This window comes from Streptococcus viridans (assembly GCF_900636365.1).
Classification (GTDB): domain Bacteria; phylum Bacillota; class Bacilli; order Lactobacillales; family Streptococcaceae; genus Streptococcus; species Streptococcus viridans_A.
The window spans coordinates 1,634,559-1,749,901 of record NZ_LR134266.1 but is presented as its reverse complement, the minus strand read 5'-3'; the positions used below and the strand labels follow the sequence as shown (position 1 = coordinate 1,749,901).

Below are 115,343 nucleotides of genomic sequence, written 5' to 3'. Positions count from 1 at the left end.
CCGACTGCTATTAAGAGGTTGAAAGTTGCGAAAGTTGAAGCCAATCAGGCAGAAAAAGAAGAGCTGAAGGGACGAGAAGCGACTCTCTTTGATATCGAAGGAGTCGATGCAAGTGGTCAGGATGTCGATACCCAGCATCCATCACTTGTAAAAATCCCTGTGGATAAAGATAAAGAAGTGGAGCAAGTCCTCTTCTTCCCAGAAGGTCAAGCTCCTCAATCACTTGCCTTTGAGCGAGAAGGAGATACCGTTATCTTTATAGCTCCTCACTTTACCCACTATGCGATTGTCTATAAGACACCAAGTCCAGTGGTACCGGATCAACCGATCCAACCAGAGGAACCGGCTAAACCAGATCTGCCTGTTCAACCAAATCAACCAGTCCAACCAGAGGAGCCTGCGACACCAGATCAACCAGCTCAGCCGGAGAATCCAACAAAACCAGAACAACCGGATGGCAATCAACCGTCACCAGAACTATTGAATCCGACGAAACCAACTGATCCATTGAATCAAAAGGAAAACGGACCAGATCTTCTGGATCAAGGAGTTCAACAAGTTTTGAGTCGCTATATAACACCATCTAAAGAAGGAACTTCTCAACAAGAGCAAGCTAGCAAAGATACTGACAAGGAATTGCCAACAACGGCAAGTTTAGAGGCTACGTTTGCAGCAGAAGCTGTTTTCCTAGCAGCGCTTGGAGGTTTCCTCTTGGCCGGTAAGAAGAAAGAAGAGTAACTTTTTAAGAGTCTTTAAAAGTTAAATTCAATCGTAAACCTCCTTTGTAAAAAACAAGGGAGGTTTTATGATGCAGATTCTAATAGAGGAGCATGACTCCGGACTTGCTAATAAGAGGTAGAAATCCACTATTTTTCTACCTCTTTTACAGCTTTTGTGATATAATTATCATGTATAAAAAATAGAAGGAGTCATATCCAATGGCAAAATTGACTGTTAAAGACGTTGACTTGAAAGGGAAAAAAGTTCTCGTTCGTGTTGACTTCAACGTTCCTGTAAAAGATGGCGTGATCACAAACGACAACCGTATCACTGCTGCTCTTCCAACAATCAAGTACATCCTTGAGCAAGGTGGACGTGCAATCCTCTTCTCTCACCTTGGACGTGTAAAAGAAGAAGCAGACAAAGAAGGTAAATCACTTGCTCCTGTAGCGGCTGACTTGGCTGCTAAATTGGGTCAAGAAGTTACATTCCTTCCAGGTGTTACTCGTGGTGCTGAATTGGAAGCAGCGATTAACGCTCTTGAAGATGGACAAGTTCTCTTGGTTGAAAACACTCGTTACGAAGATGTTGACGGCAAGAAAGAATCTAAAAACGATCCTGAACTTGGTAAATACTGGGCATCACTTGGAGATGGGATCTTCGTAAACGATGCATTCGGTACAGCTCACCGTGCACACGCATCTAACGTTGGTATCTCAGCAAACGTTGAAAAAGCTGTTGCTGGATTCCTTCTTGAAAACGAAATTGCTTACATCCAAGAAGCTGTTGAAGCTCCAGAACGTCCATTCGTAGCGATCCTTGGTGGTTCAAAAGTTTCAGACAAGATCGGTGTGATCGAAAACTTGCTTGAAAAAGCTGATAAAGTTCTTATCGGTGGTGGGATGACTTACACATTCTACAAAGCGCAAGGGATCGAAATCGGTAACTCACTTGTAGAAGAAGACAAATTGGATGTCGCTAAAGCTCTTCTTGAAAAAGCAAACGGCAAATTGATCTTGCCAGTTGACTCAAAAGAAGCAAACGCATTTGCTGACTACACTGAAGTGAAAGACACTGAAGGTGAAGCAGTAGACCCAGGTTTCCTTGGTTTGGATATCGGTCCAAAATCTATCGCTAAATTTGATGAAGCATTGACTGGTGCGAAAACAGTTGTATGGAACGGACCTATGGGTGTATTTGAAAACCCTGACTTCCAAGCTGGTACAATCGGTGTGATGGATGCGATCGTGAAACAACCAGGCGTTAAATCAATCATCGGTGGTGGTGACTCAGCTGCCGCAGCGATCAACCTTGGACGTGCAGACAAGTTCTCATGGATCTCTACTGGTGGTGGAGCTTCAATGGAGCTTCTCGAAGGTAAAGTTCTTCCAGGACTTGCAGCCTTGACTGAAAAATAAGACGGTTCCTCATGAACCATAGAAGAAGCACCGAAAGGTGCTTTTTTTAGAATGTATACAAACTAATTTTTATATAAGATAAGTGATTCTGTATCGAAATAAAATGTGATCTCATTTTTGAAATTAATCAAGAAAATCCCGAAACTTTCCGCCGTGAGAAAAGTGCTTGAAACATTTGTTTCAAGGACTCGGGAGTTTTGAGAGTAAAACAGTTTGGGAAACTGTTTTAGCCTGAGCCCGAAAATTAAAGAGCGAGGGGGTTCAAAACTAATTGAACACGGGCTGCGGATTGTGTCAAAAAGATAAGTTTTCCTAGAATCTAAAGATTCTGCGTCAAACTTCCTATTTTGACTTTATCCGCAGACGCCCTTTGTATCTTTATTAGTCATGGAACTTCCTGGATTGCTGAAATCATCCACTGGATAATTTCACCTAACCTCCGTACTCACCTAAGGAAAGTTTTTAAGATGACTTTATAGATTAGAAGGAAGCTAGTCGATCTTCATTTCCCTGCTTGAACCTTTCTGGAAATATGTTAGAATAAAAGAGATAGAAAGATAGGGGACAATGGATTACTTTAAACGACATAAATTTGACCGTTCCAAATTTCGATTGGGAATGCGAACCTTCAAAACAGGGATAGCCGTTTTTCTGGTTCTATTGATTTTTGGTATCTTTGGCTGGCGAGGCTTGCAGATTGGGGCACTGACAGCTGTCTTTAGTTTGAGAGAAGATTTTGATAAGAGTGTTCACTTCGGAGCTTCGCGCGTGATGGGCAACAGCATCGGTGGTTTTTATGCTCTGCTGTTCTTTATGATTAAGATCCTCTTCCACAATGCTTTTTGGGTAACCCTGATTTTTGTGCCCATTGCGACCATGTTAACCATTATGACCAATGTCGCCATGAACAACAAAGCTGGAATCATCGGTGGAGTTTCAGCCATGTTGATCATTACTCTCTCGATTCCAACAGGAGAAACTTTCCTGTACGTTTTTGCCCGCATCTTTGAAACCTTTATCGGCGTCTTTGTTGCGATTTTAGTCAATTCAGATGTGGATCGGATTCGAGATTTTATAAAAGAAAAAAGAAAAACCATGTGAGATTATATGACATTTTAATCTTGACATCGGTTTTTTTTCGGTTATAATAGAAGGGAAAGGAGGTCGGGTATGAAAGAAAAAGAACTAAGACGAACGTTAGCGGTCTTTCCAATTGGTAGTGTTATGAAATTGACAGATTTAACAGCTCGTCAGATTCGCTACTACGAAGATCAACAACTCATTACCCCAGCTCGTACAGAGGGCAATCGTCGGATGTTTTCTCTCAACGATATGGATCGCCTGTTGGAGATTAAGGATTACTTATCTGAAGGCCTTAATATTGCAGGAATTAAAAAACGGATTGCTGAGAAAGAAGCTAAACGTCAAGCAGCTAAGATTGTCAGTGAAAAGGATGTCCGCAAGGCTCTTCACCGCGACATTCTCCAGCAAAGTCGCTTTCATACGACCTCATCGTCATATGGTCAGTTACGCTGATCATTCTTTTTGCTTATTGCTTTATTCATAAGGAGACACACATGTCAATTACTGTTGAAGATATTCGCCACGAAGTCAAAGAAAAGAATGTAACCTTTATTCGGTTGATGTTCTCAGATATCTTAGGGACCATGAAAAACGTTGAAATTCCAGCGACAGATGAACAGTTGGAAAAAGTTCTATCAAACAAGGCTATGTTTGATGGATCTTCTATTGAAGGGTTTGTTCGGATTAATGAATCTGATATGTATCTCTATCCTGACTTGGACTCTTGGACGGTTTTCCCTTGGGGAGATGAGAACGGTAGTGTTGCAGGATTGATTTGTGATGTCTATACAACAGAAGGGGAACCTTTTGCAGGAGACCCACGTGGGAACCTCAAACGTGCTCTTCGTCATATGGAAGAAGTTGGCTTCAAATCTTTCAACCTTGGACCAGAACCAGAGTTCTTCCTCTTTAAGCTCGATGAAAATGGAGACCCAACTCTTGAGGTGAATGACAAGGGTGGCTATTTTGACCTGGCTCCGACAGACCTTGCCGACAACACTCGTCGTGAGATCGTTAATGTCTTGACTCAAATGGGATTTGAAGTAGAAGCTAGTCACCACGAAGTGGCAGTGGGACAACATGAGATTGACTTTAAGTACGATGAAGTTCTTCGCGCATGTGACAAGATCCAAATCTTTAAACTCGTTGTCAAAACTATTGCTCGCAAACATGGTTTGTATGCAACCTTTATGGCTAAGCCAAAATTTGGGATCGCTGGTTCAGGGATGCACTGTAATATGTCCTTGTTTGATGCCGAAGGAAACAATGCCTTCTTTGATCCAAATGATCCAAAAGGAATGCAGTTGTCAGAAACAGCTTATCACTTCCTTGGTGGTTTGATCAAGCACGCATACAACTATACAGCCATCATGAACCCAACGGTTAACTCTTATAAACGTTTGGTGCCAGGTTTTGAAGCTCCTGTATACATCGCTTGGGCAGGACGTAACCGTTCCCCATTGGTGCGCGTGCCTGCTACTCGTGGAATGGGAACTCGTTTGGAACTACGTTCTGTTGATCCAATGGCCAATCCTTATATTGCTATGGCTGTTCTTTTGGAAGTTGGTTTGCATGGGATTGAAAACAAAATCGAAGCACCCGCTCCGATCGAAGAAAATATTTACATCATGACAGCGGAAGAGCGTAAAGAAGCTGGGATCACTGACCTTCCATCTACCCTTCACAATGCTTTGAAAGCTTTGACGGAAGATGAAGTAGTTAAGGATGCTCTTGGTGAACATATCTATACCAGCTTCTTAGAAGCCAAACGCATCGAGTGGGCAAGCTATGCAACCTTTGTTTCACAATGGGAAATTGATAACTATTTGGACTTGTATTAAGCAAATCCATACAAAAATGAGAGTGGGACAGAAATCGGTAATTCGTTAGAATTCGATTTCGTCGTCCCACCTCCGCACAGTTGAGTAGGGCTGTAAAAGCTGATGAAATCAGCGTAGTAGAGCCCACTCAACCACTGCGTCTTGCTCGACAATCCAAAGACAATTGAGAGGCTAGGACTTTTGTCCCAGCCTCATTCTTTTTATTTAATTTTCTTCATCTGGTGTCAAAATCATCGGGATAATGATGGGTTCACGTTCCGTGCTTTCGTAAAGGAAAGGACGAAGGGCGTTGACAATAGCACCATGTACGGTTTGAATGTTGGCATCCTTGTTCTTCAAGGCGATACGAATAGCATTGAAGAGGATGCGTTGGCTTTCACGGATCAAATCTCCGGATTCACGCATATAGATGAAGCCACGGCTGAGAATATCTGGTCCAGCTAAAATCATTTTTGACTTGAAGTCAACTGTTGCAACAGCAAGCACGACACCGTCTTCGGACAGGTCTCGCCGGTCACGAAGGACAGCAGCACCGATTTCCCCGATGCGGTTTCCATCGACATAGATGTCTTGAGCATTAAAGCTTCCTGCGATACGAGCAGAGTTGGCTGTAAGGGCGAGGACATCACCGTTACTCATGATGAAGATATTGTCTTTTTCTACTCCGCAATCACGAGCAAGTCCGGCGTGGATCTTCTGCATCCGGTATTCACCATGGACAGGCATGAAGTATTTTGGTTTGATCAAGCGGAGCATGAGTTTTTGTTCTTGTTGCCCCCCGTGTCCAGACGTATGGATGTTGTTGATCTTCCCATGAATGACATCGACACCCGCTTCAGAAATCGTATTGATCAATTTGTTAACGCTGGTTGTATTCCCAGGAATCGGACTAGATGAGAAGATAACGGTATCTCCCGGTTGGAGTTGCACTTGGCGGTGGGTGCCATTAGCAATCCGAGACAGGGCCGCCATGGGCTCCCCTTGGCTCCCTGTACACATAATGAGAATTTCGTTTGCCGGGTAGTCTTTGATCTCACTTGGTTCAATAATTGTTCCAGGAGGTACCTTGATATAGCCCAGCTCAATCCCGTTGACAATGGCTTTTTCCATCGAGCGTCCAAAGACAACAATCTTACGCCCGGTTTTAACAGCGGCATCTGCAGCCTGTTGGAGACGGAAGATATTGGATGCAAAGGATGCAAAGATGATGCGTCCATGAATGCCTTCAATGATCTTCATAATGGATTGGCCAACGACTTTTTCAGAGTTAGTAAAGGTTGGGACTTCCGCGTTGGTTGAGTCAGAAAGCAGACAGAGGACGCCTTCCTCTCCAAGTGCAGCCATCCGGTGAAGATCGGCCGGTTCACCAACGGGCGTGAAGTCAAATTTAAAGTCTCCCGTGCAGACGATTTTTCCTTGAGGTGTGTGGAGAACAATCCCCAAAGGTTCTGGAATGGAGTGGGTCGTACGGAAGAAGGTCGCTTTAATATGCTTAAAGGTCAACTCCGTATTTTGGTTGATTTCATAGAGTTTAGCACCGCGAAGGAGGCCATGCTCTTCCAATTTTCCACGAATAAGGGCTAGGGCCAAAGGTCCAGCATAGATGGGCACATTGGCTTGCTTCAAGAGGAAGGGAATTCCTCCAATATGGTCTTCGTGTCCGTGAGTAATCAAGACCCCTTTGACACGGTCGATATTTTCAACGATATAGGAATAGTCAGGAATAACGTAATCAATCCCTAACAAATCATCTTCAGGAAACTTGATCCCAGCATCTACAATGATGATTTCGTCTTGGTATTCAATCCCATAGGTATTTTTACCAATTTCCCCGAGACCTCCAATGGCGAAAACACCAACTTCTTCAGGTTTTAAGGTATATGCCATGGATTAGAACTCCGTAATTTCAAATGCGCCAGACTCTTTTTCATATTCTAGGTGTTGGTCTGACAAGAGGGTGATAAATTCGATGTTGTATGATGTATTTTCTTCAACGATGCGACGAGCTTCAATGCGTCCTTCCAGCTCATTCTTCGCATCAATATCGAGATAGAGGGCATGAGTCGTTTCACGACGAGGGTTGCGTTCTTTTGTTTCTTGGTAGAAAACTTTGTAAATCATTTCGTTTCGGTTCCTTTCATTTGTTCGGACTGTAGCAGAAAAGAAACAGCTAGTAGCTAGCTGAGACACCTATTCTTGCTTTCTTTTGTCCTGATTCGATATAATTATTATTCATTATACCATAAATAGGCTCTAAGGAAAAGATGCAAGCGGTTCTGAGGGCAGAAGGAAGCGCTTTTTTAGAAGGGATAGAGAGCAGCTGATTTCACAGTCTGGGGGTGCTTCCTCTACCGTTTGGCGTCTATTTGTAGTATAATATGAGACAGACAATGAGGAGAAAATATGAAAGTATTAGCATTCGACACCTCCAGTAAGGCCCTATCCGTTGCCCTTTTGGAGGAAGAAAACTTATTAGCAGAGTTGACACTGACAATCAAGAAAAACCACAGCATTACCTTGATGCCTACCATAGAATTTTTGATGGCGAGCATTGATTGGAAACCGACGGATCTGGACCGCATCGTCGTAGCAGAGGGACCAGGATCCTATACTGGCTTGCGAATTGCGGTAGCAACGGCTAAAACTCTAGCTCAAACACTAAAGATTGATTTGATAGGGGTATCTAGTTTACTAGCCTTGGTACCAGAAGAGATAGAAGGTCTGGCCATTCCAGTAATGGATGCCCGTCGCAACCATGTCTATGCGGGCTTTTACCAAGAGGATCAGCTGGTCTATCCGGAGGCTCACCTCTCTTTTGAAGCGGTATTAGAAAGAGCAAAGGGAGCTGAAAAGGTGACCTTCCTTGGGGAAGTGAAAGCCTTTGGGGAGCAGATACAAGAAGCCTTGCCACATGCTCAGATGCTAGAAACCCTACCGGATGCGGTACGGATCGGTCGACTAGGACTTACAAAAGAAGCTGTCTCCGTTCATGGTTTTGAGCCCAACTACCTCAAGCGGGTAGAAGCTGAGGAAAACTGGCTCAAGGACCATCAAGAGTCCGGTCAGTCCTACATCAAACGCCTATGATTCGAATTGAGAAGGAAGCGGGGCGATTCGATTTAGCCCCTCAGTTGGTAGAAGTCTTAGACGATGTCTATGGACAAAGCCCATGGAACTTGGAGCAAGTCCTAGCAGATCTTGGTCAACCTCAAAATTGGTATGCCTTCGCCTATAGTGGGGAAGAATTGGTTGGCTTCTTGGCCATGCAAGAAAATCTCTATGAGCTAGAGGTCGTCCAAATTGCTGTTCGAAAAGAGTGGCAAGGTCGCGGGATTGCGGGTCAGCTACTAGAAAGCCTTCCTCAGGAGAAAGAGGTCTTTTTAGAGGTGAGAGAAGGAAACACTCCAGCTCGGACTCTCTATCAGAAGCAAGGATTTAAAGAAATTGGTTGCCGGAAAGGGTATTATCATGCACCTACCGAAGACGCCATTATGATGAAAAGGGAAGCAGATGAAGGATAGATATATTTTGGCATTTGAAACATCTTGTGATGAGACCAGTGTCGCCGTCTTAAAAAACGATACAGAGCTCTTGTCCAATGTCATTGCCAGCCAGATTGAAAGCCATAAACGCTTTGGGGGAGTGGTTCCAGAAGTTGCCAGTCGGCACCATGTCGAAGTCATTACGGCCTGTATTGAGGAAGCGCTAGAAGAAGCGGGCATTACAGAAGAAGAAGTCACAGCGGTTGCGGTAACTTACGGCCCAGGTCTGGTTGGAGCTCTTTTGGTCGGCCTTGCTGCGGCCAAGGCCTTTGCCTGGGCCCATGGGATTCCTTTGATTCCTGTCAATCATATGGCTGGCCACTTGATGGCCGCTCAAAGCGTTGAGCCTTTAGAATTTCCGCTCTTGGCCTTGCTGGTTAGCGGAGGACACACCGAGTTGGTCTATGTCTCGGAGGCGGGTGATTATAAGATCGTTGGGGAAACACGTGATGATGCGGTTGGTGAGGCCTACGATAAGGTCGGTCGCGTCATGGGCTTGACCTATCCGGCTGGTCGTGAGATTGACGAGTTGGCGCATAAGGGTCAGGATATCTACGATTTCCCCCGTGCCATGATCAAGGAAGATAATTTGGAGTTCTCATTCTCAGGGCTCAAATCAGCCTTTATCAATCTCCACCACAATGCCGAGCAAAAAGGCGAGAGTCTGTCCAAGGAAGACCTATCGGCTTCCTTCCAAGCAGCGGTGATGGATATCTTGATGGCCAAGACCAAAAAAGCCCTGGAAAGATACCCGGTTAAGACCCTGGTGGTGGCGGGAGGAGTCGCGGCTAACCAAGGATTACGTGAACGCCTGGCTTCTGAGATCACAGATGTTAAGGTCATCATTCCTCCTCTGCGCCTCTGCGGTGACAATGCGGGGATGATTGCCTATGCCAGTGTCAGCGAATGGAATAGGGGAAATTTTGCTAGCTTAGATCTCAATGCTAAGCCTAGCCTTGCTTTTGATCCGATAGAAGAGAACTAGAATAGTTAAAGAACAGACATAAATGACGGGATTACGATTCCCGTCTCTTTTTTGTTATAATAGTTAGCATCATAAAATGGAAAGGAAGAAGGAGTGGAGAAGAATTTTCAACAGGGGGTCAGGGATGCCCTTCCGACAGCCTTAGGTTATATCAGTATTGGCTTGGCTTGTGGTGTGGTAGCATCGACCTATCTCTCCCCTTTAGAAATGGGATTGATGAGTCTCTTAGTTTACGCAGGGGCTTCTCAGTTTGCCATGATTTCTTTGATTGCCGTTCATTCGTCCCTCATGAATATTGCCTTAACTGTCTTTTTCATCAATTTGCGCAATATGCTCATGAGTCTGCATACCTCCCCTGATTTTAAGGAGGCTAGCCTAGTTCATAATATTGGAATTGGTAGTTTGTTGACAGATGAAAGTTATGGGGTTTATTTAAGCGAAAAATTGAAAAATGACCGGATCACTGTTCCTTGGATGCATGGCAATAACGTGGTCGGTTATCTAGCCTGGGGCTCATCAACTATTTTGGGGACAGCGTTGGGGTCCCTCTTACCCAATCCTAGTGCCTTCGGCCTAGACTTTGCACTAGTTGCCATGTTTATTGGGATTTTTGCTGGTCAGTTTCAAGGGATGCGCTTGACGGAAAAGCTAAAAACCATGCTCCTTGTTTTAGGTGCTGTGGCCTTTAGCTTTTTCCTCTTGACCTTCTTTTTGAGCCAATCCTTGGCTGTTTTAGTAGCTACTTTAACAGGTTGTTTCGTGGGGGTGATGTGTGATGCGCGTGAATAGTTGGGTTTTCTTGGTTATTTTGATGTCAGCAGTGGTCACCTGGATTCCACGTATTCTGCCCTTCGTTTTGGTCAAATACAGGGGCCTACCAGATCCAGTCCTGCGTTTTCTAAAGTACCTTCCCATTGCCATCATTTTTGCCCTGATTCTTTCCAGTCTAGTTGAGGGGAAGGTGGGCCAGCTCCCTCAGGTTCGATGGTTGGATCTGCTAGCAGCCGTCCCGACCATGCTGGTAGCCTTTCGTTACAAAAACCTAATGGGCACTGTTCTATTTGGCATTGTTTTGGTTGCTCTCTTACGATTGCTTGTCGCCTGAATCTCCTGAATTTTTAGATAGATTACTTTTTATTACGAATATTACAAAAGTATTTCAAAAACACTTGACATTGAGTAATATTGTAATATAATAGTTTTTATCAAATGAAGTGAGGGATCATGATGATGAAAAAATGGACAAGTTTAGCACTTTTAGGATTGACTTCTGCAAGCCTACTCGTAGCCTGTGGTTCAAAAAAAGAAGAGAACAAATCTTCTGCCAAAGAAGCACAAACGACGGTGAAGTCTAGTCAGAAAAAAGCAAAGGCAGCTTCTTCTGGAAAGAAAGAGACAAAAGCTACTGAAGCGAATTCGCAAGAAGGGGCACAAGCTGCTTCTAAAGATGCAGCAAACTCAGGTCAAACCGATGCAGGATCTAGTTCAGCAAGCACTAACAAGGCCATAGATTCGTCTCAAATGGTGCCAGAAGAGCTGGTAGGGACTTGGACAGGAACAACTGAAATTGCCAAAGATGTCCAAATGACCGTGGCTGCAGATGGAACGGTCACTACAACAGCGAACTTTTATCAAGCTGATTTGAATCCCGTACGTACTGCAACGACAAAAGCCAAGGCAGTTCAAGCCTCTGGTAATGTCTATTACTGGGAAACAGACGAACCTGGAGCTTTTGATGCCCTTCTTCCAGGTATTGCTGGACTTGGAGGAGCCAATATGAAGGTAAAACCCGGTTTCATTTTGGAAGAGGGCCATTATACACCGATTGTATTTGTAACAGGACTTAATGAAGACTTTGATTATAGCAAATACAATGATTTCCGTGTTTCTCTTACAAAATAAAGAAAAATCCACGAATCCCCATGGACTCGTGGATTTTGTTTTAGAGAAATTGTGTAATAAAGACAATGAGGATGACAATTGGAATCACAAAGCGAAGCAAGAAAATCCAGGTCTTGAAAAGGAAGCGTTTGGATTTTTCATCTCCCACCTTGAGTTCTTCTTGAGCTAGGACTTGATCAAAGAGATAGCCTGTAAATAGGGAGAGGCAGAGAGCTCCAAAAGGCATGAGGAGGTTGGAAACCAAAAAGTCCATGCAATCAAAGAAGGATTTTCCAAAGAGGGTCCACTTGGATAGTACTCCATAGGATAGGGTGGATGGAATCCCAAAGACAAAGGTCAGAAGACCAATGATTTGGCTCCATTTAGCCCGCTTTTTGTTGTTTTGGTTGGTGACGTTCCCGACATTAATCTCTAACATGACGACGGATGAGGTAATAGTCGCAAAGAGAAAGAGAAGCAGGAAAAGCAGGTAGAAGAGAGTTCCAAAAGGCATCTTATCAAAGACTTGTGGAAGGACTACAAAGAGGAGCCCCGGTCCACTAGTAGAAGGGATTTGAAAGGCTGACATAGCTGGGAAGATCGCCAAGCCCGCCATGATGGAAACGGCAATATTCATGAAGACGACGGAAATCCCGGATTGAACCAGGTCAGTGTCCTTGTCCAAATAGGAAGCATAGGTCAACATGGCCGTCACCCCTAGAGAGAGGGCGAAGAAAGATTGGCCCAAGGCATAGAGCAGACCTTGGCTAGTCATCTTGGAGAAGTCTGGCTTGAGGAAATAGGCGACTCCCTCCCAAGCGCCAGGTAAGGTCAAGGAACGACCAATCATGACTAAGAAGATAATGAAGAGAAGTGGCATCATGAATTTTGAGGCCTTTTCAATCCCTTGTTCCACCCCCTTAGAAACAATCAAGACATTGAGGAGGATGAAGATGGCCTGGGCCCCAAGAGCTAACCAGGGATTTGAAATAATCTCCCCAAAGAGCTGGGTGTAGTCGTTAACTGTAAGAAGTTGGAATAACTCTCCCAAGGCAACCCCTAAATAAATCAAGATCCAGCCACCGATGACACTGTAGAAGGAGAGGAGGATAAACAGGGCAAAGGCACCGATCCAACCGATCCCATCATAAAGGCGACGGCCACCGAGTTTTCCAAAGGTTTTAATGGCAGAGACACCAGCTGCACGCCCTAGAGTAAATTCAGCCAGTAAGAGGGGAAAACCGATGAGTAGAGTTGCTATCAAAAAAACGAGAAGAAAACTTCCGCCCCCGTTAGCAGCGGTCATATAGGGGAATTTCCAAACTGCTCCAAGCCCAATTGCAGAACCTGCAGAAGCTAGGATGAAGCCAATTTTGGAACCCCATTGAGATTTTTCAGACATCTTTAAAACTCCGATCTATTTTTAAATAAGAAAAGGCTACTTGAGTTATCAAATAGCCTTCTCTCAATGGCTCTTTAGGAGCCTTCTGTGTGATTGATAGACTTGATTATCCTATCATGATTTTTAAAGACTGTCAAGAAAGCGGTTTTCATGTTTTTATAGGTTTCTCAAAAAAGTTAAAAAATTTTCGCAAAAACACTTGACTCTGACCTAAGGGGAGGGGGTATACTATCATTGTAAGGAGCAAATCATGTACCAAATAAAAGAAGCTGCGCAGCTTTCAGGTGTCTCTGTCAAGACCCTGCACCACTATGACAAGATAGGACTCTTGGTCCCCTTAAAGTCGGAAAACGGCTATCGAACTTACAGTCAAGAGGATTTGGAACGCCTTCAGGTCATTCTTTACTACAAATATCTAGGGTTTTCTTTAGAGAAAATAGCAGAGCTATTAAAGGAAGAAAGAATAGATTTATTGCCCCATTTGACTAGGCAGTTGGACTATCTAACTCGAGAAAGGCAACATCTGGATACTTTGATTTCCACCTTGCAAAAAACGATTCAAGAACAAAAAGGAGAAAGAAAAATGACCATTGAGGAAAAATTCACTGGATTTAGCTATCAAGATCATCAAAAATACCAGCAAGAAGCGGTGGAGAAGTATGGCCAAGAAGTCATGGATCAAGCCCTCGAACGCCAAAAAGGTCGTGAAGATGAGTCTACGGCTGCCTTTAACCAAGTCTTTCAAACTTTAGCACAAAATCTTCAAGCTGGTTTACCTGCAACAGCAATTGAAAACCAAGAGCAAGCAGCCAAGCTCTTGCAAGCCATTCGTACTTATGGATTTGACTGCTCTATTGAAGTCTTTGGACATATCGGTAAAGGATACGTCTATAACCCTGAGTTCAAGGAAAATATTGATAAATTTGGACCTGGAACAGCCCAGTACACATCAGATGTGATTGCCCACTATGTTGAAAAACAGAGCAAATAATCGGCGGAGGACTCTCCGCCGATTATTTGCTATTTTAAATCATAAAGCCAGTCGTCACCGTCTTTATAGTAGAAGAATTCACTGAGATCATCTTACAAAAAAACACGAAGCATATCAGACATATCATTGGTTGCAAGTTTTAGATGAGATAGATTTTCAAACTCTTCCCACCAGACCTTTCCTTCGTCTGAAGACTGGAGCTCACCAGTAAAGTGTTCGGTCTTGTAAAAAAGGACGACATAACGGTAATCCTCATCATCGTACCAGTCCTTGATACCACAGAGTTGGTGTTTAGAAATGGTTAGACCCGTTTCTTCTCTCACTTCACGAATGACCGCATCGACAAAGGATTCGCCACGTTCAACATGTCCGCCAGGAAAAGTAATGCCAGGCCAGTCAGGACTAACTCGATCTTGAACCAGAACCTTGTCCCCATTTTTAATCATGCACATGTTGACAAATTCAACTGACTCTCTTCTGTTCATTTTTCACAACCTTTGATATTTAATCATAATGCAGACTTCCTGCCACCCAACCAGTGCAGAGGGCAGAAGTGATGTTAAAGCCACCTGTGTGAGCATTGATATCAAGTACTTCACCAGCAAAGTGAAGGCCAGGAACTAATTTGCTTTCCAGAGTTTTAGGATTAATTTCCTTGAGACTAACACCACCTTTAGTTACAAAAGATTTTGCTAGCGACATCTTTCCAGTCACAGGGATTTTGAGGGATTTGATAGATTGGACAAGTTGGTCAAGTTCTTTTTCTGTTAGTTGTTTGACTTTTTCTGGATATCCTTGAATAAAGAATTCTGCCAAGCGTTCAGGGAGCATGGTTTTCAAAGCATTTTTCAAGGATTTTTCACGGTTTTCTTCAAGAAATGATAGCAAATCACTTTCAGAAAGTTGTGGCAAGACATCTAGGGAGAGGATTTCACCACCCTTGACAAAGCTAGACATGCGAAGGGCGGCCGGGCCTGACAAGCCAAAGTGGGTAAAGAGAAGGTCATGGGTGATGACATGCTTGCCATAGCTTAGAGTCACATCGTCCAGTGAAATTCCCTGCAAGGCCTTATGCGGAAAATCCGTCAATAAAGGACTCTCGGCAGCTTCGAGCTCGGTAATAGTATGTTTGAAGTGACGAGCGATATCGTGGCCAAAGCCGGTAGAGCCCGTCGAAGGGTAGGACTTTCCACCGGTTGTCACAATCAAGCGGTTTGCAGTCCAGGTCTCATCTTTGGATTTGATGACAAATTGTCCGTCGATTTTCTTCACAGAGGTTACCTCTACTTGGCAGCGGACTTGACCGCCAAGCTCAGCAATCTTATCAGTCAGCGCTTGAATAATCGTCTGGGAACGATCTGAGGCTGGAAAGACACGACCATGGTCTTCGACCTTAAGTTTGACCCCGTTTTCTGTAAAAAAGCGGATGATATCATGATTGTCAAATTGAGAAAAGACACTGTAAAGGAAGCGTCCGTTGCCTGGAATGCCTGCTAGGAGATCGTCCAGGCTCCCATTGTTGGTCACATTGCACCGACCTCCGCCAGTCCCAGCTAACTTCTTTCCTAGTTTGCGGTTTTTTTCCAAGAGGAGGGTTGCTTGCCCGTAGAAGGCACTGGAGATGGTGGCCATCATGCCAGCAGGGCCTCCTCCAATGACAATGGTATCGTAGTGGTTCATAAGGTCTCCTTTTTCTCGTCTCATTTCATTTTCCAGTTCATTGTAACATAAAAAATGAACCCTGTCCCCAGGCTCCACTTTTTATGAATTAATTGTCTTCGTCCGGATTTTGACGGAGGTGGATAGAATAACGTTTAGGTGGGTAAATTCCAATTTCAGGACCCCAGCGTGGGAAGAGCTGATTAGTTTTCTTCCCAGCAGCGTACTTGGCTTCTGCCGCCATTTCCCAGAGCTCTTCGTAGAGATCTCCTAGCAAAAAGTCAAGCTCTTGATAATAGAGGTCTGGCTTTCCATAGTCATTAAGGCTTAGTTCCATCAAACCATAGACTTGTAGTTTATGGTCCATGAGTCTACGTCCGTCCACCTTGTTAGAGTGGACAATGATGCGTCCGAAGGGATCATTTCTCCGGATGCGTTCGAGCTCTTTGTAGGCGTTGATTCCAGAATTTCCTTGACAGGAGAAGAAGTAAATGTTTTTCAAGTCATAGTCAATATAGGAGATATTTCCATTATAGACCAGCTTGACTGGTAGATTACGAACCCGTTTTTTCTCTAGATAGTTGTTAATATGTTCGACCAACATCTTAGAGGGATAATTGTATTCAATGACATAGATCATAGATTCTTTCCTTTGCTATTGAGTAAATAACTGAGCTATCTTTCAGTTACGATTAGTATACAAGCTTTTGAAGTCAAATAGGGGGAAAAATCTATTTGGTTGATTTTTGAAGCTATTCGGTTCATTTTGGAGGAGCAAAGGAGAAAAAATCGCTAAAGGAATACGAAAAAAATGGGGAAGTGGGGACGAAGAAGGGCATCATTTTTTAAAAACACAAAGAAAATTTACCGAAATATTTCATTTGTGCTATAATCAAGGGGAAGTGACGTCATGGAAAGAAGGGTATCATGAGTTTAGAACAGTTAGAGCGGAAATCGCTCCAAGAAATCAATCAATCCGTCAAGGTTCCCAAGGGAACTTCTTTTTGGAAGACCTTATTATTGTTTTCAGGTCCGGGTAGCCTAGTAGCAGTGGGCTACATGGATCCCGGAAACTGGATCACCAGCGTTGTTGGAGGGGCTCACTATCGTTACTTGCTATTGTCGGTAGTTCTCTTGTCTTCCTTGATTGCCATGCAATTGCAACAGATGGCTGGGAAACTAGGGATTGTCCATCGGAAAGATTTGGCCCAGACAACAGCGACGCATTTGCCCAAGTGGCTCCGCTATATTCTCTGGTTAGTGATTGAATTAGCTTTGATGGCGACAGATTTAGCAGAAGTCATTGGTTCAGGGATTGCTCTTCATTTGCTGTTCGGATGGCCCTTGCTCTTTTCTATTTTGGTCACCATCCTGGATGTCTTCCTCCTCCTTGGACTCATGCACTTAGGTTTTCGCAAGATTGAGGCCATTGTCTCCACCTTGATTTTGACCATTTTGGGGATTTTTATCTATCTTGTGGTCCTATCAAAACCAGATATAGGTGGAATTTTTGCTGGGTTTATTCCCCAAAAGGAAATCGTAGGCATTGGTCTTCCTAAAGGATCACAAGCCTTGACGCTAGCCCTGGGGATTATTGGTGCAACCGTCATGCCTCATAATCTCTATTTACATTCTTCCATTTCACAAACACGAAAGGTCGATTATGAGGATCCTGCAGATGTTCGTCGGGCTGTGCGCTTCATGACCTGGGACTCCAATATTGAATTGACCCTGGCTTTTGTTGTCAACTCTCTCTTGTTGATTCTCGGAGCGGCCCTCTTTTTTGGCCACGCTGAAGAAATTGGAGCCTTCTCTAGTATGTATGATGCCTTGAAAAACAATGCCATTGCAGGAGCTATTGCAAGTCCTTTTCTGTCCACTCTCTTTGCCGTTGCTTTGTTAGCAAGTGGTCAAAATTCAACTATCACAGGCACTCTGACGGGACAAATTGTCATGGAAGGTTTTCTTAAATTCCGGCTTCCTCAATGGCTTGTCCGTCTCTTTACTAGGATGTTAGCCCTCACTCCTGTCCTGATAGTCGCCTTTCTCTTTGGGGATCAGGAAAGTGTTCTAGATGATTTGTTAGTCTATTCTCAAGTCTTCTTGTCGCTGGCTCTACCATTTTCAATTTTTCCCTTAGTTTACTTTACCTCCAATAAAAAAATCATGGGAGAATTTGTCAATGCAAAATGGAATACCTATTTAGCTTACGGAGTAGCAACTCTTTTGACTCTTTTAAACGTCCAACTCATTGTGACGACGCTCTTTAAATAAAAAATCAGCTTTGTCGGATGGGGAAAACATGCTATAATAGGAGAGAAGTCCCCATCTAGCTAGAAAATGGGCAGAAGTGGGCGGTAACCATTAAACAAGAGGGGCTAACCCCTTGATACGAAAGGAATCTAGAAAATCTTATGATGAATATGCAAAACATGATGAAGCAAGCACAAAAGCTTCAGAAACAAATGGAACAAAGCCAGGCAGAGTTGGCGGCTTCTCAATTTGTTGGCAAATCAGCTCAGGACTTAGTCGTCGCTACCTTGACAGGTGATAAAAAGGTGGTATCTATCGAATTTAACCCAGCAGTCGTGGACCCAGAAGATACAGAAACTCTTTCTGATATGACGGTTCAAGCCATCAATGCGGCCATCGAAGAAATTGATGAGGCAACCAAGAAAAAATTGGGAGCTTTTGCTGGTAAATTACCATTCTAAGCATACAGAGAAAGAGAGTGAGACAGAAATCGGTAATTCGTTAGAATTCGATTTCGTCGTCCCACCTCCGCACAGTTGAGTAGGGCTGTAAAAGCTGATGAAATCAGCGTAGTAGAGCTCACTCAACCACTGCGTCTTGCTCGATAATCCAAAGACAATAGAGAGGCTAGGACTTTTGTCCCAGCCTCTTTTTAGTCGTTAAAAAAATTGGAGAGGTCTAATCCACCAAAAGGAGAGGTAGAAAAGGATTCTTGTTCTGTTAAGAGTTGCCGGGCCCGGTCTGATTCGAGAAAGGCTTCATAAACAAGGGCAGTCATTCGTGCATCTTCTAGACTATCATGCGATTTTCCAGCCACACCTAAAAACTGAGCAACTGTATGGAGCTGCAAGTTTTTGATCCCATGGAGGTCAGAAGGCCGGCGTTTAGACGCTTCCTCAAAGACATCAACAGCATACTGGTCTGTGAACTCCAGCCCATTTTCTGCTAGGATAGGGAGGTCGCTCTTGATGGCATTGTATCCAATGAGGGGACTGTCTGCAACAAAGTCTTGAAACTCTTCTAGGACTTGTTCGAGTGGGGGAGCTTGGAGGATTTTATCAGATGTGATCCCGGTGAGGCCATTGATAAAACTCTTTAGTGGTTTATCCGTATAGGCATAGGAATCAAAGTGGGCAACTTCTTGGCCATCTGCAAAGCGGACGGCAGAAACTTGGATAATGTGGTACTTTCCTTCAAATTGATTAAATTCTAAATCAAAGGAGACATAGTGGCTTAATTCTTTCAAGGGAACTCCTTCATATAATGGGTGTTTTTGGATTTTCTAATTGTTGAGGGGAAGGAAAGGCATAGAAAAAACTGACCGAAGTCAGTTTTTAGCGACCAAAGACGCGTCTCCAGAAGCCTTTACTCTCTTGTTCTTGAACCTTTTCATTGGCTTGATCTAATTCTAATTTCAATGTTTCGCGGTCATTCATTGCCTGAAGGGTTAGCTGTTGTTGTTGGTCGAGCTGTTTGTCTTTTTCAGCGATCTGAACATCTTTGACACGCAACTGTTCGTCCTTTTTAGATAATTGCTCATCTTTGGATTTTAGCTGGTCGTCTTTTGCTTTTAGTTGTTCGTAGAGACGAACGATTTCAGCATTCTTCTCGTCGACTAGAATCTCCATCAGTTCCCGTTGTTTGACATCATCACTGACGGGCTCGTCTTCAAAGATCGTCTTTTTGTAGATTTCTTCTAGCTTGATCAAGCCACTACGGGTTACGACGGTAACTCCCTTATCATTTTTTTCTGTATCTTCAGGATCTAGGGCCTTGACACGGTTGTTGACCGCTTGGCGACTAACTCCTAGAATTTCAGCAATTTCGCTGACTGTTTTTTCGATAGCCATAATATCCTCTAAACTCTTTTTCTATGAAATACTCTCTTAGATATTATCATAAGTAGGCAAGGCTGTCAAATGAAGCAGGGGAAGGGACGACTGGAGAAAAGGCTGGATTCCTTACTCCATTTCAGGAAGGGTCAGGCTAGAATTGGCCAGGTCAATGGTGAGTTGGTAGTCCGTCTGGTCGCGGACGGTGATCTCGAAATCGGTTGTATAAAGGACAAGACGAAGAGTAGTCCCTTTTTCCAGCTTGTAGATGGTTGGTTGGAGTTCAAAGTCGAATTCCATCCATTCCCCTGGGGTTACAGGTTCGACTTGTAAAAGATCATGACGGTTTTGAAGGTTGAGATACCCCTTTGTAATTACTCGTTGGCCGGCTTCCTTGAAGGGCAACTCGGTCAAGTTGTCTAGCATATGGTAACGACCGTTATCAAGGGTACGGACGGATAGGACGGCTGGATAAGGCTGGAGGTACTTCTTGCTTCCTAGCTCCATCAGTTGGGCTGAGAGCAAGCCCTTGTCAGTGCTAGATTGGAGCCGTAGGTGAAGGCGAGCTTTTCCGTTGAGGTGTAGGTCTTTTTCTATCGGAAGATCGATGGTCACTTGCTGGGCCTTATCTTGGTAAAGATCGGTTAAGAAGGTTGGATAGGCCTTGCCATAGCGCTCATAGTCTTCTGTCGCATAGCGGTTTTGGATAACTTTTTCACTGTCACCAAGAGAGAAGGTCCGCTGAGCTGTTTGGTTGCCAAAATCTTCTAAGCTAGTCCAGCTTTGCTCTCCTGTATTGTCCTGCCAGATGACAGTTGGCAATTCATAGCTTGAATCGTAGCCCAGTAATTTTTTAGAAAGTAGGGCGTTCATGCTTTCACGGAAGTCAATGGACTGCCAGTTGTTGAGGTAAACATGGGCACCATTGTGGTAGAAGAGGTGTTTCCTGATGTTTGCTGGAAGAGCCTGGAACATATTATAGACATGGAGGGGTTTGACGTTCCAGTCTTGCGAACCATGGGTGAAGACGACTTCAGCCTTGACTTTGTCTGCCTGTAGGAGGTAGTTACGGTTGTGCCAGAATTGGTTGTAGTCCCCTGTTTTGCGATCCAATTGCTTCTTAACCTCTTCCAAATCAGCGACATGGGCTGCATGGTGGCGGAGATAGTCTCCAGCCCGAAGGGCGCGTGAATAGGTCAACTCAGCGAGCGAATCAAAATCCTCTCCAGGATAGCCACCAGGACTTGTGACAAGGCCATTTTCGCGGTAGTAGTTGTACCAAGAAGAGATACCGGCTTCTGCGATGATCACTTCTAGGCCATCAACCCCTGTGGTAGCCAGTCCATTGGACATGGTTCCTAGGTAGGATAAGCCCGTCGTAGCAACCTTGCCGTTGGACCAATCAGCCTTGATTTGGCGTTGGCGACTATGGTCTGTGAAGGCACGACAGCGTCCGTTGAGCCAGTCGATGACATTTTTATAGGCCTCGATTTGACGGTAATCTCCATTAGTCATCAAGCCTTGGGAGTCCTTGGTCCCTAGACCGGAGACGTAGAGATTGGCGAAGCCACGGGCGAGAAGGTAGTCATTGAGAGTATAACTGCTGTTGATATGAGTGAGGGTTTCTTCAGCCTCAGAGACCAGTTGGGCTTCTCCAACTGGGTCAACGATTTCGAGCGTGGGTTGACTGACTTGGATGCTTCTTGCTTCTTTTTTCTCCAGGTCCACATTCATATTATAGAGAGCCTTGTCACTGGCCTTGTCATTGGTTCCTTGGTGATAAGGGCTGGCAGTCATGACGGCTGGAATTTTTCCTTCATAGCGAGGGCGAATAATATTGACCTTGACCAAATCTGGAAGACCATCCTGATCGCTATCAATTCGACTTTCTACATAGACCACCTCGCGGATCACATCATGGCAGTTAAAAGTGGCTAGACTTTTTCCGTTGAAAAAGTGGTAGCGATTGTCTTCAGGGATTAAGCCATCACTGACCAACTGTTCGATGAGTAAATTCCCTTTGACTGTTCGAGTGTTGAGGAGGTGATAGAGATTCTCTACCAAGTTTCCATATTTAATCGGAAATTGGACTTCTTTTAAGAAGTTATCTGTTTCTTCAAAGTCAATAAAATAGCGGAAACCGAGCAATTGGAGGGCTACTGTGTAGAAAATATTTGGAGACCATTCGCGGTCAGATTGGAAATAACTTAGGAGATCTGTTTTAGAATCCACCACAAGGTTAGAGAGGGGATAGTCTGTGTTTTTATAAGTGAAGAACACTTTGCGAACAAAGCATTCAAACTGTTCTTTTTCTGTAAGATGAAGAGGAAGGTCAAAACCGATTTCTTTTAATTCTTTTAGAATGTCTGCTTGGTCGAGAGCCAAGTAACTATATTGATTGTATTTCATAGGATGCTCCTTTTGTCAGCTTCACTGTTTCTTTACTTCTTATATTATACTTGATAAAATAGTATTTGTCTAAAGACCTTTGATCTATGAAGGAGGGTGCCATGGTGAGAACATTATCTGTTGAAGAAGTTGCAAGAAGGCGGACCTTATTGTTTGGGCTTCTTGCTGTTATTTTTGGGATTCTCATTTTTCGAAACGGTGTTGGCTTCACCAAGTTTTCCTTGGATCTATTAGCTGTTTATTTTTTAGTCGATGGACTAGGAAGTTTTCTCCTGCGCTTGATCTTGCGTCGCAAGTCTATTTCCTATAGCCATTCCATTTGGTTTATTTTTCTTTCGGTTAGTTTGAGTTGGTTGAATCGATTGACCAATTTACCCGTTGATTTGGTGGTGATTTGTTTAGGAGCTTACCAGTTGGGAACAGCTCTGGTCTATGCCATTACATTTTGGCTTTACAAGGCCAATCGGGTAAAAGGAGGCTGGATCTATTTATGGGATGCTCTTTTGAACGGGGCGATTGGTCTAGCAAGCGTCTTGGAACCTGGTTCAGATGGGCACTTTCAATTTATCCTCTTGGGGACTTATCTGGTCTTGTTGGGGATTTCTAATATTCGAGATGGTATTTTATTTGACAAAGACCAACAAGGCCAGGAGTTGAAACGTCGCTTTCGTATTAGCCTACCTGTTATCTTTGCAGCCTTTATCCCAGCTGAGGAGTTAAAACGCTTTAACCAGTTTCTTCAAAAAGGGAGATCGACGGGTCAAGGTGGCCCATATCGGTTGGTGAAAACGGAAGAAGAGGCAAGGGAATTAGAAATTTTGGTTCATACTTCTGATAGCAACCTATTTGGAGCGATTGGGCATGTAGATATTTGTTATCAGGGGAAGGTCATTTCTTACGGAAGTTACGATCCTTTTTCAGAGCGTCTGTTTGGGACGATTGGGGATGGCGTACTTTTTAAAGTGGATAAGGAACCATACATCGAACTATGTAAAAGAGAGAGTCACAAGACTCTGTTTGGCTACAGTCTATCCCTTACGGAAGAAGAGAGTCAGGCAGTGGAGAAACGTCTAGATGAAATTGATCAATTGTTAGAACCTTGGGATCCACCTAGTAGGTTACAGGAAGACGGTCAGACGACCTATGCTTACAAATTGAAGTATGATTTAGGAGCTGAACTATATAAATTTACTTCTTCGCGTTTTAAATCTTATTTTATTCTGTCTACTAATTGTTGCCTGTTAGCAGATTCGATCGTGGGACAGGCGGGAACGGCTGTATTAGATGTGCGGGGAGTGATTGCACCAGGGACCTATCAGGATTATTTAGAGTACGAATTTGAAGCTCCAAATGGCCTGGTCCATACACGAACCGTATATTAAGAAAAGAACGATAGATTCTAAATTTTGAGAAATCTGTCTTTTTTGCACAAGATTTCTTGTAAAAAAAAAGAAAATCTTTTAAAATATAAAAGGCTTGGAGGAATTATGTGCATAAATAAAATTAGTAGTATTTCACCTGTATTAAAAACAAACAATCGAAATGTCAATCAAGAATTTTTTGAAAAGGTCTTGGGAATGAAAACCCTGTTGGAAGATGGGGCCTTATTATCCCTTGGAGACCAATCGAAGACAGACCGTCTCTATTTAGAGGAATCCCCTAGTATGAGAACACGCAAGGTAGAGGGGCCAAAACGCCTCGCCTGCTTAAAGATTCATGTGACCAATCCTCAAGAAATTGAGTGGCTTCTGGCTCGTGGTCATCAAGTTGATCGCCTCTTCAAAGGAAAAAATGGTTATGCCTTCGAGGCCCTTTCGCCAGAAGGAGATCGTATCTTACTCCATGCGGAAGAGCAAGTGGACAGTTTAGTTGAAATCGGGGAAGTTCCAGATTTTCAAGCGAATGAAGAGTTTACAACCTTGACGGAGTTTTTCGTAGAAAAGATGGTGCTTCGTGTGCCTAATGTAGAGATTTCTACAGCTTTTTATCAACAACTACCTGGCTTAGAAGATTATTTAGAGTTAGATGCATCAGATGGTCCAGACCTCACACTTTCAAATGGGCAGACTTGGGACCTTTGTCAGGTCAAGGTCATTCTAGAGCCATTTGTAGCAAGTGAAGTAGCCTCTTGCTTTGGAGATCAGGTGACTTTTGTACCAAAAAGGCAACAATTTGTCTTGGTTGAAGATCCAAGCAAGATTGAATGGTGGTTTGAAGCCTAAGCAAGTCTTTGGCTAATTGAAATGAGTGAAGAAAAATGGAAAAAATCATCCAAAAAATTCAAGAGCAAATAGGAGCAGGCATCTACCCAGGTGCCTCTTTTGCGCTTTATCAGAAGGGAAGCTGGAAGGAGTATTACTTGGGACTGGCTGATCCAGCCAAGCAAGAGCCAGTTATTGCTAGCTTGACCTATGATTTGGCCAGTGTGAGTAAGGTCGTCGGAGTTGGAACAGTTCTTGCTTTTCTGGTCCAACAAGGGCAAATTGATATCGATCGTCCCTTAGCTTCTTACTATTCGGATATGGAGCAAACAGAGGTGACCATCCGTCAGCTCTTGACCCATACTTCTGGGCTGGATCCTTTCATCCCTGGACGAGATGACTTGGATGCTAAAGGATTAAAAGAAGCCTTGCACCGTTTGAAGCTCAAGGACAATCGCCAGTTCCACTATACAGATGTCAATTTTCTTTTGTTGGGCTTTCTTCTGGAGAAGTGGTTTGGTCAGGATTTAGACCAGATTTTTCAGGAGCAAGTTTTTACACCTTGGCAAATGAAGGAGACTACTTTTGGCCCGGTTTCTCAAGCGGTGCCAACCCTTCGTGGAGTACAAGGTGGCGTCGTCCATGATCCGAAAGCGCGTGTGCTGGGGGTCCATGCCGGAAGTGCAGGTTTGTTTTCAACCATTAAAGATATGGAAATTTTCCTGGAGCATTACTTACAGGATCCTTTTGCAGAGATTTTATCGCAGAACTATGCCCTAGAAGAAGGGAAGACGCGCTCTCTGTCCTGGAACCTGGAAGGAGACTGGTTGGACCATACAGGCTATACGGGGACCTTCCTTCTCTATAATCGCAAGCTCCAATTGGCAGCTATTTTCCTATCCAATCGGACCTATGAAAAAGATGAGCGGGCCCAATGGATCCTGGATCGGAATCAACTCATGGAGCTCATCAAAAGAGAAATGGAAGGGATCAGTAAAAATCCTTCCTAAGACGGAGAAAGAAGCGTGGTTTAGCCATCGCTTTTTTTCTTTTTTTATATTAAAATGGAAGGAGAGAAGATTGTATCAAGCAATCTAGAGCATAAAAGAATGAAGATAAATGAGAGACGTATGACTAGATCGATAGGTGTCGGACAAGCACATAGCAAGATTATTTTAATAGGAGAGCATGCGGTTGTTTATGGCTATCCAGCCATTGCCTTGCCCCTCCTTCACATTCAGGTCACTTGTCAGATTGTACCTGCGGAGCGTCCGTGGGTCCTTTTTGAGAATGATAGCTTATCTATGGCCGTTTATGCTTCTTTAGAGCATTTAGGGATTGAGGAGGCGGCTATCGCTTGCCGGATTGACTCCATGATTCCGTCCCAGCGGGGGATGGGGTCCTCGGCTGCTGTCAGTATTGCGGCAATTCGAGCAGTTTTTGATTACTTCAAGCGAGATTTGAGTCAAGAAACCTTGGAAATCTTAGTTAATCGAGCAGAAATGATTGCCCATATGAATCCAAGTGGGCTGGATGCCAAGACCTGCCTCAGTGATCAGCCGATTAAGTTCATTCGAAATGTCGGCTTTAGTGAATTAGAGGTTGATTTGGGTGCCAAGCTGGTCATTGCAGATACAGGTATCCATGGCCATACCAAAGAAGCCATTCAGAAGGTCAAGGAGTTGGGAACAGCAGCCCTCGCTAGTTTCCATGAAATCGGCCTCCTCACCGAGCAGGCAGAAAAAGCTCTTGCTCAAAAAGATGCTCTCAGCTTGGGACGTATCTTGACAGACTGCCATCATCATTTGCAGGCAGTGGGAGTGAGTTGTCCAGAAGCGGATCAATTGGTGGAACTAGCCTTAGCGAGTGGAGCCTTGGGAGCCAAGATGAGCGGTGGCGGGCTCGGTGGCTGTATCATTGCCCTTGCTGCAGACCAGGAACAAGCAGAGATGATCGCAAAAGAACTAAGAAATAAAGGAGTGGAGGAGTTATGGATCGAAAGCCTGTAAGCGTGAAATCGTATGCCAATATCGCCATTATTAAGTATTGGGGCAAGGAAAACAGTGAAGCAATGGTGCCATCAACTAGTTCCATTTCCTTGACCTTGGAAAATATGTATACGGAGACTCGACTTAGTCCTTTGGGGCCTGAGGCCAAGGCCCATGCTTTCTATATTGATGGGGTCTTCCAAAATGAAGCGGAGCAGGCCAAGATAGGAGCAGTCATCGACCGCTTTAAACCAGAAGGGGAGACTGGCTTTGTGCGGGTTGATACCAGCAACAACATGCCGACAGCTGCAGGGCTTTCTTCTAGTTCCAGTGGTTTATCTGCCTTGGTAAAAGCTTGCAATCGCTATTACCAACTGGGGATGACGCAGGCAGAACAAGCTCAAGCGGCTAAGTTTGCCTCCGGTTCGTCCTCTCGTTCTTTCTTTGGCCCCTTAGCTGCTTGGGACAAGGATACTGGGGAAATCTACCAAGTGGAAACGGACCTCAAACTGGCTATGATTATGCTGGTGTTAAACGACCAACAAAAAATTCTTTCTAGTCGGGAAGGGATGAAACGGTGCACGGAAACCTCTACCAATTTCCAAGAATGGATCCGCCAGTCAGCACGGGATTACCGGGATATGCTGGGTTACCTGAAGGACAATGACTTTGAAAAAGTAGGGGAATTGACCGAACGGAATGCTCTTCTCATGCATTCTACAACCAAAACTGCAAGTCCAGCCTTCTCCTATTTGACGGATAAGAGCTATGAGGCCATGGAGTTCGTGCGTTCTCTTCGTGAAGAAGGGAAACGTTGCTACTTCACCATGGATGCAGGTCCGAATGTGAAGGTTCTCTGTCTAGAAGAGGATCTGGACCAATTGGTTCCACTTTTTGAACAAGACTACCGTATCATTGTCTCCAAGACCAAGGATTTATCCCATGAAGATTAAGAAAGAAGTTCGTGCAGGTGGGAAGCTGTATGTCGCTGGGGAATATTCTATCTTAACTCCTGGACAAACAGCCATCATTCAGTTTATCCCTATTTACATGCAGGCAGAAACCCAACCAGCATCTACTTATCGGATTCAGTCGGACATGTTTCCCTTTGCGGTTGATTTGACTCCGAATACGGACTATGCATTGATCCAAGAAACCGTGCATCTGATGAACGCCTACCTCCAGTCACAAGGAGTAGCGATTTCTCCCTTTGATTTACGTATTGGGGGGAAATTTGAGCGAGAGGGTAAGAAATTCGGAATTGGCTCTAGTGGCAGTGTGGTCTTGTTGACCCTCAAAGCCATGGCAGCTCTTTATGATTTCCCCCTGCCTGCAGACTTGCTCTTTCGTTTGGCCTGTTTGGTCTTGATTCAGCGTGGTGACAATGGGTCAATGGGAGACCTAGCTTGTATTGCCTATGAAGGCTTGGTTAGCTACCGCTCTTTTGACAGACGGGCGTTGGCTGAGCAATTACAAGATCAGGATCTGGACCAGGTCTTAGCCCTGGATTGGGGATATGAAATTGAGCCTCTTTCCCCTCAGTTGTCCTATACTTTTTTAGTGGGTTGGACCCAAGAACCTGCTATTTCAAGGGACTTGATTAACCGCGTTCGTTCGGCTATTGGCCCAGTCTTTTTAAAGGGTACTGAGCAGGCTGTACAAGACCTCTTAGTGGCTTTTCAAGAAGCAGATAGGGACTTAGCCTGGTCCTCTATCGGTCGGGCTAGTGACTTACTTCTATCTCTTAATGAGGTAATTTATACCAAAAAACTAGCCCAATTAAAGAGGGCAGAAGAGGGGTTAAAAGTCATTGCAAAATCCAGTGGCGCTGGAGGAGGAGATTGTGGAATCGCCCTCGCATTTGAGGAGGCTGCTGCCCAAGAAATCGTCAGACGCTGGCAAGAAGCAGGGATTGATTTATTATATTCAGAAAGGATGGGAGAGTATGACGACCAACCGAAAGGATGAACATATTCGCTTGGCCTTGGAACAAACTCCGGGTTACAATAGCTTTGATGAGGTTGAGTTGATTCATTCCTCTTTACCAACTATCGATTTAGATGAGGTGGACTTGACGACTCATTTTGCGGGTCGTGATTGGGACTACCCTTTTTATATCAATGCCATGACAGGTGGCAGTGCCAAGGGGGGAGAAATCAATCGGAAGTTGGCCCAGGTGGCAGAAGCCTGTGGTATTCTCTTTGTGACAGGTTCTTATAGTGCAGCTTTGAGGGATCCTCAGGATAGCTCCTATCGAGTCAAGGGCCTTCATCCGGACCTACTCTTTGCGACCAATATCGGGATTGACAAACCGCTTGAATTGGGCTTACAGACGATTGAGGAGACCCAGCCTCTTTTTCTCCAACTCCATGTCAACCTCATGCAGGAGCTTCTCATGCCCGAAGGGGAACGAAGTTTTAGAAATTGGCAAGAGCATTTAGCAGATTATGCAAAGCAACTACCAGTGCCCTTGGTGCTAAAAGAGGTCGGTTTTGGTATGGATGCCGGAACTATCCAAAGAGCCATGGAACTAGGTGTCAGGACAGTTGATATTTCTGGTAGAGGCGGGACCAGTTTTGCCTATATCGAAAACCGTCGGGGAGGCAATCGTTCCTATCTCAATGACTGGGGACAAACAACGGTTCAAGCCCTACTTGGGGCTCAACCACTGATAGATCAGGTCGAGGTTCTCGCCTCTGGTGGCGTTCGTCATCCCTTGGATATGATCAAGGCGCTTGTTTTAGGAGCCAAGGGGGTCGGTCTTTCTCGGACCATCTTAGAACTGGTAGAGACAAAGCCGATTGACGAGGTCATCGCCCAAGTCAATGATTGGAAAGAGGATTTACGCCTGATCATGTGTGCTCTTTCTTGTCAGACAATTGCCGATTTGAGAAAGGTTCCCTATATTCTTTATGGCCGTGTAAAAGAAGGATATGAACAAATCCCCTCTATCCATTATTAACTTGAAAATAAAGTAATTTTAGAAACTTTCCTTAGGTGAGTACGGACGTCAGCGAACTTCTACGAAGTTCCATGACTTAGTTTTGAGCCTAAGGTCTCAAAACTCCCGAGTGCCTGAAACACAGTTGTTTCAGGCACTTTTCTCACGGCGTAAAGTTTTTCATCTTCTTAAATGACTAAAAAATGAAAGTCATTTTTTGAAAATCATCCAGCTGTTTTGTAAAATAATAATAGTTTGTCTGCATTCAAAAATCCCTCCGTGTAAACGGAGGGATTTTTTAGTTATTTTGACGAATTTCCTCTAAAACAGCTTGGGCCTTTTCCAGGTTAAAGGGTTTGTCTTCTAGCAATGCTTGTACCAACGGAGCCACCTCTGACGGACTAGCTCCAGCAAGTAGGGCGAGTGACTTAGCCTGGAGTTTCATATGCCCATGTTGAATACCGGTGCTGACCAAGGCCTTAAGCGCTGCAAAGTTTTGAGCTAGGCCAACGGATACAATAATCCGTGCAAGAGTCTGGGCGTCGGGATTTCCAAGTAGTTCATGAGCCACTTGAACACTTGGATTGAGTCCGATGGAGCCTCCCTTGGTAGCGATAGGCATGGGAAGGGTCAGCTGACCTTCTAGGACTTGCTGTTCTGGATGATCCATCCAGTTAGATAGTCCTTGAGCTTGTCCTGTTCGACTAGCATAGGTATGGCCACCTGCTTCAATCGCCCGCCAGTCATTCCCAGTTGCTAAGACGACAGCATCGATGCCATTGAAAATTCCCTTGTTGTGAGTCGCTGCTCGATAAGGATCAACAGCCGCTAATTGACTGGCCAGAGCTATTTTCTGAGCGATTTCGGCAGCTTCCTTGGGATCACGACTGAGAAAGCGGTAGTCTATGTTACACCTTGCAGTGACGAGGGCATCTGTTGCTAGGTTGGACAAAATAGCCATTAAGCCTTGGCCCCCGGTTAAGTCTTCTAAAGGGTCGACCAGAGCTTCTAGCATAGTATTGAGCATATTGGCCCCCATGGCTTCTTTTGGATCAACGGATAGGTAGCAAATGAGAAAGTCACCTTTCACCTCTGTCCAGAGGTCTCGTGCCCCACCTCCCCGTTTAACGATGGAAGGATAGGCTTGATTGGCCAGTTGGAGCAGTTCTTCTTTAGCTTCTGTAATCGCCTGACGGGCCTTTTCTTTATTGCTGACATCATAGAGAGCCACTTGCCCAATCATTTGACGCTTGTGCACCTGGGTCTGAAACCCACCTGAACGCTTGATCAACCCTGCAGCATAAGAAGCAGCAGCAATGACAGAGGGTTCTTCCGTCACCATTGGGACCTGAACTTCCTGACCATCTATCTGGAAGCCAGGAGCTATACCAAATGGTAAGGCTAAGGTGCCGAGGACATTTTCGACCATTTCATTGGCAAGAGAAAGGGGCAATGTGTCATTGTCCCTTACTGTTTGTAGTCCTTCTTCTGAAAGGAGTCCGGCCTGAGCCAATTTTTCGATACGTTCTGCTGGACTTGCTTTTGAAAAACCAGTTAATTTAACCATGGTGTTCTACCTTTACATAGGTTCGTTGGTGTTCGTTGATTTCTGATAAGGCATAGGTTTGATTTTGGTAACCTTGGAAGGTTTGATTGCCTTCAGCATCTAATTGTGCGTCTTCGAAGAAGATTTTCTCATATTCGGCAATCGTAAGAGCTTTTCGCTGATCCAATTCTGCTAAACGGTTTGGATGGAGCATTTTCTCAAATCCTTCGACCAAGTGAGCACTAAAAATCTCCGCTACCGCACCACTTCCATATCCATAGAGGGCGATCCGGTCGCCAGCAACCAGTTGAGGTTGGTTTTCTAGGAGAGAAAGCAAACCTAGGAAGAGGGAACCCGTATAGATATTCCCAACCTTTTGGCTGTAGAGAATGGACTGTTCAAAATTGTATTGCAATTGGGCTTGTTTCTCAGGAGAAAGACTCTTATCAAGAATCTTTTTTAAGCCCTTAAGAGCAAGCTTGGGATAAGGTAGGTGGAAGCAGACCGCATCAAAATCATTCAATGTCAGACCAGTCCGTTTTTGATACTCTGTCCAAGTTGTTTTCAAGCAATCCAAGTACTGTTGAGTTGAATAGATCCCATTGACAAAGGGTGTGCTTGAGTAGTTGGGACGCCAGAAATCCATGACATCACGGGTCTGAGCTACATTATCATCGTTGAATGCTAGAATACGGGGGTTCTGCGTCACCAGCATAGCGACAGATCCAGCTCCTTGAGTCGGCTCGCCAGGGGTGTCGATCCCATATTTTGCAATATCGCTGGCAATAACTAAGACCTTGCTCTGTGGGGATTTTTCAACATGAAGTTTAGCATAGTCCAAAGCGGCCGTTGCAGCATAGCAAGCTTCCTTCATTTCAAAGCTACGGGCAAAGGGTTGGATTCCTAGAAGACCGTGAACGAAAACAGCAGCAGCCTTACTCTGGTCAATTCCTGATTCGGTTGCCAGGATGACCATATCGATTTCTTCTTTTTCTTCTTCGGTTAAAATACTATGGCTGGCACTTGCTCCAAGTGTGACGATATCCTCTGTAATAGGGGCAATACTCAGTTCTTTCAATAGGAGCCCTTTACTGAGTTTTTCTGGATCTGTATTTCGAGCAGCCGCTAGCTCACTTAAGCGCAAGACATACTGGCTGGTCGCAAATCCAATCTTATCAATACCGATTGTCATAAATAACCTCTTTTAATTTGATATCTACTAGTATATTTCGTTACTATTTTACCATATTTGAGAGCAAAACTCCCTTGAAAAAGCCAGATCCGTATGGAAATCATTCTTAGGACCGAGGTGGTCAAGGGGATTGTTTGAAAAAAAGAGGACGAAAAACAAAAAAGGCTGGGACAAAAGTCCTAGCCTCTCAATTGTCTTTGGATTGTCGAGAAAGACGCAGTGGTTGAGTGGGCTCTACTACGCTGATTTCATCAGCTTTTACAGCCCTACTCAACTGTGCGGAGGTGGGACGACGAAATCGAATTCTAACGAATGACCGATTTCTGTCCCACTCTCTTCAACTCTTATCCTTGCTTATCTTTTTTAGGATTGCTCATGATTCGTATGAAGAGTTCTTTGCATTTGTCTCTTAGAACTTTTTCGTAGAAGACGATTAAAGCGATGTACACAATCAGAAAGTTCAAGGTCAGATAGAACAAGTCGAATGAATTACGGGCATAGTAAGTCGCTGATTGATAGGAGGGGAGGGCTCCTAGAATCACCCAAGGAAGATACTTGACATACTTGTGTACCATCATGCAACACCTCGAATCCTTTAAAGAATTTGTTTTTCCACTATTATTGTACTCCTTTTAAGCGATAAAGCAAGCGATTACATAGATAAAAATTAGAAAACCAATGCTAGTTGGCATTGGTCATTTTTCTTTTTTGATGGCGTTGGTAAGAATGGTAGAGTTTCAAGACGACAGACCCGCTAGCCATCCCGATGGAGATGACCAAGGCCAGAATAACAACCAAGGTTACGCTGGTCACTGCTTGTTGATATTGGCCACTGACAAAGAAGGAAGTGGTCCGATAGGAAATGTATCCAGGAACTAAAGGGGCAAGAATAGCTAGCATAAAGACAACGACAGGCGTCTTATAGATAATGCTTAAAATTTGACTGATACAAGAACCAACGATTGCTGCAATAAAAGTCGCAATGATAACATTGGTAGGTCCTCTCAAGATATAGTAGAGCAACCAAATAGCCATCCCTAGAACTCCTCCAGGGATGAGCATGGAACGTTGCACATTGAGGACGATTAAAAAGGTAATGATGGCAATCAAACTAGCCACCGCTTGGATTAAAAATTCGATTAGATTCATGATTCTATTTCATAAGGACAAGAGCGACGGTCGTCCCGGCACCAAGGGCAAGGGTAATGAGTAGGGTCTCAAAGAGTTTACTCATCCCAGAGTTGAGGTGGTTATTCATCAGATCCCTGACGGCATTGGTCATGGCAATACCAGGAACAAAGGGCATAACACAGCCAGCAATGATAAGATCGGTATTGGAAGGAAAACCACTATATTGAGACCAAATATGGGCCAAAAAGCCAAAGACAAAGGCTGCCGCAAAAGCAGTAGCAAAAGGGATGCGAACGTATTTTTCAACTACTAGAGAGAAAGCAAAGGCAAAGACGGTCGCAATACCAGCTCCAATCGCATCATAAAAGTTCCCGCCAAACATGATGGAGAAAAAAGGGGCACTAAGAGTTGCCGCGATGGTTAACTGCAGATTGGTATAAGGGACTGCCTTTTGTTTTAATTGGATCAAAGCTTGATAGGCTTCTTCGAGATTGATATACCCAGAGACTAATTGGCGAGAAATCTGGTTGACATCACAGACCTTCTCGATATTGTAATTGGTTCGCAGGATCCGTTTCATCCGCGTGATATTGGCATTTTCGATTGAAAAGAAAATAGCGACTGGCATCGCTAAGGCATTGCAATCATCGATTCCTTGAGAATGAGCAATCCGGATCATGGTATCCTCCACCCGATGGATTTCAGAACCGCTCTCTAAAAGGAGGGTTCCTGCCAACATGAGGACGTCAATCACGCGGTCCATATCTTTAGACGCTTCCATTGTTCTTCCTGTTCTGTTAATAGATTGTCTCCATTATATCAAAATTTCACTGATTTGTACTAGTGTTACCACGGATTTAGTCAAGACAGGACAAGAAAAAACCAGCCGTTTCCGACTGGTTTGAAAAATCTATTTGAATCTTAGCTCAATGCATCATCCATAGAAAGAACTTCGTGGAAGACACGTTGTGTCAATTCAGTTTTTTGTTCTGGAGTGAGGTATTTGGTGTTTACACAGTATCCAGAGATACGTACGATAACATCTTCACCGCTCATAATCTTTTCGTAAACGTCTGACAAGTCCATAACATTCAAGTTAACGTGTTGTCCACCGTTTTCGAAGTATCCATCAAGGATAGTTACCAAGTTATCTACTTGTTCATCACGAGTTTTACCAAGAGCACGAGGAGAAACTTGAGTAGTGAGTGAGATACCGTCAGCTGCGTAGCCAAAATCAAGGCTAGCAAGTGAGTTCAAGTTTTGCAACCATCCACCTTTCGCTTTGTTAGATGGGTTAGCACCTGGTGAGAAGAATTCCAATTTGCTTGTGTTTACAGAACCATCTTCGTTGAGGTATACCCCTTTGTGGACTGGTGAGTTACCAGTTTGTTTAGAGTAAGCAACGTTAGAAGTGATGGTAAGAAGTGACACAGTTGCTTCAGCGTTCTTGTAAAGTTTGTGGCTGCGAAGACGAGTAGTGTAAGCTTCGATCAACCATTCTGCCAATTCGTTAGAACGTGGGTCATCTTCACCCCAACGTGGGTATTCACCGATTGTTTCGTAATCGTAGATGTAGCCATCTTCGTCACGGAGTGGTTTAACAGTAGCGTATTTGATTGCTGATAAGGTATCAACAGTGTTAGCGAAACCACAGATACCGAATCCCATGTTTGCGCGTTGGTGAGTTGGCAAGAAGGCCATTTGAACTGCTTCGTAGTTGTACTTATCAGTCATGTAGTGGATGATGTTCAAAGCATCTACGTAAGTGTCAGTCAACCAGTCAAGTGATTTTTCGAAGTTTGCTTTAACAGATTCGAATTCAAGAACTTCGTCACGGATAGGATCGATGTCAAATACTTTGTAGTCTTTATGAACGTCGTCGTAACCACCGTTCAAACCAGTAAGAAGAGCTTTAAGCACGTTTACACGAGCACCGAAGTACTGGATGTTGTGGCGTTGTTCTTCGTTTTCTGGGTCAAGTGGAGATACACAACATGAGATACAGCTCATTTCACCGTATCCGTCTTTAGCCATTGTTGTAACACCTTCGTATTGGATAGAAGAGTGTTTATGGCTCATGTGCATACAGTAGCGACGGAAGCTGTATGGCAATTTGTCAGTCCAAAGAACTGTCAAGTTTGGTTCTGGAGAGTTACCGATGTTGTCCAAAGTGTTCAAGAAACGGTAGTCCATCTTAGTAACACGGTGACGCCCGTCGTTACCCATACCAGCCATAGAAGTTGTGATGAAGGTCGGGTCACCTGAGTACAATTGGTCGTAAGCTTTTGTACGAGCAAATTTAACAGTACGCAATTTCATAACGAAATCGTCAACGAATTCTTGAAGTTCAGACTCAGTGTAAGTGCCACGAGCCAAGTCACGTTCAGCGTAGATATCCAAAACGATTGGCACACGTCCAAGAGAAGTAGCAGCACCGTTGATCACACGGCAGACAGCCATGAAGGCGATGTTTGTCCATTGGATTGCTTCTTTTGTATCGAAGGCAGGACGACGTACGTCTACACCATAAAGGTCACCCAATTTAACAACTTCTTGAAGTGCTTGGTATTGAAGGTTTACTTCTTCACGAAGACGGATTGATTCTTCATCGATTTCAGTGATTGCATTCCAGTCGTTTGCTTTTTCAGCCATCAAGTAGTCAGCTCCGTAAAGGGCCAAACGAGCATAAACCCCGATGATACGTCCACGTGAGTAAGCATCTGGAAGACCAGTTACTGTGTGAGCGTGACGTGCACGACGGATGTTTGTAGTATAAGCACGGAAGATACCATCGTTAACTGTTGTTACATATTTAGTGAAGATTTCATGCACAGCTGGATCTGGCTCAAATCCATTTTCTTTCAAAGTAGTTTCCGCCATACGGATACCACCACGAGGCATGAAGTTCAATTTGAACAACTCATCGTTTTGGATACCGAAGATGACTTCGTTTTCTTTGTCAATGTATCCAGCTGCGATATCAGCGATAGAAGTTGGACGAGTATCGTATGGGAAACGAGTTTCTTCGTAGTGTGATTTTGTTTCTTCAACAATCTTCTTGATGTGAAGAGAACGTTCAGTTGGTCCAGCTAGGAAGCTTTCGTCTCCATCATATGGAGTGTAGTTAGCTTGTACAAAGCGTGAGATGCTGGCTCTTTCTTTCCAGTCTTCCCCTTGGAAGCCTTCCCAGGCTTTGTCAAAAATGTCTTGTGCTTCAACAACTGTTTTAACAACCATGTTTAAATCCTCTTATATCTTTCTAGCAACAAATCTGTTGCACTTACAATAGTAGTATACCACATAGAAATCGGTTTCACAAAGGGGATAGCAAAAAGATTTTGGATTCTTTTATAATACAGAAAGGTATAGATGAATAAACTGTATTATATTTTTGCCTTGGGAAAGGTGGAAATTAGTGGGAAAAAATCGTTGATAAGGATATAATGAAAAAGGAGGTTGCCCATGCTTATATTTCCTTTAGTAAATGATACGAGCCGTAAGATCATTCATATCGACATGGATGCCTTTTTTGCGTCCGTTGAAGAGCGCGACCATCCTGAATTGAAGGGAAAGCCTGTCATCATTGGCCATGATCCCCGTTTGTCTGGTGGAAGAGGAGTGGTATCAACCTGCAATTATGAAGCCAGAAAATATGGCGTCCATTCGGCTATGAGTTCCAAAGAAGCCTACGAACGTTGTCCTCAGGCAGTGTTCATCCCTGGCAACTACGAGAAGTACCAGGCTGTCGGTCTCCAAGTCAGAGAAATATTTAAACGCTACACCGATCTAATTGAGCCTATGAGCATCGACGAAGCCTATCTGGATGTGACCAACAATAAGCTTGGTGTTCAGTCTGCTGTCAAAGTAGCCCGCTTGATTCAGCATGATATTTGGAATGAGTTGCATTTGACTGCTTCTGCCGGAGTTTCCTACAATAAGTTTCTTGCAAAAATTGCCAGTGATTACCAGAAGCCTCGAGGACTAACCGTTATTTTACCCGAGCAAGCTCAAGATTTTTTAAGTCAGCTAGATGTAGCTAAGTTTCATGGTGTGGGAAAACGGACAGTGGAGCGGCTTCATGATTTAGGAATTTATACTGGTGCAGATCTCTTAGAAGTGCCGGAAATGACTCTCATCGATCACTTTGGGCGCTTTGGTTTTGATCTTTATCGAAAGGCTCGGGGGATCCATAACAGTCCGGTCAAGAGCAATCGTATTCGCAAGTCCATTGGGAAGGAACGCACCTATCGAAAATTGCTGGTGGCCGAGGATGATGTGCTAAAAGAACTAGCCAACCTATCTGAAAAAGTGGCGAGCAGTTTGGCCAAGCATCAGAAAATTGGTAAGACCTTGGTACTCAAGATTCGTTATGCAGATTTTACGACCTTGACCAAGAGACGCAGTTTAGAGGAAGCAACCAGTGACCCAGCAGTCATTCAGAGAGTGGCTCAGGAGCTTTATCAGAGTTTGGAGACTAATCCCTCAGGTATTCGCCTCTTAGGGGTGACCCTCACTAATTTTTCTTCCGAGTCTCAGGAATCCTATGAAGGATTTCTAATAGAAAAAACCCCGTAAGTTAGTATGCTTACGGGGAATTTTTAACTAGTTTTTGAAGAAGTGTTGAATCTCTTCCTCAGTGAGGCCAATCAAGGGATCAATGCTTAAGTAATTGTCCTCTGTTAATCGATAGCCTTGTTGAGAAGCTTGGGAAGCAGATAAGTCAGAGTGGTTTTCAACTGAGACGAGCTCCTTTTGGGGCTCTGTTGTTTGAGAAGTATTTTTCAGATGAGTGGTGCTGGCTGAGGAAGACTCTCTACCTTGAGGAAGCACATCCGAAAAGCGTTCAATCAGATAGGTTTTTCGTGCGGTTCCGGTATTCTGTGTCGCAAAGTGAAATGCAGTGTATTCTCCCAGAAGGATGAGTTTGCTCTTGGAACGGGTAATGGCTGTGTAGATCAGATTGCGTTGGAGCATCCGTCGACTCTGATTGGTCAAGGGAAGGATGACCACGGGGAATTCACTCCCTTGAGACTTATGGATACTCATGGCATAGGCCAGGCGAATCTTGTACCATTCATTGCGTGGGTAGACCAATTCATTGCCGTCAAACTGGATGGTGAGTTCATCTTGTTTGGATTCGGTATACTTAGCCGGTAAAAGGTCGGTAATGTAGCCAATATCTCCGTTAAAGACATTGCTCTCGGCATCGTTGACTAGGTGGATGACCTTGTCACCATTTCGATACTGGCAATCTAGCGCTTGAAAGAAAAGAGCATCTGTTTCTAATGGATTGAGAAGTTCTTGCATGAGACCATTAATCTGGTCAATGCCAGCAGAACCTCGATACATAGGAGCAAGAACCTGGATGTCCCGGGCCGGGATGCCGTTGCGAAGGGCAGCGCTGGTGATTTTTTCAATCATGGGAGCGATGAGCTCGCTCGGCGCTTCAAAATAGGAACGATCGGGCTTTTTCTCTGTAAAATCAGAAGGCAGTTGGCCTTTGCGAATCTGACTGGCCAAAGTGACGATGGTCGAATCCTCACCTTGACGGAAGATGTGTTCTAGTTTGACTTGAGGGATGCTTGGGATCTGTAGGAGATCGGACAAGACTTGTCCAGGACTCACAGAAGGAAGCTGATCGGCATCTCCAACAATTAAGAGTTTGGTATTGGAGGAGATATTGCTGAGAAGCTGATTGGCTAACCAAGTATCCACCATAGAAAATTCATCGACAATGATAAAATCCGCATCGAGATAATCGTCCAAGTGACTCGTGTCGTCGTCTCCCGTCATTCCTAAGTGACGATGAATGGTGGCGCTCGGAAGACCAGTCAGTTCACTCATTCTTCGCGCTGCTCGACCGGTTGGAGCAGCTAAGAGGATTGGTAATTGAGATTTCTTCCGAAGGTCCAAATGGTGCAGGCGAGCGTAGGTTCCGATAATCCCATTGATAACAGTTGTTTTCCCCGTTCCTGGTCCACCTGTTAGCACGAAGACCTTTTGCTGGATGGCTTCCTGGATAGCCTTCCGTTGGATGGGATCGTAGTGGATATGGAGATCTTCTTCAATGTCATCAATTGTTTGTTCGATTTTTTCTGGTTCGAAAGATTCTTGCTTTCCTTTTTCTAGCAGGCGACCGATATGGCTTCTAATCCCTTCTTCCGCAAAGAAGAGGCTGTTGTTGAAAATCTTAGTGTCAATGTTTTGCACCTTGTCTTCTTCGATGAGACTGGCCAATTCTTGGGCAACGCTAGCTGGATCGAGCTCAACGGGACGGGATGCTTCCAAGAGTTGGATAGTGGCCTGGAGCAATTCTTTGGCTTCAACATAGGTGTCCCCTGTTTCTAAGGAGAGAGTTAACAGACTATGGACTAGCCCGGCTCGGAAGCGTTCAGGTGCATCGCTGGCAATCCCTAATTCTTCTGCTAGTTGGTCGGCAATCTTAAAACCCATTCCTTGAATATCTTCGACCAATTGATAGGGAGCCGATTCGACGATTTGCAAGGTTTCTTCCTTGTAGAAATCTTGGATTTGGAAGGCTAGTTTATTAGGGATACCATAGTTGGCAAGTTGGGCGAGGACCCGTTCTGTACCATAGTTGAGCTGGAGTTTTTCGACAAAGGCCTCGCGATTCTTTTTAGAAAGTCCGGAGATAGAGGCCAGCTTTTCAGGTGCTTGAAGGATTTTATCAATGGTATCCTCACCATAGAGATCCACGATCTTTTGGGCTGTTTTGAGTCCAATTCCTTTAAAATGATCGCTAGAGAAGTATTTCACCAAGCCTTTGCTGGTGGGTTTGGCTCGTTCATAGCGATTCATTTGCAACTGTTGGCCATATTTCGGATGATGGACCAGTTCTCCCCAGAAGGTATAATCTTCTCCTTCAACGATATCTGCCATCGTTCCAGTAACGATAATTTCAAAGTCATCATAGTCCTCTGCATCGGTATCATTGATATCCAACAATAAGATACGGAAAAAACTACTTTGATTTTCAAAAATGACTCGCTCAATGGTTCCTGAGAAATAGTATTCCATGCAGAGTTTCCTTTTTAGTAGTAATCAGAGAGAGTATCTCTCACGAAGATATTGAAAGAGATTGGAACAAGAGTTCCAACCTCATCATGGGTTAATAAGTCTGGAATGGAAGGAGTGGCCAGAGGCGAAGAACGGCTTCTCCTTTGATTTGATCCTTCTTGAAAGCCCCAACCTGGCGGCTATCTTTTGAAACGATTCGATCATCACCAAGGAGTAGATATTCATCATCCAAGAGCTTTTTCGTGAAGGTCGCACTTCCATCTTTATCAACAGTGAAAGCCTCGGCTATCTGTGCCATTTGGCGGAAGAGCTCTCCATTTTCTTCGAACCCTTTTCCAGAATAGGTTGACTGTAATTTATCCTCTTTGAATTTTTGAATGTATTCTTTCAAGTAGGGCTCGTCAGTTTCTTTGCCGTTGATATAGAGGACATCGTTTTTGTACTCGATGGTTTCGCCAGGGAGTCCAATGACCCGTTTAACGATTTCTTTGGTTTTTCCATTTTCTGTTTCACTAGCGACCACGATATCAAAACGGTCGATAGGCAGTTTATTGATAACGAGAAGGTATTCACTGTCTGCCAAGGTTGGATCCATAGAATGGCCATCGACACGGACAGGCGTCCACAGATAAATACGAGAGAGAATAATGCCTCCAATAATGAGGGCAAAGAGCGCCCATTCTTTCAGGAAAGAACGGACTGGATTGTTTGATTTTTTTGAACGTTTCATGCTTTATCTTTCTATCAATTTTTTTGCTTTTTCTGTATTTTTAAAGTGAAGTTTGGCACTGTAGTCAAGGGCTTGAATGCCATAGGCCTGTAATAGTTGAGCAGCAACCTTATCTGAGGGAGTACCAGCTCCACTAGGAAGGGTATAGCCTAGTTCTTGACTCAATTCTTCCAGATTTTGGAGGAAGAGATCGCGAGCGATAATGGAACTCACAGCTACCGCCAGGTATTTTCCTTCGGCCTTTTCTTCTAGGGTGACGACTTGTGAAACCTGATTCGCTTCTGCCTGAACATAGCGATCATAGTTTTTCTTGGTCGTAAAGGCATCGACCACAATTTTTTGAGCTTTTGCTCCTTGTTGCAAGAGCAAAAAAATAGCTTGATTGTGGAGGGCGACCTTGACAGATACCGCATTGTAGCCAGAGGCGATGACCTGATTGTATTTCTTAGGTGTCAGCAGCAAGGCCTGATGTGGGATTTCTTTTTTGAGGATCGGTGCGAGAGCTCGAATTTTTCGATCATCCAGGGTTTTAGAATCCCCAACTCCTAGACTTTTTAAGCGGGCATGTTGCTCCGGGCTGACCAGTGAAGCAACTACGGCAAGCCCTCCAAAGTAAGAGCCGTTTCCAACTTCATCCGTTCCGATTAAGGAGAAGTCTTGTCCGGCAAGTGCTTGGTCTATCGGATCTTGCTGGTAACCGAAAAAAGCAGCATAGCGCGTGGCCTGATTACCTTGCAGGACAACCTTTCCTGATGTGTAAATCGAAATGGTTGCACCAGGAGCCTTAAAAAAATATCGGATATATGGATTTTTTGAAGGCGCCAAATGGTCTTGGTACTGACGAACAAATGCTTGGATGTCCTCATTTTGAGGGGACAATGTGATTGTTTCCATAGCCCTTATTGTATCATAAATGCTCTATGAAAGGCCAGAAAAAGACCAACCGAATTTAGTCTGAAAGGACTTCTTTTAGCCTTGCTTCAATTGCTTGAGGATCGGTTTTTGAAGAGAAGCGGTGGACGACCTGGCCTTGGCGATTGATCAAGAATTTGGCGAAATTCCATTCAATACGGGAGCCCAAGGGACCACTAGCTTGTTCTTTGAGCCATTGGTAAAGGGGACTGGCTTCTTTCCCATTGACTTTTATTTTTGCGAAGCGTGGGAAGCTGGTTTGGTAATGGAGGCTACAAAACTGATTGATTTCTTCAGCATTGCCCGGCGCTTGGCCCATAAATTGATTGCATGGAAAGTCAAGGATTTCGAAACCTTTGTTATGGTAGCGCTCATAGAGCTCTTGCAATCCCTGGTATTGAGGCGTCAGACCACAACCTGTTGCTGTATTGACGATGAGAAGCACTTGCCCTCGATAGGTTTCTAGGGGGATGGTGCTCCCGTCTTGGGCTTCTATAGAGAAATCATAAATATTCATTTTTTTACGTCCTTTCCTACTTTCTCTATTGTATCATGCTTGGGGAGAAAAAAGATAAACCGTGGCCTACTGCCTCCAGTATCTCCTATAGGAAGGGGATTTTTCTACTGACAAGCAGGCTAGATTTTGATATAATATCGTGAGGTGATTTTTTATGTCCAGCTTAAATAGATACAAATTTACTTTCGGTAATAAATCGCTGACTCTCACAACTAATCATGATAATCTCTTCATGGAAGAAGTTGAACGGGTCGCGAAGGAAAAATATGAAGCGATTAAAGAACAAATGCCAGCTGCTGATGATGAGACCCTGGCTATTTTACTAGCAATCAATAGTTTATCAACACAATTGAGTCGTGAGATTGAGTTTGACGATAAGGAAAAAGAATTGGAAGACTTTCGTCGCAAGGCCCTAGATGGCCTGGTCGGTAGATCATCTAATTAAGGGGAGTTGCATGTTTTCAATCCTGATTTTATTCATCCTAGCTTGGAGTTTTTATATTGGGTATTCACGAGGGATTTTGCTTCAAGGATATTATTTTTTCACCATGATTGTGGCCATGTTGGTCGCAGGATCAGGCTATCAGTCCTTGGCAAAAACCATTAGTCTATGGATCCCATTTTCGAGTGCAACACAAGCTTCAAAAACCTATTTTTATGGTGCGGACCAACTCTTTCACTTAGACAAAGTTTTTTACGCTGGTTTGGCTTATTTCATCTTGTTTGTTTTGGTCTATGCGATTGGTCGAGTGATTGGACTCTTTATTCCCTTGATTCCAACACCTGAAAAATGGGAGGAGTTTCCGTTTCAGATTGCCAGTGGTGTTTTAGCTGTCTTGGTGACTTACTTTGTTCTGCAAATGGGATTCACGATTTTATCAACCATCCCCATGGCAGCCATTCAAGATCGGCTCCATGGAAGTTTCCTCATTCGATTTATGGTGCAACATAGCCCCCTTACAGCAGGCCTCTTGAAACAACTTTGGGTTGTAAAAATCTTAGGTGCGTAATCACTTCTCATCATGTGTAAAAGTTCATGAGAGATATTATAGAAAGGAAGGGGAGGCTCAGACCAAAATCAGCCTCCTTTTCTGTTGTGGAGAAACATGAATCAAAAAATTCTCGAAACCTTAGAGTTTCAAAAAGTCAAAAACTTAGTAGAGCCCTATTTACAAACGGAGCAGGGCGAGGTGGAGTTACAGGAATTAGCCCCGCTTGCAAAAAAAGAAGCAATTGAAACTGCCTTTCTTGAGATGGCGGATATGGCTCAGATATTTGTGGAGCATCCGCACTTTAGCGTGCCCACCATCCAAGAAATTCGTCCGGTGACCAAACGTTTAGAATTGGAAACATCGCTCAATATTGATGAATTGTTAGCGGTGAAGAAAGTCTTGCGCGTGACTCATGAATTGCGAAATTTTTATGATGAATTAGAAAATGTCCGCTTGGAAAAACTGGATCGAATTTTTGAAAATCTAGTCGATCTTCCACAGTTGCAGGGAAGTTTACATGCCATTAATGAGGCTGGATTTATCGAAAATTTTGCCAGCGAAACTTTGGCTAAAATCCGTCGACGGATTCAAGAGAATGAACACCAAGTGCGAGATATTCTGCAAGAATTGTTGAAGAGCAAGTCCGAAATGCTGGCTGATCAGGTCGTAGCTAGTCGGAATGGACGAAATGTTTTGCCAGTCAAAAACACCTACCGCAATCGGATTGCCGGTGTAGTTCACGATATTTCTGCTAGTGGGAATACTGTCTATATCGAACCTCGAGCAGTCGTCAATCTCAATGAAGAGATTGCGAACCATCGTGCGGATGAACGCTTCGAGATGCTCCGGATCTTGGAAGAAATTTCAAATCTCCTTCGGCCTCATGCGGGGGAAATTCGGAACAATGCTTGGCTAATCGGTCATATTGACCTCGTTCGTGCCAAACATCGCTTTTTACAGGATCGAAAAGGGACCATTCCAGCCTTGTCAGCTCAAGGGGAGATTCAGCTTCTGCAGGTTCGCCATCCCTTGATCGAGAAGGCTGTTCCCAATGATATCCACTTTGGCAAAGACCTCACAGAGATTGTGATTACAGGACCGAATACGGGTGGGAAGACCATCATGCTGAAGACCCTAGGACTAGCCCAATTAATGGCCCAGTCGGGGTTGCCAATCCTAGCAGATACTGGGAGTAAGGTAGCTGTCTTCACGCAAATCTTCTCTGATATTGGGGATGAGCAGTCGATCGAGCAGAGCCTATCTACCTTCTCCAGTCACATGACCAATATTGTCTCTATTTTGGAGCAGGTCGATGAGGAATCCTTGGTCTTGCTGGATGAGTTGGGAGCTGGAACGGATCCCCAAGAAGGGGCTTCACTAGCGATTGCCATTCTAGAAGATCTCCGCTTACGAGGGATCAAGACTATGGCAACCACCCACTATCCAGAACTTAAGGCCTATGGGATTGAAACCCTTGGTGTTCAAAATGCTAGCATGGAATTTGATACGGACAGCTTGCGTCCGACCTATCGGTTTATGCAGGGGGTACCAGGACGTTCTAATGCCTTTGAGATCGCTCGTCGTCTAGGCTTATCAGAAGTGATCGTTCGTCAAGCGCAGGGGATGACCAATCAAGATCGGGATGTCAACCGCATCATTGAAAAGTTGGAAGCTCAGACCCTAGAAAGTCGCAAACGCCTCGACTCCATCCGAGATGTCGAACAGGAAAACCTAAAATTCAACCGTGTCCTCAAGAAATTGTATAATGAGTTGACCAGGGAGCGGGAGACAGAGCTTAACAAGGCGCGTAAAGAAGCGCAAGAAATTGTAGGTCTGGCTCTAGCAGAAAGCGACCAGATCTTACAAGGTCTCCATGCCAAATCACAACTCAAGCCCCATGAAATTATTGAGGCTAAGTCTCAGTTGAAGAAATTAGCTCCAGAAACGGTCGACCTATCAAAAAACAAGGTCTTGAAACAGGCCAAGAAAGCCCGAGCTCCAAAAGTAGGAGACGAGATCTTGGTCATCAGCTATGGGCAAAGAGGAAGTCTTACTAAGCAGCTCAAGGATGGTCGTTGGGAAGCCCAAGTGGGACTAATCAAGATGACCTTGGAAGAAAAAGAATTTAATCTTCTAAAAGCTGAAAAAGATGCTTCCCAACCGAAAAAGCGCCAGGTTCACGTGGTCAAACGCTCCAACGTCAACGGGCCTCGGGCTCGCTTGGACCTTCGTGGTAAACGGTATGAGGAAGCCATGGAAGAATTAGACAGCTTTATCGACCAAGCTCTTCTCAACAATATGGCCCAAGTCGATATCATCCACGGCATTGGAACAGGGGTCATCCGGGAAGGGGTCACTAAGTACCTTCGTCGCAATAAGCATGTCAAAAGCTTTGAATACGCTCCTCAAAATGCAGGAGGAAGCGGAGCAACAATTGTTACCTTTAAATAAGCAAAGAGTCAGTCGTGCCTTTTAATCAGGCACGCTTTTTGCTATAATACAGTCAGTTTAAACGGAAAGAAGGAAAGTTTATGACCCCTAATCGTTCGTCCGATTCTTGCACCACCATACTCGTCGGAAAAGGTGCTAGCTATGATGGTTCAACCATTGTAGCTCGCACGGAAGACTCTCAAAACGGAGTGTTTACCCCTAAGAAATTTATCGTTGTTCAGCCAGAGGATCAACCCCGTCATTATCGTTCAGTCCTATCTCCTTTTGAGATAGATCTGCCTGATAACCCTGTTCGTTACACAGCTGTTCCAGATGCTATTCCTAAGGATGGTATCTGGGGAGAAGCGGGTATCAATCACTATAATGTGGCTATGAGTGAAACAGAAACCATTACGACCAATAGCCGGGTCTTGGGTGCGGATCCTCTGGTGGAAAGTGGCATTGGGGAGGAAGACATGCTGACCTTGGTCCTTCCTTATGTTCAGACTGCTCGTGAAGGAGTGCTTCGCTTGGGGAAACTCCTAGAGGAATACGGCACCTATGAGTCTAATGGGGTGGCTATCAGCGATGTCAATGAAATCTGGTGGTTGGAAACCATCGGAGGTCATCACTGGATGGCCCGCCGTGTACCTGACGATGCCTATGTGACCAATCCCAATCAATTGGGAAGTGATCGCTTTGAGTTTGATCGCCCGGAAGAATTCTTATGTGACCCAGACTTGAACGATTTTGTGAAACGGCATCACTTGGCCTTAGATTTTGACGGTTCCTCCTTTAACCCTCGTTATGCTTTTGGGAGCCAACGAGACAAGGACCGCCATTACAACACACCACGTGCTTGGGATATTCAACGGTTCCTCAACCCAGAAGTGGAGCAAGATCCTCGTTCCTTCTTCCTTCCTTGGTGTCAAAAACCCTATCGCAAGATTACGATTGAAGATGTCAAATATGTCCTCAGCAGTCACTACCAGGATTCAGTTTATGATCCCTATGGCTCAGAAGGGGAAAGTCATAGTCGTCGGACCTTCCGTACCATTGGTATTAACCGAACTAGCCAGACGGCCATTCTCCAATTGCGGCCAAATCGTCCTCAAGAAACAACCGGGATTCAATGGCTTTGCTATGGGTCTATGCCCTTCAATACAGCTGTTCCTTTCTTTACCCAGGTAGATAAAACACCAGATTATTTTGCCAACACGACAGAAAAAGTGACGACGGATTCCTTCTATTGGACCAATCGGATTATTGCTGGTCTGGCAGATGCTCATTATAGTCATCATGTTGGAGATTTAGAAGATTACCAAGAAAGAACTATGGCCCTTGGGCATGCCCGGATTGGACGAGTGGATCAAGGCTTGGCAGCAGGACAAAATGTTGACTTCGAAAGAGAAAATCAGGAAATGAGTGATCAGATTCAAGAAGCGACGGATCGCTTATTGGACAAGATCTTGTTGGATGCTAGCAACCTGATGACCAACCATTTCTCTTTGAGTGACTAGTTAGGTGAAACAAGCGTGTTTTTATGATAATTTCTGAAAATATTGACCTGTTTTTCAAATTGTGCTAAAATGGAAAAAATTGAACATCATACCGGATGAAGTTTTTCAGAAGTAGGGCCTTCCTATGACTGTGAAATGGACGGAACTCTGGAGAGACCGTAAAGGCACCGAAGGGGCAAGGTAGAGCATTCTACTCAAACTCTCAGGTAAAAGGACAGAGCAAAAGATAGAAGCCTTTTTGGTTTTTATTTGGAGCACTAGAGTACATGTTTGACATGTACTCTTTCTTTTTCTCTTTGGATAATTGGTTGGTTGATGTGTAGGAAGTGGATGACTATCCCTTCCTAAAGATAGACAAATGATAAAAGGAGAAATAGATAAGGATGACAAATTGGCTGGCATTTTTTAAACAAGTAGATAATGTGGTCTGGGGAACTCCCCTCTTGATTCTCTTGGTAGGGACTGGGATTTACCTGAGTGTCCGCTTGGGCTTGTTGCAAGTTTTTCGTTTACCCCAAGCTTTTCGGCTCATTTTTACAGAAGATCAAGGAGAAGGGGATATCTCTAGCTTCGGTGCCTTGGCAACAGCCTTGGCAGCGACAGTTGGGACAGGAAATATTGTCGGAGTAGCGACAGCTATTCAGACAGGAGGTCCAGGTGCCCTCTTTTGGATGTGGATGGCGGCCTTCTTTGGGATGGCGACCAAGTATGCAGAAGGTTTGTTGGCCATTCGCTACCGGACCAAGGATGACAATGGTCATATTTCAGGAGGACCGATGTACTATATCCTCCATGGGATGGGTGAAAAGTGGCGTCCCCTTGCCATCTTCTTTGCCTTGGCAGGTGTTTTGGTGGCTCTCTTTGGGATTGGAACCATGACCCAGGTGAATGCCATTACTGGCGCTTTGAAGACTAGTTTTCAACTTTCCCCTCAAGTGGCTAGTCTAGTCATTGCAGGAATTGTTTCGGCTGTTATTTTTGGCGGGATTCATTGGATCTCCAAGGTTTCTGAAAAGGTGGTTCCTTTTATGGCTGCGGCTTATATCTTTGCGACAGTTTACATCCTTGTCTTGAATATGGACCAGCTACCGACCGTTCTATCTCAAGTTTTCCAAGATGCTTTTACGGGAACCGCGGCCATTGGTGGTTTTTCTGGAGCCTTGGTGAAAGAGGCTATTCAAAAAGGAGTGGCGCGTGGAGTATTCTCCAATGAATCAGGACTGGGATCCGCGCCGATTGCAGCAGCGGCAGCAAAAACGGAAGAGCCGGTGGAGCAAGGTTTGATTTCTATGACCGGGACCTTCATCGATACCATTATTATTTGTAGCCTAACTGGTCTAGCTATTTTAGTGTCTGGCCAGTGGACAACAGTGGGGGAAGGTGGGAGTGATTTGACCCAGCAGGTCTTTATCTCGACCTTCGGCCATATCGGTGGGATCATTCTGACCCTTTGTTTGGTCTTGTTTGCGACGACGACCATTTTGGGTTGGTCTTACTATGGTGAACGTTGTGTCGAATTTCTAGCAGGTGTTAAACTGATTCCCTATTACCGCCTTCTGTTTATCTTGATGGTGGGCTTGGGAGGCTTTCTTCAGTTGGAGTTGGTATGGGTCATTGCTGATATTGTAAATGGACTGATGGCCTTGCCGAACCTCGTCGCCTTGTTAGCCTTATCACCTGTGATTATAAAGGAAAGCAAACGGTATTTTAAGAAAAAGAAATGAGGCTGGGACAAAAGCCCTAGCCTCTCAATTGTCTTTGGATTATCGAGCAAGACGCAGTGGTTGAGTGGGCTCTACTACGCTGATTTCATCAGCTTTTACAGCCCTACTCAACTGTGCGGAGGTGGGACGACGAAATCGAATTCTAACGAATTACCGATTTCTGTCCCACTCTCTTCTGACTTAATAGCGTTTTTCTTTGGGCCAATCTTTCATTTCAGAAATAGCTGTAAAGAGGACATCTGTTGATGAGTTGAGGGCTGTTTCACAAGAATCTTGGATGACACCAATAATGAAGCCCACGCTGACTACTTGCATAGCAATATCATTGTCGATACCAAAGAGGCTACAGGCGACAGGAATCAAGAGAAGGGAACCACCGGCTACTCCAGAAGCCCCACAGGCTGAAACAGCTGCAACAATACTGAGGATCAGGGCAGTCCCAAAGTCAACTTGGATACCTAAGGTATTGACAGCAGCCAGGGTCAAGGTATTAATGGTAACGGCAGCTCCAGCCATATTAATAGTAGATCCCAGAGGAATAGAAACTGAGTAAGTATCAGGGTTGAGACCTAGCTCCTTACAAAGTTTCATATTGACAGGGATGTTAGCAGCAGAGCTTCTAGTAAAGAAGGCAGTCAATCCACTGACTCGTAGACATTTGAAGACTAGAGGATAAGGATTTTTGCGAATCATGATGTAGACAAAAATTGGGTTGATGACTAGAGCAACGAAGAGCATGGTGCCAACCAAGAGAAGTAAGAGGAGCCCATAGCTCTTGAGTCCATCAAAGCCTTGTCCTGCAATCGTTGTATAGACCAAGCCTAGAATTCCAAATGGAGCTAGGTTAATAATCCATTCGACAATCTTGGAAGTAATATCTGCTAGGGTTTGAAGGAGGTCCTTACTGTGCTCGCTAGCTTCTCTCATGGCAACACCAAAGACTACGGCCCAGGATAAAATCCCGATATAATTAGCCTGGATAAGGGCATTGAGGGGATTGTCCACGATTTTTAAAAGAAGGTTGCTGATAACTTCCCCTAGTCCATCGGGAGAAGTTCCTTCAGCACTAGTTCCCGTTAAAGAAATGGTAATAGGAAAGAGATAGTTCACCAGGACTGCTACCAAGGCTGCCGCAAAAGTTCCCAGGAGGTAGAGGACAATGACTGATTTCATATTGGTTTGGGTTCCCTTTTGGTGCTGGGAGAGGGCGTTAGCGACAAGGGCGAAGACTAGAAGAGGAGCAATTGCCCGCAAGCCTCCTACAAAGATTTCCCCTAATAGACCAATTGCAGATGCTTGAGGAAGCAGCATAGCTAAGAGAGCTCCAACGAAGATTCCGATTGCAATCCGCTTCATCAGGTTGGTTTTATTCCAAGTTTGAATGAATCGTTTGACCATAAGGACCTCCTTTATTGAAAGTTTACCGTCCATTATACGATAGTTAAGTTTTAAAATCAAGGTGAGCATAAGAGGAGGTTAGTGGTTCTATAGCCTAAAATCTGATATAATCAAACCATTAGAAAAAGAAGAAGGAGATTGATAGAAGGTATGAAGAATATTTTTTCCCGCTATGTCAGTCAGTTTGATTGGACCAAAATCATGGATGAGTTGGTTTCGAAATTGATTTCCTTAGCTATTTTATTTATTTTATTTTTGCTTGCCAAAAAACTACTTCGTAGCATGGTGAAACGCATCTTGAAGCCTTCTCTGAATTATGTAGGTCAAGACGAAGCGCGTAGGAATACTATTTTAAGGCTGGTAGAGAGTCTGTTGAATTACTGTCTCTATTTTATCCTGATTTACTGGATTCTTTCCATCCTCGGCTTGCCAGTCTCAAGTCTTTTGGCGGGTGCTGGAATTGCAGGAGTTGCCATTGGTATGGGAGCTCAAGGCTTCTTATCGGATTTGGTCAATGGCTTCTTTATTCTTCTTGAGCGCCAATTGGATGTTGGAGATACGGTGCGAGTGACCAATGGTCCGATTACCATCGCAGGGACAGTGTCGAGTGTCGGCATTCGGACGACCCAGGTGCGAGATGCAGATGGGACCTTGCATTTTATCCCTAATCGCAATATTATGGTTGTTAGCAATCTCTCGCGGGGCAACCAGCGCGTTTTAATTGATATGCCGATTTCTGCTCAAACTGATCTCGATAAGATTTATCAGATCTTCCAGCAAGTCAACGATGAACAAACACAGAAACATCCAGAAATCTTAGATGGTCCAACAATTTTAGGGCCACAAATTGAAAAATCAACGGGTCGCTATTCCTTCCGTGTGGCCATGATGGTCCAATCGGGGAGCCAAGTGGCCATCTACCATCTTTACTATAAACTCTATCATGATGCCCTCTTACAAAATGGCATCGAGATTCCAACCACTTTCTCTGTCACACCTTAATAAAAAAAGACCCATGGGTCTTTTTTCTTATTCTAAAATGAGCATACCATCTTTGACAGCGAAAGGATCCTTCGGATTGATCCGATCGTAGAACATAACGCCATTGATGTGGTCGATTTCGTGTTGGACCACAATGGAGTTGTAACCTTTGAGTTTGATACGGTGCTTTTCTCCGGTCTTGTCATAGTAGTCTACCGTTACACGCGCGTGGCGAACCACATAACCAGGAACGTTGCGGTCTACAGAGAGACACCCTTCGCCATCTCCTAGAGCCGCATCTTGGACTGAGTGGGAGACAATTTTAGGATTGTACATGACTTCTTGGATGGAGTAGGCTTCTTTTGGAGGATTTCCTTCTTCGTCCTCTGGATTTGGGACGAGAACGGCAATGATGCGCTTAGAAATGTCCAACTGAGGGGCAGCGAGTCCAACTCCACCTCGAAGGCCTAATTTTTCTGCCATGACAGGATCCTGCGAATGGTGCAAGAACTGCATCATCTTTTCCCCTAGGATGATGTCTTGATCTGACAGTGGGAAAGTGACCTCTTCAGCGATAGCACGTAAAGTTGGGTGGCCTTCGCGGATAATATCATTCATATCAATTAGATGGGCAGCTTTTGTAATAGTTTCGATTGCAGACATGTTCTCATTCACTCCTTTTTTCTAGAAACCATCATATCATAATTCCTTTTAGAATGAAAGTTTGCCAATTGATTGAGGGGTGCTAATGGACCAGACGGACTGTAAACTAGAAAAGGAAAGAATCCTAGTCCGGTTCATGGTATAATGATAAGAAGAATGAAGGAGGCAAGCATGCGTCTAGATAAATATTTAGTGGACTGTGGAGTGGGAAGTCGGACAGAAGTCAAGCAAGTCCTCAAGCAAAAAAAGATTCAGGTCAATGGAAAGGTAGAAACCTCTGCCAAGGTCCATATTGATCCAGATAAGGATCAAGTGACCTATCTGGGAGAAAGTTTATTCCATGAAGAGTTTGTTTACTATCTGCTCAATAAACCCAAAGGGGTCATTTCAGCAACGGAAGATGACCGCCATCAAACAGTCTTAGATTTGCTAGATGACACGGCCAGACACAAGGAAGTCTTTCCTGTCGGACGGCTAGATATCGATACCCATGGCTTACTCCTCTTGACCAATAATGGTAAGTTGGCTCATGCCATGCTATCGCCTAAGAAACATGTGGACAAGGTCTACCGTGCCCAAGTAGCTGGCATCATGACCCAGGAAGATGTCGTCCGCTTCAAAGAAGGAATAGAATTGAAGGATTTCACCACCCTGCCAGCTGAGTTGGAAATGTTGGAAGTTGATCGAGAAACCGATAGTTGCTTGGTTCAGATTCGCATCGCTGAAGGCAAATTCCACCAGGTCAAGCGCATGGTCGCAGCTTGTGGCAAAGAAGTCACCGATCTAGAGCGGATTTCCATGGGGCCATTGAGCTTGGATTCTAGTCTCGAATTGGGGCAGTGGCGTAGGCTCCAATCCTCTGAATTGGCTTCTTTAGAGGTCTTTGGAATTCCATTATAAACAAACGGAAAGCTAGCAACCTGAGGAAACAGGAGGCTAGTTTTTATTTGTGTCAAAAAAATGTATGTTACGGACAAAAAATATATAAAATTGCTTGTACTATCAAAGCAAATCAACTATAATGAGAAAAGATAGGTTTTGTAAAAATCTGTAATAGGTAATGGTCTTCATTCCTGACTGGACTTATCTAGTAAACGTAAAAAAGGAGAAAAATCGTTTATGAAAAAGTGGCTCTATGCTGTTGTGACAACAGTTGCCTTGTTTTTATTAGCAACTTTAGGATTTGCTAAACCCAATGAGCTTACTAAAGTACATGCCGATACGATCAATGATGTTGTAAGCTCAGTGAACATCTCTAAATCGACTGGCGGTGACTTAACAGAACCACTCGGTGTTTGGGAAAGTTTTAATGTTGAAGCAAACTTTGTTTTACCGAACGGTCGTGTAAAAGCAGGCGATCAGACAGTTATCCAACTTGGAGATGGTTTTAAGGTTTTTGAAACAGATACCATAGACCTATTGGATCCAAGTGGTCAAAAAGTTGCAACTGCGACAGTAGATGATCAACGAAAAATCATCACGGTGACCTATACAGACTATCCTGAAAAAATGGCCAATGTAACAGGGAAATTGCGTTTCTTTGCTCGTGTGGACCACTCCGTGATTAAGGGAAATACAACACTTGATTTTACACTTTCAGTTGATAAAACAGTCATTTCAGGTGGAAAGGTTGAATATAAAGGAGTCAATCCAGGTGAGTATCCTCCAACTCCAGAGGTCTTTAGCAAATGGGGCTGGACCAACTCAGGCGATAAATTGAAATTGACTTATACCTTGAACATCAACCAAGGTCACACTGCCCTCCATAATATTGATATTAAGGACCAATTGGCCTTTACAGATGGAAAAATCAAGGTAGATTCTGTTAACATTCATACAGGAACTTGGAAAATCAGTGACGAAGATGGTGCCTATCATTTACGGGATACCACAAATGTGACCAAGAATTATTCTCCGGTTGTCAGTGAGGACGGTCGTTCACTAACCGTTCATATCGGGGATCTAGCTCCTGAGCAAGGGATGACCATTCGTTATGATGTGTATTTGGATAAGGTTCCAGCCATCAACACAGAATATAAAAACAATGCAACGATGACTGCCACAGAAGTCAAAGAGCAACATAAAGAAGCAGATATTCTATATCAATTCCTTGAAGGAGACTTCAATGGTGAGAAATATTCATTCACCATTCATAAAAAAGGAGAAAATGGTCAAGCTCTTGCAGGTGCTGTCTTTACTGTGACAGCAGATGAAACTGGTGAGCAAGTCGGATCGTTCACCACAGATGAGAACGGTACAGGAACCATTACTGGTTTGACCAAGCGTGCTTATACTATTCAAGAGACTCAAGCTCCAAAAGGGTATGTGATTTCTCAAGAGCCTATCAAACTCAGTCTGGAAGATTTTGGAAATGAGATTGCAATTTCCCGTGATGTCATTAACCAAAAAGAAAAAACTAGCGTTTCTGGTCAAAAAACCTGGAATGACGAGGACAACAAAGATGGAAAACGCCCATCAGCCATCACCGTTAATCTCTTAGCAAATGGTGTCAAAGTAGCTTCTAAAGAAGTGAAGCCAGATGCAGAAGGAAATTGGCTCTATCAGTTTGACAATCTTGATGTTGTTGACGATGCTGGTAATCTCATTGCCTACACAGTTTCAGAAGAACCAGTTGCAGGATATGAAGCAGCTGTTGAAGGAACGAATATTATTAATAGCCGTACACCAGAAGTGACAGAAGTAGTTGTCAAGAAAGTCTGGGATGATAAGGAAAATAAAGATGGCCTTCGACCAGAGAAGGTAACAGTCCGTCTGCTTGCAGATGGTCAAGAAGTGGCCGTAAAAGAAATCACTGCTACTGACAATTGGCAGACAAGCTTTACGGAACTACCAGTATACAAGGAAGGCAAGAAGATTGCCTACACGATTACAGAGGATCCAGTAGCGGGGTATACCGCTACTATCGATGGTTTCACGGTAACCAACCGTCATACACCACCGACAACCCCACCAGGTACGCCTCCAACTCCACCGTCTACGACTACACCGCCACCACCATCAACAACACCATCTACGACTCCATCGACAACCACACCAAGCACATCAGAGAAACCAGAAACTCCAACCACACCAACAGAAGGAAAGAGAAAAATTCTTCCATCAACTGGTGAAGCTACTTCTTATGGCTTGTTCGGAGCAAGTGCTCTGTTAGCTCTTGTTGGTGCAGCGATGCTGTTGAGTAGTAAGAGGAAAGCTGACTAACAACTACAATGGAAATAAATTGAGAGTGGGACAGAAATCGGTAATTCGTTAGAATTCGATTTCGTCGTCCCACCTCCGCACAGTTGAGTAGGGCTGTAAAAGCTGATGAAATCAGCGTAGTAGAGCCCACTCAACCACTGCGTCTTGCTCGATAATCCAAAGACAATTGAGAGGCTAGGGCTTTTGTCCCAGCTTCTTTTTTCTGTTTAAGGACTTCTAGAATACATGATTCAAAAGATTCATATTAATGTCTTTTTAAGGGAGCATAAGTGTTTGACAGAAAGATGAAATCTTGGTAGAATGAATAGGTCGAATAGACAACTAACTCTTTCTTGGTAGCAGGCTATGCCAGACCTGCCTCTCGGATAGAGCATAAAGAAAAGGAGCTTATCATGGCAATCTCAAAAGAGAAAAAAAATGAAATCATTGCACAATACGCACGTCACGAAGGTGACACTGGTTCAGTAGAAGTACAAGTTGCTGTCCTTACTTGGGAAATCAACCACTTGAACGACCACATCAAACAACACAAAAAAGACCACGCAACTTACCGTGGTTTGATGAAGAAAATCGGTCGCCGTCGTAACTTGTTGGCTTACCTTCGTAAGAACGACGTTAACCGTTACCGTGAGTTAATCAACTCTCTTGGACTTCGTCGTTAATTCAAGATACAAAGGCCGTCGAAAGCACAAAGCAAAAATAGGAAAATTGACGAAGAAATCTCGGTTTCTAGGAAATTTTATCTTTTTTGCCAAGTGCTTAGGCCGTGTTCGATTGAATACAAAAAAGAAAAGTTACTCTATTGTAGAGTAGCTTTTCTTTTTTACTAGAATTTCAGTACAATCTTCGGCTCGGCGCCTTGTCTAGAAACGTTTTATCCAGCAAGAATGGAGCCCTCTGAATTCAGAGGGCTTTTTGGTTATCTTTTTTCGGACAAGATTCATGATTCTGAGTAAGTCGTTTTATTTGACAGATGTAATTAACAGAGTTACAATAGACACATCTTAAGAAATAGAGGTTATCGATATGATTGATATTACATATCTAGATGGTGCAAAACAAGAAAGAGTCATGCATTTTGATTCCTATGAAGAATTTGAACGCTCCCAACAGACCTGCTTGATCGGTGTAGCGGATTACTATCCCGTACAAAAATTGACCTATAATGGGCACGAACTCGAATACCATGGAACTTACGGAGATGTCTTCTTCTATTTGATGAAGCAAGACCTGGAACAATACAAAAACTAAAGGAGAAAAACAATGGCAAAAGCAATTACAGACGCAACATTTGAAGCAGAAACGAAAGAAGGATTGGTCTTGGTAGACTTCTGGGCGACCTGGTGTGGTCCATGTCGTATGCAAGGTCCAATCTTGGACAAATTGTCTGAAGAACTTTCAGAAGATGTCTTGAAAATTGTTAAAATGGACGTTGACGAAAATCCAAATACAGCGCGTGCTTTCGGTATTATGTCTATCCCTACTCTTCTTTTCAAAAAAGATGGACAAGTGGTTAAACAGGTTGCTGGTGTTCACACTGCAGAACAAATCAAGGCTATTGTGGCTGAATTGAGTTAATATCCTAAGCACTTCCATTGGTAAAATAGGAGTGCTTTTTTATATCCAAAGAAAGAGCCCTGTCCTTTTATATGAGGAGCAAGGCTCTTTTATCTTCAATAATCTTTTCACGAAAAGTGACTTAGAATATTTTGGAGAGTTTAACTTTCACTATCAACAGTTAGTATTGAAAAGATTGAATGGCCACTTTTAACTCATCTTGTAAAAAGTTTCTTTGGTCAAGTTGAATATAGACTTCTAACAGACAGGATCTAAGGTTGGAAAATTTATAAAAATCTTCCCTTTCTTCTATTGGAAAGTCAAGCGTCTTTATCCAAGAAGCTACTTGTTCTTGCTCGATTTTTCCTTGCAAAATAGGTTCATAGAGCACTCTAGCTAAACGCCAATCCTCATCATCGGTAAAACGAATTGAAATTCTTCTAAAGACTTGGCCAAGTATGTTCAATCCTTCATGAACTTTGTCATTAGGAAAGTCTGGATGACAAACTACTTCTGTCAAAAGATCAGCTCCATGCGCAACAGCGTGAACCCAGCCATACTGGCTGGAAAAACCTGTTGTATCCTTTTCTTTTAAAAGATAATGTAAACCTTGATCCAGTAAAATATATCTTATATCGGCTTTTAATCTTTGATAAAAAATTGATTGCGGATTAGCATCTGCAGATAAAAGGTTGGCATAAACAAGGGCTTTAAAAGAACGCTCAAGTGTTGATAGCCCAATCTTATCAATCTCTTTTTCTACTCCTTCATTGGACGAGATCGTCTCAGCAATGAAATGAAACTGTTCCTGTGTAAACAGTTCTTCTTGAATCCCTCTAGCCAAGCTGGTAAAAACGAGATCATCGCGAATTTCGGGCGAGGGATCTCCCAAATGTTCTAGCAACCACTGGATTTCTTCTTGACTAAAGCTTGGTTTTTCTTCTGTCGCTTTACTTTGTAATTCTTGATACATCACTAGCACCTCTGCATTTCTACTAGCTTATTTTAGAATTAGCTGTAGAGGAGTTTATTCTCCCAATTCTGCGCTGTAGGCAATGATTTGATCCACAGTGTCTGAAAGGAACTGAATCGTATCGCGAAGTGGTTTGTCAGTCGAAATATCTGCTCCGATAATCATAGCAGACTCAAGTGGGGTCTTGCTGCCGCCTGATTTGAGGAGGTCTAGCCAATCTTTAGCTCCGTTTTCGGAGTTCTTCAAATGCAAGTACCCTGCTGTTGAGATAACTAGGCCAGCTGAGTAGGTATAGCTGTAAAGCCCCATGTAGTAGTGGCTTTGGCGCATCCAGGTCAAGGCTGCGTCGTCATCGATTTCAACGGCATCTCCCCAGAACTCTGTCAGGACTTCCTTCATGATGCTGTTGAGCTTGCTAGCACCGAAGGTGCCACCTTCTTCGATCAAGGTGTAAACTTTGCGTTGGAAGGCTGCTTCCAACAAGTGGGTGATGAAGTTGTGGAAGTAGGTGTCTGTCAAACGATGTGCTAGGGCAAAGCGTTTTTGACGCGGATCGTCAAACTGGTGTTCCAAATAGTCGCTAAGAAGGAGCTCGTTAAAGGTTGAAGGAGCTTCCACATAGTAGGTCGACATGTGGGCGTTGAAGTAGCTTTGGTTGTTGTCTGAGAAGATGAATTGACCAGAGTGTCCAATTTCGTGGATCAGGGTATAAACATCGCTCATACGCCCTGTCCAACTCATGAGGACATAAGGGTGGACACGGTATGGGTCAGCGGCATAACCACCGGAATCCTTGCCTTCATTGGCCGCAAAGTCGACCCAGCGTTCGGTTTGGTAGCGGGCGATTTCACGGGAATATTCTTCTCCAAGAGGTGCCACAGATTTCATGACCAAGTCATAGGCATCGTCAATAGTAACATCTGGGTTGAGCGCACTGTCCAAATCCAACTTCCAATCGGCGAAAGTCATTTTTTCAAGGCCGTTGACCTTGGCTACATGTTTGAGGAATTTTTGAGCAACCGGTGCGAAGTCCTTCATGATCAGGTCAATCTGACGGTCAAACATAGAACGATCCACTTCCTGCTCAGCTAGGAGATAGTCAAAGACAGAGTCGTAGCCCCGCATATCTGCAATCAGTTTTTCAGACTTGACTTGAGCTAGATAGGTAGCAGCAGCCGTGTTTTGGTGCTTGCGGAGACCTTCTGAGAAAGAACGAAAGGCTTTTTCACGGACTTCGGCATTCTCATGGTTTTGGTAGAAATTTTCATAGGTAACAAAGCTATTCTTGTAGACTTTTCCATCCACTTCAAAATCAGCCATTTCAAAGTCACCTGCCCGCATCTTGGTATAGATGTCTTGCGGTCCGTAGAAGACTTCACCGAGATTGGTCAAAGTCTTTTCCACGTCAGCTCCCAAGTAGTGAGCTTTTTTGATTTTAGCCTGACGAATAGCATAAGTGAGGTGAGGGAGTTGTCCGAGACGTTCAAGGACTTCTTCATCTGCTTCGACCAAAGCATCATCAAAGAAGGAAAGTTCGACGCTGGCCCAAGTTTCGAAATCCATCCCTGCTTGAGCAATCTCTGCAAAAGCTTCATCGCCAAAGTCCGTCGTTTGGGGCATAAAGCTGTAGTTACCAATGTGGCTGAGTTGGATCTGAATTTGTTCAAAGACTGTAAAGGCAGCTTCAAAGTCTTCAAAAGTGTGGAGCTTGCCCTTGTAGTTACGAACGAATTCATTGATTTCCTCGCGAGTCTTTTCGATGGCACGCAAGAAGTCTTCCTGGTCTTGATAGAGGGCTGTGAGGTCCCAGAGTTCGTTCTCAGGAAATTCTGAACGTTTTTTTAATTCCATAGTGTTCTCCTTTTGATCAATTGGCTATACTTAGTATAGCAGAAAAGGGGGCAGAATGATAGGCGAATGGAGGATCTTATCAAAGCCTGACTGATTCAATAAGAAAACAAGGATTTTCTAGCATTTTTACCTTCTTTTGGTATAATAAAATGGAGAAAGTTTTAGGGAGTATATGATGAAAAAAATCTATAAAGTTAGCTTGACAGCGATGACCTTGTTAACTATGGTGGCATGTGGGCCTAAGCGACGTCCTAGGACGCAACCTTCTACAGTTCAGAGTGAAGTAGCAGATGGAAAAAGTTCCAAGAAGACATCGTCTGGTCATGAGTACTATCAAACAGTTCTTGAACGTTATCAGGCTTACTCTAGGGCTATCGAGGTAGGTGATAGTGCAGGTCTAGCGACTAAACTAAAAGAAATAGATTCTCAATCTGATGAGTATGTCTATGCCATGTATCTTCAAACTCTGGGGAGTAAACCTAACCTTTCCTATTTTTATATGGATTTGGATAAGGATGGACGGGATGAGCTCTTGATTGGAAACGGCCAAACAGTCTCAGCGATTTATTATCTAAAAGGTCAGAAACCAGAATTATTACATACAGCTTTTGTGGCTTCCTCTGGTGGCTCACGTTCAGGTTTCCAAATTTTTGAGGATGGCTCGGTCATTTATGCTAGCTTTTCGTCTCTTCAACCAGAGGTAGATCTGATCCATTACAGGTTCCAAAAAGGAAAGCTTGAGACTGTCAATCAGATCCAAATAAAAAATGGGGACGGCCAGAAGCCAGAACAAGCCTTAGGGATTACAGCAAAAGAATTGGATCAAGCAAAATTTGAATGGAAAGAACTAGAGACCGGTAAGAAGGCGACCAGCCAAGCAAGTAACTCAGAGCAGCAAACAAGTAGTTTTCAAGTCCGTGTAGGAGTCTCAGATCTTCGGATTCGTAAAGAAGCATCGATCAATGGAGAGGAAGTAGGAACAATCCCGCAAGGTGTTTACACGATCACAGAGACAGTTTCAGCTGACGGTTATACCTGGGGCAAGCTCCAATCTGGTCAAGGTTGGATCGCGCTTGAATTTACGACGAAAGTGGAAGGAGGAAATGCATCCACTGTTAAAGGATTGAGTGCGGAAGATCAAGAGGATATCCACTCGGTAGTAGAGAACGGGTATGCTCTAATGTATTCTAGATTGGTCAAACCAACCTTTATATTAGACTTATCAAATGACCATAGTGGTATCTATTCTTATACAGAGGGGATGTTCTTAGATTATTTCAATACTTATACTCCGGACACCTATCAACTTGCAAATGTCATTAAAAAATTGGAAGCTAAAGAAACATCAGAATCCATTCAGTCTATGACTACAGATCAGTTAATTCAACTTGCGAAAGAAAGAAAACAAGGCTGGATATACTCTTCGAAAGATAAGAAATTTTTTGAATTTGTTCCTGGAGGACGAGGAGGCGCTGGTCCAGCGGTTGTCATTCCTTCAGTGGATGAGTGGGTCGTTGAGAATGATACTGTTACAGTAACAACTAGAGTGAAGACATCTTCTCAACCTTTTGAGCGCTATGTGTTGAAGCGGAGTAAGAAAGAATATTCAGGTGGAGAACATAAAACGCGATTCTATGTCGTTAGTAAAGAAAATGTGTGGAATGGAAAATAGACGGTAGCTATATCTAGCTCTAGAATTTTAAAATAAGCGGAAATCAAATATTCCTCGAAAAAGGCTTTTAAAGCCTTTTTCTTTTGGGCTTGAATATGGTAAAATAAAGGTTATACGTGCTTGGATACAAAGATGAGGATATAACATACAGAAAGGCTGTTGAAATCCATATTTCGTTAAGCGGTTTAAGGCCTTAGTATCTTGATTAATTGAATTTTGGCCTCATTTCTTAGGAAAAAAGATAAGCTTCCTAGCACTCATCGAGTGCGGCGTCACCTTCCTATTTTTCTACAGAAATGTTCGGCAAGCCGAACCGTCCAAAATATCTTGAGTAATTGAACCCGGCCTAAAAGCCGTGTAAAAAAGATAAACTGTCTTGTCTTCATCGAAGACTTCGTCAGTTTCCTATTTTTACTTTGCTTTTGACGGCCTTAGTATCTTGATAGTTGAACACGGGCTAAATCCCTAGTGAAAAAGATAGATTTCCTAGTGTGCGTGGCACACTGCGTCAATCTCCTATTTTTATACGGGATTCTTCACGCCCTTTGTATCCTGATTTTTGTAGGCAAGTCGTATAATTTTATCAATCCAAAGGGGATTAAAATGGCAAAACATGTGTTTCAAACGACTTTTGCGGGTCGTGAGTTGATCGTAGAGACTGGCCAGGTTGCTAAGCAAGCAAATGGCTCTGTTGTGGTACGTTACGGTGAGTCAACTGTCTTGACGGCAGCCGTTATGTCTAAGAAGATGGCAACTGGGGATTTCTTCCCGCTTCAAGTCAACTACGAAGAAAAAATGTATGCAGCTGGGAAGTTTCCTGGTGGCTTTATGAAACGGGAAGGACGTCCTTCAACAGATGCGACTTTGACAGCGCGTTTGATTGACCGTCCAATCCGTCCAATGTTTGCGGAAGGCTTCCGTAACGAAGTGCAAGTCATCAATACGGTCCTTTCGTACGATGAAAATGCATCTGCACCAATGGCAGCTATGTTTGGTTCATCCTTGGCCCTTTCTATCTCAGATATTCCGTTTGACGGTCCAATTGCTGGGGTACAAGTGGGGTATGTGGATGGGGAAATCATCATCAACCCAACGCAAGAACAAGCCGAGCGCTCTCTTCTTGAATTGACAGTAGCTGGTACTAAGCACGCTATCAACATGGTAGAGTCTGGTGCCAAAGAATTGTCAGAAGAAATCATGTTGGAAGCTCTTCTCAAAGGACACGAAGCTGTTAAAGAATTGATTGCCTTCCAAGAAGAAATCGTTGCGGCAGTTGGTAAGGAAAAAGCAGAAGTGGAATTGCTTCGTGTCGATGCTGACTTGCAAGCTGAAATCATCGCAGCCTACAACAGCGACCTTCAAAAAGCGGTTCAAGTAGAAGAAAAATTAGCTCGTGAAGCTGCAACTCAAGCAGTAAAAGACCAAGTAACAGTTGCTTACGAAGAAAAATATGCAGACCACGAAGAATTCGACCGGATCATGCGTGATGTAGCTGAAATCTTGGAACAAATGGAACACGCAGAAGTGCGCCGTTTGATCACAGAAGACAAGGTTCGTCCTGATGGTCGTAAGGTCGATGAAATCCGTCCTTTGGATGCGGTTGTTGACTTCGTTCCCCGTGTGCACGGTTCAGGTCTCTTTACTCGTGGACAAACTCAGGCTCTTTCTACCTTGACTTTGGCGCCAATGGGTGAAACTCAAATCATCGATGGCTTGGATCCAGAGTACAAGAAACGCTTTATGCACCACTATAACTTCCCACAATACTCTGTAGGGGAAACAGGTCGTTACGGTGCGCCTGGTCGTCGTGAGATTGGTCACGGTGCTCTTGGCGAGCGTGCTCTTGCTCAAGTATTGCCAAGCTTGGAAGAATTCCCATATGCGATTCGTTTGGTGGCAGAAGTTTTGGAATCAAACGGTTCTTCATCTCAAGCCTCTATCTGTGCGGGAACGCTTGCCCTTATGGCCGGTGGTGTGCCAATCAAGGCGCCAGTAGCAGGGATTGCCATGGGTCTCATTTCTGACGGAAATAACTATACCGTATTGACAGATATCCAAGGTTTGGAAGACCACTTTGGCGACATGGACTTCAAGGTTGCAGGTACGCGTGACGGGATTACAGCCCTTCAAATGGATATTAAGATCCAAGGGATTACTGCAGAAATCTTGACTGAAGCTCTTGCTCAAGCTAAAAAAGCGCGTTTTGAAATCCTTGATGTGATCGAAGCAACCATTCCAGAAGTTCGTCCAGAATTGGCTCCAACTGCTCCGAAAATTGATACTATCAAGATTGATGTGGACAAGATTAAGATTGTCATCGGTAAGGGTGGAGAAACCATCGACAAGATCATCGCTGAAACAGGCGTTAAGATTGATATCGACGAAGAGGGAAATGTATCTATCTACTCTAGCGACCAAGATGCAATCAACCGTGCTAAAGAAATCATTGCTGGTTTGGTGCGTGAAGCCAAAGTGGACGAAGTCTACCATGCCAAAGTGGTGCGTATCGAGAAATTTGGTGCCTTTGTTAACCTCTTTGATAAGACAGATGCCCTCGTACACATCTCTGAAATGGCTTGGACACGTACCAACCGCGTCGAAGATTTAGTGGAAATCGGAGACGAAGTCGATGTCAAGGTCATCAAGATTGATGAAAAAGGTCGTGTAGATGCTTCGATGAAAGCTCTTCTTCCTCGTCCTCCAAAACCGGAACATGCAGAAGAAAAAGGGGATAAGGGTCATCGTCATGGCGATCGTCCTCGTCACCACAAACCAAAAAAAGACTTTGCCAAAGATGCAGGTGAAGCAACGAAAGAATAAGCATTTAAAAGAAAGGAGCACGGTATGGGATGGTGGCGTGAAACCATTGATATTGTAAAAGAAAATGACCCAGCAGCACGTACCTCGCTGGAGGTCCTCTTGACCTATCCAGGCGTTAAAGCGTTAGCTGCTCACCGTGTTTCTCACTTTTTGTGGAATCATGGCTTTAAACTCCTAGCTCGCATGCATAGCCAGTTCTGGCGTTTTTGGACTCAGATTGAAATCCATCCAGGAGCGACCATTGCTTCTGGTGTCTTTATCGATCATGGAGCGGGCCTCGTTATCGGTGAGACAGCCGTTGTTGAAAAAGGCGTTATGCTCTACCATGGGGTGACGCTCGGTGGAACAGGAAAGGATATTGGTAAACGCCATCCAACGGTTCGTGAAGGAGCTTTGGTCTCCGCTCATGCTCAGGTCATCGGCCCGATTGAGATTGGGGCCAAAGCCAAAGTAGGAGCGGGGGCGGTCGTGGTCTCCGATGTACCGAGCGATGTGACCGTTGTCGGAGTCCCTGCCAAGATTGTTCGTGTTCACGGTAAGAAGGATGAGCCAATCATTCACCAAGAAGAAGAAAAACGAGAATACTATGTGAATAAGATGGAACACGCCAAGGAAGCCAGTCATCGGTCTTCGAGCTTGTAAGGAGATAGCTACGTGATTCAAGCAACCCATACATTGACTGACCACCAACTATTGGAAGTCAAGGCCCTTATTGCAGTCTGTCAGAACTATGACGGAACTTATCGTGATCCCTATCTCTCCAATATGCTCAATTTTGACCCCGATATGCCCGCCTTTTTCCTTTATTATGAAAAAGGTGAACTTGTTGGCCTATTAACCGTCTATGCAGATGACCAAGATGTGGAAGTAGCAATCCTGGTCCACCCCAATCATCGTCGTCAAGGCATTGCGCGGGCTTTGTATAGAAGTTTTGAGAAAGAAACAGCATCTTATCCAATTGAGTCTGTAACTTTTCAGACAGAGCGTGTTTTTCTAGAGAAGCATCCTGAGTTTGCCAGCAACTGGGGACTGGTCGAGGATGAAGAGACAGAAACCTGGTTAGGTAAGGATAGAAGACCTTATCCATTAGCAACTGTTTCCAATCTGGACGTTTTGTTAGCAGATTGTTCGTATCAGGGTCAAATTAGTCAGTTAAAATTTCAGGCATTTTCAGAGGAACATGAATCTAAAGAAGTTGTGGATAGATATGTCGCTAAAGCTCTAAAGGATCCAGAAAGTCGCCTATATATTTTATTAAAAAACGGTCAGGTTATTGGAACTTGTACAGTTGATTTATCGAGTAATACGAATTACCTCTATGGTTTAGCAATAGCTGAGCTTGAACGTGGAAAAGGCTATGGAAGCTATTTGGCAAAATCTCTCGTCAACCAACTGATTGAGCAAAATGACAAGGAGTTTCAGATTGCCGTGGAAGATAGCAATGTAGGTGCCAAACGCTTATATGAAAAGATTGGCTTTGTCAAACAGACTCAGGTGGTTTATTTGAATCCAAAAGTGTAGGAACAGAAAGGAAATGAAGCGTGTTAAAAATTTATGATACCATGTCTCGTGATTTGCGAGAATTTGTCCCCATCGAGGAAGGGAAGGTCCGCATGTATGTTTGTGGGCCAACGGTTTACAACTATATCCACGTGGGGAATGCCCGTTCAACGGTAGCCTTTGACACGATTCGTCGCTACTTTGAGTATCGTGGCTACGAAGTTGCCTATATTTCCAACTTTACCGATGTGGATGATAAGATCATCAACCGTGCCAAGGAAGAAGGCATTACTCCTCAGGAAGTGGCAGACAAGTACATTGCGGCCTTTCGGGAAGATGTGACGGCTCTTGGGGTCAAGCCTGCAACCCGTCACCCTCGTGTGGTTGAGTTTATGGATGACATCATTCGCTTTGTTACCGACTTGATCGAAAAAGGCTATGCCTACGAGAGTCAAGGGGATGTCTATTTCCGTGTGGAAAAATCCCATAACTATGCTAAGTTAGCCAATAAAACTTTGGAAGACCTAGAGCTAGGTGCTTCTGGTCGGACAGATGAAGAAACAGCCCGCAAGGAAAATCCGGTCGACTTTGCTCTCTGGAAAGCTGCCAAACCAGGTGAAGTTTCTTGGGAAAGTCCTTGGGGACCTGGTCGTCCTGGCTGGCACATTGAGTGTTCGGTCATGTCAACAGGGATTTTAGGCGATACCATTGATATTCACGGTGGTGGAGCTGACCTTGAGTTTCCGCACCATACCAATGAAATTGCCCAGTCAGAGGCTAAAACAGGCAAAACCTTTGCCAACTACTGGATGCACAATGGCTTTGTCAATATTGACAATGTCAAGATGTCCAAGTCTTTGGGGAACTTTATCACTGTGCATGATGCTTTGAAGACTATCGATGGCCAAGTGCTTCGCTTCTTCTTTGCGACCCAGCACTACCGCAAGCCTATTAACTTCACAGAAAAAGCGGTGCGCGATGCGGAGACCAACCTCAAGTATTTGAAAAATACTTATGAGCAACCGTTCACAGGAGAAGTGGATTCAGCAGACTTGCAAGGCTTTGTGGACAAGTTTATCGCGGTCATGGATGAAGATATCAATGCGGCAAACGGAATCACTGTTGTCTTTGAAATGGCCAAATGGATCAACTCAGGTCACTACGACCAAGATGTCAAGGAGGCCTTGGCAAAGATGTTAGAAGTCTTTGGAATTGTCTTTGTTGAAGAGGTCTTGGCTGCGGATATTGAAGCCTTGATCGCAGAACGTCAAGAAGCACGGGCTAATAAAGATTTTGCGCGAGCAGATGAGATTCGAGATCAACTAGCAGCTCAAGGGATTAAACTGTTAGACACTAAAGAAGGTGTAAGGTGGACACGTGATTGATATCAATCTAATCAACGGCATAGCTCTTGCCTTTGAAGGGGATGCGGTTTATTCCATGTATATCCGTAAGCATTTGATTTTGCAAGGGATGACCAAGCCTAACAAACTCCACCAGACTGCAACGAGGTATGTCTCTGCCAAGGCTCAGGCTAATCTGATTGCGATGATGCTTGAGGAAGATGTTTTGACAGTGAAAGAAGTCGAAATCTATAAACGCGGTCGTAATACCAATAGCCATACCAAGGCCAAAAATGCCGATGTCGTGACCTATCGCATGTCGACAGGCTTTGAAGCGGTCATGGGTTACTTGCACTTGACAGATGAAATCAACCGCTTAGAAGAATTGGTAGCTTGGTGTATCCAAAAAGTGGAAGAAGGGATAAAGTAGTGAAAGATATCAGAGAGTGGTTCCCTCATGCTGAGGTGACGGATCAACCGACTCCACCAGCTGGTTTTGTAGCCATCCCTCTTCAGGCCCAGCAATGGCTGCAACTGAAAGAAGAGGAGTTGACGGAGAGAGAAAAGCAATTGATTGCCTGGTTGGGCAGTGAGAAAGATCTTGCCCCCAATCCTTGGTATCAATACTTGATTGATGGAAAGGGAGAAGCCCCTCAAGTCATCAAAAAAATGCAACTTGTCTATTGCCACCTCTCACATTCGACAGCGGAAGGAACAGCTTCCTGGTTAGAGATGATGCAGACACTCTTGCCCAACTTTCGAGCAGTCTTGCAGCTGAGTGGGCAGGACTATGTACTCATTCTGGACCAAGAGCAGTCGCTGCCTGTAGCTGCTATCTTAAAAGATACCGTATCTGCTATGGAGTATGACTTTAATCTTCGCTTATCCATTATGGTGGGGCAGGTATGGACCGAGCCTAAGGATTGGAGACTGTCTTCAGTCATTCGAGCAGAACGAGAAGTCTTTAGAGGCTGGATCCGAGAAGGGCATCAAGGTGTTTACCACTTTTCTCAACTCTATCTGTGGGGAATCGAACAGGAAGATTTGGATCTACATCCTATCAAAGAACGCTTGCGTCAATTGATTGCGAGTCAAGATCAGTTGCAGGACATCATTGTTGCACTTTGGGACAATGGAGCAGTTGTAACCAAGGCGGCCCAGCAACTCTATCTCCATCGCAATTCCCTTCAATATAAGATGGATAAATGGGAGGAGCTAACGGGTCTCCAGTTAAAAAATCTGACAGATCTAGCCCTTTGTTACCATTTGGTATTACAAGATGTGATGTAAAGGAATCAATCCAGAGTTTTGTGCAACTTGCACAAAACTCTTTTTCTTTTTTGTGAGACCTGCCATAGATTTGTAAAGCGTTTTCATTTACAATAGAACTATAAACATCAAAGGAGTACCATCATGGTAGAATTAAATCTTAAAAATATTTACAAAAAATATCCAAACAGTGAACACTATTCAGTTGAAGACTTCAACTTGGATATCAAAGACAAAGAATTTATCGTTTTCGTAGGTCCTTCAGGATGTGGTAAATCAACGACTCTTCGTATGATCGCTGGTCTTGAAGATATCACAGAAGGTGAGTGTTCAATCGATGGCACTGTTGTAAACAACGTGGCACCTAAAGACCGTGATATCGCCATGGTATTCCAAAACTACGCTCTTTACCCACACATGACTGTGTACGATAACATGGCATTTGGTTTGAAATTGCGTAAATACAGCAAGGAAGATATCGACAAACGTGTACAAGAAGCAGCTGAAATCCTTGGCTTGAAAGAATTCTTGGATCGTAAACCAGCTGACCTTTCTGGTGGTCAACGTCAACGTGTGGCCATGGGACGTGCCATTGTCCGTGATGCAAAAGTATTCTTGATGGACGAACCTTTGTCAAACTTGGATGCAAAATTGCGTGTATCAATGCGTGCTGAAATCGCGAAAATTCACCGTCGTATCGGTGCTACAACCATCTATGTAACCCACGACCAAACAGAAGCGATGACACTTGCTGACCGTATCGTTATCATGTCTGCTACTAAAAACCCAGCTGGTACTGGTACAATTGGACGTGTGGAACAAATTGGTTCTCCGCAAGAAGTGTACAAAAACCCAGTTAACAAATTCGTAGCTGGATTTATCGGAAGCCCTGCGATGAACTTCATCAATGTAAAATTGGAAGGTGGACACATCATTGCCAATGGATTGAATTTGAAAGTTCCAGAAGGTGCTTTGAAAGTCTTGAAAGAAAAAGGCTATGATGGTAAAGAATTGATCTTTGGTATCCGTCCAGAAGACGTGAATACAGAAGCTGCTTTCCTTGAAACTTTCCCAGAATCAGTAGTGAAAGCAACCATCTCAGTGTCTGAGTTGCTTGGTTCTGAATCTCACTTGTACTGCCAAGTTGGTGACAACGAATTTATCGCAAAAGTAGATGCGCGTGACTACCTTGGAACTGGTGAAACAATCGAACTTGGATTTGACTTGAACAAAGCTCACTTCTTCGATAAAGAAACTGAAAAAACAGTATACTAATACCTACTGACACTATAGAGACTGAGACGATTTGTCTCGGTCTCTTTCATTTTAAGGAGACAAGACATGGAAAAAGATTGGTGGAAGGGAAAGGTCGCTTACCAGATTTACCCAAAAAGCTTTAAGGACAGCAATGGCGATGGTGTTGGTGATTTAAAAGGAATCACGGAAAAACTCGATTACCTTCAACAGTTGGGGATTGATATTCTCTGGTTATCGCCTGTTTACAAGAGCCCTTTTATTGATCAGGGATATGATATTTCCGATTATTATGCCATTGACCCCCTTTTTGGGAGCATGGAAGATATGGAAGAGTTGATTGCGGAAGGTAAGAAGCGAGGAATTTCTATCATTATGGACTTGGTGGTTAACCATTGCTCCAGTCATCACGAGTGGTTCCAAAAGGCTTTAGCGGATCCAGATGGCCCTTATGCGGATTACTTTTATTTTATCGAAAGTGACAAAGAACCCAACAACTGGGAAAGTTACTTTGGGGGCAGTGTTTGGGAGCCGGTTCCTGGCACCAACAAATACTATCTTCATTCTTTCCACAAAGATCAGCCAGATCTCAATTGGCAAAATCCTGTCTTGCGCGAAGAAATTTACAGGATGATCAATTGGTGGTTGGACAAGGGAATCGCGGGCTTTAGGATCGATGCTATTATCAATATCAAAAAAGATCTAGAATGGCGTTCGCTTCCGTCCGATCGTGACAACGGCCTGGTCCCAGTGCCGGAGTCGCTGGTGAATGCCCAATCGATTGAACCTTTCTTGCAAGAGTTAAATGAGCAAACCTTCGCCAAGTACAATGCCTTCACAGTAGGGGAAGTGTTCAATGAAACCGATGAAGAATTGCATTTCTTCATTGGAAAAGACGGTGTCTTTTCTTCTATCTTTGACTTCAAGCAAACCTGCTTAGGGCAGGAAGGAAAGGGCTGGTTTGACCATACTCTTCCAACAGCGGAAGAACTCAAGGAAAGTATTTTCCAAGCGCATGAGCGCGCAGATAGGATTGGTGTTCTCTCGACCATTATCGAAAACCACGACGAACCTCGTGGGGTGTCCCATTATATCGCAGAAGGTCCAGTAAACGATACCAGTAAAAAAGCCCTGGGAACCATTCAGGTTTTGCGCAAGGGAATTCCGTTTATCTATCAAGGTCAAGAAATTGGAATGGAGAACCAAGTCTTTGAATCAGTGGAGGACTTTGATGATATCGCGACCATCAATGGCTACCACGTTGCTAAAGAAGCTGGTTTGAGTGAGGAAGAAGCCTTAGCAGTGATTGCCAACTATAGCCGAGACAATGCGCGGACACCGATGCAGTGGACAAGAGAGCCAGGTCTGGGCTTTAGCGATGGACCAGCCTGGTTGATCAGTCCCAAACCAGATTATTCCATTAATGTGGAAGACCAGGAAAAGGATCCAGATTCCATCTTGAATTATTACCGCCAGCTGACGGCCTTGTATCGCCATCCCCTATATGGAAATACCATCCGGTTTGGAGATATGATCCCAGCTTATCGGGAACGTGAGAATATCATCGCCTTCGAACGCCGTGGGGACAAGCGTCTCTTGGTAATCAGCAATTTCCAAAATCGCCAGGCCACTTTGGAGTTGACAGCTCCGATTAAAACGGTCGTTTTAAATAATACCGCAGGGTTGTTCCAAGAAGGAGACCAGGTATTAGAATTGGCCCCTTACCAAACCATCGTGCTGGAATTGGTGGAATAGAAAGAACCTTCGCGTCTGCGAAGGTTCTTTTCATGTCATCCAAGTCTAAAGCTGGAACTTATTCAACTTCTTTCTTTTTCAAGAGGAGCATGCCTCCGCTAACGGCTAGCAAGAAGCTTGAAAGAACAAAGTGTCCGGTTGAGTGATCTCCAGTTTGTGGCAATTGCGCCTTATCTGGATTTTCTTGGAAGTTTTGTCCTACTTGGTAGGTCAAGGTTTGTGCGCTTTCTTCAGTTTCAGCTGCGGTTTCTTTTTGTGGAAGGAGAACTTTAGTAGTGTCCTTCTTAGCCAAGATTGGCTGTGGAGTGGTTGTTTGGTTATGAATTGGAACCACCACTTGATCTGGTTCTTTAGCTGGAACGTAATCCATCAAGCTAGCCAACTTGCTGCCAAAGATCGCGTTGGTTACCCAGCGGAAGAAGTGGACAGGGTGTTGGCGATTGGTTGGATTTCCGGCATAGACAAAGAGTGGTTGGCCAAGAAGTTCTCCAGAGATGGCCATGACCTTATTGGATAGGACTTCATTTTTTGGCCACCAACCAGCAATGTAGTAGTCGCTTGAAGCGATGCTCATCAAGGTCTTGAAGTTGCTTGGAACTTTTTCAATCCAGTTTCCTGAGTTGGAGTAGAAGAGGGCGTTCTTCTTGTAACCGCTGGTCAGTGGATCTTGGTCATCGATGATGGCCTTCATCAAGCCTTCGTAGTCACTGCCACCTTTTAGTTTTTCAGCATCAAAGCCTGCAAGAACTCCCAATTTTTCCAGTTTCTGCATGGCTTCCCCGCCGATGACGAGAGTTGGTTTCTTGCCGAAGATGGAGGCATCGAAGCGATTGTTTTCAAGGACAATAACATCTGCTTCATCAGGAGTGTCGACGATTTGGAAACCTAATTTTTTAAGAACCAGACTAGTATGAGCCGGTGCGTCTACTCCAGTCCAATCGTAGTGATAATTAGGCGAGTAGATTTTCAATGGTTTCAAGGTTGGACCGTTTGGTACCTTGTAGAGGGCTTCGCCGTAGATAGCATAGTTTGGAAGGAGCGATGCGAAGGTATCACGGTCAACGATGTAGCCATCATCTGTTAGGTAAACAGATTTGCCTTGGGAAATCGCCTTGTTTACTGCTTGAACAGCGCTGGCTGATGTATTAGCGATGACGTAGTAAGGTGCCTTTGGATCGATCTCAGAGGTCCTAGTCGCGCGAGTAGTTGTGACTTCTCCAAGTTTTCCAGCAAAGAGACCGTCCTTGAATACAGGTTCTGCCTTGAAGCCTTTCATATCAGGGAAGTTTACGAGAAGTTCCGCATACATGGCAGCCCAGGCAGATTCATTAGAACCTTTATAGAGAATATGGTTGGCATAGCCCCGTTTAGCTTGGGCCATATCAATGACTAAGTCCCCTTTTTTGTAGGTACCTGTATCTTCTTTGAGCTCTTTGACGAGAACACCATTGCGTTTGAAGTAGTCGATCATATTGAAGGCTTCTTGAGCATCATTGTCCTTGTCGAGTCCCATTGGGATAACATAATAGTCAGGGAAGAATTTCGGACGACCATTCTTCACACGACCGACAACTTCACCAGTTGGTCCTACTAATTCATTTTCTGCTTTTGGATCTTCAATCTTGTTGAGACCACGTAAGTAGAAGTTGAGCCGCATTTCAAGGAGTTTGTCCGGATCTTGGTTGAGGAAGTCAATGCCGCCGAGGACAGCATTACGACCAGCATAATAAGATTCCTGGTTGGATTCTGGTATTTCAATGGTGTGGCCCAAGATGCCGTGATAGACAGCATAGACACCTGTATAACCAGAGAAGGAATCATCCCAGCCATCTCCCCAATCCAGTTTTGGAATGATGTAGCTGTCGTATTTGGAATTGGCAACCCCTGCGCGGCCCATATGGTGGGCATTTTCTAGCATGAGGTTGGACATGAGGTCGTATTCAAAATTCGGATCATGTGGAGGTGTTGCAGGCTCAATCAAGAATTCTTTGACAAATCCATGGATATCATAGAGAGCAATTGGATTCCACTTGTTGATCATTTGGATGACGGTACGCACCTCGGGGTTTGTTTGGTAGCTGGCATCGCGGTTGGGATCCAGTCCATTGGCCAAAGCACGCAGGTTGAGAGCGTCCCCATCAGGGTTTTCCGTGAAGTCAAACAAGAAGATAAATTTGTTTAGGAGAGTTGGGATGTCCAGAGTTACATTCTTGACGTTACCAGCTTCGTCTGTCGTTTTAAAAGTGACTTGATTTTCTGTAGCGAAGGTACGGAAGAGACCGGTGATGATGTCAATCCCAGGTTGTTCATCCGCATGCGTATTATGAACCAGGACAGGCAGTTTGTAATCCAAGGTCTTGTCCTTCAGAGCTGCCAACATCTCGCTTGGTTTTGTGAGAGCTGTTGGATTGGTAGATGAGAGGTAGTGGTCAATACTTGCTTGGTCCTTACTCACAATTCCCATCTTCATATCACGGCCTTGGGCGCTCTTACCAAGGGTTTCAAGCTGAACTAGACGGTCCGTTTTGGCTTCTGCCTTTGTCTGCTCAATGGAAGCTAGCATTTCCTCGTGGGTATGGAAATCTTTATATGGACGGAAGGTTAGATTCTTGCGAATAGTCAGCCCAAGATCTGAACTAGTTCCGACTAAAGTATGCTCGCCAATATAGTTCCGATAGGTCCGACGGATATTATTAGGGCTCCGAAGGCTTAAATCTTCGCCAAAGAGTTCCTTGACAGTAAAGGTCAGATCCAAATCGTTTCCGTTTTTGTTCTCTTCAACTGTGATAAAGGGATCTTTGGAAAGAGTTCCTGTCTCCATATCCCAAGTTTTCCATTCTTCCAGTGGTTTGTCGTCCAAGGTCCAGTTGATCTTTCCAACAGCCTGAGCTTGATCCTTGACGGTATCCGTTAGCGTTCCCTTTTCAGACATGTAAACAGGGCTGTCACTAAGGCTGATAGCAGGATCTGCGTTTGCTGCTCGCTCTGATACAGGGCTTTCTACTTTGGTCGTAGGACTAGAGGTGTCTGAAGCTGTAGACGAGCTTGCTTCTGCGCTAGCTGGACTAGCTGAGCTAGGACTTGCTTCCACAGGGCTTGGTGCAACTTCTGTTGCTGAGCTAGGACTTGCCACTTCTGATCCAGTAACTGGACTAACACTAGCCTCCTCTGGCTTAAGGACGTTTTCGACAGGTGCGGCAGGACTAGCTGGTTCAACAGTGTCCGCAGCAACTTGGCTTTGTGCGAGGAAGGCTAAGAGGACCGCGGTAGAGATACTGAGTGCGTTTGTGTACAAACGCTTCTTATAAGAAGAATGCATAAAGAGACCTCCTTTGTTCTTTGCATGTATGCACCCCTATCATAACACTTTATGACAGCGCTTTCAATATATAAGAAGGTTTTTCTGATTAAAATTCTTTTCAGATTAATAGCAAAGAAAAAAACTGGGAAAAATTTCCCAGTCTCTTATTTGATGTATCTGAAGAAGACCTTATGCTTGCAGTTCCTCCTGGTAATTTTGATAGAATTCCACCTTGATGGAGATGAAGGTTTCAAGGTCTCGGAGGAGTTGCAAAAGAGTCGCTCGGGTTTCAAATTCTTGACGAGATCGAGGGAGAGGCCGTTCACGAAAGACTGCTAGATAGCGATTGATTTCATCAAGAAGGAACTGCGCTGGATTTTCCTGACTGAGCTGGCTGGCTGTTTTAGCAAAAAGTTGAGCTAAAATGAGGCTCTCACTTGCTGCTAACTGGCAGTTGTTTACGTTGTTAGCCATGTCTCGCAGGATATTATTTTGACGCTTTCTCATCTCAAAATAATGAACATGGTAGTTAGTCTGGTGGAAGAGATGGTTGGAGTGGTCTAGATACACCAAATCGAGAGCTTCTTTTAAAATGGTATCTAGCTCACGAATCAAGCTGGCATCGTTGCTCCCGTCTCCTTTTCCTAGAATCTCTGCAAAGCGAAAGAGAATCTTCTTGAGTTGCTCCTCGACAATTTCATGATAGCGATCAATTTCTGCTTGTCGAGAAGGCATATAGAGATTGGCTAGGAGAGCAAAGCTGGTTCCAATCAGGAAAATGGTAACCTCATTTCCCAATAAATCTATAGAAGTGGATTTTTCTAGCAGGAGATGGGTAACCAGGACAGAGCTTGGTGTGATGCCGATTTCCCAGCCTTGTAGAAAAGCGAGGGGAACATAAGTGGCTAGATAAAAACCAAGGGCCCAGAGATTGTAGCCGAGAATCTGAAAGGCTAAGCTGCCAAGGAACAGGGCGAGAAGCATGGACATAAAGCGGTTGTAAGCCAATCTAGCTGTGCTTCGACGGGTATCGCTAATGCTGAGGATGGCAATGATCCCCGCAGAGGTGGCGTAGGACAGACCCAAAAATTCTGCAAGTAAGATGGCCAAACAGGTGGCGAGGACCATCTTGATGGTTCGGTGAATAAGTGGCATAATGCGGATTCTTTCCTTTTTCTAAACTAGTTTTATTATACCACAAGCAAAATGGGCTACTCCAAATGTTTCACCAGATATGGCAATTGTGTTATACTAGTTTCATGGAAAAAAACGATATAGTTTACGGTGTTCATGCCGTCACAGAAGCACTGATTGCAAATACAGGAAATAAATTGTATATCCAGGACGATTTGCGTGGAAAAAATGTAGAAAAAATCAAGGATCTGGCAGCAGATAAAAAGGTGTCCATTTCTTGGACTCCTAAGAAGACCTTGCAAGAGATGACAGAAGGGGCTGTCCACCAAGGTTTTGTCTTGCGGGTTTCGGAATTTGCCTATACGGACTTGAATGAGATCTTGACCCAGGTTGCAAATCAAGACAATCCCCTGCTCTTGATTTTGGATGGCTTGACTGATCCGCATAACTTGGGATCCATCCTGCGAACAGCCGATGCTACTCAGGTAGCGGGAGTCATCATTCCCAAGCACCGTGCTGTTGGGGTGACCCCAGTTGTCGCCAAGACCTCAACTGGAGCAGTGGAGCATGTTCCCATTGCTCGGGTGACCAACCTTAGCCAAACCTTGGATAAGCTCAAAGAAGCAGGTTTTTGGATCTTTGGAACCGATATGAACGGGACGCCTTCTCACAAATGGAATACCAGTGGGAAGCTAGCCCTCATCATTGGAAACGAAGGCAAGGGCATTTCGACCAATATTAAAAAGCAAGTGGATGAAATGATTACGATTCCGATGCAGGGGCATGTCCAAAGTCTGAATGCCAGTGTCGCCGCAGCGATCCTTATGTATGAGGTCTTTCGCAACAAACTATAATAGAGGGAAATCGTAGGAAGGAGGCAGTCGATGAAAGAAAAGATTTTGTTAGTGGACGGCTACAACATGATTGCCTTCTGGCAGGAGACCCGCCAACTTTTTAAGAAGAGTGAGCTGGATGCTGCACGAACGATCCTCCTAGAGAAGCTGAGCCACTATGCCAGCTTTGAAGGCATTCGCGTGATTTGTGTCTTTGATGCCCAATACATGCCAGGGATTCGCCAGACCTATGAAGAATTTCAGGTCCAAGTGGTCTTCACAGCGGAGGAGGAGACCGCCGATGACTACATTGAACGTTTGGCAGCAGAGCTCAATACACCCCTTCACCAAGTATCAGTCGCGACGAGTGACTTGAATGAGCAATGGACGGTCTTTGCTCAAGGAGCACTTCGTGTTTCGGCGCGGGAGCTGGAGAAGAGAGTTGCCGTTGTCAAGGCCGATTTGAACCAGGCGCGAGGAGCCGTCAACGATCAAAAACCACCGATACGGCCTTTTGACCAAGAGGGCCTACGTCAACTACAAAAAGAGATGGGAGCAAGTAAATGACCTTTAAAATTTTAACAGATTCAACTGCAGATTTAGATGAAAGATGGGCACAGGAGCATGATGTAGAGATCGTCGGTTTGTCAATCCAAATCGATGGTACCCATTATGAGACGGTGGGGCCAGACAAACTTACCAGCCCCCAATTATTAGCAGAGATGCAAAAGGGTGCCAAACCAACGACCAGCCAGGTCAATGTTGGGCAATTCCAAGAAATTTTCAAAAGTTATGCTCAACGCAAGGAAGATCTCCTTTATATCGCCTTTTCTTCAGTCTTATCAGGGACTTACCAGAGTGCGGTCATGGCGAGAGACTTGGTCCTTGAAGACTACCCAGAAGCTGTGATCGAAATCATCGATCCAAAAGCGGCAGGGATTGGAGAAGGCTACTTGTCTATGCTGGCAGTTGAGGCGCGTGATGCCGGTAAGAGTTTGGATCAAGTTAAGGAAGAACTAATGGAAGTGGCTCCTAAGTTGCGGACCTATTTCTTGGTGGATGATCTCTACCATCTGATGCGCGGGGGACGACTTTCTAAGAGTTCAGCCATCGTCGGGAGTTTGGTTAACATTAAGCCCCTTCTTTGGATTGATGAAGAAGGCAAGTTGGCTCCTATAGCCAAAGTTCGTGGACGTAAAAAAGCCATGCGGGAAATGCTCTCACTCATCCAGGAGGATATTGGCCACAGCACAGCCTTGGTTTCTTATACAGATGATCTAGCTGGAGCAGAAGAACTCAGGGCTCAATTGTTGGAGAATCCAGCTATCTCTCAAGTCTTGATTATGCCACTAGGTCCAGTCATTGCAGCCCACGTTGGTCCTAATTCTCTCATCGGCTTTGTCATAGGAAAAGAAAATCGCAAATAATTTTTCAAATCGGTTGACTTTTATTTGAAAAATTTGATACAATAGTAGGCGGTATTGTTTACCCCATTTGTAAGGCCCCGGAACCTTTCAAATAACTTGCGGACCGGAACATCCGCCCTGTAAACAAAAACGATATTCATAATAGGAGAAATCATGAACAAAACTACATTCATGGCTAAACCAGGCCAAGTAGAACGCAAATGGTACGTTGTTGACGCAACTGATGTACCTCTTGGACGCCTTTCAGCAGTTGTTGCAAGCGTGCTTCGCGGAAAAAACAAACCAACATTCACACCACACACTGATACAGGTGACTTCGTAATCGTTATCAATGCTGAAAAAGTTAAATTGACTGGTAAAAAAGCAACTGATAAGATCTACTACACTCACTCAAACCACCCAGGTGGATTGAAATCAATCTCTGCTGGTGAACTTCGTTCTAAAAATGCAGTTCGTTTGATCGAGAAATCAGTTAAAGGTATGCTTCCACACAATACTCTTGGCCGCGCTCAAGGTATGAAATTGAAAGTATTTGTTGGAGCTGAGCACACTCACGCTGCACAACAACCAGAAGTTCTTGATATTTCAGGACTTATCTAAGGAAAGGAACAATAAAGTATGTCACAAGCACAATATGCAGGTACTGGACGTCGTAAAAACGCTGTTGCACGCGTTCGCCTTGTTCCAGGAACTGGTAAAATCACTGTTAACAAAAAAGATGTTGAAGAGTACATCCCACACGCTGACCTTCGTTTGGTCATCAACCAACCATTCGCAGTTACTTCAACTGTAGGTTCATACGACGTTTTCGTTAACGTTGTAGGTGGTGGATACGCTGGTCAATCAGGAGCTATCCGACACGGTATCGCTCGTGCCCTTCTTCAAGTAGACCCAGACTTCCGCGATTCATTGAAACGCGCAGGACTTCTTACACGTGACTCACGTAAAGTTGAGCGTAAGAAACCAGGTCTTAAGAAAGCTCGTAAAGCATCACAATTCTCAAAACGTTAATCAAAACCTTATTATACCAACGATTATGGCACCTTTTTGGTGTCAGTTGGTGTTAATTATAGTGATAAGTCGTTTAAGAGACTTAAAGCATCGGCATCTTGCTGGTGCTTTTTTTCTGGCATCAATTCAAGGTAATACTGCTGAGTTGTCAAAATTGAATTGTGTCCCAACCGTCTTGAAATATAATCCAGACTAATATCTTTTGAAAATAGAAAAGAAGCGTGGGTATCGCGTAAACCGTGAAAAGTTGTTTTGGTTAGGTCAAGTTGCTTTAGTAAGCGTTGGAGCTGTCCAGCTTGCCTAAATCCATTCCAGTCGAAGATATAATCTTCTTTTGTGTTTGCAAGTTTGGTTATGGCTTCATGTATGTCTTTATTGATTGAAATCTCACGTTTGGAGTGTTTAGTTTTGAGTTGAGTGTCATCATTCGTAGGACTAATAGAACGTTTTATTTTAACACCATACTCAAAAATATCCTCTTTCCTGATTCCTAAGAGTTCACCACGTCTGGCACCTGTTTCAAGAGCAAGTGCGACAAGAACATTAAACTCATCTTCCGTATGGTTCAGGCAATATTGCCTGAGTTTTTTGAACTCTGTAATAGAAAGTGGAATATTTCGTTTAGGTTGTTCCTGCCCCTTTGCTTTTAGAAGATGACCGAAGTCATTACTAATTAAACCACGAGCATAAGCATATTTCAGTGAGCCACGAATTTTTAGGACAAGTTCTTTTACCGTCTTTTTAGAATGGTTTTCAGCGTATTTATCAAGCTTTTTCTGCATGATAAGGTCATCAAGATGTTTAAGCTTAATACCATCAAAAAGATTATCTACAACTACGAGCGTTCGCTTGTAGTTGATAAAGGTAGCTTCACGTACATCATTTTTCTTAACCGTATGAACCCAATTTCGATAAAAATCGGTAAATAAGGTAGAGCGTTCAGCGATATTTTTTCCACGTCCTTTTTCAAGCTCCATTTCTAATGTCCATAGTTCAGCATCTTTTTTGTTGTTGAATGTCTTAGTTTCTCGTTTGTATTGTCCTTTCTTATAGAGCGATACTGTTGCTCGAAACGAATTTCCACGTTTTGTTATTGTTGCCATTTTATCAGCCTTTCTATAAAAAATGATTGATAAAATAGACTAGTCATATATAGGATATATGAAAAGTCTCTTTTTATCAATCATTGGTGACTATACACAGTGACTTTCAATAAAATTCAACAGTTTAGAACGGAGATAGCGTTCTTGTTTCCCAACCATGAAACATTGAAAATCTGGATGACTGCGAATGTATTTATCGAAAGATTTTGGGTCAATCCCCAATAATTCGGATGCTTGTTGCCGTGTTAGTAGTAGAGGAGTGTCATTCATTATCTTCAAACTCCGAATAAGGTATTTCTTTTTGTTGTTGGTAACGATTTTGATTGTACCGCCGTGAATCTAGGTACTTGGCGAAGAAATACGTACGTTCAATGATTAGAGATAGTAAATTGGTATTGTTTGCTCGGGCATACCAGACCAATTCTTCAAATTCGCTAAAGTCGTTCTCTTCGATAATATCGACTACTTCATGGATAAAATCCGAGGAGTTCATCTCCATCAAGAATTTTTCCAAATTAAAGCCACAACCGACTTCAATATCCTCAATGTTATAGGGGGTCTTATCTGGATTCTCCGCATGAGTAAAGTAGTCAAATAAACCAGTGGGAGACATAACTACCTCCACATGTGCTGGACCGTTCAGTTTGTCACTGATGATATTTGATACTTGAGAATAGCTTTTCAGTGAATCAAAGAAGAAAGCACCGTGTTTGTGCGACTTTTTGAACTCTCCTGTTTGTTTATTAACATCTTTATCATGCCAAGGACTAAGAATAAAGGGGATATGAAGTTCCTCTAAGATAGTCAAGTAGTTCTCTGGTGCGCTTTCCTCGTAGAAGAGAAACGTCCATTTGGTTGAGCGCTGTTCTTTTGCCATAGGCAGTTACCTCATTTCTTTTGGTCTCTATTACTAAGGAGAAATGGCAGGTCAGATGCAAAGTTTTTTGAAAAAAATTGAATTTTTTGTGATTATTGATTATTGACCTATTGGGGGTCGTAGTAACCCCAATAGGTCATGATAGATTAGAATATAAAAAGGGGCTGTCTGGCTTTTGCTTAACGCAAGCCACAGCCCCAAGGGATTAACGTTTTTGTCCAGTGAACCACAATTGGTTACGAACTCGAATAGGAGAGGAGAAATAATAGTCTGCGTGTTGGCTGACGATTTCTTCTTTTAATTGTGCTTCCATCTCTTTTAGGATTTTTTGCCCTTGTTGGTCTCTAGGGACTTTTAGAAAAATAGTGATGGTATCTTTTCGTATATCTACGATACACTTACGAACAGCTCGGTTAAATCCGTTATGGATTGGGTTGATAGTAGTAACCGTCTGATGTTCAAGATTGCTTATCTTCTGTACTCGTTCACGCTGAAACAGGAAGTGTCGCAATAGAAAAGTGTGATAGACAGATTGGATATAGTTCCAAAGACTATCTGTTTTCAACCGTTGTATTATTTCTAATCCTACCAAAAATAAGGCAAGTAGAAGAGAAATAAGTGCAAATCCATGACAAACGGAACTAATGATATACGTAATGCTTTTGACCGTATCTAAATTGACAAACGTGATATTTGTTAATTGAACGGAAAGATAATTGAATAACCAGCCAAATGCAGAACAGATAGGTGCAAATAGAAATAAATATAGTATGAGATTAAAACTTCTCATAAAGTAGGTTTTATTGGTCATAGAATACCTCGTTTAGTGTAGTAGGTTGGACAGAGTAAGGGCAGAACTTGGTAGGGATGTTCATTATCAATAACTTGAATGATACCTGTTCCGTGTCCTATTGGAATAACAATACCCTCTGGGTCTAGGTCTGGAAATAAAAATTGAGTAGTTTTCTGATTGATATTTCCAATTTGCAACACTACGTTTAGCTGTTCCCTAACGGAAATTGGAATAGTATTGTGGTCAAAACGCTGGCTTACCAAAAACAGATGGATTTTGGTAGCACGTCCTAGTAAGGCAATCTGAGAGAGTAGGGAGAAAAAGGCTTCTTTGATATTCTTATTGACTCCCTCGGATAAAGCTAGGACTTCATCAATAACAATGGTTAGATGAGTAAATTGATGATTGGGGTTATCATACAAAATAGCTTGTCGTTTCTGAATGAGGTTTGTGCACTGACTTAATTGTTCATTGACCTGTGAAACAAAATCAGATTTTGAACGGTTTTCGACAGGGTGGATAACTGCAATTTGATTTTCCCTTGCCCATCGGCTTGGTGTATCGAATTTAGGGTCAATGATAATTAAGTCAGACATATGCTTCAGTACACTCAAAAAGTAAGTGAGAGCGTACGATTTCCCAGAACCCGACGAACCTGCTATAGCCCAATGGTTTATCCTTTCCAGGTTGAGTTCAAAGTGCTTCATGATAGGGATTTTCCCATGTGGTAATCTGGCTGAAAACTTATCCAAATCAGGAATCGCTAAACGTTCTGAAATTCCTCTTTGCCAAGGGAAGAATAAACCACGTTGAATGTGTAAGTCATCCGTTTCTAGAGGGACAAAATAGGTAGCGTTTTGTTTTAGGAGTGTGTATTGTGGATAAAGTGAAGCATTGGCAATCAGATAGATTTTTTTGTACAAGTCATCATCAAGGATATAGGCACATGGCAGACGAGGGACAAAGATAAACCCGTCTTCTTGAATAACAATATTAAAAGAATTGGTGTAGCTGGTTTCTCCCTGCATTAAAGCCCCCAGAGCCATGTTTAGGCTCTGGAGCAGGTAAGATTGCAGGTAAGATTGGTTCAGCACATCACGAGATTGTGAACTCATTACCGAACCTCCTTGATACCATTTGCTCGGAAGTAAATGTTATATTTTACTTCGCAGGCTTGTAGAGTGTCAAATTGAATCATGGATTGAAAAGCTGGAAGCTCAATCGTATCTTCAAATTTTACTTGGAAAGGGTCTTGCCCTTCCTGTACAAACCATGCTTTATAGGCTACGATTTCTCCGGTTGGTTTTCCTTCTTCAAACCGTTGTTGTGGTTCAAGTTCGGTACTAAGTGAGTAAATCGGTTGTTTTTGACTGATAATTTTATCAGCCAACGTAGTTGTATAACCACCTTTTGTGGTTTTCATTTTAAACGCCATAGGGCAAATCCTCCTTATGAATAAGAGATAGTGTGAATGCGACAGGCTCGGTTTGGGTCATGAGCTGGACTTTGTTTTTTAGGTTATCTGACCACCTCCTCATTACTAAGGAGAATGAGACAGCTAAACGCAAAGTTATTTATTGAATTTTTAATTTTATTACAAAAAATCCAGTGACAGAGACACTGGATTTGAGGGATTAGCGGTAAGCTTTTAATAAAGGAGCTAATTTTTTTAGCGCTTTACAATAATGGGATTTAACAGTTACATCACTCATTTTCTTATAATGTTCAGTGATATAGCGAGCCGTTTCTTTATAGCTTGAACCTTGTTCCGCTATCATTTCAACAATTTTACTGTCAATTGCTGATAAGGATGCTTTAGCTTTATGAATAGCCTGTTTTAACTCCTCTCGGATTAAAGTTTCTTCGGGATTCAAATCAGAGCTTGCAACTACTTCATAGCGTTCACGCCGTTTTCCGTCATTACGAGATATGTATTCTTCCATGCTTCGTTTATGGTGGTAACGATCACGGCGTTCTGCGTTACTTTGTTCTTGTTGAAGCAAACGGATTACTTCGTCCCAATTTTTAGCTTTAATAGCTTCTTCGATTTTACGCTCACGGCGTTCTTTGACTTTATTGCTCATAATGATGAGCTCCTTTCCGTCCTTGGACAGAAGGAAACAAAATGAGCAAATATTGAACGCTGAGTATGTTAAAAGGCACAACAAAGAAACAGCGAAACAATTCTATGCAAGACATGACCTTTATCGTCATATCATCATATTTGTTTCAATCTGTCCTTTGATGGCCATCAATTTGGACTATTAAAATTTTTATCAAGAGTTTTTCTTGATAAGTCTATTAAACCAATTTTTTTGCTTGTTGTAGTTAGTAAAAAATGGTAGAATTTATCTAAATAATCTACCAACTTTAGAGGATGCTTATGAATTTTGAAAAAATGAATGATTTAATTATTTCTGAAAGAATTCTAAATGCTAGAAAATCACGAAAACTAACACAAGAAAGTTTTTGTGATGAATTTTCGGGAAAGGTAAGTTTAGATAAATTTCGATTATCAAATTTGGAAAATGGGAAACGGAATAAAAAGAAAAACCCCCATTTTTTAACGGAGGCTTACATAGAATTTTATTCCGAGCTGTTAGGTGTTTCAAATGAGGAATTTCTTTTTGGAAATTTAGAAGATAAGAAAAGTTTGATCAAATTAATTTTGTTGAATATTTTTATGAACGCCGATTCACAGGCGTATAGAACAGATGTACCTCAAGTTGAACAGACACCTATATTTGATGTTGAAATAGCTTCTGATGAAGAATTTTTTAGATTAGCGTTTTTGAACCTACCAGAAGAAAAATACGGTGACTATCACAACCAATCGCAAAAGTATTTTACAGATTTAGCAAATGGCATAGACACGAATCTTTCAGATTTGAAAACGTACCGTGAAAAGGTGGCTGGTGTTTTAAAAGAAATAGATTCATTTTTTTACAGTGAAAGATTTGCTTCCTTCTATATTTCTTTGATGGACGGCAGGAGTATCTTTTCAGAGCAATCCTCTATTTTATTAAGAATACTATTAGGAAATTTTGATTTTGCTTGCGATTTTCTCAAGAGAAAAAGCAATTCTGAAAATATTAGGTGTAACGGAGTAGACTTAAGAAATCCTAAAGTAGAATATTTTTATATTGACAACTATCTGAATTCTTTAGGTAATTTTTCTGCTAGTGTTACTGACTGGAAAGAGATGTCATTTGATCTATTTATAAATGCATTTAATGAATTTTTAGAATTGCATTTAGAATTATTTATGGATTTTTTCTCAAAAAATGTTTTTAATAAGAGCTTGAAACAGCTCTCAAATGATTATATCAATACCTTATTTTCTGGGAATGAATTTACGGAGTTACTAAATAATATTTATCTAAAAGACCAATTCTTAATGGAGCGTATGATTGGTCATAATTTCTCTAGAGCGATGATTCAAAAATTTTCATTAGTAAAAGAAAATTCAATCAAATTTAAAAAAATAGGTAGAACTTATCCAACAACTGTAAAGAGGTTAGAAGATTTCTATGAGTTAGACCATTTAAAAAATCAACGAGATATATATGATTTAGATAAATATCTATATGACTTCGAAAATATGACAGTATTGTTTGCGAATAGCGGACAAAAACATGATAGTGGAGGACTATTTCTGCCCTCATATTTTGATATTGTTTCGCTTAAATAATGGTATAATGAGAAGGAAAGAGGATTAGCTCAAATAAAAGAAGTAAATTCTCTACCAGAGCAGGGAGAATCTCAGAACGAGAATGGTATGTACAGTTTTTAACTTCTCATCCATTTGATGATTCTCTCTTTAGGAGGTTCTATATTATGGTGAAAGAGAATTTTACGGAAATTGAAATTAGTGAAGAAGGTATACTTGACATTGGTTATTTTTGATTTATGAAAGAATGGAGCTAGTAAAATTTGATTTCTGTAAATGATAATGCAAAACTATTAAATAGTATTGTGGGGATTGAAAGGGATTATCTGAATTACTTTGGTAAAGAGTTTGCTATTGATTATGAACATCTTTACAAAGATGTTTTTGATGATAGGCTGAGTCGGTTATGTTCTAGTATACACTATCAGTTGGTGAAGGGATTAAGAATATTAAATGATAGTATAAATGGTGGGAGACATTTCTGGGCTGAACCAAGTAGAGATTTGATAAAATCAATTTCACTATCAAACAGATTTGTCAACAACCTTAAGAATTCTGGTGAGAGTGTTAGTATTGATGAATACTATGATGAAGTATTAAAAAATTGTAATGGTTTTCTATCGTCATCTGGTGGAAGCTCAGTACCAGATGATATGTCAGAAGTTGAAATATACTATGAGTTACCAATTTTTAAAGTATCGGATATTGTCGAAATCCCGAATAACACTATACAACGGTTCCAATTGAAAACGATTGGTGATGGTTCTTACGCTACTGTCTTTAGTTTTTATGATGAGAACTACAACAAAACTTTTGCATTAAAACGTGCTAAAAAAACTATTCTACCCAAGGATTTAGAGAGATTCTATTTAGAATTTGATATAATGAAGCAGTTACAATCTCCGTATGTACTCGAAGTTTACTCTATTGATAAAATGAAAAATGAGTATGTCATGGAGTATGCTGACACTTCACTTTTTGAATATATAAAGAACCATAATCAAAAATTGACGTTTGCCGAGAGAATGAACCTAGGCAATCAAATAATAAAAGGATTTGAGTATCTAGCTAAAAAAAATATACTTCATAGAGATATATCACCCAAAAATATTTTGATTAAAGAGTATGAGGATTTAAAAATTATTAAAATAGCTGATTTGGGGAATGTAAAGTTAAGCGATAGCCTGTTAACATCTCTGGATACAGAAATAAGAGGTGCGTTTAATGACTATTCAGGACTCCAACGAGTTGGATTTAGTAATTATAATTTTCATTTTGAAGGGTTTGCTTTGTCTAAATTATTGTACTTCGTTTTAACTGGAAGATATAAAGATTTTACAAAATTTGAATATAGTAATTTGGAGGAATTTATTAATAAAGGAACAAATCCAAATTTGAATCAAAGATTTAGCGATATAAATGAATTAAAGAGGGCGTTTTTAAAAATTAGACCACCTTATTAAATAAGATGGCTGACTAGTCTATTTTATGGTGTTAATTGGTGTCAATTTTATCCAAATCAATGGATTTCGTTCCATTTTTATGGAATTTTCAAAGAAAAAATTGTTGATATAAAGGGATTTGTGAGGATTGATTTACCTTGGTATCCAATGGAGAAATTCTCTAAACGTTAATTCGTTGCTGGACAGCAGAATACAAACGAAAACACTTTGCATATTGCAAGGTGTTTTTTTCTATGAGAACTGGCGGTGCGCAATTAGGATAGCTCTAGCGACTTTAGTCGCATAGAGATATGCTATGCACAGTTGCCCCAAGAAAACAAGCGAAGTGATGTTTGATTGGATGGCAACCACTGCACTCAAAACGTTCTTCGAAAGAATGACTATACTTACAAAAAGCACCTTTCGGGGTGTTCTTTTTTATTGATATCTTGTAGATTTATAATTAGAAATCTCCTTGAAGGGTATCAGGTAAATGAAAAATGCGGCGATCATATCCTATTTCTTCGTACTTTAGTCTAATACCTATAATGTAAAAAACTCTAGCTATCAGGTAGTTGATAGCTAGAGTTTTTTTCTATTCATATGATTTAATGAGATTAAATAAGGCTTCTATTTCTGATGACAGTGTAGCCGATTTGAGATAAGCGTAATAAACTGTAAATGTTATCTGGTCCTCCGGTATTAGAGGGATTTTTATTAAATCATCATCTTCATCAGAAAGTGCGATATCAGCCAGTAAACTAACGCCAATCCCTTTCTTTAAAAGTTCTTTAATGATGACAATGTCGTCACTCTTAAAGAATATTTCTGCCTTGTTTTGATACTTTTGATTAAGTAGTTCAAAAGCTTTCAGGTGAACAAAGTGTTCGTCTAAAAGTATAAAGGATTGATTTACTAAATCTTCAAAAGTGAGGGAAGGAGCAGTAGCAAGAGGATGGTTCTTAGATAAAACGACATACAGTTCTTTATGAAAGAGTTCATGTGTCTCTATTGAAGGATGATTGAGTGGTTCAATCAAGCCGAGTAGGCTTGCATCAAGGTCTCCCTTGAGGAGAAGATTTAATAACTCTACGGAGCCACCGCGGATAGGGCGTACCTTTTTTAAAAAATCGAATTTATCATTTTCGTTTAAGACAGCAAAGAGATACTGAATGATAATAGGAGGGAATCCTACAGTAGAGTATTGTGCCAAGGAGCGATTAATTTCTTTGCGAGTAGAAATAACCTCAGATAAGATCTTTTCTGTATGCTTTAGAAGGATTTGCCCTTGAGGAGTTAATTTAAAGGAACGATGTGAAGGATCATGGTGAATCAATTTGCAATTAAAAGATTCCTCTAAGCGCTTGATGGCATAAGAAATAGATGGTTGGCTGACTTTATGTAGTTTTGCTACTTCCGTATAGGATTGAAGCTGGCAGAGGTCATAAAAATATTGTAGATCTTTTAAATTCATATGGGCTCACTTTCATTAAATGGAGAAAAAATTGGAAATCACCAGATAAATAAATTTTATCCGTATCCTACAATTTGACTATACGAGTATTCGCTGGTTAAAATGTAAGTGAGTCAGGAATCTCAAAGATTATCTAAGATACTTTCAAAAATGACCAACATCTTTTCTCGTTTATCAATAGGGAGCTGTTTAATCTTCATGTTGATTCTTTTGAGTGAAAGATTGTCAGTCTTATCAGAGGTTGATTCAAGGCTATCAAAATTGAAAAATTCCTCTGGGGTCATCTCTAGGGCGTCAATCACTTTTTCAAGACTGTGAATGGTCAGATTCACATTTTGGTTTTCGAGTTGGTTGATATACTTAAGCCCAAGTCCCGCTTGTTCCGAAAGTTCTTCCTGGCTCATTTTGTTTTGTGTTCGAAAATATTTCACTTTTTGGGAAATATAGTGTTGTAAATAGTTTTTAGTTGTCATATAAATAGAATACAAGTTTTGCATGACAAAAAAACACATTAAAAAGCACAAAGTATTGTTTAAGGAACTTATGTGATATTAATTTTAATCAGGGTTGCCAATTTGTATGATTATTTTGCTATACTTGAAACTTTTAGGAAAGAGTGATCATCGAGAGTTTCATGAGTTCAGGACTTTATAAAATTTAACAACTTGAAGTATCATCAATAATAGTGTTTTAAGTAAAAAAGAGCTTATTAGAAAATTGTTCTCGTAGACTCATTATAACATATACGTACATAATCGTATTTTTTAAACGACAAAGTTTTCCAAACAATTCATTTAAGTAGTATAATAGAAGTAAAAAGGAGGTTGCACTATGACTGCACATGATATTTTAAACAATCCTTTCCTTAATAAGGGAACTGCCTTTACCTTAGAGGAGCGAAAGGAACTAGGCCTTATTGGTTTACTGCCACCGTATGTTCAAACGATTGAAGAACAAGCGGCGCAAACTTATGCACAAATGCAAACAAAAGCCAATGATTTGGAAAAGCGTCTTTTCCTAATGGAAATTTTTAATACCAACCGGACTCTTTTCTATTACCTCTTTTCTCAACATTTGGAGGAATTCAATCCAATTGTATACGATCCAACCATTGCAGATACCATTGAAGGCTATAGTGACCTCTTTGTAGATCCCCAATATGCGGGATATCTTGATATCAATCATCCTGAAAATATTGAAGCCACTTTGAAAAATGCTGCTGGGGATCGCGAGATTCGTCTCATTGTTGTAACAGATGCAGAAGGAATCCTTGGAATCGGTGACTGGGGAACAAATGGTGTCGATATTTCTGTCGGGAAATTGATGGTCTACACAGGTGCTGCTGGAATCGATCCTTCTATGGTTCTTCCTTTAGTCATTGATGCAGGGACTAACCGTGAAGAACTTCGTAACAACCCTAATTACTTAGGAAATCGTCACGAACGGGTTCGCGGTGATCGTTACTACGACTTCATTGACCAATTTGTTCAAACAGCAGAACGTCTCTTTCCTAAACTCTACCTTCACTGGGAAGACTTCGGCCGCTCGAATGCTGCCAATATTCTTGAAAAATACCGGAAACAAATTCCAACTTTTAATGATGATATTCAAGGTACAGGAATCGTTACCCTAGGTGGTATCTTTGGTTCACTGGATATTAGTGGTGAAAAATTAACAGATCAAGTTTATCTCTGCTATGGTGGTGGTACTGCTGGTGCAGGAATTGCTGCTCGTGTTCTTCGTGAAATGGTAAGTGAAGGTCTTTCTGAAGAAGAAGCCTATAGACGTTTCTTTATGGTTGATAAACAAGGTCTTCTCTTTGATGACATGGATGACCTAACCCCTGAACAAAAACCGTTTGCTAAGAAACGTGCTGACTTTAGTAACGCAGACAAGTTGACTGACCTGCTTGAAGTAGTGAAGACTGTGAAGCCAACCATTCTTGTAGGAACTTCAACTCAACCTAATACCTTCACTAAAGAAATAGTAGAAGCAATGTGTGAAAATACAGAACGTCCGATGATCTTCCCTTTGTCAAATCCAACCAAACTAGCAGAAGCGAGTGCCAAAGATTTGATTGAATGGTCAGATGGCAAAGCTTTTGTCGCAACAGGAATTCCTGCTGATACAGTTTCTTATAAAGGTGTCGACTATGTGATTGGTCAAGCCAATAATGCCTTGATTTACCCAGGTCTTGGTCTAGGTATGCTGGCTTCTGAAGCAAGTCTTTTGACTGATGAAATGATTGGAGCAGCGGCTCATTCATTGAGTGGTATTGTCAATCCAGGCCAACCAGGAGCTCCTGTTTTGCCACCATTCAAGTATGTAGCAGATGTTTCTATTAAAGTAGCAGAAGCAGTCGCTAAAAAAGCACAAGAGCAAGGTCTTGCGCATGCTAAGGAAACAGATATGGCCAAAGCAGTTCGTGATTTGAAGTGGTACCCAGAATATAAATAAGTAAATTTAATTGGGGTGTACGAGTGCGACTGGATGCCTCGTACGCCTTTTGCTATATGTCCTATTATATAGAAAGGGAGACTATGGAAATCTTTATAACGTCAATTCAGAGTATTGTACCCATTATCGTCATCATCATTCTTGGTTATTTCTTGCAAGTCCGCGGTTGGTTCCAAGAGAGTTTCGGAAATGACTTGTCTAAACTTATTATGAATGTGGCCATGCCCGTTGCAATTTTCACCTCTGTTCTTAAATATTTAACTTTAGATAAGCTGATTAGCTTGTCTGGCGGTTTGCTCTATACGTTTATCGCCTTCATTCTTGGTTACCTAGCGGCCTTTATCGCGGTGAAAGTTTTTAGAGTGCGCCCAGGACGCCGAGGAACCATGATTAATACCTTTGTCAATGCCAATACCATATTTATTGGTTTGCCTTTAAATATCGCTCTGTTTGGAAATCAAGCCCTTCCTTATTTCTTAGTGTATTATATTACAAATACAGTATCTACTTGGACATTAGGTGTCTATCTGATGACGTCTGATAGCAAAGAAGGGGCTTCAAAACAGGCTCAAAAATTTAATTGGAAGAAGCTCTTCCCTGCTCCTTTATTAGGATTTCTCGTAGCCCTCGCCTTTTTAGTGCTCCGTCTTCCTGTTCCAAGTTTTGCGGAAAGTACCTTGACCTATATTGGTAGTTTAACAACGCCATTATCACTTGTCTATATTGGTATCGTTCTAGCGAAGGCAGGACTTAAGACGATTCGTTTTGATAAGGATACCATTATCACACTGGTTGGTCGTTTTATCCTTGCACCGGTCATCATGCTCCTAGTTTTGAAATTCTTCTCTCCAAATATGGTAGCACCAGAATTTAGGACCTTTATGATCCAATCAGCAACACCTGCTCTAGCGGTTCTTCCTATTCTTGCCAATCAAGGAAAAGGTGATGTTGAGTTTTCAACGAATGTAGTGACTCTAAGTACGGTTCTATTTATCGTTGTTATTCCAATATTACAAACTTTATTAGGATAAGAAGGAAGAGGATAGGATTAAAGTTTTGCGTTAAGAAATTTCACTATTTTAAATACATCTATTCCTATTTCTTGAAATCAAAATCGGCAGAAACTCTTCGGATGTTTCCTATCAAGCGCTTTTGGAAAGTCCTAAAAGCCAGACTTTTCAAACTAGGATTGAAAAAAGCTCGTAAAGTATCACAATTTAGTAAACGTTATTCGAAAGAGTTACTATACTTACAAAGAGCACCTTTTTGGGTGTTCTTTTTGTATACCGGAACTGAATTAGAAATAAACAAAAAACCACCCTATCTTCCACAGTCAAACGTGACGGTAGAAAATAGGGTAGTTTTAGAACGTTAAGGATTATTTATCGTCTTTGTGAAGGATGTTTTTCACACCGTTGATAGCTCCTTCAACAGCTTCTTTTGCATCTTCAGCAACTTCTTTAGCTTTTGATGCAACTTTTTCAGCAACGCCTTCAGCTTCTGTTTTTGTGTCGCCGGTTACTTTACCGAGACCTTCCTTAACAGAACCTTTAACTTGGTTTAATTTATCTTCTAATGACATAGCGCCACCTCCGTTAAGTAAATAGTTTTTTAATCTGAATTCAAGACAGTTCATTTAAAAAATTAAAACTATTTAGTTCAGATTAATATAAGTATATACCCTCTGAAATGGAAAGTCAAATATTCGCTACGGTATTCTGAAAGTTGGAGTGAGTCCTTACGATATCGTGAAAAAGAGGGATGAATAGGTCCTTGCCTTGTTCTTTAATTGAATAAACAAAGGTTTTCAGCTATTTCATAACAAAATCGTCCAGATGATTAAAGAATAATATATTTTAGAATCGTCAGGGTAGAAAACCTAAACGGCTGTTTTCTACTATCAAAGTGGAGTAAAAAACAAAAGAAGATGCCACTTTCTGTTCAAAAAGGGACAATTGAGGCCTTCCTTGCTTACAAGTTTTTCCATGTGCTATACTTGTACATAATTGAATGGAAGAATGGTATCGGAGAAAAGATGATATGAAATATGCCAAACATGGAGTCGCTATCCTATTCCTGTTAGTTCTATTTGTTTTTGGGATCGAAGGTCTTGGTATCTGCCTAACTGGGCTTTTCAATGGTGATGTAAGTTTTCTTTATTTCATCTATTTGATTCTCTACTCTTTGCTTCTCATCGGCATTCTATTTTGGTTTAAAAGTCAGAAGATAGTCATCCGTTCCAATATACAGAAATGGAAGTGGTCCTATCTGGGGTATTTTGCTCTGGTGCTCTTGTGGTTCTTTTTTGAAAGATGGGTGCTGCAAACGTTTCAGGATTTGCTGGTTCCTGTCGTTCATCAAACCAAATTGCCATCCTCCATTTATCTAAATGGCCCTGGTATTTCGGGTACTTTGTTTTTTGTCCTGGCAACCATTATATCTCCTATGATAGAAGAATTCATTTTTAGAGGCTATCTGATGAATATCTTGTTTAAAGAGAGTAAGTTTCATTTAGATGTTTTGCTTTCGGGCTTACTCTTTGCGGCCTTTCATCTGATCCATCAATATCGGGATCCTGTAACCTTTGTTCTTTATTTCTGTTCAGGGCTCTTCTTGGCAGCTGTCTACAAGAAGCATAAAGATATCCGTTTACCGATTTTCTTGCATGCTTTTAGCAATTTTCTGACTTTTTGGAAACCAATCTGGATTTTCATCTACAACTATATCTACTGGCATTTTCTTGTTTAATATCTATTGTCTTTGAAGTGGGCATAAAATGGGAAATTAGAAATCGGAGTGTAGTATAATAGACATAGATGGTGAACTGCAAAAATTAGAAGTATAATAGAAGAGAATTAGCAACATGAAAAACATCCTCAAAACCTACCCAGTTGTCAGTACTTTAACTTTCATTTGTTTATTGTTAGGAATTCTCACTTCTATTTATGGGAATGCTATGTACGACCTATTGGCCTTTCATTCAAAACCGGTTTATTATTGGCAGTATATGAGTGGAACCTTGATGCATGGAAGTAAAGGAGCCCCCCTCTGGTTTTTATGGGTCCATCTATTTTTAAATGGGCTCATGATTCTACCTTTTGGCGGACTACTGGAAAGGAAAAGAGGCTCCAAACATGTCTTGCTTGTTTTTGTTACCGCGACAGTCATCTCTTCCATCGCCTTTCACTTCTTAACACAGGGGCAAACAATTCAGGCGACGGGGATTTCTGCGGTTGGCTATGCTTTTATAACTGGAGGAGTCATACTTTTACCGAATATTTGGAAAGAATTTTCATGCACCGTAAAACTGTATTATCTTTTCTTAATCCTTCTAGCTAGCCTGATGCTTTTACCAATGATCACCGGATGGATCTCGACTTGCTTGCATCTGTCGGGGATTGCTAGTTACCTTTTGGTTTTATCTTCAGCCACTATCTTAAGAAAAAATGGTTTAGTGATCCGTTGATTGATCATGATATTGAGATTTACAGGCATTCAATAGATTCTCTTGGATGTCTTCTTTTTGTTTGTAAAACCGAACCTTTTCTAAAACATTTAAGTGATTTTAAGGGGAATGTGCTACAATGGAAGCAAATAAATAGAATGGAGCAGTGAAATGAAAGCAATTATTACAGTCGTCGGAAAAGACCAAAAAGGAATCGTAGCGGGTGTTGCGACTAAGGTGGCAGAGTTGGGACTCAATATCGATGATATCTCTCAAACGGTATTGGATGAGTACTTCACCATGATGGCGGTCGTGACATCGGATGAGAAAAAAGATTTCACCCAGCTTCGTTCAGAATTAGAAGAATTCGGTCAGTCTCTTCATGTAAAAATCAATATCCAGAGCGCAGCGATTTTTGACGCCATGCACAATTTGTAAGATAGGGGTTGAGAATTTATGGACATTAGACAGGTAACAGAAACCATTGCCATGATTGAGGAGCAGAACTTTGATGTTCGGACCATCACCATGGGCATCTCTCTTCTAGATTGTATTGATCCAGATATTGATAAGGCGGCAGAAAAGGTCTACCAGAAGATTGTGACAAAGGCCAAGGACTTAGTAGCTGTTGGGGATGAGATTGCGGCAGAACTCGGCATCCCGATTGTGAACAAGCGGGTTTCGGTCACTCCGATTTCCATTATCGGAGCGGCAACCAATGCGACAGACTATGTGCCCTTTGCTAAGGCGTTGGATCGTGCGGCTAAAGAGATCGGAATTAACTTTATCGGTGGCTTCTCAGCCCTGGTTCAAAAAGGCTACCAAAAGGGGGATGAAATCCTCATCAATTCCATTCCTCGTGCCCTAGCAGAGACGGACTTTGTCTGCTCTTCAGTCAATATCGGATCGACCAAGACGGGGATCAATATGACCGCTGTCCGAGACATGGGCCGTATCATTAAAGAAGCTTCCCAAGCAGATCCAATGGGGCCAGGGAAACTCGTTGTCTTTGCCAATGCAGTAGAGGACAATCCTTTTATGGCGGGTGCCTTCCACGGTGTTGGTGAAGCGGATGTTGTCATCAACGTTGGGGTTTCCGGACCTGGTGTCGTTCAACGGGCGATTGAAAAAGTTCCTGGTGCAAGCTTTGATGTCTTGGCTGAAACCATCAAGAAGACAGCCTTCAAGATTACTCGTGTCGGGCAACTGGTTGGTCAAATGGCTAGTGAACGTCTCGGTGTTGAGTTTGGTATTGTCGACTTGTCTCTCGCGCCAACACCGGCTGTTGGGGATTCGGTTGCCCGTGTTCTTGAGGCTATGGGGCTTGAAGTAGTAGGAACCCATGGAACTACTGCAGCGCTCGCTCTGCTCAATGACCAAGTGAAAAAAGGCGGAATCATGGCTTGTAACCAAGTCGGTGGTTTGTCAGGTGCCTTCATTCCGGTCTCAGAAGATGAGGGGATGATTGCGGCAGTCCAGTCAGGCCATATCAACCTGGAAAAATTGGAAGCCATGACAGCCATTTGTTCCGTCGGTCTGGACATGATTGCCATTCCAGCTGATACTCCAGCTACGACGATTGCGGCTATGATTGCCGATGAAGCAGCTATCGGAGTGATCAACCAAAAGACAACAGCGGTTCGGATTATCCCTTATGGAGAAGAGGGGGATATGTTAGAGCTTGGAGGACTTCTTGGGTATGCTCCAGTGATGAAGGTCAACAAGGCTTCGTCAGCTGATTTTATTGCCCGTGGGGGTCAAATTCCGGCCCCAGTTCATAGTTTTAAAAACTAAAAAATGGCCCTGGAGCATGATGTTTGCTCAGGGCTTTTAATGTTGACCAAAGTAGTGAAAGTGAATCTAGTGGTCATCGCTGACAGTTTCCTTATAAAAAGTGATATAATAGAAGAACGTAAAAGGAGATTACATGGCGAAAACAAGATTATTTATTATTCGGCATGGAAAAACCATGTTTAATACGATAGGTCGTGCCCAAGGTTGGTCGGATACACCCCTGACTGCTCAAGGAGAAGAAGGTATCCGTGAATTGGGGGTTGGTTTGAGAGAATCTGGTTTGGACTTTGTCCGTGCTGTTTCTAGCGACTCCGGTCGCGCCATTCAAACCATGGGAATTGTTTTAGACGAGCTTGGGCTAACAGATCAGATTCCTTATACTTTTAACAAAAAGATCCGGGAATGGTGTTTTGGAAGTTTTGATGGCGCCTATGGAGGAGAGCTTTTCCGTGGAGTCGTTCCCCGTGTTCTGGATATAGAAGACTACAAGAAGTTAACACTAGAAGAGTTAGCGAATGGGATTTACCAAGTGGATACAGCCGGATGGGCTGAACCGTGGGATGTGTTGAAAAAACGCATTGTAGATGGTTTTGAAGAGATTGCTAAAGAAGTCGAAGCCAAGGGTGGTGGAAATGCCCTAATTGTCAGTCATAGCATGACCATCGGTTCCTTTGTGTGCATTTTAAATCCAGAGATAGAGTTGGATCCAAGGGTTGAAAATGGTAGTGTCACCCTGGTAGAATACGAAAATGGACGTTTCTCGATCCAAACCATCGGAGATGAGTCTTATCGCAAGCAGGGTGCTAACTGGTTAGCAACCCACTCAGAAGAACTTGATGTAAAAAAATAAAATACCTTATATAAAAAGATAACAATTGCAGGAGGATAAAAATGGCAAAGACAAAATTGTATATTGCCCGTCATGGAAAAACCATGTTTAATACCATTGGTCGTGCCCAAGGTTGGTCTGATAGCCCCTTGACGGAAGCTGGTGAACGAGGGATTCATGAATTGGGGATTGGTCTGCGTGAGGCAGGGATTCAGTTCCAACAAGCTGTTTCCAGTGACTCGGGTCGAACCATTCAAACCATGGGGATCGTGCTAGAAGAATTAGGGTTAGCAGGTAAGATTCCTTATCGTTATGATAAGCGCATCCGCGAATGGTGCTTTGGAAGCTTTGATGGGGCTTATGACGGGGAACTCTTTTTAGGTGTTTTGCCACGTGTCTTTCGGGTTGATGACTTCCATCATTTGAGCTTGATGGAGTTGGCCGAAGGGATTGTCGAAGTGGATACAGCAGGCTGGGCGGAGTCCTGGGAAACTCTTCGAGATCGCATCTTGGATGGCTTTACGGCGATTGCCAAGGATGTCGAGTCTCAAGGTGGTGGCAATGCCATCGTGGTCAGTCATGGGATGACCATCAGTACCTTGATTTACTTGATTGATCCAAAAGCCTTCAAAGAATTGGTTTTGGACAATGGTAGTGTGACAGTTATTGAGTATGAGGATGGCCAATTTAAATTGGAAGCAGTTGGAGATCTGTCATACCGACAAGTTGGAGCGCAATTGTTAGAGGGAAATCATGACTAAATACAAACTTGCCAAGAAAAGAGAAAAGAAAGTTAGCTGGATCGTGCTCTGCTGTTTAGGCCTCTGTCTGATCGGAGCAGGAGTGGGTATTTTCTATTTGAAACCTCAATGGCTTCCTATGAACTTTGCTGAAGACAAAAAAGTTGAAACGACTACTCCAAAAAAAGTTGAGAAAAAGGAAGAAAAACCGAAGACTGACCTTCCCCAAGTTTCCACTAAGGATTGGAATTTGGTCTTGATCAATCGGGACAACAAGTTAGCCGAGCTGAACCCTCAGTTAGTCGATGTTGAAGAAATCAAGGTGGATAGTCGGATTGCAGAACAGACGAAACAGTTTCTAGCAGCGGCGAGAGCTGTCGCGCCTGAAGAATCCTTGATTTCGGGTTATCGAAGTGTGGAGGAGCAAACAGAACTCTATAATGAGCGGGTAGCGCAGTTAGAAGCTACTGGTCTTTCTCATGAGGAAGCAGAACGTCAAGCTCAAGCCCAAGTACAGGTTCCAGGTGCTAGTGAACACCAAACGGGTCTTGCGATTGATATGAGTGCTCCAAATGGACAGTCTGAAGAGGTAGCCCAGCAGATTATTGCTTTGGCTCCCCAGTATGGTTTTGTTCTCCGCTATCCAGAAGGGAAAAATGCGATTACAGGTGTGGACTATGAAAACTGGCATTTCCGCTATGTCGGTGTAGAAAATGCCCAGTATATGGCCAAACATCAGCTAGTTTTAGAAGAATACATCCAAAAACTGAAAGAAGCAGGATTATAGGTTTTTTAGACAACTATCGGTCTTAAGAATGATTTTTAGCACTCTTGAAAAAAGAGTGCTAATTTTTTGGATTTTTTTCTTGACTTTCTTTTGAGAGGGTGTATAATAGAATCATGGTTTAGCACTTGAGTGTTTAGAGTGCTAAATACGAAAGAGAGGTGAGGTCATGGTTACAGAACGTCAAAATGAGATTCTAAATCTTGTCGTCGATATCTTTACCAAGACCCACGAACCAGTCGGTTCAAAAGCACTGCAAGATGTCATTCAATCCAGTAGTGCTACTATTCGAAACGATATGGCTGCCCTCGAAAAGCAGGGCTTATTAGAAAAAGCCCACACTTCGAGTGGTCGAATGCCCAGCCGAGCTGGTTTTCAATATTTTGTTCAGAACTCGCTGGATCTAGAGTTGATTGATGAGCAAGATGTTTACCAGGTGGTGAAAGCCTTTGATTTCGAAGCCTTTAAGTTAGATGATATCTTGGATGCTACGGCTAAGTTATTAGCCCAGATGACGGGCTACACCGCGGTGATCCAGGATGTTGAGCCGACACGACAGCGCTTGACAGGTTTTGAGATTGTTCCATTATCAAACCACGATGCTTTGGCGGTATTGACCTTGGATGAATCAAAGCCTGTTACCGTACAATTTGCGATTCCAAAAAATTTCTTAACCAGTGACTTGGAAATCTTCCATCAGCTAGTTCAAGAACGTTTCATTGGAAATACAGTCTTGGATATCCACTACCGCTTGAGGACAGAGATTCCACAGATAGTACAGCGCTATTTTAAGACGACAGACAATGTATTGGATCTGTTTGATTACGTCTTCTCGCAACTGTTTCAAGAACTGGTCTTTGTAGAAGGAAAAGTTTCATCCTTAACCTACGCCGATCTTCAGACCTATCAGTTCTTAGATAACCCCCAACACGTAGCTCTCGAGTTGCGAGGGGGAATGCCAGAGGACCAAATGACCCAGATTCTGGTTGCTGAATCCCAAGAGAAGGCTTTGAAAAATGTGACCGTGATTAGTCATAAATTCCTGGTTCCTTATCGTGGGATGGCCCTCATGCATGTGATTGGTCCCGTAGAGATGAATTACAGGCGTGTGATTAGCCTCGTCAATGTTATCGGACGGGTACTGGTCATGAAGTTAACGGACTACTACCGTTACCTCAACAGTAACCATTATGAAGTAAATTAATACCAAATGAAAGGGGTGTATGCCTTGACAGAAGAAATCAAAAAAGAAGACGTGAAAGAAGAGGAAGTTGCCGAGACAACTGAAGAAGTTGTAGAGGAAACCAAGCAACCTTCTGAATTAGAAGAAGCACAAGCGCGTGCCGAAGAATTTGAAAACAAATACCTTCGCGCTCATGCTGAAATGCAAAATATTCAACGTCGTGCCAATGAGGAACGCCAACTCTTGCAACGTTATCGTAGCCAAGATTTGGCAAAAGCGATCTTGCCTTCGTTGGATAACTTAGAACGTGCCCTTGCCGTTGAAGGGTTGACAGATGATGTCAAAAAAGGACTAGAAATGGTCCAAGAAAGCTTGATTCATGCCCTGAAAGAAGAAGGAATTGAAGAAATTCCAGCGGACGGTGAATTTGACCATAACTACCATATGGCTATTCAAACAGTCCCAGCGGATGACGAGCATCCAGCAGACACCATCGCACAAGTCTTCCAAAAAGGCTACAAACTCCATGACCGCATCCTAAGACCGGCTATGGTCGTTGTCTACAACTAGGCTACCTTGTCCGAAACGACACTAAACTATGAAAGAAAGATAAGAAGCAAGCCGGAGGCTTGCAAGGAAGATATTTCCCGCCGTGGTGAAAGTTTCAGTAGCATGTGCTACTGAAACAGGGGATTTTTGAGACAGTAGGCTCAAAAATAAGTGATGAAATCCTGAAGGGAGTTGCTCACGTCCCCACCACTTAAGGGAAATATCAAAAAGAAAAAAAGAAGATAAATTTAAGGAGAAAAACACATGTCTAAAATTATCGGTATTGACTTAGGTACAACAAACTCAGCAGTTGCAGTTCTTGAAGGAACTGAATCAAAAATCATCGCAAACCCAGAAGGAAACCGTACAACTCCATCTGTAGTTTCTTTTAAAAACGGTGAAATTATCGTTGGTGACGCTGCGAAACGCCAAGCAGTCACAAACCCAGATACAGTGATCTCTATCAAATCTAAGATGGGTACTTCTGAAAAAGTTTCTGCTAACGGTAAAGAATACACTCCACAAGAAATCTCAGCGATGATCCTTCAATATTTGAAAGGTTATGCGGAAGAATACCTTGGTGAAAAAGTAACCAAGGCTGTTATCACAGTTCCAGCTTACTTTAACGATGCTCAACGTCAAGCAACTAAAGATGCTGGTAAAATCGCTGGTCTTGAAGTAGAACGTATCGTCAACGAACCAACTGCAGCAGCTCTTGCTTACGGTTTGGACAAGACTGACAAAGAAGAAAAAATCTTGGTATTCGACCTTGGTGGTGGTACATTCGACGTATCTATCCTCGAACTAGGTGATGGTGTCTTTGATGTATTGGCAACTGCAGGGGATAACAAACTCGGTGGTGACGACTTTGACCAAAAAATCATCGACCACTTGGTAGCAGAATTCAAGAAAGAAAATGGTATCGACTTGTCAACAGACAAGATGGCTCTTCAACGTTTGAAAGACGCAGCTGAAAAAGCTAAGAAAGACCTTTCTGGTGTAACTTCAACCCAAATCAGCTTGCCATTCATCACTGCTGGTGAGGCTGGACCTCTTCACTTGGAAATGACCTTGACTCGTGCTAAATTTGACGATTTGACTCGTGACCTCGTTGAACGTACTAAAACTCCAGTTCGCCAAGCCCTTTCTGATGCAGGTTTGAGCTTGTCAGAAATCGACGAAGTTATCCTTGTCGGTGGTTCAACTCGTATCCCTGCAGTTGTAGAAGCTGTTAAGGCTGAAACTGGTAAAGAACCAAACAAATCAGTGAACCCTGACGAAGTAGTTGCGATGGGTGCTGCTATCCAAGGTGGTGTCATCACTGGTGATGTGAAAGACGTTGTCCTTCTTGACGTAACACCATTGTCACTTGGTATCGAAACAATGGGTGGAGTATTTACAAAACTCATCGACCGCAACACAACTATTCCAACTTCTAAATCACAAGTCTTCTCAACTGCAGCAGACAACCAACCAGCCGTTGATATCCATGTTCTTCAAGGTGAACGCCCAATGGCAGCAGATAACAAGACTCTTGGACGTTTCCAATTGACTGATATCCCAGCTGCACCTCGTGGTATCCCACAAATCGAAGTAACATTCGACATCGACAAGAACGGTATCGTATCTGTTAAGGCTAAAGATCTTGGAACTCAAAAAGAACAAACAATTGTTATCCAATCAAACTCAGGTTTGACAGACGAAGAAATCGACCGCATGATGAAAGATGCAGAAGCAAACGCTGAAGCAGATAAGAAACGTAAAGAAGAAGTTGACCTTCGTAACGAAGTAGACCAAGCTATCTTTGCGACTGAAAAGACAATCAAGGAAACTGAAGGCAAAGGTTTCGATGCAGAACGTGATGCTGCTCAAGCTGCCCTTGATGACCTTAAGAAAGCGCAAGAAGACAACAACTTGGACGAAATGAAAGCAAAACTTGAAGCATTGAACGAAAAAGCACAAGGACTTGCTGTGAAACTCTACGAACAAGCCGCAGCAGCACAACAAGCTCAAGCAGGAGCAGAAGGTGCCCAAGCAACAGGAGACGCAGGCGATGACGTCGTAGACGGAGAGTTTACTGAGAAGTAAAATAATTTATAGGAGGGTAGTTTATGTCAACTATTTACACTACCAATGAGTGGAAGGGACACGGGAAGAGTTACTACTGGAATGAATATCGTTTAGAAGGCGATACAGTTGTAAAATATAAGTGTTCTCGCAGTAAATTTTTTGATGGTGATGAAAATGTCTGGAGTGAGGATGAATATGAGGTTGAATCTTGGAACCTTGATGATGATTCTATGCCAGATTGGTTGAGGAACTATCTATAAAATTTTTAACAGAGGTTGCAACCCAGCCTCTGTTTTTCGGTAAAATAGAGGATGTTGCGTATGAAAAAAGTACTTTGTATCATTTATCCTAATTTTTCTCTTTATGAGATAACCGCTTTAACGAGTACTTTAGCTCTGTCTTTTGATATTACGATTGATTATGCCGCTTCAGATCATTCGATAGTGGTCTCTGAGGATGGCTTGCCCTGTCAACCAACGAAAACACTAGATCAAATCTGTATAGAAGAGTATTCTTGTGTGATTTTGCCAGGAATGGTAAACATAGGACCTGCTCTACAGGATGAGAAATTGATTTCGTTTTTGAGGGACCTTGGTGAGCAAGATGTCTTGATTGCAGCTATTTCTTCAGCGCCTCTTCTATTGGCGAAAGCAGGTCTATTGAACGATACGAAATTTACAGGTGGAATTTGGCAAAACTTCTTTGATTATTTTGAATTTCTTCCACGTGAGAATTTCCAACCGAAAGTGGTTGTGCAAGATAAACAAATCATTACGGCTATCGGTTTTGCCCATCAAGAGTTTGCAAGAAAAGTGATTCTAAGCTTAGGATTGGCAGAGAATACGGACAACTATTTTAAAGAAAAGAACGAGTGTGCTGAAGAGGATTTGATATTTACTCTATCAGACCAAGAGTTTGATCAAGTGAAGCAGAGTATAGAAAACACCCTCTAAAGATGTACATGAAAATTATAGAAAGGAACAAAGGTGTTCTCAACTGAACACGGGCTACGGACGGTGCCAAAAAGATAGTTTTTTCTAGGACGCAAGCGTCCGTCGTCAAAACTCCTATTTTGGCTGTGTCCGTTTGACGCCCTTTGTATCTTGAATTATGAACAATACTGAATTTTATGACCGTTTAGGCGTTTCAAAGAATGCATCTCAAGACGAGATCAAGAAAGCCTATCGGAAATTATCTAAAAAATATCACCCAGATATCAACAAGGAGCCTGGTGCTGAGGACAAGTACAAGGAAGTTCAAGAAGCCTATGAGACTTTGAGCGACGAACAAAAGCGGGCGGCTTATGACCAATACGGTGCTGCAGGAGCCAACGGTGGTTTTGGTGGCTTCGGTGGCGGAGCTGGTGGTTTCGGTGGTTTTGATGGCGCTGGTTTTGGTGGCTTTGAGGACATTTTCTCAAGCTTCTTTGGAGGTGGCGGTGCAAGTCGCAATCCCAATGCTCCACGTCAGGGAGATGATCTTCAGTACCGTGTAAACCTCAAGTTTGAAGAAGCCATCTTTGGAACTGAGAAGGAAGTGAAGTACCATCGGGAAGCTAGCTGTCGGACATGCGAAGGCACTGGTGCTAAACCAGGAACAAGTCCCGTAACTTGTGGACGTTGTCATGGTTCTGGGGTGATCAATGTGGATACGCAAACCCCTCTAGGAATGATGCGCCGTCAGGTAACCTGTGATGTCTGTCATGGTCGAGGAAAAGAAATCAAAGATCCTTGTACAACCTGTCATGGGACTGGTCACGAGAAGCAAGCCCACAGTGTCAATGTGAAAATCCCTGCTGGGGTTGAAACTGGTCAACAAATCCGCCTCTCTGGTCAAGGAGAAGCTGGCTTTAATGGAGGGCCATACGGAGATCTCTATGTGGTGGTCAACGTTGAGCCGAGCGACAAATTTGAGCGTGATGGATCAACCATTTACTATAAATTGAACTTGAACGTTGTTCAGGCTGCTCTTGGAGATACGGTTCATGTACCAACGGTTCATGGGGATGTTGACTTGGTCATCCCAGAAGGAACCCAGACTGGTAAGAAATTCCGCCTCCGTGGCAAGGGAGCACCAAGCTTGCGTGGTGGCTCTGTAGGAGATCAATATGTATCTGTTAATGTGGTGACACCTACAGGTCTAAATGACAAGCAAAAAGAAGCCCTTCGTGCATTTGCGGAAGCAAGTGATTTGAAGGTCAACCCAAAGAAAAAAGGTTTCTTTGATAAGGTCAAAGATGCCTTGGATGATTTATAAAATAAAAGAAGATTTGGTTTTTCCAATCTTCTTTTTTTATCAAGAAAAACACCTCCGAAACCGAAGGATTCAGAGGTGTGGCAAAAGAATCAAATTAAACAAGTCCTTGAGCAATCATCGCATTTGCGACATTTTCAAAGGCTGCGATATTGGCACCTGCAAGGTAATCTTTACCAAGACCGTAGGTTTCTGCAGTTGTTTTAGCAGTGTTGAAGATGTTAGTCATGATATCTTTCAAACGACCATCTACTTCTTCTCGTGTCCATGAAAGACGGAGGCTGTTTTGGCTCATTTCAAGAGCAGATACAGCAACCCCACCAGCATTGGCAGCTTTGGCAGGTCCGTAAAGAATGCCATTTTCTTTGTAGACTTTGATAGCATCAAGGTCGCTTGGCATGTTAGCTCCTTCAGAAACAACTTTTACGCCTTGAGCAACCAAGCGTTTCGCTGCTTCACCGTTGATCTCGTTTTGAGTCGCACATGGAAGGGCGATGTCATAGTTGCCGGTATAAGTCCATACAGAACCTTCGTAGTAGGTAGCGGTTGATTTTTCTGCAGCGTATTCTGTCAAACGAGCACGACGGTTGTTTTTCACATCTGTAAGAAGATCGAAGTCGATTCCGTTTTCGTCGATGATGTAACCGTTTGAGTCAGAGACTGAGATGACAGTTGCACCAAGTTCAGTTGCTTTTTGAAGAGCGTATTGGGCTACGTTACCAGAACCTGAGATCACGACTTTTTTACCAGCAAAGCTGTCGCCGTTAGCTTTAAGCATTTCTTCCGTATAGTAAACCAAACCATAACCAGTTGCTTCTGGACGGATCAAGCTACCACCGAAACCAAGAGGTTTACCAGTCAAGACACCTGCATCAAATTGGTTCAGGCGTTTGTATTGTCCGTAAAGGTATCCGATCTCACGTCCACCAACCCCGATATCACCAGCAGGTACGTCAAGAGAAGGTCCGATGTATTTTTGCAATTCTGTCATGAAGCTTTGGCAGAAACGCATGACTTCAGCGTCAGTCTTGCCTTTAGGATCAAAGTCTGATCCACCTTTCCCACCACCGATGGGAAGGCCGGTCAAGACGTTTTTGAAGATTTGTTCGAAGCCGAGGAATTTCAAGATCCCTTGGTTAACAGTTGGGTGGAAACGAAGTCCGCCTTTGTATGGACCAACAGCTGAGTTAAATTGGACACGGTAACCACGGTTCACTTGAACCTTTCCATCACGGTCAACCCAAGGAACACGGAAAGAAATTACGCGTTCTGGCTCAGTGATACGGGCCAAGATGTTTTCTTCAATGTATTCTGGATGTTTTTCAAATACAGGTTCCAAAGTGCTAAGGAACTCTTCAACAGCTTGAAGGAATTCTGCTTCATGGCCATTACGAGCTTTTACAGTTTCGAAAGTGCTTTGGATATATTCTTTTGCAGTTGTCATCTTGTTTCTCCTTTTTTTATTGAAACGAATGCCAGTAGGGGCTGTCTTACTGGGTATGAAGGCACTGCTAGAAGCAATGTCATGTTTTATTACGTGGACAATTATAGCAGACTTTTTTTGACTTGTAAAGAAAAAAGTTGAATTTTCTGAAAATTTCCACAGCTACTCATATAGTGGAAATAGATCGATTCTAGAGGACAACAGAATTGGATGAATATCTGATTTTTTTCTATACATAGAAAATAAATTGATAACGTTTATGGTGATTTTTTCTATTTCCGTACGTTTCTTGGGCTATTTTAGTTTTCTAACTGTGAATCCTCCTTTTCGTGCTATAATAGCTGTAAGAATTCATTTCAAGGAGAAGAAGATGGTATCGACAAAAACAACTATTGCAGGTTTTGAGTTTGACAACTGCCTGATGAATGCTGCGGGTGTAGCCTGTATGACAATTGCAGAACTTGAAGAAGTAAAGAATTCTGCTGCGGGAACATTTGTGACGAAGACTGCGACCTTGGAGTATCGTCAAGGGAACCCAGAGCCACGCTACCAAGATGTGCCACTAGGATCTATTAACTCGATGGGGCTTCCCAACCAAGGTTTGGATTATTATTTAGATTACCTCCTTGAGTTACAAACTTCTGATCCGAATCGGACTTTCTTTTTGTCTTTAGTCGGAATGTCCCCGGAGGAAACCCATACCATCTTGAAAAAGGTAGAAGACAGTGATTTTAGAGGTTTGACAGAGTTGAACCTTTCCTGTCCCAATGTCCCTGGGAAACCCCAGATCGCCTATGACTTTGAGACGACTGATCGAATCTTGTCAGAGGTCTTTACCTATTTCACCAAACCTCTTGGCATCAAGTTGCCGCCTTACTTTGATATTGTCCACTTTGATCAAGCTGCAACAATTTTTAACAAATACCCGCTCAAGTTTGTCAACTGCGTCAACTCGATTGGAAACGGCCTCTACATCGAGGATGAATCCGTAGTGATCCGCCCTAAGAACGGCTTCGGTGGGATTGGTGGAGAATACATCAAGCCAACTGCTCTGGCCAATGTCCATGCCTTTTACCGACGGTTGAATCCAGAAATTCAGATTGTAGGGACAGGTGGCGTCTTGACCGGTCGCGATGCCTTTGAGCATATCCTTTGTGGAGCTAGTATGGTGCAAATCGGAACCACACTTCATAAAGAAGGAGTAGGGGCTTTCGAGCGCATCACTGCGGAACTAAAAGACATCATGGAAGAAAAAGGCTACCAAAGCCTAGAAGACTTCCGTGGGAAACTGCACTACATTGACTAATCATTCGAAAAGAACTTCCTCAAGTGGATACTTGGGGATTTTTTATGGATTCTTGTCAAGAGAGAGAATCTGTTCCTAGTTTTAAAGATTTTCCATTTTTATAGAGAGAAAAAGGTGTACAATGGAGGTGAGAAGGAAGGTGATTGCTATGGGAGAAAGGGATGTGATTCAAGAGGCAAAGAACATGATCGAAACTCTCCAAACAGCCTTTTCTAGGGAATGCAAAACCAGTCCAGATGCCCTTCGATTTGAGGGAAATCTAAATCATATTTTGGAAGTTTTAGTGAAGGCAAGACAGGTAGACAATCGCCTGTTGATTGAGTTGGAAAAATTTTATCAAAGTACCAGTTTATTGATTGGCCTGGGTGAGCTCGGTTTGAGTGAAGAGGCCTATCAAGCCTGGCGAGCTTATGATCATTGGCATTACGAAGTTGTGAAGCCTCGGTTACAGGTTTATGGACCGACGGTGCTTCTTTAATCTTGGCAACGATGCTTAGGAACGTCAGAGATTGAGAGGAGGTGTGGGACATGTCTCTCATGCATGATTTTTTCCATCAGTTTTTAGTATCTCTACGGAATCTTGGTTACTCGCTCTTTTTCTTATTTGAAAAATAAGTGGGAGTGCCTTTATCCCTTTTACTAGTATAGTAGAAGGGATTTTTGATGCAGAATCCTTGAAAATTGGAGGCTCTTGGATTATGATGGAGCTAATAGATGTCAAGCGTTCCACATAGGGAATGCAGGAAGCGAGGAAAAAAGATGGCAGAGATTTATCTAGCAGGTGGCTGTTTTTGGGGCTTAGAGGAGTATTTCTCTCGGATCTCGGGTGTTGAAAAGACGACGGTGGGCTATGCCAATGGCCAGGTAGAAACGACCAATTACCAACTGATTAAGGAAACGGATCATGCAGAGACTGTACAAGTCATCTACGATCCAGATAAGATTTCCTTACGAGCGATTCTGCTCTACTATTTCCGGGTGATCGATCCCTTGTCCATGAACAAGCAGGGAAATGATCGAGGTCGCCAGTACCGAACCGGTGTCTATTACCTGGACGATGCGGACCGTGAGGTGATCGCCCAAGTGTTTGCGGAAGAAGAGAAGCAACTTGGTAGCAAAATAGCGGTTGAACTAGAACCCTTGCGCCACTATATTTTGGCGGAGGACTACCATCAAGACTACCTCAAGAAGAATCCTGGGGGCTATTGCCATATCGATGTGACGGATGCTGACCAACCCTTGATTGATCCGGCAACCTATCCCAAGCCCAGTCAAGAGGAATTAAAGGCACGATTGACAGAGGCGCAGTACCAAGTCACTCAAGAGAGTGCGACAGAGCGACCTTTCCACAATGCCTATGACCAGACCTTTGAAGAGGGAATCTATGTGGACATTACGACTGGAGAGCCTCTTTTCTTTGCCAAGGATAAGTTTGCGTCTGGTTGTGGATGGCCGAGTTTTTCTCGCCCTATTGCCAAAGATGTCGTTCATTATTACCAGGATCATAGTCATGGGATGGAGCGGATTGAAGTTCGTTCCCGCTCAGGCAATGCCCATCTCGGCCATGTCTTTACCGATGGGCCAAGAGAACAAGGTGGCCTTCGCTACTGTATCAATTCGGCCTCTCTGCGCTTTATTCCTAAAGAGGAGATGGAGGTAGAGGGATACGGGGATCTACTCAAGCAGATGCACTAAAAGTATGATGGAGAGGGGGGCTGTAAGCCCTCTTTTTAGTCCCTCCATTTATCTATACATGGAAGTTTAGGTCAGTCTGTTTTCTTTTATCAAAATTGTGTTACAATGAAAAAAGGCTTGACAGATGACGTAGGGGCCTTTGGCAAGAGCAAGAGAAATGGATAGGAAGAGAAGAAGATGAAGAATTGGAAGGATCTCCTAAAGAGATGGAGTGAGCTCGGGAAAGATATCCTCAGGATGCTCAATGAATGGCTTGATATTGGATTGGGAAAGGTGACAGTTGTTCGTCTAACCAACGAACAGTTTGTCTATGGTTTGCTGATTACAGTATTTGCGTCCGCGAATCTGGTCTTATGGGTTCAAAAATGGAATGGTTTCCCCATTACAGCACTAGAGATGCCGGAAGTTGTTGAAAAGCAAGAAGAAATTCATCCGGATCAGTTGCCACATACGGCTCGGATCATGGCAAATGGAGACCAACTCTACCATGACTTGGTTTATATGAGTGCCGTCAAGGAAGATGGAAGCTATGATTTTTCTGAGAATTATCACTATGCTCAGGAATGGTTGAAGCAAGGGGATCTGGTCTTGGGGGATTTTGAAGGAACCATCAATTCGGATTATGGACTTTCGGGATATCCAATTTTCAATGCCCCTGGTGCGGTCGTTGCTTCGATTAAGGATGCAGGCTATCAGGTGATGGACCTGGGACATAACCATATCCTCGATACTGGCTTGGAAGGGCTGTTTTCGACTGCGAAAGCCTTTGAAGACGCAGGGATCCAAACGGTTGGTGTCTATCCGCATGAGACGCGAGATCAAGCCCCTATCCTGATCAAGGAAGTAAATGGAATCAAGATTGCAATTTTGGCTTATTCCTACGGCTTTAATGGGATGGAAGCTTATTTAGATCAAGGAGATTATGACAATCGTTTGTCGGACCTCAACGAGGAACGTATGCGCAAGGAAATCCAAAAGGCTGAGATGGAAGCGGACATTACCATTGTCATGCCTCAGATGGGGATTGAATATGATTTAGAGCCATCAGAGGAACAAAAGGAACTATACCATAAGATGATTTCTTGGGGAGCTGATATTGTCTTGGGTGGCCATCCTCACGTCGTCCAACCAGCCGAGATTGTGGATAAGGATGGGCAACAGAAATTGATCATTTATTCGATGGGGAATTTCCTTTCGAATCAGCGACTGGAAACCATGGAAGGGATAGACAATGCCCAATGGACCGAACGGGGTGTCCTGATGGATATAACCATTGAGAAGGTAGGGCGCAAGACCCGGATCAAAACGGCCACAGCTCGTCCTACTTGGGTTAACCGGACGCCAAAGGACAGTTATTCTCCTGAAGGCTATGAACTCTATCATTTCCAGACCTATATCTTGGAGGACTGGATTGAAGGTGGCAAGTACCGGGACCAATTGGATGATGAAACAAAAGCGCGTGTCGATACAGCCTACCAGGAAGTGAAAGAACGTGTGAATTTGAATTGGGAATAGGAAGGAGCAGATGAAGGAATGGACAAACTTGGATGGTTACCAATTGGATTTGTTGGACTGATCATCGTTATGGTTCTAACAAACTGTATAGCAACGATTTTTCTGAGAAAAAAATTAGCCAAGGCTTGGGAGAGCGAACGGTTTTTTATAAAAAAAGATAGTGAAGAAAGTTTAGCAGAAACCATTCTCTTGGCGTCAACACTCCAACAAACAGATAGTCAAGTAGACGGCCAAACTTGGCATGATTTAGACATGCATAGAGTCTTTGATCTGCTAAACCATACACAGTCTAGTATTGGGGCTGAGGCCTTGTATCAGAGGATGCGTTTGTTAAACTTTCAACCAGATGCATCTTTGCAGGAGTTAGAAGATTTCTTTGAACATCACCCGGATCTTCGTCTGAAGGTTCAGGTTGTTATGAACCAGTTAGGAAAAAAGAACCACAATATGGCTAGAAGTATTGTGGCGAATCCAGGGAATCAAGATTCGAGTATCTATCTTTCTCTCTATATTTTTTTAGCGTGTTTGCCAGTCCTCTCTCTTTTCTTTCTTCCGTTTTTTAAAATTCAAGCCTTGTCAGTCTTGATAGCGAGTGTGACGTTTAATATCATTTTTTCGAGCATTCGGAATTGGTCGAATAAAATGCGCTTGGATCAAGTTAGTTACCTGGTTCGCATCTTTGCTTCAGCGGAAAAGTTGAGTCGTTTAGCGCTTCCGAAACAAGAAGCACTCAAACAGGCTGTCCAACCATTTAAGAAGACGAAAGTCATTTCCAGCATCTTACAAAGTCCAACAGGAAGCTCCGAGATGGAAATTATCCTGATTTACCTTAATTTTCTTTTCTTAATTCCGCAGATTGCCCAGATCTATATCTATCAGCAAGTGAGGGCTCATCAGAAAGAAGCGCAGGAAACAATCAATCTTTTGGGGGAATTGGAAGTAGCTATTAGCCTTCTACGCCATAAGCGTGATGGTAAATTGGTCTGTCATCCCTGTTTTAAACAAGATGGAGGGATCAAGGGCAAGGGGATCTACCATCCTTTGCTAGCGGATCCGGTTGCTAATGACGTTAGTTTTGAAAAAAATATGGTGATCAGTGGAGATAATGCCTCAGGGAAATCCACTTATTTGAAAATGGTAGCCATTAACTGTATTTTAGCGCAGGGCTTGGGCTTCGCCTATGGCGAAAGTTTGGAGCTTTCTTATGGACATGTCATGACCTCTATGGATGTTAGCGATGATATTGAGGTTGGAGATAGCTATTTTATTACAGAGAGCAAAACGATTCTCCGAATGATTGAGAGTCTGGAAAAGTCTGGCTTTCATTATTTCTTTATTGATGAACTCTTTAAGGGAACCAATACCATTGAGCGAATTGGGTCTGGCTTGGGCATTGTTCGCTGGCTATCGAGACACGATTGCCTGTATATGATTTCGAGCCATGATATTGAGCTAGTTGCGGCATCTGGTGCAGTCAATGATAATTATCATTTTGACAGTCGCTATGTTGACGGGAAAATCGTCTTTGATTATCAGATAAAGCAGGGAGCTGCAGTAACGAAGAATGCGGTCAATACATTAAAAAGCCTCCATTTTCCTTCAGAAATCACTCAAACTTCCCAAGAATTAATTGGACAATATGAAAAGACAGGGAAATGGTCTTTAAATAGAATGTTGAGTGATAAAGAGGAAGGTCGCTAGGCTTTATCAGACCTTCTGTTGTAAAAAATAAAAAGCACATAAAACGCAAACTTCATTTGTGTTTCATGTGCTTTTATTATTTGATCTATTGGTTAAAGACAAGCTTTTCGGTATTGGCTTGGAGTGGCCTGATAGTATTTCTTGAACTGGCGATTAAAGTTTGAGAGGTTGTTGAAGCCAGATTGGCTCGCGATATCAATGATTGCCAGATCGGAATGCTGGAGGAGGTGGGCAGCTTTTTTCAGCCGATATTGGATGATATACTCCATACAAGAGATCCCTAATTGTTTCTTAAAGAAATTCATAAAGTGGGTCGGGCTAAAATGACACAACTCTGCTAAATGTTCAATCATGAGCTCCTCTTGGTAATGGTTCGAAATATGGTCGAGGACCAAACGAATTTTTTCTTCTTTCCGATAAGCATCTGTTGAAAACTTCTTCTCGACAATATAGTGGTGAGAAAAGAGGAGATAGAGGAGTTCATTGAGCTGGGATTTGAGTCGGAGTTCATAGAAGGGGCCTTGTTCTCTTCCGTTTGCCATACAGGTCAAGAGGCTCTGTTTAATTTTTTCGTAACCGGGTGATTGGGCTTGAATGCGTCGAACAAATTCAAAATCACCATTGTAGAGGGGTTGTAAATATTTTAGAGTGGCAATGTTTTTATGGGTAATCCCAATCAGGTCTAGATTAAAATGGAGGATATCCATGGTATGGGAAGAACTCTGGATGGGATGAATGGAGTGAAGGGCATTGGGCCGGATCAAAATAATATCACCGGGCTGGCTATTAAAATATTCATAATCGATATGGAATTGGGCAGTCCCTTCGTTGACATAAATAATCTCAATATCAGTGTGCCAATGAAATAAAATATCCGGTTGGCCATTTTGAGTGCTAATCTGTTTGATTGAAAAAGGGAAATCGCTATTTGTAAAGGATGTTTGGCGGTATAAGGTCTTTGTGTTCATGCCTACCTCTTAAATCTTTTTCGGGAGTAGCAAACGCTTTGACTAGGTGAGAGAGGGTCTGCTAGTTACTTCATACAGGGAAAATCTACTATCTATATTATAATAAAATTGGACTAAAAATTAAAGAGGATTCAATGGAATTTCTGAAATTTTAAGGAGGTGAAAAGGGAGCGCTTGTGGGAAAGAAGGCCCAAAATGACTAGGAAATGGTGTATAATAGGGAAAAGGTAGAAAGGGGTGGCGGTATGTTACAAATGATTGCGACAGACATGGACGGTACTCTGATGGACGAGCAAGGAGAGGTTGACCGTGAGCGTTTGAGCCGCATCTTGGATCAGCTAGACCAAAGAGGGATTCCCTTTGTCATTGCGACAGGGAATGGCTATAGCCGTATGGCTCATGTATTGGGAGAGCTGAAAGATCGCGTCACCTTGGTTCTAGCTAATGGTGCACAGATATTAGAGAAGGGAAAACTCATCCGAGAGTGTAGCTGGCCTGAAGAGCTGGTGCAGGAAGTCTTACATTATCTAGAAGGTCGAGAAGAAGAACTCCATCTGGTCGTCAGTAGCCTATCTGGGGGCTATGCCAAGAAAGGAACAGAGTTTCCTCTTTTAGAGCAATTGATGACGCCTGAGCTAGCTGCAGCTTTTTACAAACGGATGCGGTTTGTGGATGATCTGACCAAAGAGCATGGTGAGCAGGTTCTGAAGCTAAGTGTCGTCACTGACACTGAAAAAGTCGAAGCCTTTGTGCAAGAGTTGCGAGAAGAGCTTGGGGAGCGCCTGCTTCCAGCAGCTAGTGGCTATGGAGCTATTGATATTCTGCAACCGGAAGTCAATAAGGCCACAGCCATTCAATTCTTGGAAGAACGCTGGGGCGTAGATGGAGGTCGCCTAATGGCATTTGGCGATAGTCAAAACGATGTGGAAATGCTTGAGTTAGCGACCTATTCCTATGCAATGGAAAATGCGGATGCCCATGCTCGGAAAGTAGCCCGCTATATAGCGCCCTCTCACCAGAAAAAGGGGGTCTACGAAATCATCGAAGCTTATTTGGACGGAAGACTAAGTTTTGATTAGGCGAGTATCCTATCTTGCACAGTTTCTACCATACGAATCGAAAGGAGTCTTTATGGCTGTACAATTATTGGAGACCTGGCTGTTGAAAGAACAGGCAAAAATACAACAGAACTACCGAGAGCTAAATCGAAATCCTTTGAAAGAACCCGATATACTTTTTATAGGAGACTCTATCGTCGAATACTATCCCCTTCATGAGTTGTTTTTGACAGATCAGTATCTAGTGAACCGGGGGATTAGAGGTTACAAGACAGACCTCTTAAGAGAGCATCTGGATGCCCATATTTTTGGGCAAGCAGTGGACAAGATTTTTTTGCTGATTGGAACTAATGATATCGGTAAGGAAATGCCCCTGTCGGAAACCATCGATAACATGAGCATCATCCTGCAGGAGATTATTCGACTCTTGCCCTTGACGCAAATTAAACTCGTTTCGGTTCTTCCTGTGAATGAGGGAGAAGTATACAAGGGGACAGTCTATATTCGGACCAATCAAAAGATTCAGACCTTGAATCAGGCCTACCGCGAGCTAGCACAAGGGATGATAAATGTTGAATTTATCAATGTTTTTGACCATTTGCTTGGAGAGGATGGTCAGCTAAAACCGGCTTATACAACAGATGGACTTCATTTAACAATTGAAGGATACAGGGTCTTGAGTAAGGCTCTTCAAAGCGAAATCTAACCCATCCTAGCAAGGAAAATGATTTTCCAGCTAGGATTTTTTAATGTCTTCTATAAAACAGTTCGGAGAAATACTCTATTTTTTACCAATTTTATAACAAGCAAAAACCTTGCCATTATGCGGTTTCTGACTTCTGTTATAAAATAGTTTGCGGAAACAGAACAGATTTTTGCTTTGTGTTATGTAATAGTTCCAGGTGTTTAGTGAGCATATTCTTATACAAGGACAATAAAACGTGATAAATTGATATAGTAAAGTTATTTGAAACGTTTTCACTCTTTGTCGAATTCAGTTCAAAGACTGACAATTATTTTATTGAAGGAGAGTTATCATTATGACTCAAGGGAAAATTACTGCATCTGCAGCAATGCTCAACGTATTGAAAACATGGGGCGTAGACACTATCTACGGTATCCCATCAGGAACACTCAGCTCATTGATGGACGCTTTGGCTGAAGACAAAGATATCCGTTTCTTGCAAGTTCGCCACGAAGAAACAGGTGCTCTTGCAGCGGTTATGCAGGCTAAATTTGGCGGTTCTATCGGTGTTGCAGTTGGTTCAGGTGGACCTGGTGCAACTCACTTGATCAACGGTGTTTACGATGCAGCTATGGATAACACTCCATTCCTTGCTATCCTTGGATC

At 42.9% G+C, this 115,343-nt stretch carries 109 protein-coding genes, 1 pseudogene and 1 riboswitch (2 of these 111 cut by a window edge); of the genes and pseudogenes, 73 read left to right on the top strand and 37 right to left on the bottom strand.

The genetic code is table 11. The features are described from left to right. From EL081_RS08975 to glnA, 5 genes are all read left to right on the top strand, one after another. A protein-coding gene (locus tag EL081_RS08975; RefSeq protein ID WP_126404883.1) for an endo-beta-N-acetylglucosaminidase crosses the window boundary here: on the top strand, positions 1–738 show its final stretch. The gene continues 4,062 nt to the left of window position 1, outside the view; 738 of the gene's 4,800 nt are visible here — the last part of the coding sequence; the start codon falls outside the window, past its left edge; its stop codon occupies positions 736–738. 200 nt (positions 739–938) lie between these two features. Next, positions 939–2,138, top strand: a complete 1,200-nt coding sequence (locus EL081_RS08970; RefSeq protein WP_006151517.1) for a phosphoglycerate kinase — start codon at positions 939–941, stop codon at positions 2,136–2,138. Positions 2,139–2,705: 567 nt separating this feature from the next. Next, positions 2,706–3,239, top strand: a complete 534-nt coding sequence (locus EL081_RS08965; RefSeq protein ID WP_126404882.1) for an FUSC family protein — start codon at positions 2,706–2,708, stop codon at positions 3,237–3,239. A 69-nt stretch (positions 3,240–3,308) separates the two neighbouring features. Next, positions 3,309–3,674: a MerR family transcriptional regulator gene (locus EL081_RS08960; RefSeq protein WP_126404881.1), complete on the top strand. Its 366-nt coding sequence runs from the start codon at positions 3,309–3,311 to the stop codon at positions 3,672–3,674. A 41-nt stretch (positions 3,675–3,715) separates the two neighbouring features. Then, the gene (gene glnA / locus EL081_RS08955) at positions 3,716–5,062 is read left to right on the top strand and encodes a type I glutamate--ammonia ligase (protein ID WP_126404880.1); all 1,347 of its coding nucleotides are present in this window, start codon (positions 3,716–3,718) and stop codon (positions 5,060–5,062) included. 204 nt (positions 5,063–5,266) lie between these two features. On the opposite strand, the gene rnjA is transcribed toward glnA, so the two are convergent. Both rnjA and EL081_RS08940 read right to left on the bottom strand, forming a co-directional pair. Beyond that, positions 5,267–6,949 (bottom strand): ribonuclease J1, encoded by a 1,683-nt coding sequence (rnjA, locus tag EL081_RS08945; protein WP_126404879.1) that lies wholly within the window; start codon positions 6,947–6,949, stop codon positions 5,267–5,269. Between the two features lie 3 nt (positions 6,950–6,952). Then, entirely contained in the window at positions 6,953–7,183 is a 231-nt protein-coding gene (locus tag EL081_RS08940; protein ID WP_126404878.1) for a DNA-dependent RNA polymerase subunit epsilon, read from the bottom strand. 282 nt (positions 7,184–7,465) lie between these two features. Between EL081_RS08940 and tsaB the strand changes: the two genes are divergently transcribed. The 6 genes from tsaB (at position 7,466) to EL081_RS08910 (ending at position 11,491) form a co-directional block, all read left to right on the top strand. After that, positions 7,466–8,149, top strand: a complete 684-nt coding sequence (tsaB, locus tag EL081_RS08935; protein WP_126404877.1) for a tRNA (adenosine(37)-N6)-threonylcarbamoyltransferase complex dimerization subunit type 1 TsaB — start codon at positions 7,466–7,468, stop codon at positions 8,147–8,149. Next, positions 8,146–8,583 carry a ribosomal protein S18-alanine N-acetyltransferase gene (rimI, locus tag EL081_RS08930; protein WP_126404876.1) on the top strand — a complete coding sequence of 146 codons (438 nt, stop codon included), beginning with the start codon at positions 8,146–8,148 and terminating at the stop codon, positions 8,581–8,583. The genes tsaB and rimI overlap by 4 nt, the downstream gene beginning before the upstream one ends. Continuing rightward, positions 8,573–9,589, top strand: coding sequence for a tRNA (adenosine(37)-N6)-threonylcarbamoyltransferase complex transferase subunit TsaD (gene tsaD, locus EL081_RS08925; RefSeq protein ID WP_126404875.1), 1,017 nt, complete (start codon positions 8,573–8,575; stop codon positions 9,587–9,589). Before rimI ends, tsaD begins: the two co-directional genes overlap by 11 nt. Before the next feature lie 93 nt (positions 9,590–9,682). Continuing rightward, positions 9,683–10,378 carry an AzlC family ABC transporter permease gene (locus EL081_RS08920; protein WP_126404874.1) on the top strand — a complete coding sequence of 232 codons (696 nt, stop codon included), beginning with the start codon at positions 9,683–9,685 and terminating at the stop codon, positions 10,376–10,378. Continuing rightward, complete coding sequence (locus EL081_RS08915) at positions 10,365–10,694, top strand: AzlD domain-containing protein (protein WP_126405077.1); 330 nt, start codon at positions 10,365–10,367, stop codon at positions 10,692–10,694. Before EL081_RS08920 ends, EL081_RS08915 begins: the two co-directional genes overlap by 14 nt. A 119-nt stretch (positions 10,695–10,813) precedes the next feature. Then, positions 10,814–11,491, top strand: coding sequence for a hypothetical protein (locus tag EL081_RS08910; protein WP_126404873.1), 678 nt, complete (start codon positions 10,814–10,816; stop codon positions 11,489–11,491). A 40-nt stretch (positions 11,492–11,531) separates the two neighbouring features. Here the strand turns inward: EL081_RS08910 and EL081_RS08905 are convergent, their stop codons facing one another. Then, on the bottom strand, positions 11,532–12,872 hold the full coding sequence (locus EL081_RS08905; RefSeq protein WP_126405076.1) for a sodium-dependent transporter: 1,341 nt from the start codon (positions 12,870–12,872) through the stop codon (positions 11,532–11,534). Positions 12,873–13,122: 250 nt separating this feature from the next. Between EL081_RS08905 and EL081_RS08900 the strand changes: the two genes are divergently transcribed. After that, positions 13,123–13,863 carry a MerR family transcriptional regulator gene (locus tag EL081_RS08900; RefSeq protein ID WP_126404872.1) on the top strand — a complete coding sequence of 247 codons (741 nt, stop codon included), beginning with the start codon at positions 13,123–13,125 and terminating at the stop codon, positions 13,861–13,863. Positions 13,864–13,892: 29 nt separating this feature from the next. Here EL081_RS08900 and EL081_RS08895 read toward each other — a convergent pair. The 3 genes and pseudogenes from EL081_RS08895 to EL081_RS08885 all read right to left on the bottom strand — a co-directional run bounded on the left by EL081_RS08895 (position 13,893) and on the right by EL081_RS08885 (position 16,162). Beyond that, positions 13,893–14,348, bottom strand: a pseudogene (locus EL081_RS08895) (8-oxo-dGTP diphosphatase). 19 nt (positions 14,349–14,367) lie between these two features. Next, positions 14,368–15,543, bottom strand: a complete 1,176-nt coding sequence (locus EL081_RS08890) for an NAD(P)/FAD-dependent oxidoreductase (protein ID WP_126405075.1) — start codon at positions 15,541–15,543, stop codon at positions 14,368–14,370. Between the two features lie 88 nt (positions 15,544–15,631). Further along, a complete protein-coding gene (locus tag EL081_RS08885) occupies positions 15,632–16,162 on the bottom strand; it encodes a hypothetical protein (protein ID WP_126404870.1) in 531 nt (176 codons plus the stop codon). Positions 16,163–16,449: 287 nt separating this feature from the next. On the opposite strand from EL081_RS08885, the gene EL081_RS08880 reads away from it, so the two are divergent. Continuing rightward, positions 16,450–17,796, top strand: coding sequence for an Nramp family divalent metal transporter (locus tag EL081_RS08880; protein ID WP_126404869.1), 1,347 nt, complete (start codon positions 16,450–16,452; stop codon positions 17,794–17,796). Between the two features lie 140 nt (positions 17,797–17,936). Beyond that, positions 17,937–18,236, top strand: coding sequence for a YbaB/EbfC family nucleoid-associated protein (locus EL081_RS08875; RefSeq protein ID WP_006595550.1), 300 nt, complete (start codon positions 17,937–17,939; stop codon positions 18,234–18,236). A 191-nt stretch (positions 18,237–18,427) separates the two neighbouring features. On the opposite strand, the gene EL081_RS08860 is transcribed toward EL081_RS08875, so the two are convergent. The 3 genes from EL081_RS08860 to EL081_RS08850 all read right to left on the bottom strand — a co-directional run bounded on the left by EL081_RS08860 (position 18,428) and on the right by EL081_RS08850 (position 22,016). Next, on the bottom strand, positions 18,428–19,021 hold the full coding sequence (locus EL081_RS08860; RefSeq protein ID WP_126404868.1) for a 3'-5' exonuclease: 594 nt from the start codon (positions 19,019–19,021) through the stop codon (positions 18,428–18,430). An 88-nt stretch (positions 19,022–19,109) separates the two neighbouring features. Further along, positions 19,110–19,625: a DUF536 domain-containing protein gene (locus tag EL081_RS08855; RefSeq protein WP_006595552.1), complete on the bottom strand. Its 516-nt coding sequence runs from the start codon at positions 19,623–19,625 to the stop codon at positions 19,110–19,112. 111 nt (positions 19,626–19,736) lie between these two features. Further along, on the bottom strand, positions 19,737–22,016 hold the full coding sequence (locus tag EL081_RS08850; RefSeq protein ID WP_126404867.1) for a Xaa-Pro dipeptidyl-peptidase: 2,280 nt from the start codon (positions 22,014–22,016) through the stop codon (positions 19,737–19,739). A gap of 101 nt (positions 22,017–22,117) precedes the next feature. Here EL081_RS08850 and EL081_RS08845 point away from each other — a divergent pair, with 101 nt between their 5' ends. The 7 genes from EL081_RS08845 to fni all read left to right on the top strand — a co-directional run bounded on the left by EL081_RS08845 (position 22,118) and on the right by fni (position 29,167). Beyond that, a complete protein-coding gene (locus tag EL081_RS08845; protein WP_126404866.1) occupies positions 22,118–23,398 on the top strand; it encodes a DUF308 domain-containing protein in 1,281 nt (426 codons plus the stop codon). Between the two features lie 105 nt (positions 23,399–23,503). Beyond that, a complete protein-coding gene (locus EL081_RS08840; protein ID WP_126404865.1) occupies positions 23,504–24,238 on the top strand; it encodes a CppA N-terminal domain-containing protein in 735 nt (244 codons plus the stop codon). A gap of 35 nt (positions 24,239–24,273) precedes the next feature. Then, complete coding sequence (locus EL081_RS08835; RefSeq protein WP_126404864.1) at positions 24,274–25,227, top strand: serine hydrolase domain-containing protein; 954 nt, start codon at positions 24,274–24,276, stop codon at positions 25,225–25,227. 120 nt (positions 25,228–25,347) lie between these two features. Then, positions 25,348–26,226, top strand: a complete 879-nt coding sequence (mvk, locus tag EL081_RS08830) for a mevalonate kinase (RefSeq protein ID WP_126404863.1) — start codon at positions 25,348–25,350, stop codon at positions 26,224–26,226. After that, positions 26,208–27,158, top strand: coding sequence for a diphosphomevalonate decarboxylase (gene mvaD / locus EL081_RS08825; RefSeq protein WP_126404862.1), 951 nt, complete (start codon positions 26,208–26,210; stop codon positions 27,156–27,158). Before mvk ends, mvaD begins: the two co-directional genes overlap by 19 nt. Then, a complete protein-coding gene (locus EL081_RS08820; RefSeq protein ID WP_126404861.1) occupies positions 27,148–28,173 on the top strand; it encodes a phosphomevalonate kinase in 1,026 nt (341 codons plus the stop codon). The genes mvaD and EL081_RS08820 overlap by 11 nt, the downstream gene beginning before the upstream one ends. Then, a complete protein-coding gene (fni, locus tag EL081_RS08815) occupies positions 28,151–29,167 on the top strand; it encodes a type 2 isopentenyl-diphosphate Delta-isomerase (protein ID WP_126404860.1) in 1,017 nt (338 codons plus the stop codon). The genes EL081_RS08820 and fni overlap by 23 nt, the downstream gene beginning before the upstream one ends. A 277-nt stretch (positions 29,168–29,444) precedes the next feature. On the opposite strand, the gene EL081_RS08810 is transcribed toward fni, so the two are convergent. The 6 genes from EL081_RS08810 to pflB form a co-directional block, all read right to left on the bottom strand. Continuing rightward, a complete protein-coding gene (locus EL081_RS08810) occupies positions 29,445–30,713 on the bottom strand; it encodes a hydroxymethylglutaryl-CoA reductase, degradative (RefSeq protein WP_126404859.1) in 1,269 nt (422 codons plus the stop codon). Continuing rightward, on the bottom strand, positions 30,706–31,884 hold the full coding sequence (locus tag EL081_RS08805) for a hydroxymethylglutaryl-CoA synthase (protein WP_126404858.1): 1,179 nt from the start codon (positions 31,882–31,884) through the stop codon (positions 30,706–30,708). The genes EL081_RS08810 and EL081_RS08805 overlap by 8 nt, the downstream gene beginning before the upstream one ends. A gap of 344 nt (positions 31,885–32,228) precedes the next feature. Further along, complete coding sequence (locus tag EL081_RS08795; RefSeq protein WP_126405074.1) at positions 32,229–32,459, bottom strand: hypothetical protein; 231 nt, start codon at positions 32,457–32,459, stop codon at positions 32,229–32,231. 106 nt (positions 32,460–32,565) lie between these two features. Continuing rightward, positions 32,566–33,033 carry a threonine/serine exporter family protein gene (locus EL081_RS08790; protein ID WP_126404857.1) on the bottom strand — a complete coding sequence of 156 codons (468 nt, stop codon included), beginning with the start codon at positions 33,031–33,033 and terminating at the stop codon, positions 32,566–32,568. 4 nt (positions 33,034–33,037) lie between these two features. Next, on the bottom strand, positions 33,038–33,796 hold the full coding sequence (locus EL081_RS08785) for a threonine/serine exporter family protein (RefSeq protein WP_126404856.1): 759 nt from the start codon (positions 33,794–33,796) through the stop codon (positions 33,038–33,040). Between the two features lie 140 nt (positions 33,797–33,936). After that, positions 33,937–36,252, bottom strand: a complete 2,316-nt coding sequence (gene pflB / locus EL081_RS08780; protein WP_126404855.1) for a formate C-acetyltransferase — start codon at positions 36,250–36,252, stop codon at positions 33,937–33,939. Positions 36,253–36,477: 225 nt separating this feature from the next. Between pflB and dinB the strand changes: the two genes are divergently transcribed. Further along, positions 36,478–37,590, top strand: coding sequence for a DNA polymerase IV (gene dinB / locus EL081_RS08775; RefSeq protein ID WP_126404854.1), 1,113 nt, complete (start codon positions 36,478–36,480; stop codon positions 37,588–37,590). A gap of 27 nt (positions 37,591–37,617) precedes the next feature. Here the strand turns inward: dinB and recD2 are convergent, their stop codons facing one another. From recD2 to EL081_RS08755, 4 genes are all read right to left on the bottom strand, one after another. Further along, the gene (gene recD2 / locus EL081_RS08770; protein ID WP_126404853.1) at positions 37,618–40,053 is read right to left on the bottom strand and encodes an SF1B family DNA helicase RecD2; all 2,436 of its coding nucleotides are present in this window, start codon (positions 40,051–40,053) and stop codon (positions 37,618–37,620) included. Positions 40,054–40,144: 91 nt separating this feature from the next. Then, on the bottom strand, positions 40,145–40,783 hold the full coding sequence (gene lepB, locus EL081_RS08765) for a signal peptidase I (protein WP_126404852.1): 639 nt from the start codon (positions 40,781–40,783) through the stop codon (positions 40,145–40,147). Positions 40,784–40,786: 3 nt separating this feature from the next. Further along, complete coding sequence (gene rnhC, locus EL081_RS08760; RefSeq protein WP_126404851.1) at positions 40,787–41,677, bottom strand: ribonuclease HIII; 891 nt, start codon at positions 41,675–41,677, stop codon at positions 40,787–40,789. 55 nt (positions 41,678–41,732) lie between these two features. Further along, positions 41,733–42,212: a glutathione peroxidase gene (locus tag EL081_RS08755; RefSeq protein ID WP_126404850.1), complete on the bottom strand. Its 480-nt coding sequence runs from the start codon at positions 42,210–42,212 to the stop codon at positions 41,733–41,735. Positions 42,213–42,366: 154 nt separating this feature from the next. Here EL081_RS08755 and zapA point away from each other — a divergent pair, with 154 nt between their 5' ends. The 5 genes from zapA (at position 42,367) to EL081_RS08730 (ending at position 48,878) form a co-directional block, all read left to right on the top strand. After that, complete coding sequence (gene zapA / locus EL081_RS08750; protein WP_023024429.1) at positions 42,367–42,657, top strand: cell division protein ZapA; 291 nt, start codon at positions 42,367–42,369, stop codon at positions 42,655–42,657. Between the two features lie 10 nt (positions 42,658–42,667). Next, on the top strand, positions 42,668–43,222 hold the full coding sequence (locus EL081_RS08745; RefSeq protein WP_126404849.1) for a CvpA family protein: 555 nt from the start codon (positions 42,668–42,670) through the stop codon (positions 43,220–43,222). Between the two features lie 96 nt (positions 43,223–43,318). After that, entirely contained in the window at positions 43,319–45,655 is a 2,337-nt protein-coding gene (locus EL081_RS08740; protein ID WP_126404848.1) for an endonuclease MutS2, read from the top strand. 80 nt (positions 45,656–45,735) lie between these two features. Further along, on the top strand, positions 45,736–47,154 hold the full coding sequence (locus tag EL081_RS08735; RefSeq protein ID WP_126404847.1) for a C69 family dipeptidase: 1,419 nt from the start codon (positions 45,736–45,738) through the stop codon (positions 47,152–47,154). Between the two features lie 137 nt (positions 47,155–47,291). Next, a riboswitch (glycine riboswitch) is annotated at positions 47,292–47,382 on the top strand. A 155-nt stretch (positions 47,383–47,537) separates the two neighbouring features. Next, on the top strand, positions 47,538–48,878 hold the full coding sequence (locus tag EL081_RS08730) for an alanine/glycine:cation symporter family protein (protein WP_126404846.1): 1,341 nt from the start codon (positions 47,538–47,540) through the stop codon (positions 48,876–48,878). Positions 48,879–49,058: 180 nt separating this feature from the next. On the opposite strand, the gene sstT is transcribed toward EL081_RS08730, so the two are convergent. Next, positions 49,059–50,276 carry a serine/threonine transporter SstT gene (sstT, locus tag EL081_RS08720; protein ID WP_126404844.1) on the bottom strand — a complete coding sequence of 406 codons (1,218 nt, stop codon included), beginning with the start codon at positions 50,274–50,276 and terminating at the stop codon, positions 49,059–49,061. 150 nt (positions 50,277–50,426) lie between these two features. Here sstT and EL081_RS08715 point away from each other — a divergent pair, with 150 nt between their 5' ends. Next, a complete protein-coding gene (locus tag EL081_RS08715) occupies positions 50,427–51,278 on the top strand; it encodes a mechanosensitive ion channel family protein (protein WP_126404843.1) in 852 nt (283 codons plus the stop codon). Between the two features lie 27 nt (positions 51,279–51,305). Here EL081_RS08715 and def read toward each other — a convergent pair whose 3' ends face one another. Continuing rightward, positions 51,306–51,920: a peptide deformylase gene (gene def, locus EL081_RS08710; RefSeq protein WP_048688441.1), complete on the bottom strand. Its 615-nt coding sequence runs from the start codon at positions 51,918–51,920 to the stop codon at positions 51,306–51,308. 171 nt (positions 51,921–52,091) lie between these two features. Between def and EL081_RS08705 the strand changes: the two genes are divergently transcribed. The 5 genes from EL081_RS08705 (at position 52,092) to trxA (ending at position 56,720) form a co-directional block, all read left to right on the top strand. Further along, complete coding sequence (locus EL081_RS08705) at positions 52,092–52,820, top strand: pseudouridine synthase (protein ID WP_126404842.1); 729 nt, start codon at positions 52,092–52,094, stop codon at positions 52,818–52,820. 219 nt (positions 52,821–53,039) lie between these two features. Beyond that, on the top strand, positions 53,040–55,142 hold the full coding sequence (locus EL081_RS08700) for a Cna B-type domain-containing protein (protein WP_126404841.1): 2,103 nt from the start codon (positions 53,040–53,042) through the stop codon (positions 55,140–55,142). 392 nt (positions 55,143–55,534) lie between these two features. Next, positions 55,535–55,804, top strand: coding sequence for a 30S ribosomal protein S15 (gene rpsO / locus EL081_RS08690; RefSeq protein WP_004193424.1), 270 nt, complete (start codon positions 55,535–55,537; stop codon positions 55,802–55,804). 364 nt (positions 55,805–56,168) lie between these two features. After that, complete coding sequence (locus EL081_RS08685) at positions 56,169–56,393, top strand: DUF4649 family protein (protein ID WP_126404840.1); 225 nt, start codon at positions 56,169–56,171, stop codon at positions 56,391–56,393. A gap of 12 nt (positions 56,394–56,405) precedes the next feature. Beyond that, positions 56,406–56,720 carry a thioredoxin gene (gene trxA, locus EL081_RS08680; RefSeq protein ID WP_006595584.1) on the top strand — a complete coding sequence of 105 codons (315 nt, stop codon included), beginning with the start codon at positions 56,406–56,408 and terminating at the stop codon, positions 56,718–56,720. Between the two features lie 160 nt (positions 56,721–56,880). Here the strand turns inward: trxA and EL081_RS08675 are convergent, their stop codons facing one another. After that, the gene (locus EL081_RS08675) at positions 56,881–57,672 is read right to left on the bottom strand and encodes a DUF2785 domain-containing protein (RefSeq protein ID WP_126404839.1); all 792 of its coding nucleotides are present in this window, start codon (positions 57,670–57,672) and stop codon (positions 56,881–56,883) included. A gap of 54 nt (positions 57,673–57,726) precedes the next feature. Then, positions 57,727–59,523, bottom strand: a complete 1,797-nt coding sequence (pepF, locus tag EL081_RS08670) for an oligoendopeptidase F (protein WP_126404838.1) — start codon at positions 59,521–59,523, stop codon at positions 57,727–57,729. A 175-nt stretch (positions 59,524–59,698) separates the two neighbouring features. Here pepF and EL081_RS08665 point away from each other — a divergent pair, with 175 nt between their 5' ends. The 9 genes from EL081_RS08665 to EL081_RS08625 all read left to right on the top strand — a co-directional run bounded on the left by EL081_RS08665 (position 59,699) and on the right by EL081_RS08625 (position 71,136). Then, a complete protein-coding gene (locus EL081_RS08665; protein ID WP_232011384.1) occupies positions 59,699–61,195 on the top strand; it encodes a hypothetical protein in 1,497 nt (498 codons plus the stop codon). 603 nt (positions 61,196–61,798) lie between these two features. Further along, on the top strand, positions 61,799–64,015 hold the full coding sequence (gene pnp / locus EL081_RS08660; RefSeq protein ID WP_331250927.1) for a polyribonucleotide nucleotidyltransferase: 2,217 nt from the start codon (positions 61,799–61,801) through the stop codon (positions 64,013–64,015). A gap of 24 nt (positions 64,016–64,039) precedes the next feature. Next, the gene (gene cysE, locus EL081_RS08655; protein WP_126404836.1) at positions 64,040–64,657 is read left to right on the top strand and encodes a serine O-acetyltransferase; all 618 of its coding nucleotides are present in this window, start codon (positions 64,040–64,042) and stop codon (positions 64,655–64,657) included. 12 nt (positions 64,658–64,669) lie between these two features. After that, entirely contained in the window at positions 64,670–65,536 is an 867-nt protein-coding gene (locus EL081_RS08650) for a GNAT family N-acetyltransferase (RefSeq protein ID WP_126404835.1), read from the top strand. A 20-nt stretch (positions 65,537–65,556) separates the two neighbouring features. Then, positions 65,557–66,900: a cysteine--tRNA ligase gene (cysS, locus tag EL081_RS08645; RefSeq protein ID WP_126404834.1), complete on the top strand. Its 1,344-nt coding sequence runs from the start codon at positions 65,557–65,559 to the stop codon at positions 66,898–66,900. Then, positions 66,893–67,288, top strand: coding sequence for a Mini-ribonuclease 3 (locus EL081_RS08640; protein ID WP_126404833.1), 396 nt, complete (start codon positions 66,893–66,895; stop codon positions 67,286–67,288). The genes cysS and EL081_RS08640 overlap by 8 nt, the downstream gene beginning before the upstream one ends. Further along, positions 67,288–68,148, top strand: a complete 861-nt coding sequence (locus tag EL081_RS08635; RefSeq protein ID WP_006595596.1) for a helix-turn-helix domain-containing protein — start codon at positions 67,288–67,290, stop codon at positions 68,146–68,148. The genes EL081_RS08640 and EL081_RS08635 overlap by 1 nt, the downstream gene beginning before the upstream one ends. A 123-nt stretch (positions 68,149–68,271) precedes the next feature. After that, positions 68,272–69,402, top strand: a complete 1,131-nt coding sequence (locus tag EL081_RS08630; RefSeq protein WP_126404832.1) for an ABC transporter ATP-binding protein — start codon at positions 68,272–68,274, stop codon at positions 69,400–69,402. Between the two features lie 66 nt (positions 69,403–69,468). Next, a complete protein-coding gene (locus EL081_RS08625; protein WP_126404831.1) occupies positions 69,469–71,136 on the top strand; it encodes an alpha-glucosidase in 1,668 nt (555 codons plus the stop codon). A 58-nt stretch (positions 71,137–71,194) separates the two neighbouring features. Here the strand turns inward: EL081_RS08625 and EL081_RS08620 are convergent, their stop codons facing one another. Beyond that, positions 71,195–74,455: an LPXTG-anchored zinc carboxypeptidase gene (locus EL081_RS08620; protein ID WP_126404830.1), complete on the bottom strand. Its 3,261-nt coding sequence runs from the start codon at positions 74,453–74,455 to the stop codon at positions 71,195–71,197. A 171-nt stretch (positions 74,456–74,626) separates the two neighbouring features. Continuing rightward, the gene (locus EL081_RS08615; RefSeq protein ID WP_126404829.1) at positions 74,627–75,592 is read right to left on the bottom strand and encodes an aromatic acid exporter family protein; all 966 of its coding nucleotides are present in this window, start codon (positions 75,590–75,592) and stop codon (positions 74,627–74,629) included. Positions 75,593–75,696: 104 nt separating this feature from the next. Between EL081_RS08615 and rlmB the strand changes: the two genes are divergently transcribed. The 5 genes from rlmB to rpsI all read left to right on the top strand — a co-directional run bounded on the left by rlmB (position 75,697) and on the right by rpsI (position 78,842). Continuing rightward, the gene (gene rlmB, locus EL081_RS08610) at positions 75,697–76,425 is read left to right on the top strand and encodes a 23S rRNA (guanosine(2251)-2'-O)-methyltransferase RlmB (protein WP_006595601.1); all 729 of its coding nucleotides are present in this window, start codon (positions 75,697–75,699) and stop codon (positions 76,423–76,425) included. Between the two features lie 30 nt (positions 76,426–76,455). Continuing rightward, a complete protein-coding gene (locus EL081_RS08605; protein ID WP_006595602.1) occupies positions 76,456–76,971 on the top strand; it encodes an NYN domain-containing protein in 516 nt (171 codons plus the stop codon). Continuing rightward, complete coding sequence (locus EL081_RS08600; protein WP_126404828.1) at positions 76,968–77,831, top strand: DegV family protein; 864 nt, start codon at positions 76,968–76,970, stop codon at positions 77,829–77,831. The genes EL081_RS08605 and EL081_RS08600 overlap by 4 nt, the downstream gene beginning before the upstream one ends. A 153-nt stretch (positions 77,832–77,984) precedes the next feature. Then, entirely contained in the window at positions 77,985–78,431 is a 447-nt protein-coding gene (gene rplM, locus EL081_RS08595) for a 50S ribosomal protein L13 (protein ID WP_002876943.1), read from the top strand. Positions 78,432–78,449: 18 nt separating this feature from the next. Next, positions 78,450–78,842 carry a 30S ribosomal protein S9 gene (rpsI, locus tag EL081_RS08590; protein WP_000075973.1) on the top strand — a complete coding sequence of 131 codons (393 nt, stop codon included), beginning with the start codon at positions 78,450–78,452 and terminating at the stop codon, positions 78,840–78,842. A gap of 56 nt (positions 78,843–78,898) precedes the next feature. On the opposite strand, the gene EL081_RS08585 is transcribed toward rpsI, so the two are convergent. From EL081_RS08585 to EL081_RS08555, 7 genes are all read right to left on the bottom strand, one after another. Continuing rightward, complete coding sequence (locus EL081_RS08585; RefSeq protein ID WP_126404827.1) at positions 78,899–79,945, bottom strand: tyrosine-type recombinase/integrase; 1,047 nt, start codon at positions 79,943–79,945, stop codon at positions 78,899–78,901. Between the two features lie 90 nt (positions 79,946–80,035). Then, a complete protein-coding gene (locus EL081_RS10160; protein WP_164555444.1) occupies positions 80,036–80,215 on the bottom strand; it encodes a helix-turn-helix domain-containing protein in 180 nt (59 codons plus the stop codon). Continuing rightward, on the bottom strand, positions 80,208–80,822 hold the full coding sequence (locus EL081_RS08575) for a replication protein (RefSeq protein WP_126404825.1): 615 nt from the start codon (positions 80,820–80,822) through the stop codon (positions 80,208–80,210). Before EL081_RS08575 ends, EL081_RS10160 begins: the two co-directional genes overlap by 8 nt. 205 nt (positions 80,823–81,027) lie before the next feature. Beyond that, positions 81,028–81,633, bottom strand: coding sequence for a hypothetical protein (locus EL081_RS08570; RefSeq protein ID WP_126404824.1), 606 nt, complete (start codon positions 81,631–81,633; stop codon positions 81,028–81,030). Further along, positions 81,630–82,730, bottom strand: a complete 1,101-nt coding sequence (locus tag EL081_RS08565; protein WP_126404823.1) for a type IV secretion system DNA-binding domain-containing protein — start codon at positions 82,728–82,730, stop codon at positions 81,630–81,632. Before EL081_RS08565 ends, EL081_RS08570 begins: the two co-directional genes overlap by 4 nt. Beyond that, positions 82,730–83,050, bottom strand: coding sequence for a hypothetical protein (locus EL081_RS08560; RefSeq protein WP_037608226.1), 321 nt, complete (start codon positions 83,048–83,050; stop codon positions 82,730–82,732). Before EL081_RS08560 ends, EL081_RS08565 begins: the two co-directional genes overlap by 1 nt. A 199-nt stretch (positions 83,051–83,249) precedes the next feature. Next, the gene (locus EL081_RS08555; RefSeq protein WP_126404822.1) at positions 83,250–83,699 is read right to left on the bottom strand and encodes an RNA polymerase sigma factor; all 450 of its coding nucleotides are present in this window, start codon (positions 83,697–83,699) and stop codon (positions 83,250–83,252) included. Positions 83,700–83,998: 299 nt separating this feature from the next. On the opposite strand from EL081_RS08555, the gene EL081_RS10155 reads away from it, so the two are divergent. The 3 genes from EL081_RS10155 to EL081_RS08540 are packed head-to-tail and all read left to right on the top strand — an operon-like array spanning position 83,999 to position 86,748. Next, the gene (locus tag EL081_RS10155; protein ID WP_232011385.1) at positions 83,999–85,306 is read left to right on the top strand and encodes a helix-turn-helix domain-containing protein; all 1,308 of its coding nucleotides are present in this window, start codon (positions 83,999–84,001) and stop codon (positions 85,304–85,306) included. A gap of 23 nt (positions 85,307–85,329) precedes the next feature. Continuing rightward, positions 85,330–85,521 carry a Bpu10I family restriction endonuclease gene (locus EL081_RS10275; RefSeq protein WP_126405072.1) on the top strand — a complete coding sequence of 64 codons (192 nt, stop codon included), beginning with the start codon at positions 85,330–85,332 and terminating at the stop codon, positions 85,519–85,521. A gap of 27 nt (positions 85,522–85,548) precedes the next feature. Further along, complete coding sequence (locus EL081_RS08540; protein ID WP_126404821.1) at positions 85,549–86,748, top strand: protein kinase family protein; 1,200 nt, start codon at positions 85,549–85,551, stop codon at positions 86,746–86,748. Positions 86,749–87,322: 574 nt separating this feature from the next. Here the strand turns inward: EL081_RS08540 and EL081_RS08535 are convergent. After that, on the bottom strand, positions 87,323–88,201 hold the full coding sequence (locus EL081_RS08535) for a LysR family transcriptional regulator (protein WP_126404820.1): 879 nt from the start codon (positions 88,199–88,201) through the stop codon (positions 87,323–87,325). Positions 88,202–88,323: 122 nt separating this feature from the next. Then, positions 88,324–88,674: a helix-turn-helix domain-containing protein gene (locus EL081_RS08530; protein ID WP_040803216.1), complete on the bottom strand. Its 351-nt coding sequence runs from the start codon at positions 88,672–88,674 to the stop codon at positions 88,324–88,326. A 358-nt stretch (positions 88,675–89,032) separates the two neighbouring features. On the opposite strand from EL081_RS08530, the gene EL081_RS08525 reads away from it, so the two are divergent. Next, positions 89,033–90,658 (top strand): malolactic enzyme, encoded by a 1,626-nt coding sequence (locus EL081_RS08525; protein WP_126404819.1) that lies wholly within the window; start codon positions 89,033–89,035, stop codon positions 90,656–90,658. Positions 90,659–90,741: 83 nt separating this feature from the next. After that, positions 90,742–91,689 (top strand): AEC family transporter, encoded by a 948-nt coding sequence (locus EL081_RS08520; protein WP_049518049.1) that lies wholly within the window; start codon positions 90,742–90,744, stop codon positions 91,687–91,689. Positions 91,690–92,036: 347 nt separating this feature from the next. On the opposite strand, the gene EL081_RS08515 is transcribed toward EL081_RS08520, so the two are convergent. Then, positions 92,037–92,240: a CsbD family protein gene (locus EL081_RS08515; protein ID WP_126404817.1), complete on the bottom strand. Its 204-nt coding sequence runs from the start codon at positions 92,238–92,240 to the stop codon at positions 92,037–92,039. Positions 92,241–92,698: 458 nt separating this feature from the next. On the opposite strand from EL081_RS08515, the gene EL081_RS08510 reads away from it, so the two are divergent. The 13 genes from EL081_RS08510 to dnaJ all read left to right on the top strand — a co-directional run bounded on the left by EL081_RS08510 (position 92,699) and on the right by dnaJ (position 104,308). Further along, a complete protein-coding gene (locus EL081_RS08510; protein WP_126404816.1) occupies positions 92,699–93,406 on the top strand; it encodes a CPBP family intramembrane glutamic endopeptidase in 708 nt (235 codons plus the stop codon). A gap of 115 nt (positions 93,407–93,521) precedes the next feature. Further along, positions 93,522–94,124: a rhomboid family intramembrane serine protease gene (locus EL081_RS08505; RefSeq protein ID WP_126404815.1), complete on the top strand. Its 603-nt coding sequence runs from the start codon at positions 93,522–93,524 to the stop codon at positions 94,122–94,124. A 150-nt stretch (positions 94,125–94,274) separates the two neighbouring features. Continuing rightward, the gene (locus EL081_RS08500; protein ID WP_006595627.1) at positions 94,275–94,541 is read left to right on the top strand and encodes an ACT domain-containing protein; all 267 of its coding nucleotides are present in this window, start codon (positions 94,275–94,277) and stop codon (positions 94,539–94,541) included. Between the two features lie 18 nt (positions 94,542–94,559). Beyond that, positions 94,560–95,897 carry a PFL family protein gene (locus EL081_RS08495; RefSeq protein ID WP_126404814.1) on the top strand — a complete coding sequence of 446 codons (1,338 nt, stop codon included), beginning with the start codon at positions 94,560–94,562 and terminating at the stop codon, positions 95,895–95,897. Positions 95,898–96,030: 133 nt separating this feature from the next. Beyond that, a complete protein-coding gene (locus tag EL081_RS08490; protein WP_126404813.1) occupies positions 96,031–96,747 on the top strand; it encodes a histidine phosphatase family protein in 717 nt (238 codons plus the stop codon). Positions 96,748–96,788: 41 nt separating this feature from the next. Further along, entirely contained in the window at positions 96,789–97,487 is a 699-nt protein-coding gene (locus EL081_RS08485; protein ID WP_126404812.1) for a histidine phosphatase family protein, read from the top strand. Then, positions 97,480–98,253, top strand: a complete 774-nt coding sequence (locus EL081_RS08480) for a M15 family metallopeptidase (RefSeq protein ID WP_126404811.1) — start codon at positions 97,480–97,482, stop codon at positions 98,251–98,253. Before EL081_RS08485 ends, EL081_RS08480 begins: the two co-directional genes overlap by 8 nt. 166 nt (positions 98,254–98,419) lie before the next feature. Then, positions 98,420–99,454 carry a heat-inducible transcriptional repressor HrcA gene (hrcA, locus tag EL081_RS08475; RefSeq protein WP_164555443.1) on the top strand — a complete coding sequence of 345 codons (1,035 nt, stop codon included), beginning with the start codon at positions 98,420–98,422 and terminating at the stop codon, positions 99,452–99,454. Positions 99,455–99,478: 24 nt separating this feature from the next. Then, positions 99,479–100,003, top strand: coding sequence for a nucleotide exchange factor GrpE (grpE, locus tag EL081_RS10085; protein ID WP_331250928.1), 525 nt, complete (start codon positions 99,479–99,481; stop codon positions 100,001–100,003). Positions 100,004–100,246: 243 nt separating this feature from the next. Further along, positions 100,247–102,070, top strand: a complete 1,824-nt coding sequence (dnaK, locus tag EL081_RS08470; protein ID WP_126404810.1) for a molecular chaperone DnaK — start codon at positions 100,247–100,249, stop codon at positions 102,068–102,070. Between the two features lie 23 nt (positions 102,071–102,093). Beyond that, positions 102,094–102,312 (top strand): hypothetical protein, encoded by a 219-nt coding sequence (locus EL081_RS08465; protein WP_126404809.1) that lies wholly within the window; start codon positions 102,094–102,096, stop codon positions 102,310–102,312. A 60-nt stretch (positions 102,313–102,372) separates the two neighbouring features. Then, the gene (locus EL081_RS08460) at positions 102,373–103,005 is read left to right on the top strand and encodes a DJ-1/PfpI family protein (protein WP_126404808.1); all 633 of its coding nucleotides are present in this window, start codon (positions 102,373–102,375) and stop codon (positions 103,003–103,005) included. Positions 103,006–103,162: 157 nt separating this feature from the next. Next, positions 103,163–104,308 carry a molecular chaperone DnaJ gene (dnaJ, locus tag EL081_RS08455; RefSeq protein WP_126404807.1) on the top strand — a complete coding sequence of 382 codons (1,146 nt, stop codon included), beginning with the start codon at positions 103,163–103,165 and terminating at the stop codon, positions 104,306–104,308. 94 nt (positions 104,309–104,402) lie between these two features. On the opposite strand, the gene gdhA is transcribed toward dnaJ, so the two are convergent. Beyond that, positions 104,403–105,749 carry an NADP-specific glutamate dehydrogenase gene (gene gdhA, locus EL081_RS08450; RefSeq protein ID WP_126404806.1) on the bottom strand — a complete coding sequence of 449 codons (1,347 nt, stop codon included), beginning with the start codon at positions 105,747–105,749 and terminating at the stop codon, positions 104,403–104,405. A gap of 370 nt (positions 105,750–106,119) precedes the next feature. Between gdhA and EL081_RS08445 the strand changes: the two genes are divergently transcribed. The 5 genes from EL081_RS08445 (at position 106,120) to EL081_RS08425 (ending at position 111,966) form a co-directional block, all read left to right on the top strand. Beyond that, a complete protein-coding gene (locus EL081_RS08445) occupies positions 106,120–107,055 on the top strand; it encodes a dihydroorotate oxidase (RefSeq protein WP_126404805.1) in 936 nt (311 codons plus the stop codon). Positions 107,056–107,203: 148 nt separating this feature from the next. Then, positions 107,204–107,533 carry a helicase BlpT gene (locus EL081_RS08440; RefSeq protein WP_232011386.1) on the top strand — a complete coding sequence of 110 codons (330 nt, stop codon included), beginning with the start codon at positions 107,204–107,206 and terminating at the stop codon, positions 107,531–107,533. A gap of 281 nt (positions 107,534–107,814) precedes the next feature. Continuing rightward, positions 107,815–108,750 (top strand): peptide-methionine (R)-S-oxide reductase MsrB, encoded by a 936-nt coding sequence (gene msrB, locus EL081_RS08435; protein WP_126404803.1) that lies wholly within the window; start codon positions 107,815–107,817, stop codon positions 108,748–108,750. 237 nt (positions 108,751–108,987) lie between these two features. Continuing rightward, complete coding sequence (locus EL081_RS08430; RefSeq protein ID WP_232011428.1) at positions 108,988–110,265, top strand: CapA family protein; 1,278 nt, start codon at positions 108,988–108,990, stop codon at positions 110,263–110,265. Positions 110,266–110,283: 18 nt separating this feature from the next. Next, a complete protein-coding gene (locus EL081_RS08425) occupies positions 110,284–111,966 on the top strand; it encodes a MutS-related protein (protein WP_126404801.1) in 1,683 nt (560 codons plus the stop codon). Positions 111,967–112,058: 92 nt separating this feature from the next. Here EL081_RS08425 and EL081_RS08420 read toward each other — a convergent pair whose 3' ends face one another. Then, positions 112,059–112,934, bottom strand: coding sequence for an AraC family transcriptional regulator (locus EL081_RS08420; RefSeq protein WP_126404800.1), 876 nt, complete (start codon positions 112,932–112,934; stop codon positions 112,059–112,061). Positions 112,935–113,179: 245 nt separating this feature from the next. On the opposite strand from EL081_RS08420, the gene EL081_RS08415 reads away from it, so the two are divergent. The 3 genes from EL081_RS08415 to spxB form a co-directional block, all read left to right on the top strand. Next, positions 113,180–114,013 (top strand): HAD family hydrolase, encoded by an 834-nt coding sequence (locus tag EL081_RS08415; protein ID WP_126404799.1) that lies wholly within the window; start codon positions 113,180–113,182, stop codon positions 114,011–114,013. A 52-nt stretch (positions 114,014–114,065) separates the two neighbouring features. After that, the gene (locus tag EL081_RS08410) at positions 114,066–114,698 is read left to right on the top strand and encodes an SGNH/GDSL hydrolase family protein (RefSeq protein WP_126404798.1); all 633 of its coding nucleotides are present in this window, start codon (positions 114,066–114,068) and stop codon (positions 114,696–114,698) included. Positions 114,699–115,032: 334 nt separating this feature from the next. Next, a protein-coding gene (gene spxB / locus EL081_RS08405) for a pyruvate oxidase (protein WP_006148113.1) crosses the window boundary here: on the top strand, positions 115,033–115,343 show its 5' end (the start). The gene runs 1,465 nt beyond the window's last position; the window shows 311 of its 1,776 coding nt (coding positions 1–311); the start codon lies at positions 115,033–115,035; its stop codon lies off the right edge, out of view.

Excerpts from the sequence above, each read along its gene's own strand:
- EL081_RS08565 (WP_126404823.1), bottom strand. The coding sequence starts at position 82,730 with ATGAGTTCACAATCTCGTGATGTGCTGAACCAATCTTACCTGCAATCT.
- EL081_RS08480 (WP_126404811.1), top strand. The coding sequence starts at position 97,480 with ATGACTAAATACAAACTTGCCAAGAAAAGAGAAAAGAAAGTTAGCTGG.
- EL081_RS08460 (WP_126404808.1), top strand. The coding sequence starts at position 102,373 with ATGAAAAAAGTACTTTGTATCATTTATCCTAATTTTTCTCTTTATGAG.
- EL081_RS08515 (WP_126404817.1), bottom strand. The coding sequence starts at position 92,240 with ATGTCATTAGAAGATAAATTAAACCAAGTTAAAGGTTCTGTTAAGGAA.
- EL081_RS08810 (WP_126404859.1), bottom strand. The coding sequence starts at position 30,713 with ATGGTTAAATTAACTGGTTTTTCAAAAGCAAGTCCAGCAGAACGTATC.
- EL081_RS08570 (WP_126404824.1), bottom strand. The coding sequence starts at position 81,633 with ATGACCAATAAAACCTACTTTATGAGAAGTTTTAATCTCATACTATAT.
- EL081_RS08440 (WP_232011386.1), top strand. The coding sequence starts at position 107,204 with ATGGGAGAAAGGGATGTGATTCAAGAGGCAAAGAACATGATCGAAACT.
- rplM (WP_002876943.1), top strand. The coding sequence starts at position 77,985 with ATGAACAAAACTACATTCATGGCTAAACCAGGCCAAGTAGAACGCAAA.
- tsaD (WP_126404875.1), top strand. The coding sequence starts at position 8,573 with ATGAAGGATAGATATATTTTGGCATTTGAAACATCTTGTGATGAGACC.
- EL081_RS08425 (WP_126404801.1), top strand. The coding sequence starts at position 110,284 with ATGGACAAACTTGGATGGTTACCAATTGGATTTGTTGGACTGATCATC.
- EL081_RS08840 (WP_126404865.1), top strand. The coding sequence starts at position 23,504 with ATGTGCATAAATAAAATTAGTAGTATTTCACCTGTATTAAAAACAAAC.
- EL081_RS08585 (WP_126404827.1), bottom strand. The coding sequence starts at position 79,945 with ATGGCAACAATAACAAAACGTGGAAATTCGTTTCGAGCAACAGTATCG.
- EL081_RS08730 (WP_126404846.1), top strand. The coding sequence starts at position 47,538 with ATGACAAATTGGCTGGCATTTTTTAAACAAGTAGATAATGTGGTCTGG.
- EL081_RS08890 (WP_126405075.1), bottom strand. The coding sequence starts at position 15,543 with ATGAACCACTACGATACCATTGTCATTGGAGGAGGCCCTGCTGGCATG.
- EL081_RS08850 (WP_126404867.1), bottom strand. The coding sequence starts at position 22,016 with ATGAAATACAATCAATATAGTTACTTGGCTCTCGACCAAGCAGACATT.
- dnaK (WP_126404810.1), top strand. The coding sequence starts at position 100,247 with ATGTCTAAAATTATCGGTATTGACTTAGGTACAACAAACTCAGCAGTT.
- EL081_RS08530 (WP_040803216.1), bottom strand. The coding sequence starts at position 88,674 with ATGACAACTAAAAACTATTTACAACACTATATTTCCCAAAAAGTGAAA.
- EL081_RS08685 (WP_126404840.1), top strand. The coding sequence starts at position 56,169 with ATGATTGATATTACATATCTAGATGGTGCAAAACAAGAAAGAGTCATG.
- EL081_RS08915 (WP_126405077.1), top strand. The coding sequence starts at position 10,365 with ATGCGCGTGAATAGTTGGGTTTTCTTGGTTATTTTGATGTCAGCAGTG.
- EL081_RS08910 (WP_126404873.1), top strand. The coding sequence starts at position 10,814 with ATGATGATGAAAAAATGGACAAGTTTAGCACTTTTAGGATTGACTTCT.
- EL081_RS08960 (WP_126404881.1), top strand. The coding sequence starts at position 3,309 with ATGAAAGAAAAAGAACTAAGACGAACGTTAGCGGTCTTTCCAATTGGT.
- pepF (WP_126404838.1), bottom strand. The coding sequence starts at position 59,523 with ATGGAATTAAAAAAACGTTCAGAATTTCCTGAGAACGAACTCTGGGAC.
- rnhC (WP_126404851.1), bottom strand. The coding sequence starts at position 41,677 with ATGGAAACAATCACATTGTCCCCTCAAAATGAGGACATCCAAGCATTT.
- mvk (WP_126404863.1), top strand. The coding sequence starts at position 25,348 with ATGACTAGATCGATAGGTGTCGGACAAGCACATAGCAAGATTATTTTA.
- recD2 (WP_126404853.1), bottom strand. The coding sequence starts at position 40,053 with ATGGAATACTATTTCTCAGGAACCATTGAGCGAGTCATTTTTGAAAAT.
- fni (WP_126404860.1), top strand. The coding sequence starts at position 28,151 with ATGACGACCAACCGAAAGGATGAACATATTCGCTTGGCCTTGGAACAA.
- def (WP_048688441.1), bottom strand. The coding sequence starts at position 51,920 with ATGTCTGCAATCGAAACTATTACAAAAGCTGCCCATCTAATTGATATG.
- msrB (WP_126404803.1), top strand. The coding sequence starts at position 107,815 with ATGGCAGAGATTTATCTAGCAGGTGGCTGTTTTTGGGGCTTAGAGGAG.
- sstT (WP_126404844.1), bottom strand. The coding sequence starts at position 50,276 with ATGGTCAAACGATTCATTCAAACTTGGAATAAAACCAACCTGATGAAG.
- EL081_RS08755 (WP_126404850.1), bottom strand. The coding sequence starts at position 42,212 with ATGAATATTTATGATTTCTCTATAGAAGCCCAAGACGGGAGCACCATC.
- EL081_RS08970 (WP_006151517.1), top strand. The coding sequence starts at position 939 with ATGGCAAAATTGACTGTTAAAGACGTTGACTTGAAAGGGAAAAAAGTT.
- trxA (WP_006595584.1), top strand. The coding sequence starts at position 56,406 with ATGGCAAAAGCAATTACAGACGCAACATTTGAAGCAGAAACGAAAGAA.
- EL081_RS08605 (WP_006595602.1), top strand. The coding sequence starts at position 76,456 with ATGAAAGAAAAGATTTTGTTAGTGGACGGCTACAACATGATTGCCTTC.
- EL081_RS08835 (WP_126404864.1), top strand. The coding sequence starts at position 24,274 with ATGGAAAAAATCATCCAAAAAATTCAAGAGCAAATAGGAGCAGGCATC.
- EL081_RS08740 (WP_126404848.1), top strand. The coding sequence starts at position 43,319 with ATGAATCAAAAAATTCTCGAAACCTTAGAGTTTCAAAAAGTCAAAAAC.
- EL081_RS08535 (WP_126404820.1), bottom strand. The coding sequence starts at position 88,201 with ATGAATTTAAAAGATCTACAATATTTTTATGACCTCTGCCAGCTTCAA.
- zapA (WP_023024429.1), top strand. The coding sequence starts at position 42,367 with ATGTCCAGCTTAAATAGATACAAATTTACTTTCGGTAATAAATCGCTG.
- EL081_RS08875 (WP_006595550.1), top strand. The coding sequence starts at position 17,937 with ATGATGAATATGCAAAACATGATGAAGCAAGCACAAAAGCTTCAGAAA.
- EL081_RS08500 (WP_006595627.1), top strand. The coding sequence starts at position 94,275 with ATGAAAGCAATTATTACAGTCGTCGGAAAAGACCAAAAAGGAATCGTA.
- EL081_RS08845 (WP_126404866.1), top strand. The coding sequence starts at position 22,118 with ATGGTGAGAACATTATCTGTTGAAGAAGTTGCAAGAAGGCGGACCTTA.
- lepB (WP_126404852.1), bottom strand. The coding sequence starts at position 40,783 with ATGAAACGTTCAAAAAAATCAAACAATCCAGTCCGTTCTTTCCTGAAA.
- EL081_RS08615 (WP_126404829.1), bottom strand. The coding sequence starts at position 75,592 with ATGCCACTTATTCACCGAACCATCAAGATGGTCCTCGCCACCTGTTTG.
- rimI (WP_126404876.1), top strand. The coding sequence starts at position 8,146 with ATGATTCGAATTGAGAAGGAAGCGGGGCGATTCGATTTAGCCCCTCAG.
- EL081_RS08520 (WP_049518049.1), top strand. The coding sequence starts at position 90,742 with ATGGAAATCTTTATAACGTCAATTCAGAGTATTGTACCCATTATCGTC.
- EL081_RS08525 (WP_126404819.1), top strand. The coding sequence starts at position 89,033 with ATGACTGCACATGATATTTTAAACAATCCTTTCCTTAATAAGGGAACT.
- EL081_RS08485 (WP_126404812.1), top strand. The coding sequence starts at position 96,789 with ATGGCAAAGACAAAATTGTATATTGCCCGTCATGGAAAAACCATGTTT.
- gdhA (WP_126404806.1), bottom strand. The coding sequence starts at position 105,749 with ATGACAACTGCAAAAGAATATATCCAAAGCACTTTCGAAACTGTAAAA.
- EL081_RS08420 (WP_126404800.1), bottom strand. The coding sequence starts at position 112,934 with ATGAACACAAAGACCTTATACCGCCAAACATCCTTTACAAATAGCGAT.
- EL081_RS08940 (WP_126404878.1), bottom strand. The coding sequence starts at position 7,183 with ATGATTTACAAAGTTTTCTACCAAGAAACAAAAGAACGCAACCCTCGT.
- EL081_RS08600 (WP_126404828.1), top strand. The coding sequence starts at position 76,968 with ATGACCTTTAAAATTTTAACAGATTCAACTGCAGATTTAGATGAAAGA.
- EL081_RS08855 (WP_006595552.1), bottom strand. The coding sequence starts at position 19,625 with ATGGCTATCGAAAAAACAGTCAGCGAAATTGCTGAAATTCTAGGAGTT.
- mvaD (WP_126404862.1), top strand. The coding sequence starts at position 26,208 with ATGGATCGAAAGCCTGTAAGCGTGAAATCGTATGCCAATATCGCCATT.
- EL081_RS08735 (WP_126404847.1), top strand. The coding sequence starts at position 45,736 with ATGACCCCTAATCGTTCGTCCGATTCTTGCACCACCATACTCGTCGGA.
- EL081_RS08560 (WP_037608226.1), bottom strand. The coding sequence starts at position 83,050 with ATGGCGTTTAAAATGAAAACCACAAAAGGTGGTTATACAACTACGTTG.
- EL081_RS08790 (WP_126404857.1), bottom strand. The coding sequence starts at position 33,033 with ATGAATCTAATCGAATTTTTAATCCAAGCGGTGGCTAGTTTGATTGCC.
- dinB (WP_126404854.1), top strand. The coding sequence starts at position 36,478 with ATGCTTATATTTCCTTTAGTAAATGATACGAGCCGTAAGATCATTCAT.
- EL081_RS08820 (WP_126404861.1), top strand. The coding sequence starts at position 27,148 with ATGAAGATTAAGAAAGAAGTTCGTGCAGGTGGGAAGCTGTATGTCGCT.
- EL081_RS08410 (WP_126404798.1), top strand. The coding sequence starts at position 114,066 with ATGGCTGTACAATTATTGGAGACCTGGCTGTTGAAAGAACAGGCAAAA.
- EL081_RS08675 (WP_126404839.1), bottom strand. The coding sequence starts at position 57,672 with ATGTATCAAGAATTACAAAGTAAAGCGACAGAAGAAAAACCAAGCTTT.
- glnA (WP_126404880.1), top strand. The coding sequence starts at position 3,716 with ATGTCAATTACTGTTGAAGATATTCGCCACGAAGTCAAAGAAAAGAAT.
- EL081_RS08705 (WP_126404842.1), top strand. The coding sequence starts at position 52,092 with ATGCGTCTAGATAAATATTTAGTGGACTGTGGAGTGGGAAGTCGGACA.
- EL081_RS08900 (WP_126404872.1), top strand. The coding sequence starts at position 13,123 with ATGTACCAAATAAAAGAAGCTGCGCAGCTTTCAGGTGTCTCTGTCAAG.
- rnjA (WP_126404879.1), bottom strand. The coding sequence starts at position 6,949 with ATGGCATATACCTTAAAACCTGAAGAAGTTGGTGTTTTCGCCATTGGA.
- EL081_RS08885 (WP_126404870.1), bottom strand. The coding sequence starts at position 16,162 with ATGATCTATGTCATTGAATACAATTATCCCTCTAAGATGTTGGTCGAA.
- pnp (WP_331250927.1), top strand. The coding sequence starts at position 61,799 with ATGGCAAAACATGTGTTTCAAACGACTTTTGCGGGTCGTGAGTTGATC.
- EL081_RS08805 (WP_126404858.1), bottom strand. The coding sequence starts at position 31,884 with ATGACAATCGGTATTGATAAGATTGGATTTGCGACCAGCCAGTATGTC.
- EL081_RS08880 (WP_126404869.1), top strand. The coding sequence starts at position 16,450 with ATGAGTTTAGAACAGTTAGAGCGGAAATCGCTCCAAGAAATCAATCAA.
- EL081_RS08965 (WP_126404882.1), top strand. The coding sequence starts at position 2,706 with ATGGATTACTTTAAACGACATAAATTTGACCGTTCCAAATTTCGATTG.
- hrcA (WP_164555443.1), top strand. The coding sequence starts at position 98,420 with ATGGTTACAGAACGTCAAAATGAGATTCTAAATCTTGTCGTCGATATC.
- rpsI (WP_000075973.1), top strand. The coding sequence starts at position 78,450 with ATGTCACAAGCACAATATGCAGGTACTGGACGTCGTAAAAACGCTGTT.
- EL081_RS08510 (WP_126404816.1), top strand. The coding sequence starts at position 92,699 with ATGAAATATGCCAAACATGGAGTCGCTATCCTATTCCTGTTAGTTCTA.
- EL081_RS08745 (WP_126404849.1), top strand. The coding sequence starts at position 42,668 with ATGTTTTCAATCCTGATTTTATTCATCCTAGCTTGGAGTTTTTATATT.
- EL081_RS10160 (WP_164555444.1), bottom strand. The coding sequence starts at position 80,215 with ATGAATGACACTCCTCTACTACTAACACGGCAACAAGCATCCGAATTA.
- dnaJ (WP_126404807.1), top strand. The coding sequence starts at position 103,163 with ATGAACAATACTGAATTTTATGACCGTTTAGGCGTTTCAAAGAATGCA.
- cysE (WP_126404836.1), top strand. The coding sequence starts at position 64,040 with ATGGGATGGTGGCGTGAAACCATTGATATTGTAAAAGAAAATGACCCA.
- EL081_RS08555 (WP_126404822.1), bottom strand. The coding sequence starts at position 83,699 with ATGAGCAATAAAGTCAAAGAACGCCGTGAGCGTAAAATCGAAGAAGCT.
- EL081_RS08575 (WP_126404825.1), bottom strand. The coding sequence starts at position 80,822 with ATGGCAAAAGAACAGCGCTCAACCAAATGGACGTTTCTCTTCTACGAG.
- EL081_RS08445 (WP_126404805.1), top strand. The coding sequence starts at position 106,120 with ATGGTATCGACAAAAACAACTATTGCAGGTTTTGAGTTTGACAACTGC.
- EL081_RS08490 (WP_126404813.1), top strand. The coding sequence starts at position 96,031 with ATGGCGAAAACAAGATTATTTATTATTCGGCATGGAAAAACCATGTTT.
- tsaB (WP_126404877.1), top strand. The coding sequence starts at position 7,466 with ATGAAAGTATTAGCATTCGACACCTCCAGTAAGGCCCTATCCGTTGCC.
- EL081_RS08620 (WP_126404830.1), bottom strand. The coding sequence starts at position 74,455 with ATGCATTCTTCTTATAAGAAGCGTTTGTACACAAACGCACTCAGTATC.
- EL081_RS08715 (WP_126404843.1), top strand. The coding sequence starts at position 50,427 with ATGAAGAATATTTTTTCCCGCTATGTCAGTCAGTTTGATTGGACCAAA.
- EL081_RS08700 (WP_126404841.1), top strand. The coding sequence starts at position 53,040 with ATGAAAAAGTGGCTCTATGCTGTTGTGACAACAGTTGCCTTGTTTTTA.
- EL081_RS08505 (WP_126404815.1), top strand. The coding sequence starts at position 93,522 with ATGAAAAACATCCTCAAAACCTACCCAGTTGTCAGTACTTTAACTTTC.
- EL081_RS10155 (WP_232011385.1), top strand. The coding sequence starts at position 83,999 with ATGAATTTTGAAAAAATGAATGATTTAATTATTTCTGAAAGAATTCTA.
- EL081_RS08795 (WP_126405074.1), bottom strand. The coding sequence starts at position 32,459 with ATGGTACACAAGTATGTCAAGTATCTTCCTTGGGTGATTCTAGGAGCC.
- EL081_RS08905 (WP_126405076.1), bottom strand. The coding sequence starts at position 12,872 with ATGTCTGAAAAATCTCAATGGGGTTCCAAAATTGGCTTCATCCTAGCT.
- EL081_RS08465 (WP_126404809.1), top strand. The coding sequence starts at position 102,094 with ATGTCAACTATTTACACTACCAATGAGTGGAAGGGACACGGGAAGAGT.
- EL081_RS08415 (WP_126404799.1), top strand. The coding sequence starts at position 113,180 with ATGTTACAAATGATTGCGACAGACATGGACGGTACTCTGATGGACGAG.
- rlmB (WP_006595601.1), top strand. The coding sequence starts at position 75,697 with ATGGAAAAAAACGATATAGTTTACGGTGTTCATGCCGTCACAGAAGCA.
- EL081_RS08625 (WP_126404831.1), top strand. The coding sequence starts at position 69,469 with ATGGAAAAAGATTGGTGGAAGGGAAAGGTCGCTTACCAGATTTACCCA.
- pflB (WP_126404855.1), bottom strand. The coding sequence starts at position 36,252 with ATGGTTGTTAAAACAGTTGTTGAAGCACAAGACATTTTTGACAAAGCC.
- EL081_RS08665 (WP_232011384.1), top strand. The coding sequence starts at position 59,699 with ATGAAAAAAATCTATAAAGTTAGCTTGACAGCGATGACCTTGTTAACT.
- rpsO (WP_004193424.1), top strand. The coding sequence starts at position 55,535 with ATGGCAATCTCAAAAGAGAAAAAAAATGAAATCATTGCACAATACGCA.
- EL081_RS08430 (WP_232011428.1), top strand. The coding sequence starts at position 108,988 with ATGCTCAATGAATGGCTTGATATTGGATTGGGAAAGGTGACAGTTGTT.
- EL081_RS08495 (WP_126404814.1), top strand. The coding sequence starts at position 94,560 with ATGGACATTAGACAGGTAACAGAAACCATTGCCATGATTGAGGAGCAG.
- EL081_RS08785 (WP_126404856.1), bottom strand. The coding sequence starts at position 33,796 with ATGGAAGCGTCTAAAGATATGGACCGCGTGATTGACGTCCTCATGTTG.
- EL081_RS08630 (WP_126404832.1), top strand. The coding sequence starts at position 68,272 with ATGGTAGAATTAAATCTTAAAAATATTTACAAAAAATATCCAAACAGT.